The 113,818-nt window shown below is 62.5% G+C and carries 109 protein-coding genes, 7 tRNA genes, 1 other RNA gene, 1 pseudogene and 1 riboswitch (1 of these 119 cut by a window edge); of the genes and pseudogenes, 80 read left to right on the forward strand and 38 right to left on the reverse strand.

The annotated features are described in order from the left end of the window. Nucleotides 1-1,033, reverse strand: a pseudogene (locus IEY62_RS10680) (pyruvate dehydrogenase (acetyl-transferring), homodimeric type); the annotation flags it as partial. Nucleotides 1,034-1,414: 381 nt separating this feature from the next. Between IEY62_RS10680 and IEY62_RS10685 the strand changes: the two are divergent. The 9 genes from IEY62_RS10685 (at nt 1,415) to IEY62_RS10725 (ending at nt 9,035) form a co-directional block, all read left to right on the forward strand. Beyond that, complete coding sequence (locus IEY62_RS10685; protein WP_018777877.1) at nt 1,415-1,834, forward strand: DUF3052 domain-containing protein; 420 nt, start codon at nt 1,415-1,417, stop codon at nt 1,832-1,834. Continuing rightward, nucleotides 1,831-2,334 carry a peroxiredoxin gene (locus IEY62_RS10690; RefSeq protein WP_189017327.1) on the forward strand — a complete coding sequence of 168 codons (504 nt, stop codon included), beginning with the start codon at nt 1,831-1,833 and terminating at the stop codon, nt 2,332-2,334. The genes IEY62_RS10685 and IEY62_RS10690 overlap by 4 nt, the downstream gene beginning before the upstream one ends. Further along, nucleotides 2,331-3,287 carry an NAD-dependent protein deacetylase gene (locus IEY62_RS10695; protein ID WP_189017330.1) on the forward strand — a complete coding sequence of 319 codons (957 nt, stop codon included), beginning with the start codon at nt 2,331-2,333 and terminating at the stop codon, nt 3,285-3,287. The genes IEY62_RS10690 and IEY62_RS10695 overlap by 4 nt, the downstream gene beginning before the upstream one ends. A 67-nt stretch (nt 3,288-3,354) precedes the next feature. Continuing rightward, nucleotides 3,355-3,430 (forward strand) — tRNA-Val (locus IEY62_RS10700). Between the two features lie 161 nt (nt 3,431-3,591). After that, entirely contained in the window at nt 3,592-3,870 is a 279-nt protein-coding gene (locus IEY62_RS10705) for an ATP-binding cassette domain-containing protein (RefSeq protein WP_229785221.1), read from the forward strand. A 179-nt stretch (nt 3,871-4,049) separates the two neighbouring features. After that, nucleotides 4,050-4,340: a hypothetical protein gene (locus IEY62_RS10710; RefSeq protein ID WP_189017333.1), complete on the forward strand. Its 291-nt coding sequence runs from the start codon at nt 4,050-4,052 to the stop codon at nt 4,338-4,340. Between the two features lie 209 nt (nt 4,341-4,549). Continuing rightward, nucleotides 4,550-5,344, forward strand: a complete 795-nt coding sequence (locus tag IEY62_RS10715) for an IclR family transcriptional regulator (protein ID WP_189017335.1) — start codon at nt 4,550-4,552, stop codon at nt 5,342-5,344. A gap of 135 nt (nt 5,345-5,479) precedes the next feature. Beyond that, a complete protein-coding gene (locus IEY62_RS10720; RefSeq protein WP_189017339.1) occupies nt 5,480-6,832 on the forward strand; it encodes an MFS transporter in 1,353 nt (450 codons plus the stop codon). 148 nt (nt 6,833-6,980) lie between these two features. Next, nucleotides 6,981-9,035: an acyltransferase family protein gene (locus tag IEY62_RS10725; RefSeq protein WP_189017342.1), complete on the forward strand. Its 2,055-nt coding sequence runs from the start codon at nt 6,981-6,983 to the stop codon at nt 9,033-9,035. Nucleotides 9,036-9,041: 6 nt separating this feature from the next. On the opposite strand, the gene IEY62_RS10730 is transcribed toward IEY62_RS10725, so the two are convergent. After that, entirely contained in the window at nt 9,042-10,109 is a 1,068-nt protein-coding gene (locus IEY62_RS10730; RefSeq protein WP_189017345.1) for a D-2-hydroxyacid dehydrogenase, read from the reverse strand. 70 nt (nt 10,110-10,179) lie between these two features. On the opposite strand from IEY62_RS10730, the gene IEY62_RS10735 reads away from it, so the two are divergent. The 3 genes from IEY62_RS10735 to IEY62_RS10745 are packed head-to-tail and all read left to right on the forward strand — an operon-like array spanning nt 10,180 to nt 12,973. After that, nucleotides 10,180-11,094, forward strand: a complete 915-nt coding sequence (locus IEY62_RS10735; RefSeq protein WP_189017349.1) for an NAD(P)-dependent oxidoreductase — start codon at nt 10,180-10,182, stop codon at nt 11,092-11,094. A 56-nt stretch (nt 11,095-11,150) separates the two neighbouring features. After that, nucleotides 11,151-11,921 (forward strand): SDR family oxidoreductase, encoded by a 771-nt coding sequence (locus IEY62_RS10740; protein WP_189017352.1) that lies wholly within the window; start codon nt 11,151-11,153, stop codon nt 11,919-11,921. Further along, the gene (locus IEY62_RS10745; RefSeq protein WP_189017355.1) at nt 11,921-12,973 is read left to right on the forward strand and encodes an L-idonate 5-dehydrogenase; all 1,053 of its coding nucleotides are present in this window, start codon (nt 11,921-11,923) and stop codon (nt 12,971-12,973) included. The genes IEY62_RS10740 and IEY62_RS10745 overlap by 1 nt, the downstream gene beginning before the upstream one ends. Here the strand turns inward: IEY62_RS10745 and IEY62_RS10750 are convergent. Then, complete coding sequence (locus IEY62_RS10750; RefSeq protein ID WP_189017358.1) at nt 12,970-13,698, reverse strand: FadR/GntR family transcriptional regulator; 729 nt, start codon at nt 13,696-13,698, stop codon at nt 12,970-12,972. The genes IEY62_RS10745 and IEY62_RS10750 overlap by 4 nt on opposite strands. Before the next feature lie 253 nt (nt 13,699-13,951). Here IEY62_RS10750 and gndA point away from each other — a divergent pair, with 253 nt between their 5' ends. Continuing rightward, on the forward strand, nt 13,952-15,388 hold the full coding sequence (gndA, locus tag IEY62_RS10755) for an NADP-dependent phosphogluconate dehydrogenase (protein ID WP_189017361.1): 1,437 nt from the start codon (nt 13,952-13,954) through the stop codon (nt 15,386-15,388). A 125-nt stretch (nt 15,389-15,513) separates the two neighbouring features. Continuing rightward, nucleotides 15,514-16,353, forward strand: coding sequence for an oxidoreductase (locus IEY62_RS10760; RefSeq protein WP_189017364.1), 840 nt, complete (start codon nt 15,514-15,516; stop codon nt 16,351-16,353). Here the strand turns inward: IEY62_RS10760 and epsC are convergent. From epsC to msrA, 3 genes are all read right to left on the reverse strand, one after another. After that, nucleotides 16,350-16,934, reverse strand: coding sequence for a serine O-acetyltransferase EpsC (gene epsC, locus IEY62_RS10765; protein WP_018777863.1), 585 nt, complete (start codon nt 16,932-16,934; stop codon nt 16,350-16,352). The genes IEY62_RS10760 and epsC overlap by 4 nt on opposite strands. Nucleotides 16,935-16,975: 41 nt before the next feature. After that, complete coding sequence (gene cysK / locus IEY62_RS10770; protein WP_189017367.1) at nt 16,976-17,911, reverse strand: cysteine synthase A; 936 nt, start codon at nt 17,909-17,911, stop codon at nt 16,976-16,978. A gap of 67 nt (nt 17,912-17,978) precedes the next feature. Next, a complete protein-coding gene (gene msrA, locus IEY62_RS10775) occupies nt 17,979-18,503 on the reverse strand; it encodes a peptide-methionine (S)-S-oxide reductase MsrA (RefSeq protein ID WP_189017370.1) in 525 nt (174 codons plus the stop codon). 124 nt (nt 18,504-18,627) lie between these two features. Here msrA and IEY62_RS10780 point away from each other — a divergent pair, with 124 nt between their 5' ends. Together IEY62_RS10780 and IEY62_RS10785 are read left to right on the forward strand one after the other, a co-directional pair. Then, on the forward strand, nt 18,628-19,554 hold the full coding sequence (locus IEY62_RS10780; protein WP_189017374.1) for a Nif3-like dinuclear metal center hexameric protein: 927 nt from the start codon (nt 18,628-18,630) through the stop codon (nt 19,552-19,554). A gap of 58 nt (nt 19,555-19,612) precedes the next feature. Continuing rightward, nucleotides 19,613-20,350 (forward strand): zinc ribbon domain-containing protein, encoded by a 738-nt coding sequence (locus IEY62_RS10785; RefSeq protein ID WP_189017376.1) that lies wholly within the window; start codon nt 19,613-19,615, stop codon nt 20,348-20,350. Nucleotides 20,351-20,363: 13 nt separating this feature from the next. Here IEY62_RS10785 and IEY62_RS10790 read toward each other — a convergent pair whose 3' ends face one another. Beyond that, complete coding sequence (locus IEY62_RS10790) at nt 20,364-21,128, reverse strand: YaaA family protein (RefSeq protein WP_189017379.1); 765 nt, start codon at nt 21,126-21,128, stop codon at nt 20,364-20,366. A gap of 57 nt (nt 21,129-21,185) precedes the next feature. Between IEY62_RS10790 and rnpB the strand changes: the two genes are divergently transcribed. From rnpB to IEY62_RS10810, 4 genes are all read left to right on the forward strand, one after another. Beyond that, an RNA gene (gene rnpB, locus IEY62_RS10795) (RNase P RNA component class A) lies at nt 21,186-21,572 on the forward strand. A 264-nt stretch (nt 21,573-21,836) separates the two neighbouring features. Further along, nucleotides 21,837-23,324 carry a glyceraldehyde-3-phosphate dehydrogenase gene (locus tag IEY62_RS10800; protein ID WP_189017382.1) on the forward strand — a complete coding sequence of 496 codons (1,488 nt, stop codon included), beginning with the start codon at nt 21,837-21,839 and terminating at the stop codon, nt 23,322-23,324. 74 nt (nt 23,325-23,398) lie between these two features. After that, nucleotides 23,399-23,608: a hypothetical protein gene (locus IEY62_RS10805; protein ID WP_189017386.1), complete on the forward strand. Its 210-nt coding sequence runs from the start codon at nt 23,399-23,401 to the stop codon at nt 23,606-23,608. Nucleotides 23,609-23,728: 120 nt separating this feature from the next. Beyond that, on the forward strand, nt 23,729-24,529 hold the full coding sequence (locus IEY62_RS10810) for an HNH endonuclease family protein (protein ID WP_189017389.1): 801 nt from the start codon (nt 23,729-23,731) through the stop codon (nt 24,527-24,529). On the opposite strand, the gene IEY62_RS10815 is transcribed toward IEY62_RS10810, so the two are convergent. The 4 genes from IEY62_RS10815 to orn all read right to left on the reverse strand — a co-directional run bounded on the left by IEY62_RS10815 (nt 24,514) and on the right by orn (nt 26,865). Further along, nucleotides 24,514-25,326 (reverse strand): acyltransferase domain-containing protein, encoded by an 813-nt coding sequence (locus IEY62_RS10815; RefSeq protein WP_189017393.1) that lies wholly within the window; start codon nt 25,324-25,326, stop codon nt 24,514-24,516. The genes IEY62_RS10810 and IEY62_RS10815 overlap by 16 nt on opposite strands. A 3-nt stretch (nt 25,327-25,329) precedes the next feature. Then, complete coding sequence (gene def / locus IEY62_RS10820) at nt 25,330-25,902, reverse strand: peptide deformylase (protein ID WP_189017396.1); 573 nt, start codon at nt 25,900-25,902, stop codon at nt 25,330-25,332. Nucleotides 25,903-26,021: 119 nt separating this feature from the next. Continuing rightward, a tRNA-His gene (locus tag IEY62_RS10825) sits at nt 26,022-26,097 on the reverse strand. 132 nt (nt 26,098-26,229) lie between these two features. Beyond that, complete coding sequence (gene orn, locus IEY62_RS10830) at nt 26,230-26,865, reverse strand: oligoribonuclease (RefSeq protein ID WP_189017399.1); 636 nt, start codon at nt 26,863-26,865, stop codon at nt 26,230-26,232. A gap of 147 nt (nt 26,866-27,012) precedes the next feature. On the opposite strand from orn, the gene mptB reads away from it, so the two are divergent. Beyond that, the gene (mptB, locus tag IEY62_RS10835; protein WP_189017402.1) at nt 27,013-28,569 is read left to right on the forward strand and encodes a polyprenol phosphomannose-dependent alpha 1,6 mannosyltransferase MptB; all 1,557 of its coding nucleotides are present in this window, start codon (nt 27,013-27,015) and stop codon (nt 28,567-28,569) included. On the opposite strand, the gene IEY62_RS10840 is transcribed toward mptB, so the two are convergent. Next, entirely contained in the window at nt 28,562-29,242 is a 681-nt protein-coding gene (locus tag IEY62_RS10840) for a DNA alkylation repair protein (protein WP_189017405.1), read from the reverse strand. The two genes, mptB and IEY62_RS10840, sit on opposite strands and share 8 nt — an antisense overlap. Nucleotides 29,243-29,413: 171 nt before the next feature. Next, a complete protein-coding gene (locus tag IEY62_RS10845; protein ID WP_189017408.1) occupies nt 29,414-29,974 on the reverse strand; it encodes a single-stranded DNA-binding protein in 561 nt (186 codons plus the stop codon). A 219-nt stretch (nt 29,975-30,193) separates the two neighbouring features. Here IEY62_RS10845 and IEY62_RS10850 point away from each other — a divergent pair. Further along, nucleotides 30,194-30,269: transfer RNA gene (locus tag IEY62_RS10850), tRNA-Arg, on the forward strand. 39 nt (nt 30,270-30,308) lie between these two features. Here IEY62_RS10850 and IEY62_RS10855 read toward each other — a convergent pair. Together IEY62_RS10855 and IEY62_RS10860 are read right to left on the reverse strand one after the other, a co-directional pair. Next, entirely contained in the window at nt 30,309-30,746 is a 438-nt protein-coding gene (locus IEY62_RS10855; RefSeq protein ID WP_189017412.1) for an SRPBCC domain-containing protein, read from the reverse strand. A gap of 90 nt (nt 30,747-30,836) precedes the next feature. After that, complete coding sequence (locus IEY62_RS10860; RefSeq protein ID WP_189017415.1) at nt 30,837-31,130, reverse strand: hypothetical protein; 294 nt, start codon at nt 31,128-31,130, stop codon at nt 30,837-30,839. A 13-nt stretch (nt 31,131-31,143) separates the two neighbouring features. Between IEY62_RS10860 and IEY62_RS10865 the strand changes: the two genes are divergently transcribed. Both IEY62_RS10865 and ettA read left to right on the forward strand, forming a co-directional pair. Next, nucleotides 31,144-31,389, forward strand: a complete 246-nt coding sequence (locus IEY62_RS10865) for a DUF6993 domain-containing protein (RefSeq protein WP_189017418.1) — start codon at nt 31,144-31,146, stop codon at nt 31,387-31,389. A 56-nt stretch (nt 31,390-31,445) separates the two neighbouring features. Then, nucleotides 31,446-33,128, forward strand: a complete 1,683-nt coding sequence (ettA, locus tag IEY62_RS10870) for an energy-dependent translational throttle protein EttA (protein ID WP_018777845.1) — start codon at nt 31,446-31,448, stop codon at nt 33,126-33,128. A 77-nt stretch (nt 33,129-33,205) separates the two neighbouring features. Here the strand turns inward: ettA and IEY62_RS10875 are convergent, their stop codons facing one another. Then, nucleotides 33,206-34,111, reverse strand: a complete 906-nt coding sequence (locus IEY62_RS10875) for an acyl-CoA thioesterase (RefSeq protein ID WP_189017421.1) — start codon at nt 34,109-34,111, stop codon at nt 33,206-33,208. Between the two features lie 63 nt (nt 34,112-34,174). On the opposite strand from IEY62_RS10875, the gene IEY62_RS10880 reads away from it, so the two are divergent. Beyond that, a complete protein-coding gene (locus tag IEY62_RS10880; RefSeq protein WP_189017424.1) occupies nt 34,175-34,852 on the forward strand; it encodes a hypothetical protein in 678 nt (225 codons plus the stop codon). On the opposite strand, the gene IEY62_RS10885 is transcribed toward IEY62_RS10880, so the two are convergent. Both IEY62_RS10885 and IEY62_RS10890 read right to left on the reverse strand, forming a co-directional pair. Then, nucleotides 34,849-35,331, reverse strand: a complete 483-nt coding sequence (locus IEY62_RS10885) for a globin (protein ID WP_308424486.1) — start codon at nt 35,329-35,331, stop codon at nt 34,849-34,851. The two genes, IEY62_RS10880 and IEY62_RS10885, sit on opposite strands and share 4 nt — an antisense overlap. Further along, the gene (locus IEY62_RS10890; protein WP_189017427.1) at nt 35,324-36,022 is read right to left on the reverse strand and encodes a mechanosensitive ion channel family protein; all 699 of its coding nucleotides are present in this window, start codon (nt 36,020-36,022) and stop codon (nt 35,324-35,326) included. Before IEY62_RS10890 ends, IEY62_RS10885 begins: the two co-directional genes overlap by 8 nt. A gap of 87 nt (nt 36,023-36,109) precedes the next feature. Here IEY62_RS10890 and IEY62_RS10895 point away from each other — a divergent pair, with 87 nt between their 5' ends. Beyond that, complete coding sequence (locus tag IEY62_RS10895; protein WP_189017430.1) at nt 36,110-37,108, forward strand: Rossmann-fold NAD(P)-binding domain-containing protein; 999 nt, start codon at nt 36,110-36,112, stop codon at nt 37,106-37,108. Here the strand turns inward: IEY62_RS10895 and IEY62_RS10900 are convergent. Together IEY62_RS10900 and pepN are read right to left on the reverse strand one after the other, a co-directional pair. Next, entirely contained in the window at nt 37,105-37,584 is a 480-nt protein-coding gene (locus IEY62_RS10900; RefSeq protein WP_189017433.1) for an OsmC family protein, read from the reverse strand. The two genes, IEY62_RS10895 and IEY62_RS10900, sit on opposite strands and share 4 nt — an antisense overlap. Before the next feature lie 58 nt (nt 37,585-37,642). After that, nucleotides 37,643-40,204, reverse strand: a complete 2,562-nt coding sequence (pepN, locus tag IEY62_RS10905; protein WP_189017436.1) for an aminopeptidase N — start codon at nt 40,202-40,204, stop codon at nt 37,643-37,645. 129 nt (nt 40,205-40,333) lie between these two features. Here pepN and IEY62_RS10910 point away from each other — a divergent pair, with 129 nt between their 5' ends. From IEY62_RS10910 to IEY62_RS10920, 3 genes are all read left to right on the forward strand, one after another. Beyond that, nucleotides 40,334-41,338: a hypothetical protein gene (locus tag IEY62_RS10910; RefSeq protein WP_189017439.1), complete on the forward strand. Its 1,005-nt coding sequence runs from the start codon at nt 40,334-40,336 to the stop codon at nt 41,336-41,338. A gap of 93 nt (nt 41,339-41,431) precedes the next feature. After that, on the forward strand, nt 41,432-41,914 hold the full coding sequence (locus IEY62_RS10915; protein WP_189017442.1) for a ribose-5-phosphate isomerase: 483 nt from the start codon (nt 41,432-41,434) through the stop codon (nt 41,912-41,914). Then, nucleotides 41,914-42,801: an Fpg/Nei family DNA glycosylase gene (locus IEY62_RS10920; RefSeq protein WP_189017445.1), complete on the forward strand. Its 888-nt coding sequence runs from the start codon at nt 41,914-41,916 to the stop codon at nt 42,799-42,801. Before IEY62_RS10915 ends, IEY62_RS10920 begins: the two co-directional genes overlap by 1 nt. A gap of 79 nt (nt 42,802-42,880) precedes the next feature. On the opposite strand, the gene IEY62_RS10925 is transcribed toward IEY62_RS10920, so the two are convergent. After that, a tRNA-Gly gene (locus IEY62_RS10925) sits at nt 42,881-42,954 on the reverse strand. Nucleotides 42,955-43,082: 128 nt separating this feature from the next. Between IEY62_RS10925 and IEY62_RS10930 the strand changes: the two genes are divergently transcribed. The 6 genes from IEY62_RS10930 to IEY62_RS10955 all read left to right on the forward strand — a co-directional run bounded on the left by IEY62_RS10930 (nt 43,083) and on the right by IEY62_RS10955 (nt 48,339). Continuing rightward, nucleotides 43,083-43,157: transfer RNA gene (locus tag IEY62_RS10930), tRNA-Pro, on the forward strand. Nucleotides 43,158-43,226: 69 nt separating this feature from the next. Further along, nucleotides 43,227-44,609 (forward strand): trigger factor, encoded by a 1,383-nt coding sequence (gene tig / locus IEY62_RS10935; RefSeq protein WP_189017448.1) that lies wholly within the window; start codon nt 43,227-43,229, stop codon nt 44,607-44,609. Nucleotides 44,610-44,829: 220 nt separating this feature from the next. Beyond that, nucleotides 44,830-45,441, forward strand: a complete 612-nt coding sequence (locus IEY62_RS10940) for an ATP-dependent Clp protease proteolytic subunit (RefSeq protein ID WP_018777833.1) — start codon at nt 44,830-44,832, stop codon at nt 45,439-45,441. A gap of 42 nt (nt 45,442-45,483) precedes the next feature. Continuing rightward, nucleotides 45,484-46,143 (forward strand): ATP-dependent Clp protease proteolytic subunit, encoded by a 660-nt coding sequence (locus IEY62_RS10945; protein WP_018777832.1) that lies wholly within the window; start codon nt 45,484-45,486, stop codon nt 46,141-46,143. Nucleotides 46,144-46,325: 182 nt separating this feature from the next. After that, entirely contained in the window at nt 46,326-47,615 is a 1,290-nt protein-coding gene (gene clpX / locus IEY62_RS10950) for an ATP-dependent Clp protease ATP-binding subunit ClpX (protein WP_189017451.1), read from the forward strand. Nucleotides 47,616-47,694: 79 nt separating this feature from the next. Then, nucleotides 47,695-48,339, forward strand: coding sequence for a mycothiol-dependent nitroreductase Rv2466c family protein (locus IEY62_RS10955; RefSeq protein WP_189017454.1), 645 nt, complete (start codon nt 47,695-47,697; stop codon nt 48,337-48,339). A gap of 35 nt (nt 48,340-48,374) precedes the next feature. Here IEY62_RS10955 and IEY62_RS10960 read toward each other — a convergent pair whose 3' ends face one another. Together IEY62_RS10960 and valS are read right to left on the reverse strand one after the other, a co-directional pair. Next, the gene (locus IEY62_RS10960) at nt 48,375-49,250 is read right to left on the reverse strand and encodes an Fpg/Nei family DNA glycosylase (protein ID WP_189017458.1); all 876 of its coding nucleotides are present in this window, start codon (nt 49,248-49,250) and stop codon (nt 48,375-48,377) included. Nucleotides 49,251-49,592: 342 nt separating this feature from the next. Then, complete coding sequence (gene valS, locus IEY62_RS10965; protein ID WP_189017461.1) at nt 49,593-52,214, reverse strand: valine--tRNA ligase; 2,622 nt, start codon at nt 52,212-52,214, stop codon at nt 49,593-49,595. 72 nt (nt 52,215-52,286) lie between these two features. On the opposite strand from valS, the gene IEY62_RS10970 reads away from it, so the two are divergent. Further along, nucleotides 52,287-53,066: an SDR family oxidoreductase gene (locus tag IEY62_RS10970; protein ID WP_189017465.1), complete on the forward strand. Its 780-nt coding sequence runs from the start codon at nt 52,287-52,289 to the stop codon at nt 53,064-53,066. Here the strand turns inward: IEY62_RS10970 and IEY62_RS10975 are convergent. Further along, complete coding sequence (locus IEY62_RS10975; RefSeq protein WP_189017468.1) at nt 53,063-54,097, reverse strand: endonuclease/exonuclease/phosphatase family protein; 1,035 nt, start codon at nt 54,095-54,097, stop codon at nt 53,063-53,065. The genes IEY62_RS10970 and IEY62_RS10975 overlap by 4 nt on opposite strands. 330 nt (nt 54,098-54,427) lie before the next feature. Here IEY62_RS10975 and ileS point away from each other — a divergent pair, with 330 nt between their 5' ends. Genes ileS through ndk form a run of 4 tightly spaced genes read left to right on the forward strand, consistent with a single transcriptional unit; the run spans nt 54,428 to nt 60,008 of the window. Continuing rightward, a complete protein-coding gene (ileS, locus tag IEY62_RS10980) occupies nt 54,428-57,727 on the forward strand; it encodes an isoleucine--tRNA ligase (protein WP_189017471.1) in 3,300 nt (1,099 codons plus the stop codon). Between the two features lie 3 nt (nt 57,728-57,730). Further along, nucleotides 57,731-59,092 (forward strand): bifunctional folylpolyglutamate synthase/dihydrofolate synthase, encoded by a 1,362-nt coding sequence (locus tag IEY62_RS10985; protein WP_189017474.1) that lies wholly within the window; start codon nt 57,731-57,733, stop codon nt 59,090-59,092. Between the two features lies 1 nt (nt 59,093). Then, nucleotides 59,094-59,546, forward strand: coding sequence for a DUF4233 domain-containing protein (locus tag IEY62_RS10990; RefSeq protein WP_189017478.1), 453 nt, complete (start codon nt 59,094-59,096; stop codon nt 59,544-59,546). A 42-nt stretch (nt 59,547-59,588) separates the two neighbouring features. Next, the gene (gene ndk, locus IEY62_RS10995) at nt 59,589-60,008 is read left to right on the forward strand and encodes a nucleoside-diphosphate kinase (protein ID WP_189017481.1); all 420 of its coding nucleotides are present in this window, start codon (nt 59,589-59,591) and stop codon (nt 60,006-60,008) included. Nucleotides 60,009-60,085: 77 nt separating this feature from the next. On the opposite strand, the gene IEY62_RS11000 is transcribed toward ndk, so the two are convergent. After that, the gene (locus IEY62_RS11000; RefSeq protein ID WP_189017484.1) at nt 60,086-60,757 is read right to left on the reverse strand and encodes a vitamin K epoxide reductase family protein; all 672 of its coding nucleotides are present in this window, start codon (nt 60,755-60,757) and stop codon (nt 60,086-60,088) included. Nucleotides 60,758-61,227: 470 nt separating this feature from the next. Here IEY62_RS11000 and IEY62_RS11005 point away from each other — a divergent pair, with 470 nt between their 5' ends. The 12 genes from IEY62_RS11005 to IEY62_RS11060 all read left to right on the forward strand — a co-directional run bounded on the left by IEY62_RS11005 (nt 61,228) and on the right by IEY62_RS11060 (nt 74,319). Then, nucleotides 61,228-64,404 (forward strand): ribonuclease E/G, encoded by a 3,177-nt coding sequence (locus IEY62_RS11005; RefSeq protein WP_189017487.1) that lies wholly within the window; start codon nt 61,228-61,230, stop codon nt 64,402-64,404. Between the two features lie 86 nt (nt 64,405-64,490). Continuing rightward, nucleotides 64,491-64,589, forward strand: a riboswitch (TPP riboswitch). Then, entirely contained in the window at nt 64,580-66,097 is a 1,518-nt protein-coding gene (gene thiD / locus IEY62_RS11010; protein WP_189017490.1) for a bifunctional hydroxymethylpyrimidine kinase/phosphomethylpyrimidine kinase, read from the forward strand. It overlaps the preceding riboswitch by 10 nt. 397 nt (nt 66,098-66,494) lie before the next feature. Next, nucleotides 66,495-66,803, forward strand: a complete 309-nt coding sequence (gene rplU / locus IEY62_RS11015; protein ID WP_024816904.1) for a 50S ribosomal protein L21 — start codon at nt 66,495-66,497, stop codon at nt 66,801-66,803. 62 nt (nt 66,804-66,865) lie between these two features. Further along, nucleotides 66,866-67,129, forward strand: coding sequence for a 50S ribosomal protein L27 (rpmA, locus tag IEY62_RS11020; protein WP_003803426.1), 264 nt, complete (start codon nt 66,866-66,868; stop codon nt 67,127-67,129). Between the two features lie 154 nt (nt 67,130-67,283). After that, nucleotides 67,284-68,870 (forward strand): GTPase ObgE, encoded by a 1,587-nt coding sequence (obgE, locus tag IEY62_RS11025; RefSeq protein ID WP_189017493.1) that lies wholly within the window; start codon nt 67,284-67,286, stop codon nt 68,868-68,870. Next, nucleotides 68,860-70,041: a glutamate 5-kinase gene (gene proB, locus IEY62_RS11030; RefSeq protein WP_189017496.1), complete on the forward strand. Its 1,182-nt coding sequence runs from the start codon at nt 68,860-68,862 to the stop codon at nt 70,039-70,041. The genes obgE and proB overlap by 11 nt, the downstream gene beginning before the upstream one ends. After that, complete coding sequence (locus tag IEY62_RS11035) at nt 70,038-71,402, forward strand: glutamate-5-semialdehyde dehydrogenase (RefSeq protein ID WP_189017500.1); 1,365 nt, start codon at nt 70,038-70,040, stop codon at nt 71,400-71,402. The genes proB and IEY62_RS11035 overlap by 4 nt, the downstream gene beginning before the upstream one ends. A gap of 84 nt (nt 71,403-71,486) precedes the next feature. Beyond that, a complete protein-coding gene (locus IEY62_RS11040; RefSeq protein ID WP_018777814.1) occupies nt 71,487-71,726 on the forward strand; it encodes a hypothetical protein in 240 nt (79 codons plus the stop codon). 1 nt (nt 71,727) lies between these two features. Beyond that, nucleotides 71,728-72,405: a nicotinate-nucleotide adenylyltransferase gene (gene nadD, locus IEY62_RS11045; RefSeq protein WP_189018289.1), complete on the forward strand. Its 678-nt coding sequence runs from the start codon at nt 71,728-71,730 to the stop codon at nt 72,403-72,405. Nucleotides 72,406-72,414: 9 nt separating this feature from the next. Further along, nucleotides 72,415-73,668 (forward strand): hypothetical protein, encoded by a 1,254-nt coding sequence (locus IEY62_RS11050; RefSeq protein ID WP_189017503.1) that lies wholly within the window; start codon nt 72,415-72,417, stop codon nt 73,666-73,668. 57 nt (nt 73,669-73,725) lie between these two features. Beyond that, entirely contained in the window at nt 73,726-74,130 is a 405-nt protein-coding gene (gene rsfS, locus IEY62_RS11055) for a ribosome silencing factor (protein WP_189017506.1), read from the forward strand. 116 nt (nt 74,131-74,246) lie between these two features. Then, nucleotides 74,247-74,319, forward strand: a tRNA-Ala gene (locus tag IEY62_RS11060). Nucleotides 74,320-74,459: 140 nt separating this feature from the next. Here the strand turns inward: IEY62_RS11060 and IEY62_RS11065 are convergent. Further along, on the reverse strand, nt 74,460-75,059 hold the full coding sequence (locus tag IEY62_RS11065) for a ScbR family autoregulator-binding transcription factor (RefSeq protein WP_189017509.1): 600 nt from the start codon (nt 75,057-75,059) through the stop codon (nt 74,460-74,462). 362 nt (nt 75,060-75,421) lie between these two features. Here IEY62_RS11065 and IEY62_RS11070 point away from each other — a divergent pair. Next, nucleotides 75,422-75,494, forward strand: a tRNA-Ala gene (locus IEY62_RS11070). 83 nt (nt 75,495-75,577) lie between these two features. Here the strand turns inward: IEY62_RS11070 and IEY62_RS11075 are convergent. Continuing rightward, the gene (locus tag IEY62_RS11075) at nt 75,578-75,955 is read right to left on the reverse strand and encodes a cupin domain-containing protein (RefSeq protein ID WP_018777809.1); all 378 of its coding nucleotides are present in this window, start codon (nt 75,953-75,955) and stop codon (nt 75,578-75,580) included. A gap of 218 nt (nt 75,956-76,173) precedes the next feature. Between IEY62_RS11075 and IEY62_RS11080 the strand changes: the two genes are divergently transcribed. From IEY62_RS11080 to IEY62_RS11100, 5 genes are all read left to right on the forward strand, one after another. Then, on the forward strand, nt 76,174-77,304 hold the full coding sequence (locus IEY62_RS11080) for a class I SAM-dependent methyltransferase (RefSeq protein WP_229785223.1): 1,131 nt from the start codon (nt 76,174-76,176) through the stop codon (nt 77,302-77,304). A 221-nt stretch (nt 77,305-77,525) separates the two neighbouring features. Then, nucleotides 77,526-78,725: an ROK family transcriptional regulator gene (locus tag IEY62_RS11085; RefSeq protein WP_229785225.1), complete on the forward strand. Its 1,200-nt coding sequence runs from the start codon at nt 77,526-77,528 to the stop codon at nt 78,723-78,725. Between the two features lie 113 nt (nt 78,726-78,838). Then, a complete protein-coding gene (locus IEY62_RS11090) occupies nt 78,839-80,182 on the forward strand; it encodes an extracellular solute-binding protein (RefSeq protein WP_229785227.1) in 1,344 nt (447 codons plus the stop codon). After that, nucleotides 80,179-81,048 (forward strand): carbohydrate ABC transporter permease, encoded by an 870-nt coding sequence (locus tag IEY62_RS11095; protein ID WP_189017515.1) that lies wholly within the window; start codon nt 80,179-80,181, stop codon nt 81,046-81,048. Before IEY62_RS11090 ends, IEY62_RS11095 begins: the two co-directional genes overlap by 4 nt. After that, nucleotides 81,045-81,866: a carbohydrate ABC transporter permease gene (locus IEY62_RS11100; protein WP_189017518.1), complete on the forward strand. Its 822-nt coding sequence runs from the start codon at nt 81,045-81,047 to the stop codon at nt 81,864-81,866. Before IEY62_RS11095 ends, IEY62_RS11100 begins: the two co-directional genes overlap by 4 nt. Nucleotides 81,867-81,894: 28 nt before the next feature. Here the strand turns inward: IEY62_RS11100 and IEY62_RS11105 are convergent, their stop codons facing one another. Continuing rightward, entirely contained in the window at nt 81,895-82,098 is a 204-nt protein-coding gene (locus IEY62_RS11105) for a hypothetical protein (protein WP_227453649.1), read from the reverse strand. A gap of 149 nt (nt 82,099-82,247) precedes the next feature. On the opposite strand from IEY62_RS11105, the gene IEY62_RS11110 reads away from it, so the two are divergent. The 6 genes from IEY62_RS11110 to IEY62_RS11135 are packed head-to-tail and all read left to right on the forward strand — an operon-like array spanning nt 82,248 to nt 87,377. Further along, entirely contained in the window at nt 82,248-83,255 is a 1,008-nt protein-coding gene (locus IEY62_RS11110) for an AAA family ATPase (protein WP_229785228.1), read from the forward strand. Nucleotides 83,256-83,266: 11 nt separating this feature from the next. Further along, nucleotides 83,267-84,199, forward strand: coding sequence for a DUF58 domain-containing protein (locus IEY62_RS11115; protein ID WP_189017521.1), 933 nt, complete (start codon nt 83,267-83,269; stop codon nt 84,197-84,199). Further along, nucleotides 84,189-84,650 carry a hypothetical protein gene (locus IEY62_RS11120; protein WP_189017523.1) on the forward strand — a complete coding sequence of 154 codons (462 nt, stop codon included), beginning with the start codon at nt 84,189-84,191 and terminating at the stop codon, nt 84,648-84,650. The genes IEY62_RS11115 and IEY62_RS11120 overlap by 11 nt, the downstream gene beginning before the upstream one ends. Then, complete coding sequence (locus tag IEY62_RS11125; RefSeq protein ID WP_189017526.1) at nt 84,641-85,648, forward strand: vWA domain-containing protein; 1,008 nt, start codon at nt 84,641-84,643, stop codon at nt 85,646-85,648. The genes IEY62_RS11120 and IEY62_RS11125 overlap by 10 nt, the downstream gene beginning before the upstream one ends. Beyond that, nucleotides 85,645-86,685 carry a vWA domain-containing protein gene (locus IEY62_RS11130; RefSeq protein WP_189017528.1) on the forward strand — a complete coding sequence of 347 codons (1,041 nt, stop codon included), beginning with the start codon at nt 85,645-85,647 and terminating at the stop codon, nt 86,683-86,685. Before IEY62_RS11125 ends, IEY62_RS11130 begins: the two co-directional genes overlap by 4 nt. Next, entirely contained in the window at nt 86,682-87,377 is a 696-nt protein-coding gene (locus IEY62_RS11135) for a hypothetical protein (protein ID WP_189017531.1), read from the forward strand. The genes IEY62_RS11130 and IEY62_RS11135 overlap by 4 nt, the downstream gene beginning before the upstream one ends. 103 nt (nt 87,378-87,480) lie before the next feature. Here the strand turns inward: IEY62_RS11135 and IEY62_RS11140 are convergent, their stop codons facing one another. Both IEY62_RS11140 and IEY62_RS11145 read right to left on the reverse strand, forming a co-directional pair. Further along, complete coding sequence (locus IEY62_RS11140; protein ID WP_189017534.1) at nt 87,481-87,984, reverse strand: DUF2004 domain-containing protein; 504 nt, start codon at nt 87,982-87,984, stop codon at nt 87,481-87,483. A 50-nt stretch (nt 87,985-88,034) separates the two neighbouring features. Then, on the reverse strand, nt 88,035-89,000 hold the full coding sequence (locus tag IEY62_RS11145; RefSeq protein WP_189017537.1) for a LysR family transcriptional regulator: 966 nt from the start codon (nt 88,998-89,000) through the stop codon (nt 88,035-88,037). A gap of 396 nt (nt 89,001-89,396) precedes the next feature. Here IEY62_RS11145 and nrdH point away from each other — a divergent pair, with 396 nt between their 5' ends. From nrdH to IEY62_RS11180, 7 genes are all read left to right on the forward strand, one after another. Beyond that, nucleotides 89,397-89,639, forward strand: coding sequence for a glutaredoxin-like protein NrdH (nrdH, locus tag IEY62_RS11150; protein WP_011775022.1), 243 nt, complete (start codon nt 89,397-89,399; stop codon nt 89,637-89,639). A gap of 50 nt (nt 89,640-89,689) precedes the next feature. After that, entirely contained in the window at nt 89,690-90,160 is a 471-nt protein-coding gene (nrdI, locus tag IEY62_RS11155; RefSeq protein WP_189017540.1) for a class Ib ribonucleoside-diphosphate reductase assembly flavoprotein NrdI, read from the forward strand. A gap of 11 nt (nt 90,161-90,171) precedes the next feature. Further along, nucleotides 90,172-92,313: a class 1b ribonucleoside-diphosphate reductase subunit alpha gene (gene nrdE / locus IEY62_RS11160; RefSeq protein WP_268241118.1), complete on the forward strand. Its 2,142-nt coding sequence runs from the start codon at nt 90,172-90,174 to the stop codon at nt 92,311-92,313. Nucleotides 92,314-92,436: 123 nt separating this feature from the next. Continuing rightward, complete coding sequence (nrdF, locus tag IEY62_RS11165; protein ID WP_011775019.1) at nt 92,437-93,411, forward strand: class 1b ribonucleoside-diphosphate reductase subunit beta; 975 nt, start codon at nt 92,437-92,439, stop codon at nt 93,409-93,411. 273 nt (nt 93,412-93,684) lie between these two features. Next, nucleotides 93,685-94,743 (forward strand): iron ABC transporter substrate-binding protein, encoded by a 1,059-nt coding sequence (locus tag IEY62_RS11170; protein ID WP_189017543.1) that lies wholly within the window; start codon nt 93,685-93,687, stop codon nt 94,741-94,743. Nucleotides 94,744-94,747: 4 nt separating this feature from the next. Further along, on the forward strand, nt 94,748-96,346 hold the full coding sequence (locus IEY62_RS11175) for an ABC transporter permease (RefSeq protein ID WP_189017546.1): 1,599 nt from the start codon (nt 94,748-94,750) through the stop codon (nt 96,344-96,346). After that, nucleotides 96,343-97,509: an ABC transporter ATP-binding protein gene (locus IEY62_RS11180; RefSeq protein ID WP_189017548.1), complete on the forward strand. Its 1,167-nt coding sequence runs from the start codon at nt 96,343-96,345 to the stop codon at nt 97,507-97,509. The genes IEY62_RS11175 and IEY62_RS11180 overlap by 4 nt, the downstream gene beginning before the upstream one ends. A 5-nt stretch (nt 97,510-97,514) precedes the next feature. Here the strand turns inward: IEY62_RS11180 and IEY62_RS11185 are convergent, their stop codons facing one another. Beyond that, nucleotides 97,515-98,891, reverse strand: a complete 1,377-nt coding sequence (locus tag IEY62_RS11185) for an HNH endonuclease (protein WP_189017551.1) — start codon at nt 98,889-98,891, stop codon at nt 97,515-97,517. Nucleotides 98,892-99,022: 131 nt separating this feature from the next. Between IEY62_RS11185 and IEY62_RS11190 the strand changes: the two genes are divergently transcribed. Then, nucleotides 99,023-100,018, forward strand: coding sequence for a dienelactone hydrolase family protein (locus tag IEY62_RS11190; protein ID WP_189017554.1), 996 nt, complete (start codon nt 99,023-99,025; stop codon nt 100,016-100,018). 2 nt (nt 100,019-100,020) lie between these two features. Here IEY62_RS11190 and IEY62_RS11195 read toward each other — a convergent pair whose 3' ends face one another. Further along, a complete protein-coding gene (locus IEY62_RS11195; RefSeq protein WP_189017556.1) occupies nt 100,021-101,109 on the reverse strand; it encodes a PDDEXK nuclease domain-containing protein in 1,089 nt (362 codons plus the stop codon). Between the two features lie 60 nt (nt 101,110-101,169). Between IEY62_RS11195 and IEY62_RS11200 the strand changes: the two genes are divergently transcribed. Beyond that, entirely contained in the window at nt 101,170-101,661 is a 492-nt protein-coding gene (locus tag IEY62_RS11200) for a DNA alkylation repair protein (RefSeq protein WP_189017559.1), read from the forward strand. 67 nt (nt 101,662-101,728) lie between these two features. Next, the gene (locus IEY62_RS11205) at nt 101,729-103,237 is read left to right on the forward strand and encodes an FAD-dependent oxidoreductase (protein ID WP_189017562.1); all 1,509 of its coding nucleotides are present in this window, start codon (nt 101,729-101,731) and stop codon (nt 103,235-103,237) included. Here the strand turns inward: IEY62_RS11205 and IEY62_RS11210 are convergent. After that, nucleotides 103,234-104,250 carry a hypothetical protein gene (locus tag IEY62_RS11210; RefSeq protein WP_189017565.1) on the reverse strand — a complete coding sequence of 339 codons (1,017 nt, stop codon included), beginning with the start codon at nt 104,248-104,250 and terminating at the stop codon, nt 103,234-103,236. The two genes, IEY62_RS11205 and IEY62_RS11210, sit on opposite strands and share 4 nt — an antisense overlap. Nucleotides 104,251-104,342: 92 nt before the next feature. On the opposite strand from IEY62_RS11210, the gene IEY62_RS11215 reads away from it, so the two are divergent. The 4 genes from IEY62_RS11215 (at nt 104,343) to IEY62_RS11230 (ending at nt 108,815) form a co-directional block, all read left to right on the forward strand. After that, complete coding sequence (locus tag IEY62_RS11215) at nt 104,343-104,819, forward strand: DedA family protein (protein ID WP_229785230.1); 477 nt, start codon at nt 104,343-104,345, stop codon at nt 104,817-104,819. Between the two features lie 31 nt (nt 104,820-104,850). Continuing rightward, nucleotides 104,851-105,654 carry a thioesterase family protein gene (locus tag IEY62_RS11220; RefSeq protein WP_189017571.1) on the forward strand — a complete coding sequence of 268 codons (804 nt, stop codon included), beginning with the start codon at nt 104,851-104,853 and terminating at the stop codon, nt 105,652-105,654. Continuing rightward, nucleotides 105,654-106,403 carry a lipoate--protein ligase family protein gene (locus IEY62_RS11225; protein ID WP_189017574.1) on the forward strand — a complete coding sequence of 250 codons (750 nt, stop codon included), beginning with the start codon at nt 105,654-105,656 and terminating at the stop codon, nt 106,401-106,403. The genes IEY62_RS11220 and IEY62_RS11225 overlap by 1 nt, the downstream gene beginning before the upstream one ends. 84 nt (nt 106,404-106,487) lie before the next feature. Beyond that, entirely contained in the window at nt 106,488-108,815 is a 2,328-nt protein-coding gene (locus IEY62_RS11230) for an FdhF/YdeP family oxidoreductase (protein WP_189017577.1), read from the forward strand. Between the two features lie 10 nt (nt 108,816-108,825). Here IEY62_RS11230 and IEY62_RS11235 read toward each other — a convergent pair whose 3' ends face one another. The 3 genes from IEY62_RS11235 to IEY62_RS11245 form a co-directional block, all read right to left on the reverse strand. Beyond that, the gene (locus tag IEY62_RS11235) at nt 108,826-109,464 is read right to left on the reverse strand and encodes an MBL fold metallo-hydrolase (protein WP_189017580.1); all 639 of its coding nucleotides are present in this window, start codon (nt 109,462-109,464) and stop codon (nt 108,826-108,828) included. Further along, entirely contained in the window at nt 109,461-110,546 is a 1,086-nt protein-coding gene (locus IEY62_RS11240) for an S-(hydroxymethyl)mycothiol dehydrogenase (RefSeq protein WP_189017583.1), read from the reverse strand. Before IEY62_RS11240 ends, IEY62_RS11235 begins: the two co-directional genes overlap by 4 nt. A 153-nt stretch (nt 110,547-110,699) precedes the next feature. Then, nucleotides 110,700-110,957: a mycoredoxin gene (locus IEY62_RS11245; protein ID WP_079582201.1), complete on the reverse strand. Its 258-nt coding sequence runs from the start codon at nt 110,955-110,957 to the stop codon at nt 110,700-110,702. A gap of 149 nt (nt 110,958-111,106) precedes the next feature. On the opposite strand from IEY62_RS11245, the gene IEY62_RS11250 reads away from it, so the two are divergent. Then, the gene (locus IEY62_RS11250; protein ID WP_189017586.1) at nt 111,107-111,871 is read left to right on the forward strand and encodes an SOS response-associated peptidase; all 765 of its coding nucleotides are present in this window, start codon (nt 111,107-111,109) and stop codon (nt 111,869-111,871) included. A 3-nt stretch (nt 111,872-111,874) separates the two neighbouring features. Here IEY62_RS11250 and IEY62_RS11255 read toward each other — a convergent pair whose 3' ends face one another. Together IEY62_RS11255 and IEY62_RS11260 are read right to left on the reverse strand one after the other, a co-directional pair. Beyond that, the gene (locus IEY62_RS11255) at nt 111,875-112,264 is read right to left on the reverse strand and encodes a hypothetical protein (protein ID WP_189017589.1); all 390 of its coding nucleotides are present in this window, start codon (nt 112,262-112,264) and stop codon (nt 111,875-111,877) included. Nucleotides 112,265-112,324: 60 nt separating this feature from the next. Beyond that, entirely contained in the window at nt 112,325-112,861 is a 537-nt protein-coding gene (locus IEY62_RS11260) for a TetR/AcrR family transcriptional regulator (RefSeq protein ID WP_189017592.1), read from the reverse strand. Between the two features lie 58 nt (nt 112,862-112,919). On the opposite strand from IEY62_RS11260, the gene IEY62_RS11265 reads away from it, so the two are divergent. Beyond that, nucleotides 112,920-113,818, forward strand: the 5' portion of a protein-coding gene (locus tag IEY62_RS11265; RefSeq protein ID WP_189017595.1) for an FAD-dependent monooxygenase. It continues 157 nt past the right edge of the window; 899 of the gene's 1,056 nt are visible here — the first part of the coding sequence; it begins with the start codon at nt 112,920-112,922; its stop codon lies beyond the right edge, outside the window.

The raw sequence follows: 113,818 nt of genomic DNA on the forward strand, positions 1-113,818 counted from the left end.
AGTCACCATCGGGGGTTTCGTTCATGATTTTCACCAACGCCCCGTCGGTGTCCGCTTCGAGCAGGGAATCCCACTCACGGCCCCAGACGACCTTGATCACGTTCCAGCCCGCGCCGCGGAAGAACGCTTCGAGTTCCTGCATGATCTTGCCGTTACCGCGCACCGGCCCGTCCAGGCGCTGGAGGTTGCAGTTAATCACGAAGTTCAGGTTGTCCAGGTTCTCGTTCGCGGCGAGCTGGAGCAGGCCACGGGACTCGGGCTCGTCCATTTCCCCGTCACCAAGGAACGCCCAGACCTGCTGGTCCGAGGTGTCTTTGATGCCACGGTTCTGCAGGTACCGGTTGGACTGGGCCTGGTAAATCGCGTTCATCGGGCCGATACCCATCGACACGGTCGGGAATTCCCAGAAATCAGGCATCAACCGCGGGTGCGGGTACGAGGACAACGCGTGCCCGGCCTTGGACTTCTCCTGCCGGAACCCGTCCAGGTCCTCCTCGCTCAACCGGCCTTCCATGAACGCCCTGGCGTACATCCCCGGGGAAGCGTGGCCCTGGAAAAACACCTGGTCCCCGCCGCTGGGGTGGTCCTTGCCGCGGAAGAAATGGTTGAACCCCACCTCGTACAACGTCGCAGCACCGGCATAGGTCGAAATATGCCCGCCGACCCCAATATCCGAACGCTGCGCACGATGGACCATCACCGCGGCGTTCCACCGCATATACGCCCGGTACCGGCGCTCGAACTCCTCGTTCCCCGGGAACGGCGCTTCCTGGTCCACCGGGATCGTGTTCACATAATCAGTGGTCGTCACCATAGGCACACCCACCGACCTGGCCCCAGCACGCTGCAACAAACTCCGCATAATGTACTGGGCCCGCTCGGTACCCTGCTCAGCGATCAACGCATCAAGGGACTCAATCCACTCCGCGGTCTCTTCCGGATCACGATCAGGCAGCTGGGCAGTCAACCCGCTGAGGATGTGTGAGGTCTCTTCTCCTGCAGCCACGTCCAACCTTCCTTTTGGCGCATGCATCGGCGCCTCAGGTCTGGCAGGGTGACTGCCCGTCGTGAACGCGTCGTGTGCGGCATCTCGGTTTCAACAGCCCGGTCGGATGCGCCGGGCAGGTCTTGTGAGCGCTTGGCTGCCCAGTAGAATTCTGCGGGGCGATCGCCCTGCAGCCAGAGCGCTCATGGCCACTCTAGCTTTCGTGGCGCTGCTATGCGTAGCCGCAGCCCCCGCAGGGCGTTGTATGTCACATCTGAACAGCCTGCGTGACGTAAAGCACGCGCTTGCCACGGGCCCGAAACACCCCAGGTGGTGCGGAATGTGCCCCGGTGCAGGGAGAATGGCTTGAAGCAGGCGCCCAAAGGGTGTTGGCTGTTAGTAATGGAAGTCACTTCAAAAGGAGGAAACGTGAGCGAGGCCGACGCCGCCACATCGGTAAATGTGGCGGAACGAATGGGTTTCAAAGATGGGGATCTGATTCAGGAGCGCGGCTACGACGACGACGTCGACTTCGACTTGCGTGATGATATTGAAGATGTCACGGGCTCGGAATTGCTCGATGAAGACGATCACGACGTCGTTGATGCGGTCATCTTCTGGTGGCGCGACGGCGACGGCGACCTCGTTGACGGCCTCATGGATTCGCTCACGACGCTGAAGGAAGGCGGAGTTGTCTGGGTACTGACCCCCAAGTCAGGAAGGGACAACTACGTGTCTCCGGCCGATATCCAGGACGCAGCCCCCACCTCGGGACTTCACCTGACTACCTCCGCCGGGGTCTCCAAGGACTGGAGCGCCACCCGGTTGGTGCCTAAGAAGAACAAATGACGGAAGTCCAGCAGGCACCTGCTGCGGTCCAGGTTCCCCGCACAGGTCAGCCTGCACCGGATTTCGAACTGCTCAACCAATACGGTGAGCCTGTGCGGCTGGCGGACTATCGCGGCCGCAACGTCGTAGTTGTGTTTTTCCCTTTTGCCTTCTCCGGAATCTGTACTGGCGAGTTGTGTGAAATCCGTGACAACATCGCTCAGTTCAACGACGCGGATGCAAGCGTGCTGGCAATTTCCGTCGACAGCAAATTTGCCCAACGGGCTTACGCCGAGCATGAGGGCTTCGACTTCGATCTCTTGGCGGATTTTTGGCCGCATGGTGCTGTTGCCCGGGATTACGGCGTATTCGATGAGGCCAGCGGGATGGCCCTGAGGGGCACCTTCATCATCGACGCGCTGGGCGTTATCCGTTACGTCGTGGTCAATCCCCGGGGCCAGGCGAGGGACTTCGACGAGTACCGCCGGGCCCTATCAGCCCTGGCGGACCAGCGGCCATGAGCAACCGGGGGCCTGGCATGGGCATGACCGGGTTCGCCAGTATGGCACCCGCGGCTGCTGTCCAGCTTGACCCCTGGGAACGGGAAGCCCTGGGTCCCGCGGTGCGGGTCCTGCAGGGCCAGCGCCTGGCTGTCCTTACGGGCGCAGGGTTGAGTACCGATTCCGGGATACCGGATTACCGGGGACCGGGTTCTGCGCCGAGAAACCCCATGACCTACCAGGAGTTCATTGGTAGCGAGGCCAACCGGAAGCGCTACTGGGCGCGCAACCACATCGGCTGGTCCCACCTCCGGCATGCTGACCCCAACGCCGGCCATGCCGCCGTCGCGCTGATGGAACGGCGAGGCCTCCTGAGCGGGCTCATCACGCAAAACGTTGACAGGCTTCATGAGGAGGCCGGAAGCGTCAATGTAGTGGATCTGCATGGCCGCTTCGATCAAGTGATCTGCCTTTCCCACGGGCACACTTTCAGCAGGCAGCTCATCGCGGCCATCCTGGAAGAGATTAATCCAGGATTCGTGGAAGCTGCTGTTGAGTCAGGTCTGGTGGAGATGGCGCCGGATGCCGACGCAACCGTGGAAGATTCCGACCTCATCAAATCGTTCGTCATGGCCGTGTGCCCGATCTGCGGCGGAATCCTGAAACCCGATTTTGTGTACTTCGGGGAAAACGTCCCCAAAGACCGCGTAGCGCGTGCCTACGGCATGGTTGATGGTGCGGAAGCCCTGCTGGTGGCCGGTTCGTCGTTGACAGTGCAGAGCGGTCTCCGGTTCGTCCGCCATGCATTCAAGGCGGGAAAACCGGTGGTGATCATCAACAAGGGGAGCACCCGCGGAGACGAATTTGCGTCAGTGAAACTTGAGCTGGGCGTCAGTGGCGCATTGGACCACCTTGCGAGGACCTTGCAGGATCTTCCGGACGCTCCGGACCCGATTGGTGTTTCCGGCAGTTGATCCTGTAGAGTCATTGTTCGTTGGTTGAAGCGCTGAGGAAGTCGGAAGGCGCGTAAAGCCGAACTTTGGGTCTTTAGCTCAGCTGGTAGAGCGCCACGTTTACACCGTGGATGTCATCGGTTCGATCCCGGTAGGACCCACCAATCAGAACCCCGCCTCCATTCTTGGAGGCGGGGTTTTTTTATTGTCTCTGCCACTTCCTGGCGCGTCCCTGGCGGAACGCTTGGCGGCAAATAATGTCACTCACTAACACTTCTGCCCATAGGACGCTGGGAACGAAGGCACGAGTCACTGAAGCGTGCGCGTGGGAATTGTTCATGGAGCGAGGCCCTGGTTGGAGCCGCTGGCAGATCGAGTCGTCGCGGAAGTTCAGGCGCGTGTCGCCGCAACGGCGGTGATTTCCGGGCTGGGCGTGGCCCTGTTGGCTTGGGTTGTCGCCCTCATCGGATTGAACGGAGCCGGAAAGATCTCCCTGATGCGGATCGCGTTGGGAATCATCCGCCCGCAGGCCGGAAGTGTCCGGATGTGCGGCCAGCCGCTGGCAGACCTGCCGCCAGCAAGTGGGCTGAGGTGGGAGCCTTGATCGAGATTCCACCTGGCTACCCTGAACTCACGGTGCGGAAGAATCTGCACATCGCCCGATGGCTCCAGGGCGGAAGCCCTGGTTGATCCACGGAGCATTACGGTCCGCCAACGTCGTCCTGTCAGGTTCGTTGTCCAGGCGTCCGTATATTGTCCGAGGGTGGTCCTACGGTTACGTCCATGGAGCACGTTTACATCCGCACATCCGCCCAGGGCGAGCCGGCCGTCGTCGTAAGAGGGGGCCGGGAGTGGAGGATTGCCGTGGAGCCTGTCCGCTGGTTCGAAAGGGTTGCCTGGTGGGAGGCATCCAAAAGGATGCCACGTGGAACCGGCCGTGTGGATGTTGAGGTCCTGCAGGTCCAGGTGCGGCTGGGAAACAACGCCCGTTCCGCTCTCGCCACGTGGCAACTGGTACGCGACGGATCAGGAGGGGGCTGGTGCCTCCGGGGCGAAGACGCCGTGGCAGCCTAGGGAGCCAGTGCAGGCAAGCAGCTTTTGGGCAGGAAATGGATGAGCTCTCCACCGCGACTATTGGGGGATGCCGCGGTGGAGAGCTCGAAAATGAATATACAGCCAACTTTTGGGTTTGGAAAGCCGGGCGGTCGGGAGGGCGTCACGTGCCACTATGATGGTTATTGTTCAGCAGATTGAACAATGAATTGTAATGTCGAAGGAGAATCATGGCCGATTCCCGTACCACCCGCTCCGAGGGGTTGGGCGCTTCGTCGCCGGCCCCCGCCGTCACGCGCGCCGCCGCCGTACTGGAAGCCTTGGCTGATTCCCCTTCCGGTCGTTTGACCCTGAGTGATCTGTCCCGTGAACTGGGAATTCCGAAGTCATCAACGTCCAACCTGCTTTTGGCGCTCGAGGAAGCGCGCCTCATCATCAGGCAGGGAGCAGATTTCGCCTTGGGGAGAAAGCTGGTGGAACTCGGAGCTGCGTACCTCAGCCGCCTTGACGAAGTGCAGGAGTTCTATAAGTACTGCGAGCAGGCTCCAACGCTGTCCGGCGAGACGGTCCGGATTGCGATGCTCGACGGCGACCACGTCATCTATCTTGCGCGTTACGAAGGGCACCCCGCCGTCCGGTTGACGTCCAATATTGGCGATAAGATGCCGGTCTCGCTGTGCAGCGTGGGCAAGACCCTGCTGGCCCAGCTGCATGATCACGACATCGAGGCCATGTTCCCGGACGGCATGGAATTGCCCACAATGACCGCCAACTCGCTCCGGACCGCCGAGGAACTCAAGGCGCAGATCGCCACGATCCGCAAGCAAGGCTTTGCATTCGAGGACGAAGAGTCCACGGTGGGCGTAGTGTGCCTCGCGGTTCCGGTGCCCACCCACGGAGCGCACGGCCCCAGCCTTGGTCTCTCGGTCACGGCGCTGAAGGCGACATATTCGGAAGAGCAGGGGGCGCTCATGGTGAAGGAACTCAAGGAGTTGGCGCGTTCGCTGGGCAACCCCATGGGGTGATTTTTATAAATCAGATTTTAACCTTGGCAATGCGTTCAGCAAGCTGTACTCTGTTCATCATAGTGATCTTGGCGGTGATGCCATCACTATCTCACTGGGCCAACGGGGGCCCGGGGTGATTTTGAGGGAGTGCTTGTGACAACTCGTACTAAGACAAACTTCGCGGCGGAAGCTGATGAAGCCGTCGTCGAACCGGAGCAGCTCCGGCGGGCGACGCTGGCCAGTTCCGTGGGCTCCGCCCTGGAATACTACGACTTCTACATCTACGGCCTGGCTTCGGCGCTGATCTTCGGGCCACTGTTCTTTTCGCCGCTCGGTCCGGACGGGGCATTGATTGCGTCATTTGCCACCTATGGTGTCGGATTTGCCGCCCGACCCTTCGGCGGCTTGATCTTCGGCTACATCGGGGACAGGTTCGGCCGCAAAATGGTCCTGATCCTGACTATTGCTTTGATGGGTACGGCAAGCTTCGCCATTGGCCTCCTGCCCACCTTCGAGCAGGCCGGGATGATCGGTGCGGTATTGCTCGTGACCCTGCGCATCATTCAGGGGCTCGGCGCTGGTGCTGAGCAGGCCGGCGCCACTACGCTGATTTCCGAAGTCGCACCGCGTCGTCGTCGTGGTTTTTTCGCTTCGCTGCCGTTCGTAGGCATCCAGCTCGGTACTCTGCTTGGCGCGGGCACGTTCGCGCTGATCACCATGGCCGACAAGTCCGTCCTGCAGGGCTGGTTGTGGCGGGTGCCGTTCCTCGCCAGCTTCATTCTGATCGTGATTGCCATCTTCATCCGGCTCAAGCTTAAGGAAACACCTGCGTTCCAGGAGCTGGAAAAGCACAAAAACGTGGTCAAGAACCCGATCGGCGCCTTGTGGAAGCACTCCAAGAAGAATGTGCTGATCGGCATTGGTCTTCGCATGGGAGAAAACGGAAACTCCTCGATCTACTCTGCCCTGTTGGTTTCATTCATGAGCATGCCCGCGGGCGTCTTTGCTGGCAACAACTCCATCGGTCCGGTCGGGCTGTTGATCGCTGCGGGATTCGCAGCCGTCATGGTGGTGACCTTCGGTGCATTGTCCGACAGGTACGGCCGGGTGCCGGTCTACCGCTATGGCGCGTTGTTCCAGGCGATCATTGCCGTACCGGCCTTCTACTTGGTCACCCTGGGCAACGTCACCTTGGTATGGGTGGTCATGGCGGTGGGAATCGCCATCGGCGTCCAGTCGATGCTTGGGCCGCAGTGCCCGCTGCTGCCTGAACTGTTCGGATCGCAGTACCGTTTCACCGGTGTGGCCATGAGCCGTGAGATCTCAGCTGTACTGGCCGGTGGCCTTGCGCCCCTGCTCGGAGCCCTGATGCTGGCCGCCACCAACCACTCCTGGCTGGTGCTCGCCATCTACTCCTTGGTCCTTGCGCTCATTTCCTTCGTGACCACCTTCTTTACCCCCGAGACGGTTGGCCGCGACCTCGTCAGCACCGAAGACGCCAAGTAGCCGCCAACACCGCTGCTGAAACTCTCGTCGATACGGCGTCCCTCCACTGGAGGGGCGCCGTACTGCTTTCTGTGGTTCTTCCCGTCCGGGGTGCTGGAAATTCGTGGACAGCGGTGCAGAATTGGTGCAGCGACAGAGGAGTGTGTCCATGACGGCAACCAAGGGCGTGGCATCGCCGGAGAGCCCCGGTCAAATCCAGGGGTCCAGCGGCACCAGGTTTCGTCCCGAGATCCAGGGGCTTCGTTCACTGGCCGTGCTCATGGTGGTGTCGTATCACATCTGGTTCGGCAGGGTTTCAGGAGGCGTGGACGTCTTCCTGCTGATTTCCGCTTTCCTGATGACCCTGCAGTTCGTCAACCGTTACGAGCAATCCCGGCCGGTGTCGTTGATCCGGCACTGGCTGCACCTGTTCTGGAGGCTGCTTCCCGCGGTCGTGGTAGTCCTGACGGGCACTTTGGCGGCAACGTTCGCGATCGTCCCCCGGACGAGGTGGACGGAGATCGTCAATCAGGCCTGGGCTTCACTGTTCTATGTGCAAAACTGGCTGCTTCAAAAACAGGTGGTCAACTACTACGCCGCTGATCACAGCCTGGCGAGTCCCATGCAGCATTTCTGGTCGTTGTCCATCCAGGGGCAGGTCTTCATCCTCTGGCCGGCGATCTTCGTCATTACGGGCTTGCTGTGCCGGAAGTTCGGGCTGCGTTACCGGTCAGTGTTGCTGGGAATCTTCGGGCTGGTCTTCGTGGCGTCGCTGAGCTATTCGATCTACTTCACCGCAGCGCACCAGGAACTGGCGTACTTCGATACCCTTGCCCGGCTGTGGGAGTTTGCGTTGGGCACCCTGGTCGCGCTGCTGCTTCCCTTCCTGCGCCCGGGACGTGGTCCGGGAACAGTCCTGGGATGGGTGGGGGTTGCTGCAATGCTCAGTTGCGGCGTGATCCTCCAGGTCCGCACGGCGTTCCCTGGCTTCGTTGCGCTGTGGCCCACCCTCGCGGCGGTGGCTGTCATCATTGCAGGCCAGACGGGAAGCCGTTTCGGCGTCGATCGCATCCTGTCCTCCAGGTTGCTGGTGGGGCTTGGATCCACCTCCTACGCCCTTTACCTGTGGCACTGGCCACTGTTGGTCATCGCCCTGGTGTGGATCGGTGAAGACCACGCGGACGCACTGACGGGCGCAGTGATCGTGGGTCTTTCCCTGCTGCTGGCGTACCTCACCACCAGGTTTGTGGAACAGCCGCTGCGGTCTTGGCGGTGGCCGGAGGCAAAGCGCCGCCGTCTGGCCCTGGCGGTGTTGGTTTGCCTTGCTGTGGGGGCGACCCCGATGACCGTTTTCGGGTTCCAGCAGCAGCAAGAGAAGAACGCCATTGCCGGCCAGGATTCCGAAGACAATCCGGGCGCCAGGGCGTTGTTGCCGGGCTATGTGAACCGGGTGGGCAAGGACGCCAGGACGCTTCCAACACCTGAGCAGCTTCCGGCCGACTGGGGCAAGCTTGATGGGCCGTGCACAGGTGAGTTGCGTCCCCAGGACCCGGTCTTGTTCGCGGAGTGCCAGCAGAACGACATCGGTGCCGATGCCGCGAAGACCATCTTCGTAGTGGGGCAATCCCACTCCCTGCAGTGGCTCGGTGCAATCGGCCCCCTGGCAAAAGAGCGTAACTGGCGGGTCCAGGCCATCACGTTTGGAGCCTGCCCCTTCATGACGCAAACGGATGAGGTAGGCGACGAATGCAACGCCTTCAACCGGAATGTCCGTGAGCACATACGGCTCCACCGGCCGGATGCGGTCTTCCTTGTCGGGACTGCGGCTGTCCCGGATTCTCCGGAAGAGGACCTTACCTGGGGGCTCGATGAACTGGTCGGAGAAATCACCGATCAAGGAATTGAGGTCATTGCCATGCGGGACAATCCGCGGTTCTCCTTCAGTCCCAGTGAATGTGCCATGGCTTCCGGCGTTGATGACCCGCGCTGCCGTCCCGCACTGTCCTCTGTGTTGGCTGCGGACAATCCGCTCGATCAGCTGGACGGAAACTTCACCGGCTTGTCCATCCTTGATATGACTGACCTGATCTGTGACGGTGCTTCCTGTCCGGGGATCATCGGCAACGTCTACGTGTACTTGGACGACAACCACCTCTCGAGCACGTACACCAGGAGCATGGCTGATGCATTGTCCGAGAGGTGGCTTGGCGCCACCGGGTGGTAGTCGGGCTTAGTAGAAGTGGACCGGGTCCACGAGGTGGGGGAGTTCGCCACCGTCCAGGAAGATGCGCAGGTTGTCACAGAAGCGTTCGGCAATGAGCCTGTTTTCAGCCGTGCTCAACGCCGAGGTGTGCGGGGACACCAGGACCTTGGGGTGGTTCCACAGCGGGCTGTCCTGGGGCAGCGGCTCCACGGCGAACACGTCCAGGCATGCGTAGCCAACCTGTCCGTTGTCCAGTGCTGCCAGCAAGGCGTCTTCGTCCACTACCGTGCCGCGTCCCACGTTGACGAAAACTGTTCCAGGCTTCATGGCGGAGAAGATGTCCCCGTTGAACAGCTTTTCCGTGTACGGCGTGCCGGGCAGTGTGTTGACCACGGCATCGGCGTCGGCCACCAGGGCTGCCAGGCCGTCGTTGTTGGTGACTTGGTCGATTCCCTCGATGGTTTCGACGTTGCGCTTGGTTCCGCTGACCCTCATGCCCAGGGCACGCGCGATGCGGGCTGTTTCCATGCCAATTTCACCCAGGCCTGCAATGACTACCTTGGATCCGTTGGCCAGCTTGGTGGGCGTCCGCAGTTCCGGCCAAAACTTGGCCGCCTGGTCCTGTGCCATCGCGGCACTGCGCTTGAAGCCGTTGAGGATTCCGAATGCCGAGAATTCAGCCAGGGGCAGGGCGTGCACACCGGCTGAGGTGGTGACGTGGAACTTCCTGAGGGTTTCGGTGTCCAGGCCCGAGGCCTTGACCGCTCCACCGGCGCCGGCTGCCATGGCGTGGATCCACTGCAGGTGCGGGTTGCTTTTGGCGATGCGCGCAAGTCCAGCGGGACTTTCATTGGGGAAGCCGTAGAGGATCTGTGCCTTACTCAGCATGTCCCAATAGCGTTCTTCCTGTTGCGGTGACCTTTTGAAGGCGGGGTCGCCCGCGTGGTCTGCGGGAAAGCGCTCCGGGGGAAGCAGCCCGGGTTCGTAGAGAACTGTTATGGAGGGATCTACAGCGCGGATCTGCTCTACGTGCTCAGCTTCGAGCGGTACAGCGATGGCGATGGTAAGTTCATCAGTCGTCATAGTGTTCATCATACTGAATGGCGGCTAGGATATTGAACAGAATTTCCATAGATGACCACAACGAAGTGAGGTGTTACCTGCCATGACCACCAAACGTGTGGGTTTCGTCGGTCTGGGTCTGATGGGCGCGCCCATGGCGTCCAATCTTGCCACCGCCGGATGGACCGTCACCGCCTGGAACCGCTCCGACGCCGCGTTCGAAGCACTCCCCGGCATCGACCGGGCCGCCAGCGTTGCCGCGTTGCGGGACGAAGGCGCCATCATCTTCATGCTCCCGGACCTTCCGTACATCGAGGAAGCAGCCGCGGACCTGCTTGACGCCTGGCGCGGTTCGGCGCCGCGCCCGGGTACCGCCGTCGTCGTCATGAGCAGCGTCTCCCCAACGGGAGTCCAGCGTTTCGGAGAACTGGTGGACCAGGCAAGTGGCGGCAACGCCATTGTGGTGGACGCGCCGGTCAGTGGCGGAACCGCAGGCGCGAAGAGCGGTACCCTCGCCATCATGGTGGGGGCCGATGAAGGCCGCTTCGAGCAGCTTGAGCCACTTTTCCAGGCCATGGGCACCACCGTGCGGCGGATGGGACCCCTGGGGTCCGGATCGCTTGCCAAGGCGTGCAACCAACTGATTGTCGGAACCACGACGGCGGCCCTCGCCGAAGCCGCGGAACTCGCCGAACGCTCCGGGATGGACGTGCAGGCGCTTTTCGAGGTGCTGTCCGGGGGATTGGCCGGAAGCCGGGTGCTGGACAACGTTGGTCCGCGCCTGGCAGCCAAGGACTATGCCCCAACAGGACCGGCCAAGTTCATGCACAAGGACCTTGGCTTCGTGCTCGCCAGTGCTGAAGCAGCAGGCTCCGCCACGCCAATGGCCTCGGCGGCACTTGCGTTGTACGCCGAACTCAAACGCCAGGGCCTTGGCGACCAGGACCTTGCCGTCGTCCGGCAAGCCATCGCAAACCTGGGCCGGACACCGGCCGCTGCAACATCCACCAGCACCTGAACTGTATCCACGAGCAAATGAACTGTCGCAATTGAAGAAGGAATGACGAACAAACCATGAGTGCACTTTTCGATCTGACCGGGCGCATTGCCTTGGTTACTGGTTCAAGCCGGGGGATAGGCAACGCCCTTGCCAGGGGCCTCGCCGATGCCGGTGCCACCGTTGTGCTTAACGGCATCAACGCTGAACGGCTTGAGGCATCGCACCAGGCGATGGCTGCGGAGTATCCGGAGGGGAGGGTCCATAGCCGGGCCTTCGACGTTACGGACGCCGATGCTGCCGCTGAAGGGGTCGCCTGGGTGGAACAGAACGTTGGGCCTCTGGACATCCTGGTGAACAATGCCGGCATCCAACACCGCGTTCCCATGCTGGACCTTGACGTCAAGGACTGGGACAGGGTCATCACCACGGATCTCACCAGCGCTTTCCTCGTGGGCCGGGAGGCCGCCCGTCACATGATTCCCAGGGGTCAGGGCAAGATCATCAACATCTGTTCGGTCCAGACTGACCTGGCCCGTCCCACCATCGCGCCGTACGTTGCCGCCAAGGGTGGCTTGCGTAACCTCACCCGGGCCATGACCGCCGAGTGGGCAGCATCCGGCCTGCAGATCAACGGCATCGCCCCCGGATACATCCACACCGAAATGACCCAAAACCTGGTCGATGACGCCGACTTCAACTCCTGGATCCTGGGCCGTACCCCGGCCAACAGGTGGGGAACCACGGCAGACCTCGCCGGACCCACCGTATGGCTCGCATCGCAGGCATCGAACTTCGTGAACGGCCAAACGATCTTCGTCGACGGCGGAATGACGGTGGTGGTCTAATGAGCCTCAATCTCCCTGCATCCGGTCCTGCCGTTGTAGCCCACGGCAAAGGCGATCTTCGCATCGAGGACATCCCCATGGCGGCACCGCAATCCGGCGAGTCAATTGTCGGGATTGCCTATGGCGGGATCTGTGGTTCGGACCTCCACTACTGGCTCCACGGTGCTGCCGGCGAGTCCATTCTCAAAGAACCCATGGTCCTCGGCCACGAAATTGTTGGAGTTGTTCTCCAGCAGGCAGCTGACGGTACGGGCCCCGCAGCGGGTACGCCCGTGGCTGTGCATCCGGCAACCCCGGCGCCCGGCAGCGTCCGGTACCCCGCGGACCGGCCAAACCTGTCCCCGGGGTGCACCTATCTGGGGAGTGCGGCGCGTTACCCGCATACGGATGGCGCTTTCAGCCGTTACGCCAACCTGCCCGCCAGGATGCTGCGCCCCTTGCCTGCAAACCTGGACCTTCGCACGGCGGCGTTGGTGGAACCGGCCAGCGTGGCCTGGCACGCCGTCTCCCGTGCGGGTGAGGTACGGGGCAAGACCGCGCTCGTGATCGGCAGCGGTCCAATTGGCGCCCTCTGCGTTGCAGTCTTGAAGCGCGCCGGGGCAGCCAAAATTGTCGCCGTCGACATGCACGACAAGCCGCTGGAGATCGCGCGTGCAGTCGGCGCTGACGAGGTCCTCAAGGGTGACGACGCCGACGCCATCGCGGCGGTGGATGCCGACGTCGTTATTGAATCCTCAGGGAGCCATTACGGACTGGCCTCGGCCATCAAAGGTGCCACCCGCGGAGGCAAGGTGGTGATGGTAGGGCTGCTGCCCTCCGGACCCCAGCCGGTGTTCATTTCGCTCGCGATCACGCGCGAGCTGGAACTGCTGGGCTCTTTCCGCTTCAACGACGAGATCGATGACGTCATCGCGGCCCTGGCTGACGGCTCCCTGTTCGTGGACCCCGTCGTGACGCACGAGTTCGATCTCGCACATGGCCTTGAAGCTTTCGAGGTGGCGAAGAACTCGGCCGGGTCCGGCAAGGTGTTGCTGAACTTCCGGGACAGTTAGTTCCTGGAGACGGGGACGAAGACGCGGGGCTGGTCATCCCAGCTGGGTGCCAGCTCCGCGATCGTCTGGCGCATGATTTTAGCGGCGGCATCGCGCGCCATCGCACCGTTACCGGCATCGATGGCATGGGCAACGTCCATGTGCCACTGGAGCGCTTCCTTCTGGGGATGCTCCGGCATGAGGCCATGAACGGTCCGGCCCGTGAGGGTTTCGGTGACCTGTCCAATGAGGTTGGCGAACATCTCGTTGCCCGACCCGGACAACACCAGGGCATGGAAGCGGATGTCGAGATCAAGGAACGTCGCCATGTCCCCGGCATCCCCTGCCTCCTTCATGGCCAGGGAAATGCCCACCAGTTCCTGCCGCAGGCTCCCGGGTGCGTTGCCGGCGGCGAGTTCGGCCGCCACGGGCTCGACGGCGGAACGCAACTCGGCCAACGACCGCAACTGCGCGCCGCGACCTTCGCCCGCGAGACGCCACCGGATGACCAGGGGATCGAAGGGATTCCAGCGGTGGGCAGGAAGAACGCGGATGCCTACCCGCTTGATCGTTTCCACAAGCCCGAGGGATTGGAGGACCCGCACTGCTTCACGCACCACCGAACGCGAGACGTTGAGTTCGTCTTCCAAATGCTCAGCCAACATCACGTGTCCCGTGGGAAGGGCGCCACCCACAATCCGGGTTCCCAAATGCTCAACGGCGCGGTGGTGAAGGCTGGTTGACATAGAGGTAAGCATAGTGGCGCGGGGTGGCCCGGAGCGCGGGTATCCGCGCCGGGAACGGATTCCGTGCCTCCGCAGCGGCCGCCGGGCATCATAGACTGTTTATGACGCGGCAGCTTCCACAACGTGGGCTCCGCTTTCCCGCCCACGGTTTAAATACGTATGGTTTATTACAGCCCCTGGTTTTGAAATCGTTTCCCGCGTGTCCTGCTTGGGTACGTCGGGACTGTTTGCACACGAACGAATTGGAGTTTTGATGTCAGCACACATCGGTGTCACCGGCCTTGCGGTGATGGGCGCCAACCTGGCCCGCAACCTCGCACGCAACGGCTTCACCGTGGCTCTCCACAACCGCTCCGTGGAAAAGACTGACGCCCTGCTGGAAAAGCACGGCACGGAAGGCGACTTCATCCGCACGGAAACGCTGCAGGAACTCGTCGATTCCCTCGAAAAGCCCCGCCGTGTCCTCATCATGGTCAAGGCAGGCGCCCCCGTCGACAACGTCATCGAGCAGCTGGAACCGCTGCTCGAGGCAGGCGACATCATCATCGACGCCGGTAACTCGCACTACGAGGACACCCGCCGCCGCGAGGCAGCACTGGCCAAGAAGGATCTTCACTTTGTGGGTGTTGGCGTGTCCGGCGGTGAAGAAGGCGCGCTGAACGGCCCGTCCATCATGCCCGGTGGCTCCCGTGAGTCCTACGACGCACTCGGCCCGCTGCTGGAAAAGATTTCCGCCAAGGTCGACGGCGAACCCTGCTGTGCTTGGATCGGCACCGATGGCGCCGGTCACTTCGTCAAGATGGTCCACAACGGCATCGAGTACGCCGACATGCAGGTCATCGGTGAGGCCTTCGACCTCCTCCGCTCCGGCGCAGGCATTGAGCCGGCTGAGCAGTCCAAGATCTTCGCTGAGTGGAACAAGGGCGATCTGTCCTCCTTCCTGATCGAAATCTCCGCCGAGGTCCTCGGCCACGTCGACGCCAAGACCGGCAAGCCGTTCGTGGACGTCGTGGTTGACGCTGCAGGTCAGAAGGGCACGGGCCGCTGGACGGTCATCTCCGCCCTGGAACTCGGCTCGCCGGTCTCCGGCATTGCCGAGTCCGTGTTCGCCCGTGCACTGTCCTCCCAGACCGAGCAGCGCAAGCTCGGCCAGGAACTGCTCGCCGGCGAAGAGGCCTCCGTGGAAATCCCTGAGACGTTCGTTGAGGACGTCCGCCAGGCACTCTACGCCTCCAAGCTCGTGTCATACGCACAGGGCCTGGACATGCTGACCTCCGCAGCCAAGGAATATGGCTGGGACCTCAAGCTGGACGAAATCGCTTCCCTCTGGCGTGCAGGCTGCATCATCCGTGCAGAGCTGCTTAAGGACATCACCAAGGCCTACGCTGCCGAGGAGAAGCCTGCCAACCTGCTGTTCGCGCCGGCCTTCACCAAGGCCATCGCAGAGGCACTGCCGGCCTGGCGCCGCGTTGTGGCCACCGCCGTGCAGCTGGGCATCCCGGTACCGGTGTTCTCCTCCTCCCTGGCTTACTACGACGGCCTCCGCCGCAAGCGTGTTGCCGCCGCCCTGATTCAGGGCCAGCGTGACCTCTTCGGCGCACACACCTACGGCCGCGTAGACACCGAGGGCACGTTCCACACCCTGTGGGGCGAAGACAAGTCCGAGATCTCGGCTGTCGACACCCACTAGCAGACACGTGGGCGGGTAATACCGCCGTGCACAAGGCCGGTTCCTTCCGATTACGCTGGGAGGAGCCGGCCTTTGCCGTAACGGAGCTCCCGTTCAGGTGCTGGGCCACCAGCAAAGGACGAACCATGCCAGCCAGCACCGCACTTGTTACCGGCGCCTCCACAGGTATCGGATTTGAGACGGCCATTGCCTTGGCGTCCGCGGGTTTCACTGTCTATGCAGGTGCGCGCCGCGTGGACCGGATGGAGCCCCTGAAGGACTACGGGATAACAGTGCTTCACCTCGACGTGACTTCCGAGGAATCAATGGCGTCAGCGGTGGCGCAGGTGGTGGCCGCCCACGGACGGGTGGACGTGCTGGTCAACAACGCCGGCTATGGTTCCTACGGTTCGCTCGAGGAGGTCCCCCTCGCTGAGGGAAGGCGGCAGTTCGAGGTCAATGTCATGGGCCTTGCACGGATGACCCAGCTGGTTCTTCCGCGAATGCGGGCGGCAGGGACGGGCCGGATCATCAATGTGGCGTCCATCGGTGGAAAGATCTACGAGCCGCTGGGGGCCTGGTACCACGGCACCAAGTTCGCCGTGGAGGGAATGAGCGACTCACTGCGCCTGGAGTTGAAGCCGCACGGCATCGACGTCGTCATCATTGAGCCATCAGGGACCGACACCGAATGGGGCACTATCGCCGGCGAGGGACTGCTGGCCACATCAGGCGGCGGTCCGTACGCCGACCAGGCGCATGTTGTTGCGGCAGCGCTGGCATCCACCTCGGGTGACGGCCACGTGCTTTCCACTCCGGCAAGGGTGGTGGCAAAAGCCATCCTCCGGGCCGCAAAGGCAAAACGCCCCAGGACCCGCTACCCGGTGGGGCGGGGGGCCTGGAGCGTTCTGGCAATGCGAAGGATTCTTCCGGACAGGGCGTTCGACGCCGTGTTCCTGAACTTCTACAAAGGACTGGCCGGCTAGATGCGGTATTCGATGTAGTACTCCGCCGGATCCACGGCGGGCTTCGTTTCGGACCTGGCATCACGGTGCCTCCAGGTCGCTGGAATCCCGGTGATGATCGACTCCGGTGGGGCGTCCTTCACCACAACGGCATTGGCACCCACTGCACTGTCCGCTCCGATGGTGATCGGGCCCAGCACCTTGGCGCCGGCACCAATGGTGACCCGGTCACCAATGGTGGGGTGGCGCTTTACCTTGGCAAGGGAGCGGCCGCCGAGGGTGACACCGTGATAAATCATCACGTCATCACCAATCTCCGACGTCTCACCGATAACGACACCCATGCCGTGATCAATGAAGAACCTGCGGCCGATCGTGGCCCCGGGGTGGATCTCGATGCCCGTCAGGAACCTCGCGAGCTGCGAAATCAGGCGCGCCGGAAACCGGAGCGCCGGGTTTTGCCAGAGCTTGTGGGTCAGGCGGTGCGCCCAGATGGCATGCAATCCGGAGTATGCGAAAAAGTTCTCAAAAGAACCTCGCGCCGCCGGGTCGTGTGACCGGGCGGCGTCGAGGTCTTCCTTAAGTCTTGCGAAGAAGCTCACAAAGACCTTTCTACAGGAAACGAAGGTGTGCGGGCGTTGTGTTAGCCGCGGATGTCATCAAACAGCACGGTGGAGATGTAGCGCTCTCCGAAGTCACAGACGACGGCCACGATCAGCTTGCCGGCATTCTCCGGACGCTTTGCGAGTTCGAGCGCGGCCCACACGATGGCACCGGAGGAGATGCCGCCAAGGATGCCTTCGCGGGCGCCGAGGTCCCGGGCAACCCGCACGGAGTCCTCAAGGGTGGCGTCAAGGACTTCGTCGTAGACGTTGGTGTCCAGGATCTCGGGGACAAAGTTGGCGCCGATTCCCTGGATCTTGTGGGGACCGGGAGCTCCACCGTTGAGGATGGCCGAATCCTTGGGCTCGACCGCCACAATCTGGACTCCGGGCTTGCGTTCCTTGAGAACCTGTCCCACACCGGTGATGGTGCCACCGGTTCCGATGCCCGCTACGAAGATGTCAACTTCGCCGTCGGTGTCGTTCCAGACTTCCTCGGCCGTGGTGGCGCGGTGGATCGCCGGGTTTGCCTCGTTGGCGAACTGCTGTGCCCAGATGGAGTTCTCCGTGGTGGCGACGATCTCCTGGGCCTTCTCGACAGCTCCCCGCATGCCTTCGGAGCCGGGGGTCAGGACAATTTCGGCACCATAGGCGCGCAGCATGACACGGCGCTCGGTGGACATGGTTTCGGGCATGGTCAGGATGACCTTGTAACCGCGTGCCGCGCCCACGAGTGCGAGGGCGATGCCAGTGTTACCCGAAGTACCCTCGACGATCGTTCCGCCCGGCTTCAAGGCACCGGACTTTTCGGCGGCGTCAATGATGGCCACACCGATGCGGTCCTTGACGCTGTTGGCGGGGTTGTAGAACTCAAGCTTGACAGCAACCTGGGCGTCAAGGCCCTCGGTCAGCCGGTTCAAGCGAACCAGCGGGGTGCGGCCGACCAGCTGAGTAACGTCGTCGTAGATCCTTGCCATGAAAATTTACGCCTATCTCTGAAGAGGGAATGCTGAGGTCAGCCTAACCAGCCGGATCGAAACCCTGCTAAGCAGTAAGCCATGCAGAGTAATATTTCCGGGCCTTTGCCAGCTTGGGGTTAATGATCACCTGGCAGTATCCCTGGTACGGAAACTTTGCATAGTAATTCTGGTGGACATCCTCGGCTTCGTAGAAGTCCGGAAGTGGCACCACTTCAGTCACAATCGGATCGGACCACAACGCCTGGGCGCGTTCGATGGCTTCTTCGAACAAGACCTTCTCTTCGGTGGTGGTGTAGAACATCGAGGACCGGTACTGGGTTCCGACGTCATAGCCTTGCCGGTTCAAGGTGGTGGGGTCGTGAAGGGCGAAGAACATGTCCAGGATGACTTCGTCCGGAACAACGGTTTCATCGAACGTCACCGCGACGACCTCCGCGTGGCCAGTGGTCCCGGAGCACACTTCGTAGTAATCAGGATTGCGGACATGGCCGCCGGTGTAGCCGGAGACCACCGAGCTGACGCCACGGGTTTTCTGGTAAACGGCATCCAGGCACCAGAAGCAGCCGCCGCCAAGTACGAAAGTTTTCATGTTCTCTTCAATGGTTGGGATGGCCTGATGATTCCCGTTTCACCTTACGGGAGAATTACGGCACCGGGCAGGTACACCAGTGGTCGGGACTGCCTGAAGCGGCACGGTAGTGAAGAATAGGGATATGGAAGCAGTGAACACTGGCATTTCTGATGCGGATTCCGTCGAAGATGACGAAACAGAACACGACGACACAGTTGGGGCCAGCGGTGAGCCTACCCTCGGCCAGGTGTTGTTGGCTGTTGAAGAGCTCTGGCCAGAGTCCCTCGCCGAGGATTGGGATGAAGTCGGCCTGGTCGTCGGGCGTCCTACTGTCCCGGTGACCAAAGTTCTCTTTGCCGTGGATCCCACTTTGGCTGTGATCGATGAGGCCATCGAATGGGGGGCCGAACTTCTCATCACCCACCATCCCTTGCTGCTCAAGGGCGTGAACTCGGTTGCGGCGACCTCCGCGAAAGGCCTCGCCGTGCACCGGCTCATTGAGGCCGGAACGGGTTTGCTCACTGTGCACACGAACGGTGACTCGGCCGTTGGGGGAGTGTCTGACGTCCTGGCAGATGCCTTCGGGCTGGAGAACGTGGCGCCGCTGACCCAGGCATCCAATGGACTCCCGGAAGAAGGGATCGGCAGGGTGGGAGATCTTCCGGAGCTTGAAACCCTGGGCGACTTCGCAGCCCGGGTCTTTGAAATGCTGCCCGCCGTTGCGGGCGGGGTACGCGTTGCCGGCGACAAAGACGGGCTGGTTCGGCGCGTGGCTGTCTGCGGCGGTGCCGGAGACAGCTTGTTCGACGCCGTGCGGGCCAACCATGCCGATGTGTACGTTACGGCGGACATGCGGCACCATCCGGCCTCCGAGGCGCGCGAGGGGGCCACCAACGGGCGGCCGTACTTGATCGACGTATCGCATTTCGCGAGTGAATGGTTGTGGCTTCCCGCTGCCGCCGAAGCGCTGGGCAACGTGCTCTCGGACCAGGGCTACGACGTCGATATCCGCGTCAGCAGCACCAACAGTGACCCTTGGGACTTCATACTGACTCCCGGCGGCGACTAGAGTCTAGGAAAGAGCCGGACCTGATCTCCAGGGCCGGCGGCGACAAGCGGAGGTAAGCGTGGCGAAAGCAGCACCGGCAGAACAACTGAAATTGCTTGAACTGCAGGGGCTCGATGCCAAGCTCAAGTCACTGGCCGGACGCCGGAAGGTGCTGGAAAACGATCCTCGCATCACTGACCTGACGGACGCCCTCAGCGTCGCCAATGGTGAGCTCGGGGCGGCCAAAATCGCCGTCCACGACGCCGAAACCGAACTGCGCCGCGCTGAGGCCGACGTCGAACAGGTTGCATCCCGTATCGAGCGCGATGAAACCAGGCTGAACAGCGGAACCGGGCTGTCCAAGGACCTGGTGGCGCTGCAGAACGACATTGCCTCACTCAACAAGCGACGTTCCGACCTCGAAGACGTTGAGCTGGAAATTCTGGAACGTCTGGATACCCTGCGTGAACGCCAGGCTGCCCAGCAAGCCATCGTTGACGATATCCAGGGTTCTTTTGGCAGCATCCGCGCCGAATTGGACGAAGCGATCGCGGAGATCTCGGCTGAAGAAACGGTGGTTCGCGGTCAGCGGGCAGCTTTCGCCGAGGCATTGGACGCCGGGATGCTCGCGGTCTACGAAAAGACCATAGCCAAGCGGGGAGTCGGTGCTGCCCGGCTGTTCCACGGAAAGTCTGAAGGCTCGGGCATGATGCTCAGCCCGGGCGACCTTGCCGAGGTCAAAGCCGCTGCGGACGACGACATCGTTTTCTGCCCGGACTCCGGCGTCATCCTGGTCCGTTCAGCCGAGTGGAACTGACCCGGGCACGACGCTAGCTGGACAGGATGATGTTCAGGGCGTGCGGCTTGCGGGCAGCGCCTTCAACCAGTTCTGCGGTCCAGATTTCGCGGGCGGCCTTGAGGAGCTGATCCGGAGTTCCCGGTGCCTTGCCGCGCCTGGTCAGCAAATGCCGCGCCAGTTCACCCCTGGTGTGTTTGGCGAAGTGGCTCACCACTGTGCGCTTGCCGTTCGCCTCGTTGAACACGTTCACGTTCACCGTCTGCCCGGCCGGGGGAGCCCAGGCCGCTGCGTAGGTGCTGGAGCGGCAGTCCACCAGCAGTTCGCCGTCGACCCGCTGGGCGAGCGTGGCGTTCAGTTGCGGCTTCCAATAAGAGGCGAGGCGTCCGACGTCGGGCAGTGCGGTTCCCATCGACAGCCGGTAGGCGGGCACGTGGTCGCCAAAGCCGATGACGCCCCACAAGGCGGACACCACCAGGATGGACTCCGTCGCCTTGCGTCTTTGGGCCGGGGTCATGCTTTTGTAGCCAAGGGCGTCGTAAAGGACCCCTGAATAGACCTGGTGCGCGGGGGCTGCCGGTTCGGCATGCAGGCGCGTATTGCGTTCGACGTCGTCCCGAAGCGAGGCGCCGACGCCCAGTAACGCCAGGGCATCCTCGTGCGCGCTCACTGTCCCCAAAGCTTCCAGAACCTTGGCCCGGTACGGGTTCAACTCCGGGAAGCTCAGCGACTCCCATTCAATGGCGGGTCCTTTGAGGGCGGGGGTCTTGCCTTCTGAGGGCGGCAGGAGAATCAGCACCAGTCGATATTACCGGTGACTTGGACCGACCTGGACGCCGGTAGACTGTAGGGCGGATGGGTTGACCAGGCGGCCGCGCGTCACGAAAGTGGCTCGAGGAACGTCCGGGCTCCACAGAGCAGGGTGGTGGGTAACGCCCACTCGGGGTAACCCGCAGGCCAGTGCCACAGAGAACAGACCGCCTGCGTTCCGGTATTGCACCGGAGCAGCAGGTAAGGGTGAAACGGCGGTGTAAGAGACCACCAGCTCCCTGGGTGACCGGGGAGGCTAGGTAAACCCCACCCGGAGCAAGGCCAGACAGGACACGTTCGAGGGCTGCTCGCCCGAGTGTCCGGGTAGGCTGCTGGAGGGCGTCGGCAACGGCGTTCGTAGATGGATGGCCGCCTCTCCCTTTCCGGTAACGGATCGGGATGACAGAACCCGGCGTATCGGTCAACCCATCCATTTATGACTGCCGGGATCACGGGCGTGTGAGTGATTTCACGCCTCCGGGAGGTTATTGCTCCTTCCTTGCGCCCTAGAATGGTTAGTGAACGTAGATGTTCTGCCGCCGGGACTGCGTTCGCAGCCGGCGGATTTTCTTTGCTCTCGTTCAAGGCGCTGTGGGTGGACCGAAGCCCGCCGGCGCATGTGCCGCAGGACTACTCCGGGCGGCCGCTGCCATCTGCATACGAGGACGTATGTGGTTGACCCAAGGAAGGTAGTTCTGTGAGCCAGACGTCAGATTCTTGTCTTGATAAGTGGATGGGCCGGGAGGCTCTCGCCGAGGCCATGATTCCGGTGATCGGCCGGTTGTACCGGGAAAACAACGTGGTCACCAGCATCCACGGCCGGAGCTTGATCAACAAATCCACCATGAACATCCTCAAGGCCCACCGCTTTGCACGCCGGATGAGCAACCACGAGCTCCTGCTCGAAGAGACCGCACCCTTGCTGAACGCCCTGTCCGAGCTGGAGCTCGGTGCAGCAGCCATCGATATTGCACGTTTGACGGAAAAGTACCGGGCAGAAGGCAATGGCGCCTCCCTGGACGAGTACTTGCGCTCCGAGCTCGCGGAGATCGTTGGCAAGCGCGGCGCTGACGACCGCACCAGCACCGACGTCGTTCTCTACGGCTTCGGGCGTATCGGCCGTCTGCTGGCACGCATCCTCATCGAAAAGGCCGGTGGCGGCCACGGCCTCCGCTTGCGCGCCATCGTGGTCCGCAAGGGTGCCGACAACGACCTCGTGAAGCGTGCGAGCCTCCTGCGCCGCGACTCCGTTCACGGATCCTTCGAAGGCACCATCCGCGTGGATGAGGAAGCCAACACCATCACCGCCAACGGCGTCCAGGTCCAGGTCATCTACTCGGACAACCCCGCAACTGTCGATTACACCGCGTACGGCATCAAGGACGCCTTGGTTGTTGACAACACCGGACGGTGGCGCGACGCCGATGGCCTCTCCCAGCACCTGCAGAGCAAGGGCGTTGCCCGCGTCCTGCTGACGGCGCCGGGCAAGGGTGACCTCAAGAACATTGTTCACGGCATCAACCACCGCGACATCAATGACGACGACAAGATCGTCACCGCGGCGTCATGCACCACGAACGCCATCACTCCCGTGCTGAAGGCCATCAACGACAAGTTCGGCATCATTCACGGCCACGTCGAGACAGTTCACTCGTTCACCAACGACCAGAACCTGATCGACAACTTCCACAAGGGCGACCGCCGCGGACGCTCGGCTGCGCTGAACATGGTCATCACGGAGACCGGTGCTGCCAAGGCGGTGGCCAAGGCCCTCCCTGAACTGCAGGGCAAGCTCACAGGCAATGCCATCCGAGTACCTACCCCGGACGTCTCTATGGCCATCCTGAACCTCAACCTCGAGAAGGGCACCACGCGGGACGAAGTCAACGACTTCCTGCGTGAAATGTCGCTGCACTCGGATCTCCGCAAGCAGATCGACTACATTGATTCCCCCGATGTCGTCTCGACGGACTTCGTCGGTTCCCGTCGGGCCGGCATCGTCGATGGACTCGCCACCATCTCCAACGACAAGAACCTCGTGCTGTACGTCTGGTACGACAACGAGTTCGGCTACTCCTGCCAGGTTGTCCGCGTGATGGAAGAAATGGCTGGCGTGAACCCGCCGTCGTTCCCGGCCCGGGACGTCATCGCTCCTATTGCCGTGCTCGAAACAGCCGGCGCCTAAGTCCACAAGACTTAACAAGGGTTTCCCGGCCGGGTCACTGGAAACGGCCGGGAAACCTGACCAGAATGGGACTCATGGAAAACGAATCAACGATGGAACATGAGACCACGCTGGAGCACGCCCTTGACGTCGCCAAGGCCAACCACAAACAAGCCCAGAAGCTTCTGGACCAGGCCATTGCGGCCAATACTGCAGGGGACGTCACCGACGAGCGCGTTGAGCAACTGAGGGGACTGCTGGCTCTTGCCACCGAGGACCTCCAACGCGTGACGCGCGAGCAATAACCGGACTGTTTCGGCCTCTGTGTAGTGTGACTTCTCCTACACATTGTGGATACCGACTCTGACTGTCGGGGCCTTGTCCTACGCTCGTAAGACACTGCCTGCCCCGTTGGATGGAGTCCCTTGAGCATCACCTGGTCCGCCTATAAACGCGCCCGCCGCCGTTCCCGTCAAGCGTGGGCGGTTCTGGCACTGGCTGCCGCTGCCATCGTCGCCGGGCTGTCCTGGTTCTTCACCACAGGCCAGTTTGAAGCAGGACAACCCGCGCAGTCGGGAACCAGCGAAGCCCCCGTCTACAACCCCCAGTGGATGAAGCCCGTGCGCGGTGCGGCGCCTGTGGCCGCCGAAAAAGCTACAGAAGCCCTGGAGCGGCTGCAGGTCAAGGGGCGGGCAGCGAAAACGGACTACGACAGGGCCGCCTTCGGACAAGCGTGGGCTGATGCGGACCGGAATGGTTGCGATACCCGGAACGACATCCTCCGGCGCGACCTGAGCGACGTTGAATTCACAGACGGTTCCACCTGCAAGGTGGCTTCCGGAACGTTGAATGAGCCCTACACGGGGCGGCGAATAGCCTTCACAAGAGGGCAGGACACCAGTTCGGCCGTGCAAATTGACCACGTAGTGGCGTTGGCCGACGCGTGGCAAAAAGGTGCCCAGCAGTTGACCATCCAGCAGAGGCAGACTCTGGCCAACGATCCCTTGAATTTGATAGCGGCAGACGGCCCGGCAAACGTCAAGAAAGGTGCAGGCGACGCCGCGACCTGGCTGCCGGCCAACAAGAACTTCCGTTGCCACTATGTTGCCCGGCAGATCTCGGTGAAGACCGCCTACCGGCTATGGGTCACCCAAGCAGAGAAAGACGCCATGAAGGGCGTTCTAAGTTCCTGTCCGGAACAGCAAACGATCTACAACGCCAGGTGACCGTGCCCGAGTTGCCAGGTACCGCCGTCGTCGATCCGCTCCAGAACCACGCGCTGAAGTGACGTATTCCGCGGGAGTTTCTCCAGGTCCTGCATGCCGCGCTGCCGGAAGGTGAAGTACACGGCATCCGAGGCTGCGTCAGTGCAGCGATCAAGGGTAAAGCGGCGGGCGAACGCCGCGATGTTGCTGTTGGGCAGCCGCTCTGCGAGATATGGATCGAGCATCCACGAATCGCAGGTTGCTACGGTCACTGGCTTGCCGGGAAAATGGTGCGCGAAGAAAGCCTTGGCCTCTGCGAAGCTGTCGTCCACCATGGCGGGGGAGAGGCCGCCATCTTCTGGAATATGCACACCCAACACCCATCCGGAGGCGTGGCGGTCATCTGGCACCAGATGGAACTGCAGTCTGCCGAGCCTGAAGAGATTTCCGGCCATGTGCAGCGTCAGCCAAGACCAGGTGTCGAGTCCAAAACGCCCATGGACCCGTCGGTTGATACGCATTTGGAGTCCAACGTCAGCCAGGGACGCAGCGGAGATGTCCACGTCGATTCCCAGGCCAACATGATGAGCGTGGACCAACGGGGCGAAGCGGAGCAGTGCTTCAATCCATGTCGCTTCCGATGCGTCCTCCGCCGTGATGCTGCGCAGCGGAAAGCTGCCCAGCCTGCCCTGCATGGCGTCCATGGCCAAGACGACGTCCGCGTCCGGAGGTGAAGCCAGCAGAGCAGCGCACTCCGCTGCGTCCTCGGGGCTGATGTCCAGGAGCTTGAACAGCTCGGCGTGGGTGCTGGTTTCCATGTTTCAGTGCCCGAAGGGATCGGGATCGACGCCGGGCATCCAGGTCAGGCCAGGCTTGCCCCAGCCGTTCTTTTTGGCCTGCTTCATCGCTTTTTTGGCGTAGCGGTCCACAAGCCGGTTTACGTAGAGCTTGCCGTCCAGGTGATCGTATTCATGTTGGAGAATCCGGGCGAACCAACCGGTCGCTTCAAATTCAACGGGGTTGCCGTCACCATCAAAACCCTGGACCCGGGTCCAGTCAGCCCGCTGCAAGGGGTAGTACTCGCCGGGGAAGGACAAGCAACCTTCGACGTCCTCGTCGGGATCCGGAAGGGCGCCGGAAACCTTGGAAAGCGTCAGGACCGGGTTCACGACAACACCTTGGGGCGGCACGTCGTCGTCGTTCTCGTACTTATAGACGAAGATGCGCTTGCCCACGCCAACCTGTGGGGCTGCGAGGCCCACGCCGTTCGCGGCCTCGTTCGTCTCGAACATGTCGGCGATCAAGGTGCGCAGTTCGTCGTCGAAGACTTCGACTTCGCTCGCCCGGCGGTGCAATACCGGTTCGCCCCAGATGGTGACTGGCAGGACGGTCATGTCAGTTCTTCCTTTGTTGAATGCAATGGTCCGGGGCGTTCCGGATCGGGTTAAAAGCAAAGGCCGCACCGGGTAACCGGTGCGGCCTTTGTGGAAACCGGCTCTGCAGCCAATCTCGGTGGGGTGAGCTACGGGGGTTGAACCCGCGACCTCCTGGACCACAACCAGGCGCTCTGCCAACTGAGCTAAGCCCACCATGTGCCTTTTGGGGCTAGTCCGTTTGACCGGCTTTCCTCGAAGGCAACGACAAATAGCTTACCTGCTGTTTTGGGGTGCAAAGTCCACTTTTGCCGGTTTTTGCGAAAAAACCTTCAAAAATGGTGCAGATCACACCGTTTCGCTGGATCCCAAGGTTTCGGCGCTGGCCATGATGTCCTTGGAAATGCGTTGGGCCGTGGCGGTGTCCGGCCCTGGTGCAGCAACAAAGACGGCCTCGCGGTAGTAGCGGAGTTCGTCGATGGAGTCCTTGATGTCGCCCAATGCCCGGTGCCCACCGTGCTTTGCGGGCGACTGGAAGTAGGCGCGCGGGAACCAGCGCCGCGAAAGCTCCTTGATGGTGCTGACATCGATAACGCGGTAGTGCAGGTGCTCGATGATGTTCGGCATGTCCCTGGCCAGGAACATTCGGTCCGTTCCCACGGAGTTTCCACCCAAGGGGGCCTTGCGCGGATCCGGAACCCACTTCTCGATGTATTCCAGAACCTGGGCTTCGGCCTCAGCCATGGTCTTGCCGTGGGGGAGCTCATCGAGGAGCTTGGAGCGGGTATGCATGTCCCGCACAAAGTCATTCATTTGTTCCAGCGCGGCATCATCGGGCTTGATCACGACGTCCACGCCGTCGCCGAGGATGTTGAGCTCGGAATCCGTCACCAGGGCGGCAACCTCGATCAGGGCGTCGTTCTTGAGGTCCAGGCCGGTCATTTCGCAGTCGATCCAGACGATGCGTTCATTAGTAATAGGCACGCGCCTAGCCTATCCTTCAGCCGGTTCCAAGTGCTCCGATGGTACGATTTTTGAGCGCGGCAGTGTCGTTTCTTCCTGCTGCGGAAGCCCCGAAGACGCAGAACTTTTGTCCCGAATTTACCGGGCGAACGATTGGATGACGACTACATGACGGTGCCCGTACCCGCCGCCCAGAAGGCAGGGACAGCAGCGCCGACGGCGGATGCTGCAGCCAGCGAGGTAGATAACCCACGTTCGCCACTGATTGCCGGGTTCATCGGTTCGATGTTCATGGTGTTCGGTTCCTTGGGTGTTGGTTGGCTGGCTCCGGTATCCGAACTCCGGCGACTGCCGCTCTTTATCTGGATGCGGACCGAGGGCGCTGGTGTCGCTCTCTCCATCGTTCTTCTGGCCATAGGTGGCATGCTGCTGGTCCGTGCCTGGCTGCGCCTGGGCCAACGCGTCCGGGTGTGGGGCCTGGAGGCCCGCAAAGCGACACTCCAGGCCGTTGTGGCCTGGGGTCTGCCCATGATGTTCACGGTGCCGCTTTTCAGCAGGGACGTGTACGCGTACATCGGCCAGGGGCGCTTGATGGTCGAAGGCATGAATCCGTACAAGAACGGGATCTCGGCCCTGCCCAACTATTTCCAACTTGGTGCCGACAAGATGTGGACCGAAGCGCCGGTCCCTTACGGTCAACTGTTCCTGTGGATCGAACAGTTCGTGGTGTGGGTGACCAATGTCCAGCCCGAAGCCAGCATCATGCTTTTCCGGCTGGTGGCCTTGGTGGGCATCGTTCTCTGCATTGTCTACGTACCCAAACTGGCAGAACTTCACGGCGTTAATCCGCACAGGGCTCTGTGGCTGACTGCGGCAAATCCGCTCTTCCTGACCAACTTCATCGCCAGCGTCCACAACGACGCCCTGATGATCGGCCTCGCACTTGCGGGTCTCTACTACTGCGCTACCCGCCGTGTGATTCTTGGCATTGTGCTGGTCACGCTCTCGATTTCAGTCAAACCCATAACCATCGTGTTCCTGCCGTTTATTGGACTTTTGTGGGCCGGCAAGGGCGCGTCCTGGCCGCGGAAATTCCTGTACTGGTTCCTGACGGCCGGCATCAGCTTCGGGCTTCTGTACGCCCTCAGCCTGGTCAACGGTTTCGGATTTGGCTGGATCAACGGTCTTTCCGCTCCCGGCAGCATTTGGATCTGGTACGCCCCCGTGGGTCTGATCGGCTTGGTTGTGGCCTCGATTTTCAATGTTTTCGGCCTGGACGGTTGGGGAATGGCGAAATGGGTTTACGACGCCGGCAAGGTCCTTATGGTCGGAGCCGTCGCTTGGCAGATCTTCCGCGGTGATTATGACCGTTTGATGCGACGACTCACGCTGGCGTTTGCCGCGATCGTTATTCTGGCGCCCATGATCCAGTCCTGGTACGTAGTGTGGCTGATACCGCTCTTTGCCGTGACGGGAATCCGCAACGACTGGCAGGTCAAGGCTGTCTACTTCATTGTCTCGTTCTTCATGGTCTACGCCATCTCTGACCAGTTGGACGTTTTCCCCTACCTGCAAAGCGAAGATCTGGGCCTCGCGCTCACATTGGCCAGGAACGCGGCGGCCATCATTGCGCTTCTCTTTGCCGTGTACCTGATCTTTGTTGACCCGAAGACCAAGAGTCTGTTCCGCAAGCGCGATGAGCCAGGGCTGCGCCCCATCATTTGAGCAACCGCGTGGCCTCTCGGGCGGACAAAGGGCTCAGGGCCTGTGCCTTCTCCAGCACAAATCCACTGACCCAGCCAGGGTCAGTCTTGCTGTACTCCCGCAGTGCCCAGCCAATGGCCTTGCGAATGAAGAATTCTTTGTCCGCCAGGTTTGCCGTGATGACGTGAGCCAGCAGTACCCGGTCAGTAGCTGATTTTGCACCGAGCTGGGAGGTGATGGCTGCCCTGCGGATCCACATGTCCGTGTCTTCGGCCCACCGCATCAGCACCGGGGTCATAGTGTCCTTATGGGCCAACAGAAGGGCGCAGATCCGGTGCGACACACCATCGACGAGGTCCCACCAGGCACCGGTCCGGATAATTTCTTCGTACACCGGGAGCATGAGCAGATCTTCCTTGACCATCCGCAGGCCGGTGAGGTCAATGGCCGCGTATCGCTCCTCCCGTGCTTTTGCCTCCCGCCACAGCGTCAGGGCAGCACTGCGCAACTCGTCCGGTGACGCCGGCGGGAATGCCTTGGCGGCCGTTTTTACAATCCTGCGCACCCCGGGCACGGTGACGCCGTAGGAGGGCATCTCCGACTTCATGTACGCCTGGGCGCCAAGTGCGCGCTCCGCGTCGGCCTCGGAACGCAGCTTTGAACGAATTGACTCAACGAGTTCAGTAGTGGACATGCCCTAACTTTAGGGAAGTCGTCGGCGGCAAGGGCGAACCGCAGGTACCAGCACTGCGGCTACCAGCACAGTCAGTGTCCAGCACCGCGTTACCAGCACAGTCAGGGTCCGCCCTTGTCCGGAACAAGTGCCCGGCATCTGCCTTGACGGCAGGGATGCCAGGGGGATATTTCAAGCGCCGGCACCCACCAGTTCGCCGGTGGTTGTGTTGACCAGAAGGGAATTGCCGCCTTCTGTGTCCTCAAGCCCTGCAGGTACCGATTCTTCCTCCGGGGGTGCCTGGTCCTCGTCCTCGTCCTCGCCCTCCCACTCGCTGCGACCCGCAGGATTGCCAGTGTCCCCTGCGGAGGGAACTGAATCGAGAGGCGCCGCGGCGCCGTTCATGCGGGTGAAGTTGGCAGAGCCCCACATGAGGTCGTGGCCAACGGACTCGGCATCGATCTCCGCGACATGGTAAATGCGGCCTTCGTGCTCCCATTGCCGGAGCCGAAGCTTCCCGACAACCAGGACCCGCTGGCCTTTTTTGATGCTGCAGCCTACGTGGCCGGCCAGGTAACGGAACGATTGGACTGTGTACCAGTTGGTGTTGCCGTCCACCCAGGTGTTATTTGCCCGGTCGTACCGGCGCTCAGTGGTTCCGAGGCGGAACGACGCAGTAGCGGTGCCACGGGTAGTCGTGGAACTCTTCACGTCCGAGGCCACAAAGCCCCTGACGGTGATCATGTCATTCATTGGTGGTCCTTCACGATGTAGGGAAGTGCCTGTCCGGCACTTCCAGCTTCATCGAGCGAGGTTGGGGATGGGAGTGCGGTCCTTCGCTATGTGAATAACTTCAGCCACAGGCCCGTTGTTGAGGAATGGAGGCAGCCAGCGTGGAGATGGCGGGTGACCCCGCGATCGCATGTAAACTCTTTGTGGCGCGAGCGGCCCGGGTGGCCATCGAGTCAGTGCGCCCCAGTAGCTCAGGGGATAGAGCAGCGGCCTTCTAATCCGCCGGTCGGGGGTTCGATTCCCTCCTGGGGCACCATTCACCCTCCTTGGATCCATTCCAGGGAGGGTGTTTTCTTCAAGGAGTGGACTCCAGGAACTCCTTGAGGTTTCCCAGCACCAGTTGCCAGGTAGAGCTGGAGGACGCCACTTCTTCTTCGCTTGAGTTGTTCCCCTGGGTGATGGTCACGGTGGTTCCATCGGGTGTCCCCGCCAGGAGGTACTCCACCGTGTGGTGGTTTTCCGGTATGTCGGCACGTCCGGAAGCAGGACTGAAGTGCGTGGTCATGAGCCTGACAGGAGGGTCGAAGACCAGGATGGTTCCTGTGTCCTCGTAGGCCTTGCCGTTGTACTCACCGGCGTAGGTAATCGGCTCGCCCACTTCCCAGGATGTAGTGACGTTGGTCCCCAGGAAGTACTGCCTGATGAGGTCCGGATCCGTCAGGGCTTCCCACACCCTTTCGGGCGGTGCAGCGATAGTGGCAGACGCAACGGCATCTGAAGCTTGTCCGTTCATAATGTGCACTCCATTTCCGCGTCCCGTCGTCGGGAACCCTTCCGGTGCACACGGTACGCCCGTCGGGGTCGCCTGTGAATGGCACAATGACTAGGTGATAAGCAGGGGAAGCACTTCAAAGTATCGCGGGCCGGCGCCGGCCTCCACCACCAAGGTCCGCCTGGCGGGGTGGTCAATGCTGGTCGCCGCTCTTGTCCTGGTTACAGGCTGCACGGCCACACCCGGGCCTCCAACCGCCCCGACGGGGTCAATCGCACCGGGCGCCAGCAGTGGCGCAAGCTCGCCCGTCGACACCGGAACGAGCACGCCCGCCAGCGCCGCAGGGGCCCCGTCCAACACTGTGGACCCAGCTGTTGCCGCAACAACCACGGAAGTCGAGTCCACTCTGAAGAAGCTTGTGGCCGGCAATCCCAAGCCGGACAGGGAAGCACTGCGTGCCGCTTTGGCATCTGCCGGGATCCCGCAGCAGAACATCGAGGTATCGGTCAGCCGCACGCCGACTGGTCTGGACGTTGACGCCATGGAAGCGGCTGCCCTGACCGGGCAGTCCTGCGTGATGGGCCAGATACGCGATGGCGGCGTCGTGGTCACGGTCCTGCCCGTGCTCTCAACGGGAAAATGCTTCATAGGAGACGCCCGCTAGCCCGGCCTCCGGCGGCGAATGTGAGTTATGCACGCCTACCCATTAGATTTAAGGGCATGGCGGAATTCATTTACACGATGACCAAGGCTCGAAAGGCCGTTGGCGACAAACTTATTCTGGACGATGTCAGCATGTCGTTCTACCCCGGCGCGAAGATCGGCGTCGTGGGCCCGAATGGTGCTGGCAAGTCCACCATCCTGAAGATCATGGCCGGTTTGGACACCCCTTCCAACGGCGAGGCCCGCCTGAGCCCCGGTTACACCGTAGGCATTCTCCTGCAGGAACCGCCGCTGAACGAGGAGAAGACCGTCCTGGGCAACGTCCAGGAAGGCGTTGGCGAGATTTACGGCAAGATCCAGCGTTTCAACGAAATCTCGGAAGAGATGGCCAACCCTGACGCGGACTACGACACCCTCCTGGATGAGATGGGCAAGCTCCAGGAAGCGATCGACGCTGCTGATGCCTGGGACATCGATTCCCAGCTGGAACAGGCCATGGACGCACTGCGTTGCCCGCCTGCCGACGCTGACGTCACCGTCCTTTCCGGTGGTGAGCGTCGCCGCGTAGCGCTGTGCAAGCTCCTGCTGCAGAAGCCGGACCTCCTGCTCCTTGATGAGCCCACCAACCACTTGGACGCCGAAAGCGTGTTGTGGCTGGAGCAGCACCTTTCCCAGTACCCCGGCGCAGTCCTTGCCGTTACCCACGACCGTTACTTCCTGGACCACGTGGCTGAATGGATCGCGGAAGTGGACCGTGGCCACCTGTACCCCTACGAGGGCAACTACTCCACCTACCTGGAGAAGAAGAAGGCGCGCCTTGAGGTCCAAGGCAAGAAGGACGCAAAGCTTTCCAAGCGTCTCAGCGAAGAACTTGAGTGGGTGCGCTCCAACGCCAAGGGCCGCCAGACCAAGTCCAAGGCCCGCCTCGCCCGCTACGAGGAAATGGCAGCAGAGGCCGAGCGGACCCGGAAGCTGGACTTCGAAGAGATCCAGATTCCGCCAGGACCGCGCCTGGGTTCCTTGGTCATCGAGGCGAAGGACCTGAAGAAGGGCTTCGATGACCGCGTTTTGATCGAGGACCTTTCCTTCTCCCTGCCGCGCAACGGCATCGTTGGCGTGATCGGGCCCAACGGTGTGGGCAAGTCCACGCTGTTCAAGACGATCGTTGGCATGGAACCCCTGGACGGCGGTGAGCTCAAGATCGGCGAGTCCGTGAAGATCTCCTACGTTGACCAGTCCCGTGGCGGCATCGATCCCAACAAGTCACTCTGGGAAGTCGTTTCCGAAGGACATGACTTCATTCAGGTCGGCCAGGTGGAAATGCCTTCACGTGCTTACGTTTCGGCGTTCGGCTTCAAGGGCCCGGACCAGCAGAAGAAGGCCGGCGTCCTCTCCGGTGGTGAGCGCAACCGCCTCAACCTGGCTCTGACGCTCAAGCAGGGTGGCAACCTCCTGCTCCTTGACGAACCCACTAACGACCTCGACGTCGAAACCCTGAGCAGCCTCGAAAACGCGCTTCTCGAATTCCCGGGCTGCGCCGTGGTGGTCTCGCACGACCGCTGGTTCCTGGACAGGGTGGCAACGCACATCCTCGCCTACGAAGGTGACGACGAGAACCCGTCCAAGTGGTACTGGTTCGAGGGCAACTTCGACTCCTACGAGGAGAACAAGGTGGAGCGCCTGGGCCCGGATGCCGCCAAGCCCCACCGCGTGACGCACCGTCGCCTCACCCGCGACTAATCACCGCCACTGGCAGGTACAAAGAAACAGAAAGGCCGGTCCCACGGGACCGGCCTTTCTGCGTTGACGTCCGAACCTTACGGAATCCGAACCATGCCTTCTTGCGCCACCGTGGCAACATGCACGCCGTCACGGTTGAAGATCCTGCCCGTGGCCAAACCCCTGGCCCCCTGGGCGCTGGGAGATTCCTGCACGTACAGCATCCATTCGTCCACTTTGGCGGGCCGGTGCCACCACATGGCATGGTCCAGGCTGGCCACGCTCATGCCCGGCGTCATCCAGGAGAGCCCGTGTTTGCGGAGGATGGGTTCCAGCAGCGTGTAGTCGCTGGCATAGGCCAAGGCTGCGATGTGCAATTTGGGGTCGTCAGGAAGCGGACCCATCGTCTTCATCCACACCGCGTTCGTTGCCACATGCTCGCTCGGCGGGGAGACGTACAGTGCGGGGTCGATATGACGGACGTCGAAGGGCCGCTCGGAGGACATGTGCCGGGCCAGCGGGTGATCGAAGTGCGACAAAAGCTCCGCTGTGCTTGGCAGTGTTTCCGGATCCGGGATGCCTTCGGGCATTGTTGCCTGGTGGTCCAGGCCATTGTCCTCCACCTGGAACGAGGCGATCATCGAAAGGATCGGAACGCCATCCTGGTAGGCGTGCACGCGGCGGGCGGAGAAGGAGCGGCCGTCCCGCAACCGTTCAACACCAAAGGTGATGGGCTTGTTGGCATCGCCGGGACGCAGGAAGTAGCCGTGCATGGAGTGCGCCACCCTGTCCGGCTCGACGGTCCGCATGCCGGCCATCATTGACTGCGCCAGGACCTGGCCGCCAAAAACACGGTGCCGGGGCTGCTTTTGGGACGGGCCAAGGAAGATGTCCTCATTGGTCCGGGCTCCGTCGAAGTCACCGAGGTCCAACAGGCCAATAAGCACTTCCATGGGGTCTTCTGCGGGTGCTTCCACCTGGAGGCCAGTGTTCGTCTCAGTCATGGTTCGACTTTAGACGCCACCCCGACCCCTCTCAACCGGAGACATGCCGGTAGAGTCGATCATGTGACAGACGTTTTGACCCAGTCCTTCCGCTTCGCCGATCCCCGCGACCTCGCCGACTTGCGGACCTTCGCCACCCGTGCAAAAAGCATCGACGACGGCGCCATCCGGCTTCAGGCGGCAGGCAGCGTCCTGGCCGCCTACGTGTGTGTCCTGCGGCCCCGCATCCTGGGTGAATCCACGCCGACGATCCTGGGTTTGCGGACCATGGCCCTGGCTGAGCCGGCCCATGCGGATGTCACTGTAACCATTGCATCCGTCATGGACCGGTTGGCCCGCTCGGGTGCCGATGATGTGGAACTGCCCATCCCGCCGTCGACCGTTACGGAGTCATGGGCCGGCGTTGGCGCGCCGCGCAGCGGCTGGGAGGCACAGGGGACAATCTCCGACGCCGACCTCAGGTCAGCTGCGGAAGCAGGCATCGCGGAGGTGGCTGGCGTCATTCCCACTGCGGCTGGTTCTGCGGTGGTCAATAGTGCAAGGGCTGCTGTCTGGGGCCGTGGGCTTCCCGACCGCGGCGGGTTGCCTGCGGGGTCCGCGTTTGCGGCTTTCGCCCTGGGGTTCCTGGGCGACGGCGACCAGCAGGTCTTCAGGAATGGCCGGTGGTACCGGCTCAGCGGCCCCCGCGGCCATGTGCTGGTGCGCACAGGCGCGGGGCTCGGCCTCGGTTTCCCAGGCTAGGTCCGGGGAGCTGCCGAAGGGCTGTTGACCATGGTCAGCGCGGCCCGTTCCATGTAGTCCCACAGGGTGCCCTCATGAAGCGGCGAAAGGTCCAGTGAGTCCACGGCCGTCCGCATGTGGAACAGCCACCGGTCCTTGGCTTCCGGCGTTACCTGGAAGGGCATGTGGCGCATGCGAAGACGCGGGTGGCCCCGCTCCTCGCCGTAGGTGGTCGGTCCGCCCCAGTACTGCTCCAGGAACATCAGGAAGCGGCGCTTCGCCGGCCCAAGGTCCTCTTCCGGGTACATGGGGCGCAGGAGCGGATCAGCTCCTACACCGTCGTAGAACACGTCGATGAGCTTCACGAACGTTTCATGGCCACCGACGGCAGCGTAGAAGCTGTCCGTGTACGCAGGCTGGCTGAACGGGTCGTTTTGCATCAGCTGGCGTCGAGGACCCGACTGCGGTGACTGGGGTTCTCCGCCTGCAGTGTTACTCATTGGACTTCTCCTCGGCTTTGGCGACGCGTGGCGCGCCAGCTGTGACTGGCGCTGCTGAGGCGCCGGGTTCGTTGCTGGCATCGGGTGATTCCAGCGGCACATAGTCCCCCTGGGAACGGTTCCCAACCCTCAGGATTTCACCGTTCCGCAGGTACCAGATGGCTCCATCTTCCGCGCGGACGCGGGTGATCCTCAGCCCTACCGACTCAACGGTACCAACCACTTCGCTGGTGACGATCACGTCGCCGATACCGTACTGGTCCTCGATGGTGATGAAGATGCCGGCGAGGAAGTCGCGGATCAGCTGTTGGGCGCCGAAACCGATGGCGACACCCAGGATACCCACGCTGGTCAGCAGGGGCGCGACGTCCACGTTCATGAACTTGAGGACGTAAATGATGACTATCACCACCACTACGACGCTTACCAGGCTGGTGAGCAGCGAGCCGATGGTCTCGGCGCGCTGGGAACGGCGTTCGTGGTCCAGCGCGCGGATGGCGGGCTGTACCCATTTGAAGTGCGGCTTCTTGAAGAAGGAACTGCCGGCAGATACACGCCGTGTGATGCGCAGGATGATGAAGCGCGCCACGATCCACACCAGCAGGCCGATGCCTACGGTGATGAGGATTGAAACGAGGTCGATCTTTTCGGGTTCGATGTTGATGGCTTCCGCAAGGGGGATAAAGGTCAAAGTGGAATAACTCCTTGTGGTCGGCCCGTGTTCGCCGGGCGCGGAACACTCTGTCCACGTTTAACCCTAGCGCCGTAGCGTGTCGGTATGCGCATCCTGGTCCTGGGCGGCACCGCCTTCCTGTCAGCAGAAATCGCCCGTCAGGCCGTTGCCGCCGGGCATGACGTCACCTGTTTTGCCCGGGGTACTTCGGCAAACCCGCCCGACGGCGCCACGTGGGTGAGGGGTGAGCGCACCTTGGGTGCCGCAGCATATGCGCAGGTGGCCCATGGTTGGGATGCGGTGGTGGACGTTTCCAGGGATCCGGTCCAGGCGCGCGATGCGTTGGAAGCGCTGGGAGCTGTCACGGAGCACTGGACGTTCGTCTCCAGTTGTTCGGTGTATGCGGACCACTCATTACCTGGCGCGGACGAAAGCGCGGCTCTGCTGGAGTCACTGCCGGAGGGGCAGGCGGGCAGCCCGGAAACGTACGGAGAGTCCAAGTCAGCGATCGAGCACATGACGCTGGGCCTGGTGGGGGAGAAGGCACATATCGTCCGGTCAGGACTCATCGGCGGCCCAGGGGACGGTACGGACAGGTACGGTTACTGGCCGGCCAGGTTCGCGGCAAACACCGGCACGGTGCTGGTACCGGACATTCCTGCGGCTGCCACGCAGATCATTGACGTCCGTGATCTGGCCTCATGGATCCTGCGGTCCGCTGAACGCAGGCTGGTTGGAACGTACAACGCCTTGGGTGACGTGGTTCGCTTCGGGGACTACATCACGGAGTCCCGGCGGATAGCCGGGGCCCTGGAGGACGAAGTCGTCCTTCCTTCCGAAGATTGGCTCGTGGCGCAGGGCGTGGACTACTGGGCAGGACCGGACTCACTGCCCCTGTGGCTTCCTCCGGGACACGACGGCTTCCAGGCCCGCTCCAACCGCGCGGCACGGGACGCCGGCATGACCCTGCGTCCCTGGCAGGAGACCCTGTCAGCCACGCTTGAAGATGAGAGGATGCGGGGACTGGACAGGGAGCGCAAGGCAGGTCTCAGCCGCGGGACTGAACAAAGGCTCGTGGCACTTTGGCGGGAGATGCAGCGTTAGGCTGCAGTCGTCGTCGTGGTCGGTTCATGGAGGACCGGGAAGTTGACGCTGCGGGCGATGAAGCAGACCTGGTTTGCCTCATGGTGGAGCTGCGGCATCAAAGCAGCATGCGCGGGGTCCACGATGGTGACATGCGGCCTGAGCGTCACCTTCTCGAATTGCCCGCTGCCGTCACGGTTGAGTTTCATGAGCCCTTCGGCGTTGTCCTCGTAGCCGGTAACCACCACTCCGTGTTTGACGGCCACGTGCAGGAAGGACAGCATGTGGCATTGCGAGAGGGCGGCAAGCAGCAATTGTTCCGGGTTGTAGCGCGTCCGGTCGCCGTGGAACGTGGGATCGGCCGATCCCTTCAACGTGGGAAGTCCATTGATCAAGACGTCGTGGTCCCGCGAATACGAGCGGTAGCCCGCCGTGCCCTCTCCGAGGTTTCCGGTCCAGCGCACCGTCAGTGCGTAATGGTGTTCGTTCAGGCCCATGCGGACAGTCTAGTCAGGCGCAACCGACCAACCGCATGGGCCCCACCACGATCCCGTCCTAGACGTCGGCTGCCCTCGCGCGGAGAGCACGGGCCACGCCGTCACGGTTTTCCAGCATCATGCGGCGCAGGGCTGCGCTTTCTTCGGGAAGTCCGGCCAGGAACGCATCGGTCCGGTTCACCGTGGCCTGCGTGGTGAGCTGGGCCGGGTAAAGCCCCACTACGATCTGCTGGGCCAGGGCGTGGGTGCGTTCCTTCACGATCCCGGGTACGGCCTGGAAGTACTTCTCCGCGTAGGGTTCCAGCAGGGAAGTGTCCGGGACGCGCATGAAGCCGGCCACCGCCGAGGACTGGAGGGCGTTGGAGAGTTCTCCCTTGACCACGATCGACTCCCACGCTGCTGCCTTGGCTTCCGGGGTCGGGATGGCTGCCTTGGCCTGCGCGGCAGCGTTCTGGCCGTTGGAGGTGTTGTCGCGGGCGAGTTCTTCGTCGATGCGTTCCTGGCCTTGGAGTCCGCCGGCCACCAGCGCGGTCAGGAGTTCCCAGCGCATGTCCTGGTCCACGGTGAGCCCTTCGAGGGTTTCTGTCCCGTCCAGGAGGGCTTGTATGCGGTCCAGTTGGCCACCGCTGCGTGCCAGCTGCGCGAAGGACTTGGCGAATTGCAGCTGGGCGTCGGAACCGGCTTCCACGCTGGAAGCGAGCTCCCAGAGCCTGTCCGCGGCTGCGATGGTGGTCCCGGCTTTATGCTCTGGGGCGACGTAGAAGGTCAGGGTGGTGGCGAGCTGGCGGAGCTGGACCAGGATGACCGAAGAGTCGGTCTCGTGGGCAATGTTGCCCAGGATCAGGTCCACATAGCCACGGGCCGGAGTTTCACCGTCGCGGGCTGCATCCCAGGCTGAGCCCCACACCAGGGTGCGGGGCAGGCTGGCAGCGAAGTCCTTCAGGTGTGCCTTGGCGGTGGCGAGGGAGTGCTGGTCGAGGCGCACCTTTGCGTAGGCGAGGTCGTCGTCGTTGAGCAGGATAAGGTCCGGGCGTGCTTTGCCCACCAGTGCGGGTACTTCGGTGCGGGGGCCGTCGACGTCGAGTTCCTCGCGGTGGGTGCGTTCCAGCTTGCCGTCACCGGAGAGCGAGTAGAAGCCGACGGCGAGGCGGTGCGGACGGAGGGTGGGTTGGACGTCGATGGCAGTCTGCAGGATCGAGAAAGCGGTGATGGTGCCTTCGGCGTCAACGGCCACCTCGGGTGCGAGGGTGTTCACGCCGGCGGTTTCGAGCCAGAGCTTGCCCCACTGGTCAAGGTCTCGGCCCGAGGCGGCTTCGAGTTCCACCATGAGGTCTGCGAGTTCGGTGTTTTTCCAGGCGTGCTTGGCGAAGTAGGTGCGGACACCGGCCATGAACTGTTCCGGACCGACCCAGGCCACCAACTGCCGGAGAACCGAGGCGCCCTTGGCATAGGTGATGCCGTCAAAGTTGACCTCGACGTCTTCGAGATTGTTGATTTCGGCGAAGATCGGGTGCGTGGTGGGCAGCTGGTCCTGCTTGTAGGCCCAGGATTTCTCCACCGAGGCGAACGTGGTCCAGGCGCGGTCAAATTCGGTGTTCTCCACTGCCGCCAGGTGCGACATGTATTCGGCAAAGGACTCGTTGAGCCAGAGGTCGTTCCACCAGCGCATGGTCACCAGGTCCCCGAACCACATGTGCGCCAGTTCGTGCAGGACTGTGATGGCCCGGCGTTCGATCTGGGCGCCGGTGACCTTCCCACGGAACACGTAGCCTTCCAGGATGGTCACTGCACCCGCGTTTTCCATGGCGCCGGCGTTGAACTCCGGGACGAACAGCTGGTCGTACTTCCCGAACGGGTAGGGGCAGCCGAACTGGGCCTCGAAGAATTCAAAACCTTGGCGCGTAAGTTCAAAGATGTTCTCGGCGTCCAGGTACTGCATCAGCGATTTGCGGGCGAACACTCCCAGCGGAATGACCCGGCCGTCGGAGCTGGTGACTTCGGAACGGACCGACTGGTACGGCCCCGCAATCAGGGCAGTGACGTAGGAGGAGAGCCGGGGTGTCGGCGCGAATTTCCATACGGAGCGTGCACCGCCGTCGTCCGCGGCCGGTGCCTCAACGGGTACCGGAGTGGGGGAGTTGGACACGACGTCCCAGTGCGACGGCGCCGTGACTGTGAACGTGAAGCTGGCCTTCAGGTCGGGCTGCTCGAAGACGGCGAACATGCGCCGGGAGTCCGGAACTTCGAACTGCGTGTAGAGGTACGCTTCCCCGTCCACGGGATCCACGAAGCGGTGAAGTCCTTCGCCCGTGTTCATGTAGGGAGCATCTGCCACGATGGTCAGTTCATTCTCGGCCGCAAGCCCCGGAAGCTGGATGCGGACGCCGTCGGAGACCTCTGCAGGGTCCAGGTCGGTGCCGTTCAACGTCACGCTGTGGACTGTGTGCGTGATGGCATCGATGAACGTCGACGATCCTGCCACGGCAGAGAACTTGACAACGGTGCTGGATCCGAAGACCTCCGGGCCCCTGGTCAGATCCAGGGTGACGTCGTAGGAGTCGACAGTGAGCAGTTCGGCGCGGTTCGCGGCTTCATCGCGCGTGAGGTTCAGGCCTGGCAAGTGGTGCCTCCGGAGATCGGGATGACCGGCCGGTTCGCCGGCCGCTGGTATGAAGTTATTCTTTCACTCCGGCGGCGGAAGGCAAGGAGTGGACACCACAGTGTCGCTCCCACGGAGTAGCGTTGGATTATGGGAACGATCCGGGAAAACCTCGACGTCCGCGCCTTAAGGTTCGCGGTGGCCTTTCCTCTGCTGCTCGCCATCGGCTTCGTGGTGTGCGCCCAAATGCTCCGCAATGATCTCCCCAACCCCGTTGCTGTTATGTGGAGTGCCGACGGCGGCACGTCTTTCGCGCCGTTCGGCGCCTATGTGGCAGGCGGCGCAGCGCTCATCACCTTGTGCGGTTGGGCAGTGTTCCTGCAGGCTGTGCCCATCTCCCGGCCCGTGATCATGCGGCGCGTCATGATGGGCATCGGCCTGATGGTCAGCTTGTTCATCACCACAGTCCTGGCGGCCGGCCTGGTGGGCCAAAGCGGGGCTGCCGACGCACGTGAGTCCCATGTGGATCCGATCGTGCTGGCCATGGGCAGCGGAGCCGCGTTGGCCCTGGGAGTGGTCATGATGTTCGCGTTCAAGCCGGATCCCCGGTGGACGCGGGAAGATGACGTGGCACTCCAGGAAGAACTCCGCCTCCTCGAGGATCCGGACCTGGCCCACGACACCCTCCGGATGTGGGTACACGCCCGCAGCTCGGTGTTCGTCATGATCCTCGTGTCGGCAGTGTTCCCGGCTGCTCTGATCGCGGTCGCAGTGCCCTGGCTCGGGGCCTTGGTGGCTGCGGCAGCGCTGGTCGGCGCTTGCTTCCTGTTTGCCAGGGTTCGTGCAGACAGAGGAGGGCTGCAGGTCTTCGCAGGAGGCATCGTGCGGGTCCTGACGGTTCCCGCCGTCGAGATCGCTGCGGCTGCTGCCGCGGAGGTCAAGGCCGCCGACTACGGCGGGTGGGGCTGGCGGCATCATGACGACGCCACCGCCATGCTGGTGGGAAGCGGCCCTGCCGTAGTGGTAAAGAAACTTAATGGTGGCCGCGTCGCCTTGAGCGCAGGCACGCATGCCTCAGCCGACAAACTTGCCGGAATCCTCAACAGGGCTGCCCATCGGGCCCACGATGACGGGCAGGCCCAACAACCCCGGTAGCGGTAACCTTGGTAGCGCATCCCTCAACGCCGCGCCCTGTGCTGTGCCGCTGCCCAGTGCCGAACCGGCGCGCCAGAAAAGAATGGACTTCCCGTGACTACACCCCGCGTCCACATTGCTACGGACCACGCTGGAATGGAACTGAGTGCCTACTTGGTCAACCACCTCACTGCGAAGGGCTACGAAGTGGTGGACCACGGACCCAAGGAATACGACGCACTGGATGACTACCCGTCGTTCTGCATCAACGCCGCCCTTGCAGTTGTCGCTGACCAGGAGGCCGGCGTCCATGCGCTGGGCATCGTCCTGGGTGGTTCGGGAAACGGCGAGCAGATTGCCGCCAACAAAGTGAAGGGTGTCCGCGCCGCGTTGGCCTGGAACCTTTCCACCGCAAAGCTTGCCCGTGAACACAACGACGCCAACGTCGTAGCAGTCGGCGGCCGTCAGCACACGGTGGAAGAAGCCGCGGAGCTTATTGAAGCCTTCCTGCAGGAACCGTTCAGCAACGACGAGCGCCACGTTCGCCGCATCGGCAAGATCGCTGTGTACGAAACCACCGGCGAAATCCTCCAGTAGTGCCGGAGGGGCATTCGGTCCACAGGCTGGCCCGACAGTTCCAGGACGTTTTTGGCGGGCAGCGCCTGGAAGTCTCCAGTCCTCAAGGCCGTTTCGTGGCCGGGGCCAAGCTGCTTACCGGCCACACCATGGTGGAAGCATTGGCGCACGGGAAGCAGTTCTTCCTGAGGTTCGAGCATGGGCTTTTCCTGCACGTACACCTGGGTCTCTATGGCGCATGGAGCTTTGGCGGGGACAGTACTTTCACCGGCGCCTCCAGTATTGGAGCTCCGCGCCGCATCGGTGAGCGGGAGAGTGGCCAGGCCTCGGACGGCGGTGATTATGCCGGTCCACCGGCTCCCGTGGGCGCCGTCCGCGTCCGGCTTGTCTCTGATCACGGCTGGGCCGATCTCCGTGGTGCCACCACGTGCGCTGCGATCACAGCTGCCGAGGCGGAAGCCGTTCTGGACCGCCTGGGTCCCGATCCCCTCCATAACCGGCCAGGGGACCGTGAGGAGTTCATTGCGCGTCTGCGCCGGCGCAAGACCGCCGTAGCCCTGCTCCTGATGGACCAGTCCGTCCTGGCCGGTGTGGGGAACATCTACCGGGCCGAAGTGCTGTTCAGGCAGGCGGTGGATCCGTGGACGCCGGGAACAGCAGTGGATGTCGAGACCGCAGGCAGGCTGTGGGACGACACAGTGTCGACCATGTCGGACGGCGTCCGCGATGGTCGGATTGTTACGACACCACCGTCACTGTGGACCGGAGGCGCCGCTTTGGCACCCGACGCCGATGCCCACTTCGTCTACAAGCGGGAGGGGATGCCTTGCCGCGCCTGCGGGACGCTGGTGGGCGTGACGGAAATCGGCGCCCGCAAACTCTATTGGTGCCCAGGCTGCCAGATCTAGCGTGGCTTTTTCTGGCCCGGGTTACCCCGGCTGGAAAAAATAAAAAGCGCCCCGATCCGTGGATCGGGGCGCTTTTTATTGGAGGGGACGACGGGAATCGAACCCGCGTAATCAGTTTGGAAGACTGAGGCTTTACCATTAAGCTACGTCCCCAGGAGGAATATCCTCGTTCAGGACAACTTCCCGGTGGCTGTTGAAGCCGGGTACAACTAAACCTAATTACGGCGGCGGTGTCAAATGTGCATTCCCGGCCCGCATGCCCGTAGACTGTCCTGTGCGTTCGGGGTGTAGCTCAGCTTGGCTAGAGCGCCTGCTTTGGGAGCAGGAAGTCGCAGGTTCAAATCCTGTCACCCCGACTCTGTGTTTGTGTCCGATTCCGGGACGCAACAGAACCCCATACCCACAAAATCAGGAGTACTTAGACTGTGAAGAGCGCTGTCGAGAACCTCACCGCAACGCGGGTCAAGCTCAACGTTGAGGTTCCCTTTGAGGAACTGAAGCCGAGCATCGATGCCGCGTACAAGACCGTTGCTTCGCAGATCCAGGTTCCCGGATTCCGCAAGGGCAAAGTTCCCTCCAAGCTCATCGACCAGCGTGTTGGCCGCGGCTACGTCCTGGAGACTGCCATCAACGATGGCCTCAACGGCTGGTACCAGGCTGCAGTTCAGGAAACGGGTGTCCGCCCGCTGAGCCGTCCGGAAGTTGAAATCACCGAGGTTCCGGACCCGTCCGCAACCGACGGCGAGCTGAAGTTCCAGGTGGAGATCGACGTCCGCCCCGAGATCGAGCTGCCGGACTACGCCGGTATCAAGGTTGAGGTTGCTGCCGCTGAGTCCTCCGACGCCGACGTCGACAAGTCCCTCGACGAACTGCGCGGCCGCTTCGGCACGCTGAAGACCGTTGAGCGCCCTGCCAAGAACGATGACTTCCTCACCATCGACATCACCGCCACCATTGACGGCGAAGAGATCGATTCTGCCGCTGGCCTGTCCTACCAGGTTGGTGCTGGCACCATGCTCGAAGGCCTCGATGAAGCCGTTACCGGTTTGTCCGCCGACGAAGAAGCCATCTTTGACACCACGCTGGTTGGCGGCGACCACGCCGGCGAAGCCGCCCAGGTGAAGGTTGTTGTCAAGGCCGTCAAGGAGCGCGAGCTCCCCGAGGCCGACGACGACTTTGCCCAGCTCGCTTCCGAGTTCGACACCCTTGCCGAGCTCCGCGAGGACCTCGCCAAGCAGGCCGCCGACTCCAAGGTTGTGGAGCAGGGCGTAGAGGCCCGCGACAAGGTCCTGGACAAGCTCGTTGAGCTCGTTGAGGTTCCGGTTCCGGACTCTGTCGTCGAAGAGCAGATCGAGGCCCACTTCAACCCGGAGAACGCCCACGGCGAAGGTGACCACGACACCGAGGAGCACCGCGCCGAGGTCAAGGCCAACACCGAGCGTGCCTTCCAGAACGAAATCATCCTTGACGCCATTGCCGACAAGGAAGAAGTTGAAGTCAGCCAGAACGAGCTGATCGACTACATCGTCACCACGGCAAGCCAGTACGGCATGGATCCCAACCAGTTCGCCCAGATCATTGATCAGAGCGGCCAGGTCCCCATGATGGTTTCCGAGGTTCGCCGCCGCAAGGCCCTGGCCGTTGTGCTGGGCCAGGCCGAGGTAGTCGACTCCGAAGGCAATAAGGTTGACCTGACTGACTTCGTCCGTCCTGCCGGTGAAGCCGCAGCCGAAGAAGCTGCAGCTGTTGAAGCTTCGGAAGAAGCAGACGCTCCTGCAAGCGACGACCCCGCAGCAGTGAAGTTCTAATTCTCCACGCAAGGCCGACCCCGGATCAGTTGATCCGGGGTCGGTTTTCTTTAAGGCTGAACCCCGGCGCTGATGCAAACGTGCGCCGTCAGCGAACAGCGCGATTCCGGCGAACAAATCGCCCCGGAAAACGGTTAGTGTCCAAGTAGTGAAGTTCAGTGAGGTCACTGGCACCAGCGAGAGGTAAGTACTTATGTCACAGCAATCAGAGGCTCCCCGGATGGCAACTGTCGATCCCGCAGCCCAGGACAACTACATCTACAACCGCCTGCTGAAAGAGCGCATTATCTGGCTCGGCTCTGAAGTGCGTGACGAGAACGCCAACGCCATTTGCTCCCAGCTCCTTCTCCTCTCGGCCGAAGACCCGGAGAAGGACATCTATCTGTACATCAACTCGCCGGGTGGATCCGTGACGGCCGGCATGGCCATCTACGACACCATGCAGTTCATTCCGAACGATGTTGTCACCGTGGCCACTGGCCTGGCAGCTTCGATGGGCCAGTTCCTCCTGTCGTCCGGAACCAAGGGCAAGCGTTACGCAACCCCCAACGCCCGCATCCTGATGCACCAGCCTTCCGGCGGCATCGGCGGAACGGCCTCGGACATCAAGATCCAGGCGGAACTGATCCTGCACATGAAGAAGGTCATGGCCGAGCTGACGGCCGAGCAGACCGGACAGACCGTGGAGACGATCCTCAAGGACAACGACCGCGACAAGTGGTTTACGGCCGCGGAGGCTTTGGAGTACGGCTTCTTCGACAAGATCTCGGCGCACGCCGGTTCTGTGGCTGGTGGCGGCGGTACGGCCAACCAGTCGAACTCCGAAAACTAATCCGGCACCAAAGAACCACTGAAAAACCCCAGGAGTAAGAACATGAACTACAACTTCGGATGGTCTGCCGGTAACCTCCCGTCCAGCCGCTACGTCCTGCCCCAGTTTGAAGAGCGTACGCCTTACGGCTTCAAGCGCCAGGACCCGTACACCAAGCTGTTCGAGGACCGCATCATCTTCCTCGGCGTACAGGTTGACGACGCATCAGCCGACGACATCATGGCCCAGCTGCTGGTCCTGGAGTCGACGGATCCGGACCGCGACATCACCTTGTACATCAACTCGCCGGGTGGATCCTTCACCGCCATGACGGCGATCTACGACACCATGCAGTACATCCGTCCGGAGATCCAGACGGTGTGCCTGGGCCAGGCAGCAAGTGCCGCCGCGGTCCTGCTGGCCGCTGGAACTCCCGGCAAGCGCCTGGCACTTCCGAACGCCCGCGTGCTGATCCACCAGCCTGCCCTCTCCGGCGGCCAGGGTGGCCAGGCCTCGGACCTCGAGATCCAGGCCGCAGAGGTCATGCGCATGAGGACCTGGCTTGAGGACACGCTGGCCCATCACTCGGGCCGTACCTCCGAGCAGGTCAACAACGACATCGAGCGTGACAAGATCCTGACGGCGGCCGAAGCCATGAACTACGGTCTGATCGACCAGGTTCTGGACTCCCGGAAAATCAAGCCGCAGGCAATCGCCCGGTAGCACACGGAATACGACGCCGGTGCGGTTCGCGAAATATGGACCGCACCGGCGTTCTGTTTCCACGCAAGCAGCCCATTGTGACCTAGAGTGGATGGTGTCACGGTGGTGCCAACCGCGGCTTGGCCGCACACTTGAGTACGGCGCGCAGCCGCATCACCCGCATGCAACGAAGGGATTCCCACATGGCTCGGATTGGTGAGAGCACGGATCTGCTGAAGTGTTCTTTCTGCGGAAAGAGCCAGAAGCAGGTGCGGAAGCTGATTGCCGGGCCCGGTGTGTACATCTGCGACGAATGCATCGAGCTGTGCAACGAAATCATCGAAGAGGAACTTGCCGAGGTCTCCGATCTCGGTAGCTTCGAGTTGCCCAAGCCCCGTGAAATCTTCGATTTCCTGCAGGAATACGTCATTGGCCAGGAACCCGCCAAACGGTCCCTCGCGGTAGCGGTCTATAACCACTACAAACGCATCCAGGCCGGGCATGCACCCAAAACCGGCAGCTTGGGCGAAGGATCCCATCACGAGGATGTGGAGATCGCCAAGTCCAACATCCTGCTGATCGGTCCCACCGGTTGCGGTAAGACCTACTTGGCCCAGACCCTGGCCCGCCGCCTCAACGTGCCCTTCGCAGTCGCAGACGCCACGGCCCTGACCGAGGCCGGCTACGTCGGCGAGGACGTTGAGAACATCCTCCTCAAGCTCATCCAGGCTGCCGACTACGACGTCAAGAAGGCCGAACAGGGCATTATCTACATCGACGAGATCGACAAGATCTCGCGGAAGAGCGAAAACCCCTCCATCACACGGGATGTCTCCGGTGAAGGTGTTCAGCAGGCCCTCCTGAAAATCCTGGAAGGCACTGTTGCATCTGTTCCTCCGCAGGGAGGCCGGAAGCACCCGCATCAGGAGTTCATCCAGATCGACACCACCAATGTCCTCTTCATTGTGGCGGGCGCCTTTGCCGGCCTGGAGGACATCATTGGCTCCCGGTCCGGGCGGAAAGGCATCGGCTTCGGTGCACCACTGAACGAAGCCCGGGACACCGTGGATACCTACGGGGAGGTCATGCCCGAGGACCTGCTGAAGTTTGGACTGATTCCGGAATTCATCGGCCGGTTGCCCGTCATCACAACCGTATCCAGCCTTGATCGTCCGGCGCTGATCCAGATCCTGTCCACCCCCAAGAACGCGCTGGTGAAGCAATACCAAAAGATGTTCCAGCTGGACGGCGTCGAGTTGCAGTTCGACCAGGATGCCTTGGACGCCATAGCGGACCAGGCGCTCGAACGCGGCACCGGCGCCCGTGGCTTGCGGGCCATCATGGAAGAAGTGCTTCTCCCGGTCATGTTCGATCTGCCCAGCCGGGACGACATCGCCACGGTGGTTATCACAGCGGATGCGGTGTCCAAGAAAGCCCAGCCGACCATGATCGCCCATGACGTGGTGGCAAAGCGCCGGAATAAGTCCGCCTGAGCTGCCGTTGGCCTAAGAAGGAGCGGCTTGGTTCCGAGCCGCCGTGAAAGCCACGTTCCACTCTTCCGAGGAGTTCTCTGTGTCCGAACAGCTTGTGTCTGAAACGACTGCGCCCGACCACACCGTCAACAAGGCAGACTTCTGGTTTGACCCCGTCTGCCCGTTCGCGTGGATTACCTCGCGCTGGATCGGCGAGGTGGAGCAGGTTCGTGGAATTGAAACCGAGTGGCATGTAATGAGCCTTTCCGTCCTGAACGAGGGTCGCGATCTTCCTGCTGATTACAGGGCCATGATGGACGACAGCTGGGGACCTGTCCGCGTGATCATTGCCGCGCAGGAACTGCATGGCAGCAGCTACGTCAAGCCCCTTTACGACGCCATGGGGGAGCAAATCCACCACGAGGGCAACAAGGACCGCGCATCCGTGATCCAGAAAGCCCTGGCAGAGACCGGACTTCCCGCTGACCTGGCACGTTTTGCCGGGTCCGACGAATATGATGCGAAGCTGCGGGCCAGCCACGAGGCCGGTATCTCGCTGGTGGGACAGGACGTTGGAACCCCTGTGGTGGCCGTCAACGGGACCGCATTCTTCGGGCCGGTACTCACCCGTATTCCGAGGGGCGAGGAAGCAGGGAAGCTTTGGGATGCGACCGTGACCTTGGCCGGTTACCCGCACTTCTTCGAATTGAAGCGCAGCCGCACCGAAAGCCCTGAATTCAACTAACCTCCCCTTGCCCCGCCCATGGGGACGTGGCCGGCCTACTTGAGGAACCGTGAGGTCCGGCGGTCGGCCAGGATCTTACCGTTGGTCTGGCAGTGGGGGCAGTATTGGAGGGAGGTGTCCGCGAAGGACACCTCCCTTACTGTTTCTCCGCACACGGGGCACGGCAGGCCCGTCCTGGCATGCACCCGGAAGTTGCTGCGTTTGGTGTCTTTGAGTTCGCTGGAGGGCTTCCCGGCCGCCGCGTTGACGGCTCCGACCAGGACCTCCTGCATTGACGCATACAGTCGCGCTACGGTTTCGTGGTCAAGCGACTTGGCAATGGCAAAGGGTGAGATCTTGGCCGCGTGCAGGATCTCGTCACTGTAGGCGTTGCCGATTCCGGCTATGACGCTTTGGCTGCGCAACAACCCTTTGATCTGCTGTGGACTGGATTTCAGGATTGCGGCGAACGCGGCCTCATCGAAGTCCGGGCCCAGTGGCTCGGGACCAAGTGTTGCGATGCCTGGAACGTCCTGTGGGTCCCTGACCACGTAGATGGCCAGGCTCTTCTTTGTTCCTGCCTCCGTCAGGTCCATTCCGATGTGGGCATCGTCGGCGGCACGGTGGAACAGCAGCCTTGCCGAGATGTTGCTCTTGCCCATCCGCAGCCCCGCCGACGACGGGTGCTCGGTGTAGCGGACCCAGCCGGCCTTGGCCAGGTGGAACACAAAAAAGAGTCCGTCCAGGTCAAGGCAAATGAACTTTCCGATCCTTTGGACCCCGTGGACTGTCCTGCCCTCGAGCGCTGCGTAGGGCGGGTCGGCTGTCTTGAGCGCCGAGAAGGAGTTGATGCGGACTTCAGTCAGCGTGGCTCCATGGAGTTGGGTGTCCAGGTACATGCACAGGCCGTGCACTTCGGGGAGTTCCGGCATGGACATTACTTTGCCACAGGTGGTTCCTGATGGGCAGGATAACTACAGGTTTGTAGTTATCCCGGAGGCCTTGCGTCTCGGCTTTTGCGGGACAACAATGGTTCTTACCCACTTCGAAAGAAGAGGGTCACGGAAACCAAAGATTCAGTGATATGCATCCAACGCAGCCTTTGGCACAGTTGGAAGCAAGCTACCAGTGACGAGGTAGGAAGACCTGAAATTCCAAGGATTCCGCCAGACTGTCAAGTCGTCACCAGACAGCCGAAAAGTCGAAGCCCCACCAACGGCAAAACGCTGATGGGGCTTCCCCTTTGCCCGGATTCTCCCGGGCGCAACTGATGCTTAGGACGCCGGTGTTTCCTCGGCAGGTGCCAGGACAACATCACTGACCGTCAGTTCGCCTTCGCCGGACTGCAAAGTGATTTCCTGCGCGTTCGCGGCCGCCTTCAGATCGCCCAGGCCGGCTTTCAACTGGGAGACCAGTACCTCCGAGGCCGTGATGGAGGCTGAGAGAACCTCGGTGCGCTGCTTGACCTTGGCTTCGGACTTTGCCTTGCGGATGCCGCTCAGTGCGATCCCGACCGTGCCAAGCATGGTGGTGTCGCCGCCGGTGATCTCCAGGGCGGTGGGCCATTCGGCGCGGTGGACCGAACCTGTGCGCCACCAACCCCACACTTCTTCGGTGGCGAAGGGCAGGAACGGGGCGAAGAGGCGAAGCAGGGCGTCCAGGGTTGTTGCCAGCGCCGCCAGGACGGAGGCCTGCTCGGATTCGCCGGCTGCCCCGTAGGCACGATCCTTGATCAGTTCAACGTAGTCGTCGGTGAACTGCCAGAAGAACGATTCCGTGATCTGGAGTGCCCGGGCGTAGTCGTAGTTGTCGAACGCCTTGGTGGACTGCGCGACGACGTCGGACAGCTGCGCCAGCAGCGCACGGTCCAGGGGGTTCGTCAGCACCGAGAGGTCGGTGGTCACCACGGAGTTCTCGGTGGCACCGAGGTTCAGCACGAACTTGGAAGCGTTCAGCAGCTTGATGGCCAGGCGACGCCCGATCTTCATCTGCGCAATTTCGTACGCGGTGTCCGCGCCCAGCTTGGCCGAAGCTGCCCAGTAACGCACGGCATCGGAACCGTACTCGTTCAGCACGTCCGTGGGGACAACGACGTTGCCCTTGGACTTGGACATCTTCTTCCGGTCCGGGTCCAGGATCCAGCCGGAGATGGCTGCGTGCTTCCACGGGGCGCTCTTCTGCAGGGCATCGGCACGCACTGCTGAGGAGAACAGCCAGGTACGGATGATGTCGTGGCCCTGGGGGCGCAGGTCGAACGGGTAGACCTTGGAGAACAGTTCCTCGTCACGGCTCCAGCCGCCCACGATCTGCGGGGTGAGCGATGACGTGGCCCAGGTGTCCAGGACGTCCGCATCGCCGGTAAAGCCGTTGGCCTGGTCACGCTGCGACTCCTCAAAACCGGGAGCAGCGTCAGCGGCCGGGTCAACGGGCAGCATGTCGTCCGACGGAAGGATGGGGTTGTCGTAGTCCGGGTTGCCCTGGGCGTCCAGCGGGTACCAGACGGGAATAGGCACACCGAAGAAGCGCTGGCGGGATACAAGCCAGTCGCCGTTGAGGCCGGCGATCCAGTTCTCATAGCGGGAACGCATGAAGGACGGGTGGAAGTTGATCTCCTGGCCACGGCCGATGAGCCGTTCGCGGCGTTCCTCGTCGCGGCCACCGTTGCGGATGTACCACTGGCGGGAGGTGACAACTTCGAGGGGCTTGTCGCCCTTTTCGAAGAAGTTCACCGGGTGCGTGATCTTCTTGGGTTCGCCATCCAGCAGCTCAGCTGCCTTGAGCAGTTCAACGACGGCCTCCTTGGCGGAGAAGGCAGTCTTGCCGGCGATCGCGGCATAGGCTTCCTTGCCGGCGTCGCTGGTGATCCAGTCCGGGGTGTCGGCGATGATGCGGCCGTCGCGGCCCATGATGGCGCGCGTGGGCAGCTGCAGTTCGCGCCACCAGGTGACGTCGGTCAGGTCACCGAATGTGCACACCATGGCAATGCCCGAACCCTTGTCCGCCTTGGCCAGCGGGTGCGCCTTGACCTCAAGCTCGACGTCGAAAAGCGGGGACTTCACGGTCTTGCCGAACAGCGGCTGGTACCGCTCGTCGTCGGGGTTCGCCACCAACGCAGCACAGGCAGCAAGGAGCTCCGGGCGGGTGGTCTCGATGAAGATCTTTTCGCCGTCTTCGGTGAAGAACGGGTAGCGGTAGTAGGCGCCGGCGACCTCACGGTCCTCAAGCTCGGCCTGGGCCACAGCGGTACGGAAGGTCACGTCCCACAGGGTGGGTGCTTCGGCCATGTAGGCATCGCCGGCCGAAAGGTTGGCCAGGAATGCACGCTGGGATACCGCACGGGAGGTGTCGTCAATGGTGCGATAGGTGAGGTCCCAGTCCACGGACAGGCCGAGGGTCTGGAACAGGTTCTCAAAGACCTTCTCGTCCTCAACGGCGAGTTCTTCACACAGTTCGATGAAGTTCTGGCGCGAAACGACGTCGAAATCGCGCTGGTTCTTGGCCGGCTGCGCCGGGGGAGTGTAGTCCGCCTTGTAGGGGATGGCGGGATCGCAACGCACACCGTAGTAGTTCTGGACGCGGCGCTCAGTGGGCAGGCCGTTGTCGTCCCAGCCCATGGGGTAGAAGACGTTTTTGCCGGTCATGCGCATGTAGCGGGCCTGGACGTCAGTCTGGGTGAAGGAGAACATGTGGCCCACGTGCAGCGAGCCGGAAGCCGTCGGCGGGGGAGTGTCGATCGAGTAGACCTGCTCCCGGGTGGTGTCCGGATTGAACTTGTAGGTTCCCTCTTCAAGCCAGCGCTGCGTCAGGGCAGCCTCAAGGCCTTCCAGGGCCGGCTTGTCGGGGACGTTAATGGGGGCGGTGGCGGGCGTGTCTGTACCCTGCGTTGATTCAGCCATGGACCAATTGTTTCATGGCCTGGCGTGACAACCTGCCGCCGTGGGACCTTGCGCCCCCGATAGGGTAGTGACATGACTTTGGCAGCGCACAATATCCCCGCAGGACAGAACAAGACGGCCGTGGTAACCGGGGCCAGCACCGGCATCGGCGAGGCCACCGTAAGGGCCTTGGCAGCCACGGGATGGCAGGTCTTCGCCGTAGCGCGCAGAGCTGACAGGCTCGGTGCCCTGGGTGCCGAAACCGGCGCCGTGCCCTTCCCGGCAGACATCACCAACGACGACGACGTCGCGGCCTTGCTCGCGGCTGTCACCAAAGCCGGAGGTGCTGACACGCTGATCAACATCGCCGGCGGCGCCCGGGGCGCTGACACCATTGCGAACGCTGACACCGAAGACTGGGAATGGATGTACCAGGTGAACGTACTGGGCACCATGAAAATCACCCGCGCCTTCCTGCCGATGCTGCGCGAAAACGGCGAGGGAACAGTCCTTAATCTCACCTCGACGGCCGGGCTGTCCGCCTATGAAGGCGGCGGTGGCTACAACGCCGCGAAATTTGCCCAGCACGCCATGACCAACGCGCTGCGCCTTGAAGAGGTGGGCAATAACGTCCGTGTCATTGAAGTGGCCCCCGGTCTGGTGTACACAGAGGAATTCGCACTGAACAGGCTTGGAGACAAAGAGGCAGCAGCCAAGGTCTACGCCGGCGTGGAGAAGCCCCTGACAGCCGAAGACGTTGCCGACGTCGTCAAGTACGCGGTCACACTTCCGCACCACATCAACCTGGACCAAATCGTGGTTCGCCCGGTAGCCCAGGCAGCCAACCACAAGTTGATCCGCAAACAGGACTAGCCTGCGGGTACAGCCAGGGTGGCGAGCACGGCTGCGTGGTCCGAGCCGGGAACCTTCCGGACCATGTAGCCGCTGCTGCCGATCCGTGGCGAGGTGACCACATGGTCAAGGATTGTTCCTGGAAGTGCCATCCCTTCCATCGGCCACGTGGGGGAGAACCGCCCGCCTGTGGCCGTGCCAACATCAACCAACGTGCCGTCGCCGGGGCCGGATTCCAACAGCGTCCGGAACTCGTGGTGGTCATAGGAGGAATTGAAGTCGCCCATCAGCACGTGGTTCCCGGGGCTTGAAGCCTGCCGGCCGATGGTGACGAGGTCGCTCCGCCACTGTTCGATCCTCTCGTCCACAGGCGGAAGGGCGTGGACGTTGGTCAGCTCCAAGGCCGACCTGCTGCCAGTCTGTGCATCGGCCACGAGCACCCTGGTGACGGCCATATGGAACGGTGTATCCGGAAGCAGTCCGTCCGGCTCAAGGGGGAACGCCGAATACACCGCGCCACCGCCGGCGTCATCCCTGGGTTCGCTCACACGGTTCGGAAGGAGTTCCTCCAAGCCGGCGGCGTGAAGGCTGTCTTCCAGGCTCTGGGTATGTTCCTGCAGCACCAGGATCTGGATACCGTTCCCGCGTACCAGCTCCACAATGGTCGACGCATCCGCCTCCCCGTATTCGGTATTCAGGCTCATGACCTTCACCGGAATGGTGGCTGTTCCCGCGGGCGGCCCCACGGGCTTCCCGGCGTCCAGCGGAAAAAGCCAGAACAGCTGGGCCACCAGCAGGACCGTCGTCGCGATGACGACCCAGATCCTCCGCCCCACCCCGGCGAAGAGCAGGGCTATGGCAGCCGGGATGACCAGCCACGGCGTGAACGCCAACAGCTGGACTACAGGTAGAGGCCACTCTGCGGGAATTGCGCGGAACAAGGAAAGGCCCGCCGTTGGCACCGCGAAGAGGAGCGCGAACACGGTCCATGCAAGGGAAGGCCGACGTTGTGCCTTGCCGGCGACGGGGAGGACAGCAGCGGGGTTGGACATGGTCCCGAGTCTATGCAGCCCTCCCGCCCGGGACCGTCCTCCTCAGGGATGACTCTGCGAGTGGAGCAGAAGGCCCGGCTGCCGCTAGACTGAAAGCACCAGCGTTGACCCGGCCATCACCGGTGAGCCTCCGGAAGAACAGCACCGAATGCCTTGACCGGCAATCAGTGCCCAGTAGAACCGGACGGGTAAGCCCGTCACAGCAGTAATGAGAGGCCGGAACAGCACGTTCCGGTAAGTGAGGTGGTACCGCGGTACCTGCGCAGCCGACAGGCAGCACAGACGCCGTCCTCGCATCCTGACAGTCAACCAGCTATCACAGGATATGAGATGACCCACTACCCCAAGGCCTCAGCGTCTTCGTCCGGCACGCCTGGCGTGTCCGCCTCCGTGAAGTTCCCGGAAATCGAAGAGCGCATCCTCAAATACTGGGATGAAGACGGCACCTTCCAAGCCAGCATCGACCAACGGGATGCGGGCACGGACGGCAGCAACGAATTCGTCTTCTACGACGGCCCTCCCTTCGCCAACGGACTGCCGCACTACGGCCACCTGCTGACCGGTTACGCCAAGGACCTGGTTGGCCGCTACCAGACCCAGCGCGGCAAGCGCGTAGAACGCCGCTTCGGTTGGGACACGCACGGCCTGCCGGCTGAACTCGAAGCCATGAAGCAACTGGGAATGACGGACAAGACCCAGATCGAAGCCATGGGCATCGACAAGTTCAACGACGCCTGCCGGGCCTCCGTCATGAAGTACGCCAACGAGTGGAAGGCCTACGTCACCCGCCAGGCCCGCTGGGTGGACTTCGAGAACGACTACAAGACCCTCAACGTCGAGTACATGGAGTCAGTCCTCTGGGCCTTCAAGCAGCTGCATGAAAAAGGCCTGACCTACAACGGCTACCGCGTCCTCCCGTACTGCTGGAAGGACGAGACACCGCTGTCCAACCATGAACTCCGCATGGACGACGACGTCTACAAGAACCGCCAGGACCAGACCGTTACGGTCACCTTCCCCATCAAGGCCGGCGACTCCGCGCTCTCCACGGAACTCGAAGGCGTCCAGGCGCTCGCATGGACCACCACACCGTGGACCCTGCCCACCAACCTTGCGCTCGCCGTCGGGCCGGAGATCTCCTACGCGGTCCTGCCTGCAGGGCCCAACGGCGTCAAGGCCGCTTCCGCTGAAGCTCCGGTGACGGGCAGCTTCCTGCTGGCAGCGGACCTCCTTGGTTCGTACGCCAAGGACCTGGGGTACGACGACGCCGCTGCCGCGACTGCCGCGGTCGTTTCCACTCACAGCGGTGCCGAGCTCGAAGGCCTCGAATACCAGCCTCTGTGGAACGACTTTGCCGATGCCGAGAAGTACGGGACGCAGAACGCCTGGCGTTTCCTGGTGGCCGATTATGTGACCACCACCGACGGCACGGGCATCGTCCACCAGGCTCCTGCCTATGGTGAAGATGACCAGAAGGTCTGTGAAGAGGCCGGTATCCCTGTGGTCCTGTCCGTGGACGAGGGCGCGAAGTTCCTGCCGCTGTTCGCCCATGGCGAGCTGGCATCCATCGTCGGGCTGCAGGTCTTCGACGCCAACAAGCCCATCACCCAGGTCCTGCGCGCTGACGGTCGCTTGGTCCGCCAGGCAAGCTACGAGCACAGTTACCCGCACTGCTGGCGCTGCCGTAACCCGCTGATCTACCGCGCGGTGTCCTCCTGGTATGTGGAGGTGACCAAATTCAAGGACCGCATGTCCGAGCTGAACCAGGAGATCAACTGGATCCCCGGGAACGTCAAGGACGGCCAGTTCGGCAAGTGGCTGGACAACGCCCGCGACTGGTCCATCAGCCGAAACCGCTACTGGGGCTCGCCCATCCCGGTGTGGCAGTCGGACGACCCCGAATACCCGCGCACGGACGTTTACGGCTCGCTGGCGGACTTGGAAGCCGACTTCGGTCGCCTGCCCGTCAACAATGAAGGACAGGTGGATCTTCACCGTCCGTTCATCGACGAACTGACCCGCCCCAACCCGGACGACCCCCGTTCGCCGGCAGAGGGCCAGTCCACCATGCGCCGCGTCGAAGACGTGTTGGACGTCTGGTTCGACTCCGGTTCCATGCCGTACGGGCAGGTGCACTATCCGTTCCAAAACCAGGAGTGGTTCGACACCCACAACCCCGCCGACTTCATCGTGGAGTACATCGGACAGACCCGTGGCTGGTTCTACATGCTCCATATCCTGTCCACGGCATTGTTTGACCGCCCGGCGTTCCGTAACGTCATCAGCCACGGAATCGTCCTGGGCTCCGACGGACAGAAGATGTCCAAGAGCCTGCGGAACTACCCGGACGTCTCCGAAGTACTGGACCGCGATGGCTCCGATGCCATGCGCTGGTTCCTCATGTCCAGCCCCATCCTCCGTGGCGGGAACCTGATCGTCACCGAGCAGGGCATCCGCGACGGCGTCCGGCAGGTCATCCTGCCGCTGTGGAATGTGTACAGCTTCTTCACTCTGTACACGAACGCCGCCAACGGAGGGGCCGGGTACGAGGCCAAGCTGCGCTATGACGGCTACGCCGACACCCTTGACCAGTACCTGATGGCGAACACCGGTGACTTGGTCCGCAAGGTCACAGCAAGCCTGGACAGCTACGACATCTCCGGGGCCTGTGACGAGCTGCGCAGCTACCTGGACATGCTCACCAACTGGTACGTCCGGCGCAGCCGCCAGCGCTTCTTCGACGAGAACGTCGACGCCTTTGATGCGTTGTACACCGCTTTGGAAGCTGTGTGCCGCGTGTCGGCATCGTTGTTGCCACTGGTGACCGAAGAGATCTGGCGTGGCCTGACCGGTGGCCGTTCCGTACACTTGGCTGACTGGCCTGAGGCTTCGCTGTTCCCGTCCAACCCGGCCCTGGTTGAGTCCATGGATCGCGTGCAGCAGATCTGCTCCACCGGCTCCAGCCTCCGCAAGGCAGCGAACCTGCGCGTCCGCCTGCCATTGCAGGAGCTGACTGTGGTGGCACCTGGTGCGGACGCGCTGGAAGGCTTTGCCGCCGTCGTCGCCGATGAACTGAACCTGCGGTCGGTGCGGCTGCTGGATGCCGCTACGGCGTCGCCCGAGGAGTTCGGAATCGAGCAGAAACTTGTGGTCAACGCCCGGGCCGCCGGGCCGCGGCTCGGCAAGAATGTCCAGCAGGCCATCAAGGGCTCCAAATCGGGGGATTGGTCCGTCAACGAGGACGGCGTCGTTGTGGCCGGTGGCTTGGAACTTGAGCCGCAGGAATACACGCTGGAAACGGTGGTCTCGGAATCGGCCGACGGCGGTTCAGCATCGGTTGCGGTGCTTCCGGGTGGCGGATTCGTAGTCCTCAACACCGAGGTCACTCCCGAACTTGCCGCCGAAGGACTGGCCCGCGACATGGTCCGCGCCATCCAGCAGGCCCGCAAGGATGCCGGGTTCAATGTCAGCGACCGCATCCGGACCTCCGTGGCAGCTGCCCAGGACGTAGTGGACGCGCTGGAAGCGAACGCCGAACTGGTGAAGACCGAAACACTGACACTGGAACTGGAGGTTCTGCTGGCCAGCGTCGATGAACCGCAGGTTACCGTTGCAAAGGCAGGGGCCTGAACCATGACTGACGAATTTTCCGTTGAAAGCGTCTACGCCGAACTGCTTGGCCGGGCGCCGGAAAACAAGATGGAACCACGTCTTGCCCCGCTCTTCCGTGCCATGGACGTGCTGGGTGAGCCGAACAAGGCCTTCCCGATCATCCACATCACTGGCACCAACGGCAAAACATCCACTGCCCGCATGATCGAAGCTGGTTTGCGCGCCCACGGACTCAGCACCGGCCGCTACACCAGCCCGCACCTGTCCAAGGTCACGGAGCGCATCAGCATTGACGGTGAGCCGGTACCGGACGCGACGTTCGTTCGCATCTGGGACGAAATCCGTCCCTATCTGGAAATCGTGGACAACGAACTCGTTGCGGACAACCAGCCCCGGCTGACGTACTTCGAGTGCCTGACCATCCTTGGTTTCGCGGTGTTCGCGGACCAGCCGGTGGATGTCGCAGTGATTGAAGTCGGATTGGGCGGCATCACTGATGCCACCAACGTCGGAGACGGCCAGGTCTCGGTCATCACGCCGATCTCGCTGGACCACACGGACCTCCTGGGTGAGACCACCGAGGACATCGCCTACGAGAAAGCCGGAATCATCAAGGCCGGTGGCTTCCTGGTAAGTGCGGCCCAGCCAGTGGACGCGGCGCAGGTCCTGCTGGAAAAAGCACGGGAAGTTGACGTGCCTTTCCGCTTCGAGGGCGTTGAGTTCGGTGTTGAATCCCGCAGCGTGGCTGTGGGGGGCCAGGTCCTGACCATCCAGGGACTTGCCGGGCGCTACGAGGACCTTCTGCTGCCGTTGCACGGTGCCCACCAGGCCGAGAACGCCGCCGTTGCCGTGGCTGCCCTCGAGGCTTTCTTTGGCGGGGGAGAGAAGGAACTGGACGCCGAGGTACTCAAGGAAGCATTCGGCACCGTGACATCACCTGGCCGGCTGGAAGTCGTGAGGACCGCGCCCACTGTGGTGGTTGACGCGGCCCATAACCCGGACGGCATTCGTGTCACGGCGGAGGCAATCCAGGAGGCCTTCACCTTCAGCAAACTGGTGGTGGTGGTTGGGGTCCTGCGCGAGAAAGATGCCGAGGAGATCCTGAAGACGCTAAAGGAATCCCTTGGTGGACTCGCCGAGGAGTTCTGTTTCACGCAATCCAACTCGGCCCGTGCAGTTCCGGCCGGAGAACTCGCAGAGCTGGCGGTGGATCTTGGCTTTGGCGAGGACAACGTCCACATCGCCGAAAAGCTCGACGACGCCATTGAGTGGGCGGTTGAGCGGGCCGAATCAAACGATGACCTCGCCGGTGGTGTCCTGGTGACAGGCTCCATCACGGTGGTGGCCGAGGCCCGGATCCTGCTGGGAAAGGCGAGTGCCTAGCATGGCGAAAATGACCAAAGCGCAGCGCGAATGGCGTCCCGGCATGCCGAAGAAGCGCCGGTCCACCAAAGTGATGTTCGCGTCCACGGTGCTGCTGCTCGAAGCCTTTGTAGCCTTCTTCGGCACCTTGGCCGTGTTCGGCCTGAAGCGCGGCGAAGTCGATCCGGGCATCATCCTGGGCGTCGGAATTGCCCTGAGCGTGGTGCTTGTCCTTGCCTGTGCCGTGCTGTCCAAGCCGTGGGGCATCGCCCTTGGCTGGGTGCTGCAGGTAGTGCTGATCCTGACGGGATTGGCCGAACCCATGATGTTCATTGTCGGCATCCTGTTCGCTATTTGCTGGTGGTACGGGATCCGTGCCGGCATGAGGATCGACCGCGAGGTGGCCCAGCGGGACCGTGAACAGGCTGAATGGGACGCTGCCCACAGTGAAGAAACAGGCCCGCAAACCCCGTAAACTGGCTGGGAAAACCACCGAACACATCACATTGGAGCAACTGTGAGCACTGAACGGACCCTTGTCCTGGTCAAGCCCGACGGCGTGGCCCGCAACCTGGGCGGCAGCATCCTCGCCCGCATCGAGGCCAAGGGCTACACCCTGGTTGAGCTGAAGAAGGTCAACGCCACCCGTGAGCTGCTGGAGCAGCACTACGAGGAACACGTGGGCAAGCCCTTCTACGAGCCGCTGGTCGAGTTCATGCTGAGCGGACCTGTCATCGCTGCCGTTTTCGAGGGCCACCGTGTCATCGAAGGCTTCCGGTCACTGGCTGGAACAACGGATCCGACGACGGCGGCTCCGGGCACCATCCGTGGCGACTTTGGCCGCGATTGGGGCCTGGCGGTCCAGCAGAACCTCGTCCACGGTTCCGATTCCATTGATTCGGCCGAGCGCGAGATCAAGATCTGGTTCCAGAGCTAGCTGCACCTCACCGAAACTGCAGATAAGGCCAATGTTCATCGCGAACATTGGCCTTATCTGTCATCTGGCGGAGACTTTTAGTAGCCGGACGTCCCTGCGAAAACGTGGATGAAGGCGAAGAAGATCGTGGCGATGACCGCGACATACAGCAGAGCCACAATGATCCAACCGGAATCGCCCAGCAACTTGGTCAAGCCTGGCGGTGCCTTGATGACCCCGTGGGAGATATTCCGGATGGTCACCCACACAAAGAGGGGGATCATGACGGCCCACACCACCATGCAGAACGGGCACAGCACATTGATGACGTACAAGGCCTGGGACCACAGCCAGACGACGAACGCAAACCCGAGGGTTACGCCCGCCTGCAGTCCAAGCCAGTAGCCGCGGGAGAACCTGGCGCCGGCGAGGAGGCCCATGGCCGTGGTGATGATGACGGCAAAGGCGACGATGCCGATGAACATGTTGGGGAAGCCGAACACGGAGCTTTGTGGTGTTTGCATCACCGCGCCACAGGAAATCCATGGGTTTACATCGCAGACCGTCACGTGGTTGGGGTCCTTAAGGACTTCCAGCTTCTCCAGGACCAACGCTCCTGACGCCAGCCAACCGATGACTCCGGTGACCAGCAGGAGCCAGGCGAATGGCTTGTCGCGGACAGTCCTCGGCAACCTCTCCTGCTGTGCGGACGATTCCCCCGCAGTGGTGGAGGTTTTGATGGCAGGGTTTTCCCTGGCGGTGCTCGGCATCGCGGATCTGATCCTTTTCGACGTTGTGCCCCGGCGGGCCGGGGAGGTCTCTTGGGAGGATTCTAGCGCCGCTGGCTGGGCGCCGCGCCCAGCTTGTCCCGAACCGGACGACACAGCGTCCTAACGGGCGATGTCGCGCGGGTGTGAGAGAATGAACATGGCTGGAAGCCGACCCACATTCGGATTCCGGTCCGGTGACTTGTTCCCAAGACCGCCAGTATGAGCTGGGCATGCCCGGATCACGTCGATCCTCGGTAGGCCCGCCATAACAATGGACGGCACCTGGTTGTGGCAGCAGAACAACGGGTTTCAGAACTAAGCCGCCGGCCTTCCAGGGCTGCCGCACCCCAATGATGGTGCGAACCGGAAGGTATACTACCGACTTCTGTCAACGCCTGCGGGTTTTGACAATATTTGCCCCTCTGGGCGCCGGATGTGGCGGCGTCGCTGGGGCAGGAGTGTTGCCACATATGGATAATGACCAGGTTGTAGCCGTTAATGATGAGGCAGCTCCCGCGGAAACCGCGGAAGCGCCCAAGAAAACCACCCGGACCCGGCGCAAGGCTGCGCCCAAGGCAGTTCCAGACGTAGAGACGCCTACTGCCGAGGCCCCCGGGGTGGCCGAAATTCCCGAGGCCGAAGCCAAGCCCGTGCGCCGCACGCGCTCCCGCAAGAAAGTGGAACCGGCCGAGCCCTTGCCGGGCCTCGGCGATGAAACGAACGCCGGCCAGGAAACCGCTGCCGAAACCCAGCCCGAAGCCGCCGCTGAAACCGCCCCCGAAAAGCCGGTCCGCCGTCGTCGTACTGCCAAGCCCAAGGCCGAGGCAGCGGAGGCGCCCGCAATCGCCGAAGTCGTGGAAGAAACCACGACGCCGGAGGCTGGCTCCCAGCCGGCGGAACCTGCCGCTGCTGGATCTGCCCCTGAAGAATCCGAGGCTGTGGAAGAGGCTCCGGCTGAGGAAGCCGCTCCCACCGCTGCCACGTCGCTGTTCATGGAGCCGGTCTCCATCACCTCCATGATTTTCCAGGCACCGGACCTCACCACGGTCCCGCGCGTTGCAGCCCTGGAAGAGAAGGATGACGAGCCGGAAGACGACGCCGAAGCTGGCGCCGACGGCGAGCTGGACGAGGGCGGCAGCCGCCGTCGTCGCCGCAGCCGTGGCCGCCGCGGGCGCCGGGGTACTGAACGCGACGAGAACGACACTGACGACAGCAATGATTCCGGGGACGACGAAGCTCCCGTAGCCGAAACCCTCGAAGAAGGCGTCACGTCGCGTCGCCGTCGTCGTCGCCGCCGTGGCGACCAGGACCTTGAACTGACCGGCGGTTCGGATGATGATCCGCCCAACACAGTAACCCGCGTGCGGGCTCCCCGGCCCATCACGGAGACAGCTCCTTCAAACCGCGTCGCCAGCGTCAAGGGCTCCACCAGGCTCGAGGCAAAGAAGCAGCGTCGGCGCGAGTCCCGTGAGACCGGACGTCGTCGCCAGGTGATCACCGAAGCCGAGTTCCTGGCACGCCGCGAGTCCGTGGACCGGCAGATGATCGTCCGCCAACGCGACGACAGAATCCAGATCGCGGTCCTTGAAGACGGCGTTCTTGCCGAGCACTTTGTGTCCAAGACCCAGCAGGACTCCCTGATCGGCAACGTGTACCTCGGCAAGGTCCAGAATGTCCTGCCGTCCATGGAAGCTGCTTTCGTTGATATCGGACGCGGCCGCAACGCGGTGCTGTACGCCGGTGAAGTCAACTGGGACGCAGTCAACCTTGAGGGCCAGCCCCGCCGGATTGAAAATGCACTGAAGTCGGGCGATTCCGTCCTGGTCCAGGTCACCAAGGATCCGGTAGGCCACAAGGGTGCCCGCCTCACCAGCCAGATCTCACTTCCGGGCCGCTACCTTGTGTACGTTCCTGGTGGATCCATGACCGGCATCTCCCGCAAGCTGCCGGACGTGGAGCGCAACCGCCTCAAGCGGATCCTGAAAGACCGTCTGCCGGAAAACGCCGGAGTCATCGTCCGTACGGCCGCTGAAGGTGCGTCGGAAGAAGAACTGACCCACGACATCAACCGCCTTCGCGCGCAGTGGGAGGGAATCGAAGGGCAAGCTTCCTCCACCAAGGTGCTGGCACCGGAACTGTTGTATGGCGAACCTGACCTCACCATCAAGGTTGTACGCGACGTCTTCAACGAGGACTTCTCCAAGCTGATCGTCTCCGGTGACGACGCCTGGGACACCATCGAGGCCTACGTGACGTATGTTGCTCCCGACCTCGTGGGACGCCTCGAAAAATGGACCAAGGATCAAGACATCTTCGCTGCATGGCGCATCGATGAGCAGATCCACAAGGCCCTGGAACGCAAGGTCTTCCTGCCATCCGGTGGCTCGCTGGTCATTGACCGTACCGAAGCCATGACCGTGGTGGACGTCAACACCGGCAAATTCACCGGCAGTGGTGGAAACCTGGAAGAGACAGTCACCAAGAACAACCTTGAAGCTGCCGAAGAAGTCGTTCGCCAGCTTCGCCTGCGTGACATCGGCGGCATCATTGTCATCGACTTCATCGACATGGTCCTGGAATCCAACCGCGACCTCGTCCTCCGCCGCATGGTGGAATGCCTGGGCCGCGACCGTACCAAGCACCAGGTAGCTGAAGTAACGTCACTGGGACTTGTCCAGATGACCCGCAAGCGCATGGGCACCGGTCTCCTTGAGGTCTTCGGCGAGCAATGCGAGCACTGTGCAGGCCGCGGTGTCGTGACCCACGACGAGCCCGTTGAACATCGCCGCGCCAACGTCGTGGCCGCCGAACAGCACCGTCCGCACGCCGAGGCACAGCAGCCCACAGCCCGTACGGAGCGCAAGCGCCGCCGTGGCAAGGGTGGAACCCAGGGAACGGTCGAAGCACCGGCCCAGGTCCACTCGACGCCGTCCACCCCTGCGGCACCGGCAGCACACACCGAAACCCAGGATCCCGCCCGCCAGGCAAAAGCGGAAGCAACCAGGGCTGCGCTGGCGACGATTGCTGCGGCCGCGCATGCAGCCCACCTTCATGACGACGAAATCCACAAAGCAGAAGAGCAAGCCCGTGCGGCCGGAGAGCATGATGGCGACGCCGGGTCTGTCTCCGCTGCATCGACGGAGCAGGAAGCAGCGGCCCACGACGCAGCCGTCCGCGAAGCGCGGTCCACTCCGGTGCTGCGTTTTGGCGGCGAAGAGGTTGCCTTGCCTTTCGTTGAGCACCACGACGAGCCGCAGGCAGCCGAACCGGCCATGAGCCTGGACCGTCTGGCCGAAGCTTTCTCACACCTTGGCGCGGCTCCGTCGTCTGAGGTCGGGAACGCTACGGAAGCTGTGGAGGCACCGAAAGCTGCGGAGTCACCGAAAGCTGCGGGCGCCGCGAAGGCTGCTGCGCCGGCTGTCGAGGAAGCCCCCGCCGCGTCTCGGGGTCGTCGTAGCCGGCGGAACCGCAGCGCAAGCAGGGCCCAGGGTGCGGCCAACGAGACCAGCGTTGAGCACCACGACGTAACTGCCACGGCCGCGAAGGGATCGGCGCACGAGTCCAAGGCGCCTGCCGAAGCGGTCAGGAAAGCGGCCTCGGATGAACCCATCATCCTGGGGGTCGGCGTACCGGCCTCCGAACTCTAACTGTCTTGACGGCAGGAGGGCCCCGCAGTTTCCGCTACCAGCGGCAATTGCGGGGCCCTTTGCTGTCCGCCGGTGCGCTAGGCTGGGGGACTGACACGGGGTGCCAGGCGATGGGCCAGGCTGAGATCCAAACCCGTTGAACCTGTCCGGTTAGCACCGGCGAAGGGATGTCCCCATGGCCGCATTGTCATCTTCCGCTGTGTACCCGCTGACGGCGGACCGCAGGCAAACCCCCCGGGTACTGAGCATTGCAGGCTCCGATCCGTCCGGGGGAGCCGGAATCCAGGCTGACCTGAAGAGCATCGCCGCCCACGGCGGATATGGCATGGCTGTCATTACGGCTTTGACGGCCCAGAACACCCTGGGCGTCAGCGGTGTGCACGTGCCGCCGGTGGAGTTCCTGCGCCAGCAGTTGAACGCCGTCAGCACCGATATCGTGATCGATGCCGTCAAGATCGGGATGCTCGGCGACGCGGCGGTTATTGACGAAGTGCGCAGCTGGCTCGAATCGGTGCGTCCCGCCGTCGTGGTTCTTGACCCGGTGATGGTAGCCACCAGCGGTGACCGCCTGCTCACCGACTCCGCCGGAGATGCCCTCCGTGCTCTGCTGCCGCTGGCGGACCTGATCACGCCCAACCTGCCCGAGCTTGCCATCCTGCTGGGGGAACCGGAAGCCACAGACTGGGCATCGGCGTTGGAGCAGGGCAAGCGCCTGGCGGCTGAATGCGGAAATACAGTATTGGTCAAGGGCGGTCATCTGGCTGGCTCGGAATGTCCCGACGCCTTGATCAACACCAGTGGGTTGTTGCGGCAGGACGTCATCGAAGTTGCAGGTCCCAGGATCGAGACCAGGAACAGCCACGGCACAGGATGTTCCTTGTCGTCGGCACTTGCTACCGTGCAGGCGCGCACGGGTGACTGGGAGGCCTCATTGCGCGAGGTGAAACCGTGGCTGCTCCAAGCACTCAGGGTTGCCGGCAACCTGGAAGTGGGCCGGGGCAACGGGCCCGTGGACCACTTCCATCACCAGCGTGTCCTCCAGCCCGGGGGATTTGCCACCACCTTGTGGAAGGAAGCTGTCCCGGAGCTTGAGAGAATCCACGGCCTCAACTTCATCCAGGAACTGCAGTCGGGGCAGCTGCCGGAGTGGGCGTTCAGCTACTACCTTGCGCAGGATGCCATCTACTTGAATGGCTATTCCAGGGTTCTCGCCCGTGCAGGCGCCTTGGCGCCCACTGAGGAAGAACAGCTGTTCTGGGCCAAAAGCTCACGGCAGTGCCTGGAAGTGGAATCGGAACTGCACAGGAACTGGTTGAGTTCCCGCGAGGCATCGGACGTCACCGGGCCGGTCACCAAGGCGTATGTGGACCATCTGCTGGCCACCTCGGCATCCGGCAGCTACGCGGTGCTCCTTGCGGCGATCCTTCCGTGCTACTGGTTGTATGCGGAAGTGGGGCAAAAGCTCCATGCCGCCTTCGTGGATGCCGGAGCCCCTGCCGGACATCCCTACGCGGACTGGCTGCGGACGTATGCCGACGAGGACTTTGCCGCCGCCACGCGGATGGCGATCAACTTCACAGATGGAGCGGCCGTTGCAGCTTCCGGGCGTGAGCGCGCTGAGATGCTCGAGGCTTTCCGGCAGTCCTGCCGCTACGAGACGGCATTTTTCGATGCGCCCCGGCTTTACGCCTAGCATGACGGGACTGTTCATTAGGGCCTGAAACAGCACCGGTCCGGATGAAAAGCATGGCTTCTCCCGCGCGTCGCTGGCCTGATCACGTTAATTACCGCCAAACCCTGTAGGCTGTATGGGCACGGTGCCGGGAGAGTCCGTTACGCCTCGTGATGCAAGTCACGTGGTAGCCTCCGGTCCCGGCCTCATTTGCAGCCGAGGGTCAAACTAGCGTAATCTTGATCTTCGGTGCTTACGCCAACACTTGGGTTATGCCCCTTGGAATTGTTCATGGGATGACTCGCGGACTTCGAACAGAAGTCCACGGCGTTGAGGCACAGCGCGAACCCAGCCTGATTCCGGTGACAGGTTCCGCACGCAAATTTAGTTATAAACGTCGAGAGAAGTGAGTACCCAAGTGGTGTACGCGATTGTCCGCGCAGGCGGCCGCCAAGAAAAAGTTTCCGTTGGAGACTACGTAACGCTTAACCGCGTCCCCGGTGGAGCCGGCAGCACGCTTGAGCTGCCCGCCTTGCTCCTGGTTGACGGCGAGAAGGTCACCTCCGCAGCAGCGGAACTGGCCAACGTCAAGGTTACGGCTGAGATCCTTGAGGACCTCCGTGGTCCGAAGATCGTCATTCAGAAGTTCAAGAACAAGACCGGCTACCGGAAGCGTCAGGGTCACCGTCAGGAACTGACCAAGATCAAGATCACCAGCATCGCGTAACTTTCGTTACCCGCTGTTCAGGTTTTTCAGTTTCCCCAGAAATTTAGAGGCAGGCATTTCACATGGCACACAAAAAAGGCGCGAGTTCCACTCGCAACGGTCGTGACTCCAACGCACAGTACCTTGGCGTCAAGCGCTTCGGTGGTCAGGTAGTCTCCGCCGGCGAAATCATCGTTCGCCAGCGCGGCACCCACTTCCACCCGGGTGCAGGCGTCGGTCGCGGTGGCGACGACACCCTGTTCGCCCTGCAGGCCGGTGCGGTTGAGTTCGGTACTCGCCGCGGCCGTCGCGTAGTGAACATCGTTGCTGCTGCAGCTGCAGAGTAACAACAAGTTCTGAACCGGTGGAGCGGGCCAAGCGGCCCGCTCCACCGTTCTTTTAACCGCATTACAATCGACTAGGGCGCCTTGGGCGCACTGGTTTTGCAACAGCGCTGGCAACAGCAACAAACGCTGTAAGACAGCAACTGAGGAGATCCACGTGGCGAGCTTTGTAGACCGGGTAGTCCTGCACGTATCCGGCGGAACCGGCGGCCACGGCTGTGTCTCCGTTAAGCGGGAAAAGTTCAAGCCGCTCGGTGGTCCCGACGGCGGCAATGGCGGCAACGGTGGGGATGTCATCCTTCGCGTCTCCGCCCAGACCACCACCTTGCTCGATTACCACCACGCCCCCCACCGGCATGCCACCAATGGTGGCCCCGGCATGGGCGACTGGCGTGGCGGCAAGAACGGCGAGACCCTGATCCTGCCGGTTCCTGACGGAACCGTGGTCAAGACCAAGGACGGCGAAGTCCTGGCAGACCTGGTTGGCGAGGGTACTGAATACATTGCGGCCGCCGGTGGCCAAGGCGGCCTCGGCAACGCTTCCCTCTCCTCGCAAAAGCGTCGCGCCCCTGGGTTCGCGCTTCTCGGCATCGAAGGCGAATCCAGTGACATCGTCCTGGAACTGAAGTCCATCGCCGACATCGCCCTGGTTGGTTTCCCCTCCGCGGGCAAGTCCAGCCTGATTGCGGCCATGTCCGCTGCCCGGCCGAAGATTGCCGACTACCCGTTCACCACCCTCATTCCCAACCTTGGCGTGGTGCAGGCCGGAGACGTCCGCTTCACGATTGCCGATGTACCGGGCCTCATCGAAGGCGCCAGCGAAGGCAAGGGCCTTGGGCATAACTTCCTCCGCCACGTGGAGCGCTGTGCTGCTTTGGTCCACGTCCTTGACTGCGGAACCCTGGAATCGGACCGCGATCCGCTCTCCGATCTGGCCATCATTGAGGCCGAACTGGAGAAGTACGCCGTCGACATGAGTTACGCCGGCGTCGACGGCGAAGTTGTCCCGTTGAACGAACGTCCCAAGCTGGTGGTCCTGAACAAGGTGGACCTCCCTGACGGCAAGGATATGGCCGAGTTCGTACGGCCCGACCTGGAAGCGCGGGGCTACCGCGTGTTCGAAGTGTCGGCGACCAGCCATGAGGGCTTGCGCCAGCTGGGTTTTGCCATGGCAGAAATCGTCAAGGCTGCACGCGACACCGTCCAGGCAGCACCGCCCAAGGTGGCTCCGCCTGTCCTTCGCCCGCGTGCCGTCAATGAGTCCGGCTTCAAGATCCGCCGTGAAGAGAAAAACCTCGAACCGCTGTTCCGCGTCCTGGGTGAAAAGCCCGTGCGCTGGGTCAAGCAGACCGACTTCACCAACGAGGAAGCCATCGGCTACCTGGCAGACCGCCTCGCGAAGCTCGGTGTAGAGACAGAACTGTTCAAGGTCGGTGCCAAGCCCGGCGATACCGTGGTCATCGGCGAGGATGACGGCGTCGTCTTCGACTGGGAGCCCACAATGATGGCTGGTGCCGAACTTTTGGCAACTCCCCGAGGCACTGATATCCGTGTTGCTGACATCGGCGACCGCCCCACGCGTTCGCAGAAGCGTGAAGAGCAGATCGAACGCCGGGAGGCCAAGGCCGCCGCGCGTGCCGAACTCGAGGCCGAGCGCAAGGCAGGTATCTGGACAGAGTCCGTCAGCGGCCGCCGTGCCCAGACGGTGAGGGAAAGCACCCTGGATTCCGGTGATGACGACTAGGACTGTCGAAGCTTCAGAGAACGCTGCCGGGCTGGAACGCCAGGGGATAGCAACCGCGAAACGGATCGTGGTCAAGGTGGGTTCGTCCTCCCTGACCAGCATCAAAGGCGGCATCTCCGAGAAGTCCTTGACGCACCTCGTCGACGCCCTCGCCGCAAAGCGAAACGCCGGGACCGAGATCATCCTCGTTTCTTCGGGTGCCATTGCGGCCGGGTTGGCGCCATTGGGCCTGGCAAAGCGGCCCAAGGATCTCGCCACGCAGCAGGCGGCAGCAAGTGTTGGCCAGGGTCTGCTGATGGCGCGCTACACGCAGGCTTTCAACGCCCACGGGGTCACAGTGAGCCAGGTCTTGTTGACTGCGGATGACCTGATGCGCCGCACCCAGCACACCAACGCGTTCAGGGCCCTGGACAGGTTGCTGAATCTTGGGGTGGTGCCGGTAGTCAATGAGAACGACACGGTGGCGACCCATGAAATCCGGTTCGGCGACAACGACCGCCTGGCTGCCTTGGTGGCCCACCTGGTCCGCGCCGATGCGCTGGTGCTGCTGTCCGACGTCGACGCCGTCTACGACGGTCCGCCGTCCCAAGGCGCCCGGCGCATCCCGCTGGTGCGTGGACCCCAGGACCTGGAAGATGTGACCATCGGGAAGGCCGGCAAGGCCGGCGTCGGAACGGGTGGCATGATGACCAAGGTCGAGGCCGCCTCGATTGCCGCAGGTTCAGGGATCCATGCTCTGGTCACCTCCACGGCCAACGCCGCAGCAGCGCTGGCGGGGGAGGACGTGGGAACCTGGTTCGCCGTGAACGGCAACCGCAAACCCGTGCGCCTCTTGTGGCTCGCCCACCTGGCGACGGTGCAGGGACGTTTGGTACTTGACGACGGCGCGGTGAAAGCTGTGCGCGACAGGCACCGTTCGTTGCTTCCCGCCGGCATTTCGGAAGTCGGCGGCGAATTCGAAGCCGGCGATCCCGTGGAGATGGTGGCGCTGGATGGAAGCATCGTGGCCCGCGGCCTGGTGAACTACTCCTCGGAGGAACTTCCCCGCATGCTGGGCCGCACTACCCAGGAGCTTGGCCAGTCGCTGGGACGGGGCTATGACCGCGAAGTTGTTCATGTTGACGACCTGGTGCTCCTGCGCGGGCCGCGCTCATCTAAACTGGGTGCATGACTGAAGCGCTGACCCCTGACGCCCCCGTGATTTCCGACGCTGCCGGCACTGCCGGCCAGGCGCCGGAGAACCCTGCGGCAGGTCGCGTTCCGTTGACGCCGGAGGAGCTTGAAGCTGCTGTCCACGCCATTGCCGATCGTTCCCGGAAAGCAGCACGCCGCCTGGGACAAGCGAACCGTGCCTGGAAGGACCGTGCACTACGTGCGATCGGGACAGCATTGCTGGCAAACCGGAAGCATGTCCTTGAAGCCAATGCCAAGGACGTTGCCGTAGGCCGCGCCAACGGCACCTCCGCAGCACTCCTGGACCGACTCACCCTTACTCCCGAGCGCATCGACGGTTTGGTGGCTGCACTGGAGAACCTGGCTGGCTTGCCGGATCCCGTCGGCAACGTGGTCCGGGGGCAGACGCTGCCCAACGGCCTGCGCCTGCGACAGGTCAATGTGCCGATGGGAGTTGTTGCCGCCATCTACGAAGCGCGTCCCAACGTCACCGTGGACATTGCCGGTCTGGCTCTCAAGAGCGGCAACGCCGTGATCCTCCGCGGCGGTTCCGCCGCCGCGAACACCAACGAGGCATTGGTCCGGATCCTGCGCGACGCCCTGGACTCAGTGGGACTTCCCGCCGATGCAGTGCAGACAGTCGACCAGTATGGCCGCGAAGGTGCCAATGTCCTGATGCGTGCCCGCGGGCGGGTGGATGTGCTCATTCCCCGGGGTGGCCGCGAGCTTATTCAGACTGTCGTGACCAACTCCTCGGTGCCCGTTATCGAAACCGGTGAGGGCAACGTCCACATCTTCATCGATGAGTCGGCGGATGAAGAGATGGCCGTGGAAATCCTTCTCAACGCCAAGACCCAACGTCCCAGTGTCTGCAACACCGTGGAGACCCTCCTGGTGCACTCAGGCTCCAAAGTGCTGCCTGCCGTAGCCGCCGCACTGAGGAAGGCAGGGGTTACGCTCCACGTCGATGACCGGATTGCCGCCGCGTTGGGCAACGGCGTCGAAACCGTTCCGGCGGACGACCACGACTGGGCCACTGAGTACATGGACCTGGACTTGGCTGTGGCCATGGTGGACAGCCTGGATGACGCGGTGAAGCACATCCGAAAGTGGACCACCGGACACACGGAAGCCATCCTGACGAACAACCTGTCCAATGCGGAGAGGTTCATCGCCGAGATCGACTCGGCAGCTGTGATTGTCAACGCGTCAACACGGTTCACCGACGGCGGTGAGCTGGGTCTGGGTGCCGAGGTTGGTATCTCCACCCAGAAGCTCCACGCCCGCGGTCCCATGGGTCTTACCGAGCTGACCACTACAAAGTGGATCGTGCAGGGCGAAGGCCAAGTCCGCGGCTAGCAACGCGGTAACATAGAACAGAAGTCCGGAACGGCGGGGAGAGTCCCGCCGTCGAAATCCTTTGAGAACCAACTAGGGGAGAAGATGCTGTTTCAGCAGATCGCCACGTCCATTGCCGCCGAGACAGAAGGCGGCCACGAGGAACTCGCCCCGCTGTGGGCCGAGCCGTGGGTCTTCGGCGTCTCGATGTTCGCCCTGCTGCTGGTTCTTATGTTCGTAACCCTGTCCTACACCAACCTGGGCAACCGCCACGAAGCCGTGGAAGAGCACGCTGATCCGCACCGCCAGCACCCGAACAAGCACACCCACGGCCAGGGCCACTAACATTATTGCCGCAACACCTCGCGGGGAGTCGGAGCGCAGGCTTCGGCTGGGCGTGATGGGTGGAACCTTTGATCCCATCCATCACGGCCACCTTGTGGCTGCAAGCGAAGTCGCAGCCAAGTTCGACCTTGACGAAGTAGTTTTCGTGCCCACCGGCCAACCATGGCAGAAGTCGCACAAGCTGGTCAGTGAACCCGAGCACAGGTACCTGATGACCGTCATTGCGACGGCATCAAATCCCCGGTTTACCGTCAGCCGCGTTGACGTGGACCGGCCTGGGCCGACCTTCACCATCGACACCCTGCGGGACCTCCGGGCCCAGCGACCCGACGCCGACCTCTTCTTCATCACGGGCGCGGATGCTCTGGCCCAGATCCTGTCCTGGAAAGATGTGGACGAGCTCTGGTCCTTGGCCCACTTTGTGGGTGTAACCCGCCCTGGGCATGAGCTGAACGACCTCGGCCGGACTGACGATGTCAGCTTGCTCGAAGTCCCGGCCATGGCTATTTCCTCCACGGATTGCCGTATCCGCGTGGGTGCAGGCAACCCGGTGTGGTACCTGGTTCCGGACGGTGTGGTGCAGTACATCGCGAAATATGGACTGTATGCACCCGACGCTGTACCAGAAGACCTGTCACCAGCACTATCCGGATCAGACGACCAAGCACGTACTGAATGAGTTTGTAAAATGAGCAGCCAGGAACAGCGACCCATCCGCAGCAGGCGCGAGCTTCGCCGTGCCCGGGAACAGAACCCGGAAGTCCAGGCAGAGCCGACGGTACCGCAGGAGCCTGCCGCACCGCAGGAGACAGAGCCTGCCGGCGGTGCGGAGCGCTCGAACGGACGTAACCGTCGTGCGGCTGATGTCCCTGTTGACGCGGTGGGTGCGGCGGCCCAGGAACGTTCATCCCAGATCCGGGCCCGTGACCGTGCCGCGCTGCGTACCATCAAGGAGCTCGCGGACAAGGAAGAGCAACTATCAGGTGGCGGTCCCCCCACCCGGCGCCAGCTCCGGCTGCAGCAGCTTCAGGCAGAAGTCGCCACGTCCATGAACCCCATTGTTCCCATGCCCGGCGCCAAGCCGAAGGCTGCGGACAAGGACGGGGAAAAGCGGCAAACGCCGGACGCGCCAAGGGAATCCGCCCAGCCAAAGAAGCCGGCTCCCTCCGGTTCCCCCAACGGTCCCGCTGCGGAGTCAGAGATGTCCGTGGAACAGGCCCTTGCTGTCCGCGAACTGATTGCCGCGCAGGTCCAAAACCAGACGTCCAAGCTCGAACATATTGCCGAGCAGGATCCGCTCGCTGTTGATCCCGAGGTCCTGGCCCAGCAGATTGCCCTGGCCGAACGCGCCGCGGTTCTGAACAAGCGCGCGGCTGCCAAGCAAAAGCTTGCCGAGCAGAACCAGTCCGGGCAGAACCAACCTGCACAGAGCCATCCTGCACAGAGCCATCCTGCACAGAGCCTATCCGGACCGAACCAGCCCGGCGAGGGCAAGCCGCCGTCCACATCGGCCGGTCCTTCGACGGCGAACAACCTCGCCATGGTGACTCCGTTGGAGTTCGTCAAGGTTCCCGGTGTCGAACGCCCGGTAATGAAGCGTCCCAGCACTACCTTTGTTCCATTGGTCACCTCCTCTGGTCCCAAGCTTGATTCAGGACCGGCGCCGGCGAAGGAACGCGCTCCACGTGGGCGTGCAGGGGTTCTTGCCCGCGCCGAGGCGGTTGCCAGGTCACCCAGGAACAAGGTTGTCCCCACGGCGGAACCAAGCGAGGAAACACAACGGCCTCCTGTGTCGGCCAGTACCGCATATGGACTGGACCCCCTGGACGCCAGTACAGCCGGACTGGCAAGGGCCCAGCGGAGCCGCTTGCTGCAATACGGCGTCCTGGCACTGGGCCTGGTGGCCCTGATCGTCGGCATCATCATGATTACCAGCGGATAGTTCCGCCCCAAACGGCTCACGCCATTCCCCGGCCACGCGCCATAACTAGGAGTCCCCTTGTCTGCACATGAACAATCCATCACCCTCGCCCGTCACGCTGCCCGTGCCGCGGCTGACAAGCTCGCAGAAGACATCGTCGCGCTGGATGTCAGCGAGCGTTTGGCGCTGACCGATGTCTTCCTGATCGCATCAGCTCCCACGGAGCGCCAGGTCAACGCAATCGTGGACGGAATCGAAGAGGAACTGCTGAAGCAGGATCTTCGGCCCGTACGCCGTGAAGGCCGCTCCGAGGGCCGCTGGGTCCTCCTGGACTATGCCGACATCGTCATCCATGTCCAGCATGCCGAAGACCGCGTCTTCTACGCGCTGGAGCGCCTGTGGAAGGACTGCCCTGTGGTGGACCTTGAACTCGGCGATGACGCTTCTGCCAAGGCAGCAACCGCCGAGGATTCCGAGGCCTAGGACGCTTCGGCAACCGAATATGCCCGATTTGGAATTTTCGGAAATGCTGTTCTAAGATATTTGAGTTGCTTCGGCGCGGATGGCTTTGAAAGCCAGGCGTGAGGCAGCAAGAATATGGGGCTGTGGCGCAGCTGGTAGCGCACCTGCATGGCATGCAGGGGGTCAGGGGTTCGAGTCCCCTCAGCTCCACCCTACGAGGCTCCGCTTCTCTTCCTGGATTATCCGGGGAGGGGGCGGAGCTTTTTCGTATCCGGTTTTCCGCATTGTGGTGTCTGCGTTGTTGGGACATTGTCCCTGCGCGGGTTGGCGGGCGTTCCGGGTTTGCAGACTTAGTCCGGGGATCCGGGCGGGACCGGCGCAATGGCCGGCAGCATGAACTCCCACATTTGCTCTATGCGCTGCAGCACGTCGTCGCGTCCGGTGAGTACATCGGAAACCAATTGGACGCCGGTGAAGGAGGCCACCAGGTACCGGCCGAAAGCTGCGGCATCCAGGTCCGCCCGGACCCCGCCTTCAGCCTTGGCCTGCTCCAGGAGACCCTCGACGGTGCCGATCCAGTCCTCGTAAGGCCCCGACACATCCGCCTGGAACGCTGAAGCTTCAAAGGTGAGGCGTATTCCGGCCCGGACGATCGGTTCGTCCAGCAGTTGCCGGCCAAACATCCTGCAGAGCTCAATGATCTTGTCCAAAGCAGGCGTGCTGGTGCCAAGGATCCCGGCACCTGCGGCCAACACCTTGGAATGTTGTTCTTCGATAACAGCCAGCGCCAGGTCCCGCTTGGAAGTGAAGTGGAAGTACAGGGCCCCCTTTGTCACCTCGGCGTGCGCGATGATGTCAGCGAGGCTTGCCTTTGCATAGCCGATCCCGGCGAAGACCCGGGCGGCACCCTCGATGACGGCCAGCCTGGTTTCCTGCGCGCGCTGCTGCATCCGTTGTGATGACCTCTCATGGTGGGCTGGCGACGTAAGGTACAGCCGCCGTCGGGACCTCATAACGCTATCACCGGGCCGGGGCGGTCCAACGGAGAAACCGACTGGACGGTTTTGTTTTGCGGCCCTAAGATCCTAGACTCCTTGGAGCACGTCATTTTGGGAGGCTCCGCACGGCATGTTTTTGGGGGAGGTGCAGTGGTTCGATCCACGCACCTCGGCCGGGCGGGTCTCCCGAAGGGCGGGCGGCTGGCGTGACGCACCTCACCTTCCGTCGATTTCGCTTCCGGTGGGATTGTGGTTAGTATTGACGAGTTGCTTCGACGGGAAGGGAAATACTTCCTGGTGAAGTTGGCAAATCCGGGGCTGTGGCGCAGCTGGTAGCGCACCTGCATGGCATGCAGGGGGTCAGGGGTTCGAGTCCCCTCAGCTCCACTCCGGAAGAAAGACCCCGCTCAATCGAGCGGGGTCTTTTGCTTTGCTTCCAGGCGTGCGGTTCTACTCCGGAAGTGCCGCTGTTACTTGAGCGCTTCGGCAAATTCGGCGCCACTGACGAACTCGATGCCTTGGAACGGCTGATCTCCAACCACCCTGGCGTTGTGTCCAGGAGGAATGGAATAGGAGGATCCGGGGGAAATGCTGATCTTCCCGCCGTCGTTTGTTTCCACTTCCAGGGAACCGGAAACGCAGAACCCGACGTGGCTTAACTGGCAGGAATCGGTGCCGGCGGCCGGCTTGATGCAGTCTGCCCACGTCCAGCCGGGTTCAAACGTCATGCGGGCGATGGTGTAATCTCCCACAGTGACCAGGTCCACGACGGTTTTGTCCGCCCGTCGGGTTTCGTCGGGGGAGTTGTGGGACTTCGCGTCCAGGTTCGTGACAACATTGACACTCATGGCTTCTCGCAAGGGAAAGGGGAGCCCAGTGAGGGGTGGTCCCGGCGCCTGGCTCCTGGGGTCGCCGTGACGAATGCCGGCCACCTTCGGGGTCATCTCACCGCGCGGAGGAGGACAGGTGTTTGCGTAATGCAAGCTTAAGCTTCCTCCGAAGCACCCATAAAGTCGAGACGCCGGCCTCGGCCGGTTACTGAAGCAAGGAAAGCGGGAACCTCATAGTGACGGAACTGGATTTAGGGGCGCTCTTTGACTCTTTAAGCAGGTTGCCCGACGTCGAGGCCGACAACTTGCAGGCCTACGACGCCACGGACAGGCTCCTGCTGGAAACCGCCGTCGGATTCAGCTCTCCCCGGACCAGGATTGCCGTCATCGGCGACCGGTACGGTGCGTTGACCTTGGGTGCCTTGGCGGGTCTCGGCGTGGAACACGTCCGCGTCCACCAGGACCTTTTCACCGGGAGGCTGGCCCTGCAGCGTAACGCGCAGATGGCCGGGGCTGAGGGTAGGTACAGTCCCCATGAGCTTGGGCGTGAGCTGCTGGAGGGTGTGGAACTGGTGCTGCTGCAGTTGCCTAAAGCCCTGGCCGAGTTGGAGGAAACAGCCGACGCCGTTGCCCGCTTTGCTGCCCCGGGTGCAGTTTTACTGGCCGGTGGCCGCGTCAAGCACATGACGGTCGGCATGAACAGCGTGTTGGAGAAATATTTTGGGTCCGTCCAGCCACAGTTGGCCCGCCAAAAGTCCCGGATCCTGGTAGCGCGGGACGCCAGGCCGGTCGATGCCGCGCCGCCCTTTCCGGTGGTTGGGCCCTTGCCCGAACTGGATATCACCGTCAGTGCCCAGGGTGCCGTCTTTGCCGGCGCGCGCCTCGATATTGGCACCCGCTATTTGCTGACGTTCCTTGAGCGCATGCCCCAGGCGCGGTGCGTGGTGGACCTGGGATGCGGTACGGGCATCCTCGCCACCATGGTTGCCATGCGGCAAAAGGAAGCGCGGGTTATCGCCACCGACCAGTCTGCAGCCGCTGTTGCCTCGGCAAGGGGGACCGCACTGGCAAACGGGCTGGCCGGGCGGATCACTGTGCTCCACGACGACGCCATGTCCTCACTCCAGCCGGCCAGCGCCGATCTTATCTTGCTGAATCCGCCCTTCCATCTGGGCGCCAGCGTGCATGCCGGTGCCGCACTGCGGATGTTTGAAGCAGCAGCCCGGGTCTTGGCGCCGGGAGGGGAATTGTGGACGGTCTACAACAGTCACTTGCGCTACCGGCCGACACTCGAACGGCTCATCGGGCCCACTGAGGAAGAAGGGCGGAATCCGAAGTTCACGGTGACGCGGAGCAGGAAGCGCTGAGGGCTGTGCGTGACGCGTCAGTGAACTGTGCTCGCATACAATGCAGTGTCATCGTTACCAACCCCTGACTTCACAGCCAGCGTGTGCTCATATCCGTGGGAGCAGTGGTGTCGTACGATGCACACAGAGACCAACTTCGACGAAGATTTTCCGAATGACTAGGGGCATCAGTGACTGAGATCCGGCAGCCGACACCGAGGCGCGGAACCAACCTACCCCGCATGGGGGACTTCAACCTGACCGTCATTCTGGAGGCGATCCGGCGGTCTTCGGGCGGACTCAGCCGTGTGGAGCTGGCGCAGATCGTGGGGTTGTCGCCACAAACGATTTCGAACATCTCCCGACGACTCCTTGACCAGCAGCTCATCGTCGAGGCAGGCAAGGAAGGCTCCGGTCCGGGAAAACCGCGCACCATCCTGCGCTTGAACCCTGCGGGTATGTACGCAGTCGGGGTGCACCTTGATCCTGCTGTCATCACTTTCGTCGTCCTGGACCTGCTGGGCGATGTCGTCAAGCACTCCCGCATGGCTACCCCTGGTGGCGACCCTGCAGGGGTGATCACGGGCATCGCCGAACAGATCCAGGCGCTCATCGAGGAGTCGGGGGTCGATGCCTCAAAGATTGCCGGCCTGGGTGTCGCAGTCCCGGGCCCGATCGACCTCGACGAAGGTTCCGTGGTGGAGCCGCCGTTGCTGACGCGCTGGAACAGGGTGCGGATCAGGGAGGCGCTGGCAGATGCCACGGGCCTGGAGACGTTGGTGGACAAGGACGTCACCAGTGCGGCGGTGGCCGAGACCTGGGCCGGCGGCGCGAGTGGCGCGGGAAGCTTCGTTTTCATGTACATGGGAACCGGCATCGGTTGCGGCATCGTCCTTAACGACGAGGTGGTGCGCGGGACCTCCGGCAACGCCGGCGAAATCGGCCACATCGTTGTTGACCCGGAAGGGCCGCAGTGTGATTGCGGGCTCCGTGGTTGCGTCAAATCATCCTGTATTCCACAGGTATTGGTGGCGGAAGCCGAAGCGGCAGGTGTCCTGGACGGGAACCGGCACGGGGCTGACGGTCCTGAAGTGCAGGAACGGTACGCGGAACTGTGTGACCGGGCAGATGCCGGCGACGAACGCGCCATAGCGATTCTGGACAAGTCTGCCACGCTCGTAGCGCGCGCGGTGTCCGTGGTGACCAACACCCTGGACGTGGAGCGCGTGGTTTTTGGTGGTCCGTTCTGGGGCCGCATGTCACCCTATTTCCTGGACCGGGTTCCCGGCCTCCTGGACAGGAACAACGCTGCCCGCATGATCCACGGACTCGAAGTCGTGGGCACCGGAGTAGGCGAAGACGTGGGCGCCATTGGTGCTGCTTGTCTGGTCCTGGAGCACATGCTTGCACCCCGCGCCCAACGGCTGCTGCTGGAGGGCTGACCAGCAGCGCACGTTTGACTGATTGGAGCACCATGCGCCCTGTGAAGACCATGCGCCCTGTGAAGACCAAGCGCCCTGTGATACCCATGCCCCCAGCGAAGACCAGGCGATCCATGAAGATAGTGGCCGCATTCGCCGTAGCTGCTGTTCTTGCCGGGGTGACGTCGTGTTCGTCCACTCCGGACGCGGGCCGGAACACCACCCTGAAGATCGTCTACCAGAAGACCGATGCCTTCACAGCGCTCGATACCGTGATGCAGGACGCCAAGAAGGAATTCGAGGCGGCCAATTCCGGTGTGACCGTGGACCTCCAGCCCATCCAGGCCAACGATGACGACTACGGTACCAAGCTCGCCCTGGCGCAGCGGTCACCGGACACAGCACCGGATGTCTTCTATGAGGACACGTTCAAAGTACGTTCCGACGTCGACGCCGGTTACTTGCTCAAGTTGGACAGTTACCTTGGGAAATGGGACGACTGGGCGAACTTCAGCGACGCCGCGAAGGCGGCCGGCCGCACAGACGACGGGGCAATCTACGCGGTCCCGCTGGGCACTGATACGCGTGCGATCTGGTACAACAAGTCCGTCCTGCAGAAGGCAGGAATCGCTCTACCCTGGCAACCGAAGAGCTGGGACGACATCCTGGTGATGGCCAGAAAAGTCAAGGCCGCCGATCCCACAGTGATTCCCTTCACCATGTACGCCGGCAAGGGCACGGGCGAAGGCACCGTGATGCAGAGCTTTTATGAGCTCCTCTACGGCACCGGCAGCACCTTGTACGACGAGGACCAACGGAAGTGGGTGGTCGGTTCCCAAGGGTTCACCGACTCACTTGCCTTCCTGAAGACCCTCTATGACGAGAAGCTCGCTGTTAGTCCGGCGGAAGCACTTGATGCCAATGTCTGGAAGAAGGTCTTCGGGGAGTGGTTCCCGCAGGGCAAACTGGGGGCCACCGTGGAAGGTTCCTACGCGCCGTCGTTCTGGAAAAAAGGCGGTGCCTACGAATGGGCCGGCTACGAACAGGACATGGCTGTAGCGGCCTTCCCCACCCAGAAGGGCCAGGAACCAGGCAGCGTCAGCATGTCAGGCGGTTGGACCCTCGCCGTGGGTGCGGGGACCAAGAGCCCCGAGCTTTCCTTCCAGTTCCTCGCTACCGCTCTGAACAAGAAGAACGCCTTGGCGTACGACATCAACAACTCGCAGATTGCTGTTCGCGCGGACGTGGCCGCTGATCCGGGCTACCTTGCCGCAAATCCTTTCGTCAAGGACGTGTCCGGCTTGGTGGACGTAACACACTACAGGCCCGCCACCGCTGACTATCCGCGGATTTCCACCGCCGTCCAGGTCGCCACGGAATCGGTCATCACAGGCCGCCAAAGCCCTCAGGAAGCCGCCGCGGATTATGACGCCACGGTCCGCAAGCTGGTAGGGGAGGACAAGGTCCTGCAGCGATGAAGATTCGCCGCCTCTCGCGGCTCCTGCCAGTAGCCCCGGCCATTCTGCTCCTCCTGGTCTTCCTGCTCGCTCCCGTGGCATGGTCCTTTTACGCCTCCTTCACAGACGCTGCCTTGACCGGGAAAGCGGCACGGGAGCCGCAATGGGTAGGCGCGGAGAACTACGTCCGGATGGTTACCGACGACGCCTTTCCCACGGCTGTGTGGCTCACTGTGGTTTTCGTGGCTGCTTCGGCGGTGCTGGGCCAGAACCTCCTCGGATTGCTGATCGCCCTGCTCATGACACGTTCGCGCAAAAGCGTGTCCGACTGGGTGGGCACTGCCGTGGTGGCAGCCTGGGTGCTCCCTGAAATAGTGGCGGCGTTCGCGGCATACGCGTATTTCAACCGGGACGGGACGCTGAACCAGCTGCTGGCCGTGTTGGGAACCCACGGCCTGGATTGGCTGTATTCGTTCCCGCTGGTCGCCATCATTCTCGCCAACACCTGGCGCGGTACGGCATTCTCCATGCTCGTGTACCGGGCAGCGCTGGCGAATGTTCCCCGGGATGTCTCCGAGGCGGCGCTCATGGATGGTGCCCGTGGATGGCAGCGGCTGGCGTTCATTACCCTGCCGCTGATCAGGAACAGCATTGCCACCAATCTGATGCTGATCACCCTGCAGACGCTGGCCGTGTTCACTCTCATCTGGGTGATGACGGCGGGTGGGCCCGCCAACGCCAGCACCACCCTGCCGGTCCTCGCCTACCAGGAAGCGTTCAAGTTCGGGGACATTGGTTACGGCACTGCCGTGGCATCGGTGCTGATCCTGCTGGGCATGGTTTTCGGTGCCGTGTACGTGTGGCTGCTGCGCGAGCGGCGCGCATGAAGCGCTCCAGAGCCAGGGTCGGTGCCGACGTCGCCTTGCTGGTAATCGGTTTGTGCTTTGCGGCGCCGCTGCTGTGGCTGGTGCTGGCCGCCGTCGACCCTCAAGCGGGCTACCAGACCAAGGTGCCCCCGGCGCCGTCGCTGATCAACTTCAGTGCCGTCATGACTCCGGAACTACTGGGACGCCCGCTGCTGAACAGTTTCGTCTTGTCCGCCGGTACGGCACTGGTAAACGTACTCGCAGCCGTCCTGGCCGCCTACCCGCTGTCCAGGTACCGGTCCCGTTTCAACAAGCCCTTCATGTACACCGTTCTTTTAGGAACCTCACTGCCAGTGACCGCCATCATGGTCCCGGTTTACGGCTTGTTCGTTCAACTGCAGCTACTGGACTCCATGGCAGCGACCATCTTCTTCATGGCCACCACCACTTTGCCCATGGCGATCTGGATGGCCAAGAACTTCATGGACACGGTACCCCTGGAACTGGAAGAAGCGGCGTGGATGGACGGGGCATCGAACCTGGTGACGCTGCGGACCATCGTCCTGCCGCTCATGGGACAGGGCCTCGGAGTGGTGTTCATCTTTGTCTTCATCCAGGCCTGGGGGAACTTTTTCGTTCCCTTCATCCTTTTGCTGTCGACGGGCAAGCAGCCGGCTGCGGTGTCCATCTTCAGCTTCTTCGGCCAGCATGGCGCCATTGCCTACGGTCAGCTGGCTGCATTCTCCATCCTCTATTCGGTCCCGGTACTGGTGCTCTACGCGGTGGTGTCACGGGGCATGGGGAACTCGTTTGCGATGTCAGGGGCAATGAAAGGCTAGCCCCCTCGGGACGCTGCGGCGCGCCGCTTCAGTCGATGTCTTCGATGATCTCGCCGAAGGGGATGGACTCGTCCACGTGGGCTTGGTGGCCTGTTGGTCCCCTATTGAAAGTGATACGGACACCGTGCCGCTGATCGGCTGCTGACTGGAGAAGAACGGGGCGTACGGCATCGATGACGTGCTGGTCCTGCGATGCCAGATAATTCTGATAGGCGGCTGGTAGCTGATGCATGGCAAAAGGATAGACCTCAGGCGCCCCCATGGGGAGGGGTACCCATTGCGGCCTTGAGCGGGTGCCGTTTGGATAGAGTGGCCGATGCAGGCGGAATCACTAAGCCCACCGCTTGCGGCACGACTCATAACGCCAGCGAGGGGACCCCAGTGCACCAGATCACAGCCACGGCCGGAATCGATGCACCGGACATGGCGCGCGCCCAGCAATTGGTGGGCAGCATAGTCCGGAGCTTCGAAAACAAAGTGGTGGGCCAGACCCGGCTGCGGGAGACCTTGGTGATTGGCTTGCTCACCGGGGGGCATGTGCTGCTGGAAAGCGTCCCCGGACTCGCCAAGACCACAGCAGCCCAGGCCATCGCGGAATCGGTCAGTGCAGACTTCCGACGGATCCAGTGCACGCCGGACCTGCTGCCCAGTGACATCGCGGGAACCCAGATTTTCGACGCCGCCAAGGGCACCTTCGTCACGCAGCTGGGGCCCGTCCACGCCAACATCGTGTTGCTGGACGAGATCAACCGATCCAGCGCAAAAACCCAAAGCGCCATGTTGGAAGCCATGCAGGAACGGCAGACTTCAATCGGCGGGGAATCCTATCCTTTGCCGCAACCGTTCCTGGTACTTGCTACGCAAAACCCGATTGAGCAAGAGGGCACCTATCGCCTTCCTGAAGCACAAATGGACAGGTTCATGCTCAAGGATGTCCTGGACTATCCCAGCCCCGCCGAAGAAGCCGAGGTGATCCGGCGGATCGACGCTGGAGTGTTCAGTGCAGAGCAGAAACCGCCGGCAGCCGCTTCCCTCGACGCGGTGGTTCAAGTGCAGGAACTCGTGCGTCGCGTCTACATCGATCCGGCCATCGTCCGGTACATCGTTGGTCTGGCTTACGTCACCCGCAACGCGTCCCAGTACTTGGAACCCCACCTTGCCAACCTGGTGGAGTTCGGGGCCAGCCCGCGGGCCAGTATCGCCTTCAGCCAGGCGGCCCGCGCCTTGGCCCTGCTCAACGGGCGTGACCACGTCATTCCCGAGGACGTGAAGAACCTGGCCCACCGCGTCCTGCGCCACCGCATCATCCTCGGCTTCGACGCGGTGGTGGAGGGTATTGCCGTGGAGACCGTCATCGATGCCGTCCTGGCGTCCGTCCAGACGCCGTAACGGGTCGGCAGGTGCCCAGTCTCATAAGACGCGTCAAGTCGAAGATGTTCATCTTCGCCCATCGCAGGACCCTCAGCCTGCTCGACGGCGAGTACGGTTCCGTTTTCAAGGGCCGAAGCCTCGATTTCGACGAGCTGCGAACCTACGTTCCCGGTGACGAGGTCAGGGACATCGACTGGAAGGCCACGGCACGGCACGGCTCGCCCCTGGTCAAGCGGTACGTTGCCATTCGACGCCACTCGGTGCTGTTGCTGGTGGACACCGGCAGGAACATGGCAGCAGAGGCGCTCTCGGGGGAAAACAAGAAGGACGTCGCTGTTCATGCGGCGGGGGTCATTGGATACCTTGCGTGCCGCCACGGCGATGACGTAGGCCTCGTGCATGGAAATGCGAGCGCATCCCGGTACAGGCCTCCCAAGAGCGGCGAGGAACACTTGGAACGGCTGCTCCGGGACATCGACTCGAGCATCAGTCCAAAGACCCATCCCAGTGACATAGCGGAGCAGCTGGACTACGTCCTGCGGTTCATCAAAGGACGGATGCTGGTGGTGGTTGTTGCTGACGAGGTGCTGCCCGATGCCAGGACCGCGGACCTGATGCGCAGGCTCCGGGCACGGCATGAACTTCTTTGGTTGACTGTCCGCGACGCCGACCTCGCACCGGGGCCGGACACACCGGGACAACAGGACAGCATGGACGTCGGTACCGGCCACGGCATACCGCTTCCGCTTGCCGCGGACCGGGCAGTGCGGGCCGCTTACGAGCGGGCAATGAACGAACGTGCCGAGCAGCGCGGGGCTCTTTTCCGCCGCCTGGGTATCGCCGAACAACAGGCCACCGGCAGCGATGACGTTCTCACGGCGGTCTTCGCCCTTTTGGAAAAGCACCGTTCGGGAGCACTCACCTCCCGGGGCGGGGCGAAAAGGGGCCAGGGTGCCGACTGAATCCACGTTCTACGCACCTCTTCAATACCAGCCCCAGTGGATGTGGCTGGGGGTTGTCCTCATTGTGCTGGTTGCAGGGTGGTACGGATGGCTCTTCCGGCCACACCGGGCACTCACGTCCGCCGGGCGGATGAGCGATCAACCGGACCTGGAGACATTGCGTTCGCGCTGCCTGGAAGCGATTGAGGCAACCGCAGCGGACGCCGACGCCGGGCGGGTACCGGTGCGCGACGCCCACCAACGGCTCAGCTTCCTCGTAAGGGAGTTCGCCGGTGCTGCAACCGCACTGCCCGTCACCTCCATGACCCTGGATGAGCTACGCCATGAGGGCTTTGACGGCTTGGCTGAGGGGATCGCCGAAATCTACCCCAGTGAATTCTCGGCCTTACCGGTCCAACCTGTAAGTCACTCCGCCGATATCGCCCGCAAGGTGGTTCAGGCATGGAACTGACCTACTGGTGGATTCTCCCGCTTGCAGCCGCAGCGGTGGCGGTCAGCACCCTGCTGTACCTCCGGCGTCGGCGGCCATTGCCCACGCGGCCAGTTGCCCATGGCGACCGGCTCACCGGCCTGCCCGAATACCAGCATGCCCTCCGCCGATACCGGATCCGGCTGGTCCTCGCCGCACTTCTGTCAGCCCTGTTCCTGCTGGCAGCGGCAATCACTGCCGCCCGCCCGGCCCTGCGCTCCACCGAACAGCCTGAGATCCGCAACAGGGACATCGTGCTTTGCCTTGATGTCTCCGGATCAATGACCAGCACGGACGCAGCCTTGGCAGCTGTGTTCAAGGACCTCGCCAAGGAGTTCGACGGTGAGAGGATCGGCATGGTCATCTTCGACAGCAGCAGCGTCCAGTTGTTTCCCCTCACCGACGACTACGACTATGCCCAGGAGCAACTCACCCACGCCGAAAAGGCGCTCGTTGACGGTGCAGGATGGTTCTTCGACGGTACCTGGAACGGGGAGGGCTCATCACTCATCGGCGATGGCCTGGCCTCCTGTGTCCAGAGCTTCCCGGACGCAGACACTAACGGCACCGCAGACACCAACGGCAACGAAGACACCAAGCGCTCGCGGTCGGTTGTACTGGCCACCGACAACTTCGTCTCCGGGGCGTCGATCTTCTCCCTGTCCGAAGCGGGCGCCCTTGCCGCCAGCAAGAACGTGAAGGTTCATGCCCTCAATCCCAGCGACATGGATTACGGGGATGATCCCGGACAACCTGGTGCCCAGCTTAAGGCGGCCGCTGAGTCAACAGGTGGCAGCTATTCCACCCTGGAGAGCCCCGATGCCGTGCCCGGCATCGTCCGGCAGGTCCAGGAAACCGAGGCCACCAGTTACCTGTCGGCCCCGCGCTCCGTTGTTGCCGATGCCCCCGCGTGGCCCCTGGGCGTCGCGCTGCTGGCCGGGATGGGAATGCTGGTACTGGGAAGGAGGACCGGGCTATGACGAACATCGCCCTGAGCATGGCCCCGATCCTGCCCTGGCCTGTTCTCGCAGCAGCCGGCGTGGCCGCTATCGCGTTCACCGTCTGGACCGCCTTCGCCCTCATCAGGGGCCACGGCAGCCAGCAGGGACACAGCCGATCACCGCAGGCCTTGCGCTCCGCCGTGACCCGGTGCGTCGTCGTCGTGCTTCTTGTGCTCGCCGCACTGCGGCCGGGCTGGGCCGGTGGGCAGGCCAACACCACGTCTGCGGACCTTGACGTCTTCTTTGTCGTGGACAGCAGCACCAGCATGGCAGCCGAGGACTACAACGGAACCGGCACCCGGCTGGCGGGAGTCCAACAGGACGTCATGGCGATTGCAAAAGAGCTCGCTGGAGCCAAGTTCTCCCTGATCACCTTCGATGACAAAGCCACTGTGCGGATGCCATTGTCCAAGGACGTCAGTGCATTGCGAACCAGCATGGACACCCTCCAGCCCCAGAACCCCCGCTATGCCAAGGGCAGCAGCGTGAGCGGAGCCGGGCAGCTCCTGAAGGAAAGGCTCGCCGCGGCGCAGGAACAGCACCCGGGACGGCCGGCGCTCGTTTTCTATGCCGGCGACGGCGAGAACACCAGTGCTGCGGCCCCTTCGCCCATGGATGGGGCCAACGTGGCCGGGGGAGCAGTCCTGGGATATGGGACAGCCGCCGGCGGGCGCATGAAGGACTCCTCCAGGAACACCACCGCCTATGTGAAGGATCGCAGCTCCGGCGACGGCCAGGATGCGATCTCGACAATCGACGAAAACCAGCTCCGCAGCATCGCAGGTCAACTGAACGTCCCCTACACCCACCGGACCGGCACCGAACCCGTGTCCGACATGCTCCAAAAAGCGCAGCCGGGTGCTGTCTCCGCAGGTAGCGGGGATGTACCGGGCAGGATCGAGCTCTATTGGCTGCTCGCACTGGCGGCTTTCGCTCTGGCCCTCCCCGAACCCTTCAGGCAGCTGGGCGCGCTCCGGGCCGCCCGGAGTCCGCAGGCGAAGGAGCACAACAGATGACCGCCATGAATTCACGACGACGACGCCGTAACCTGGCGCTCTGGTCAGCGCCGGCTGCCCTCCTGGCGCTCGCAGCGGCCGCGAAACTCCTGAGCGTGGGCATATTGGGTGGCTCGGCGGAAAGCTCCTTTACCGCAGGAAACCAGGGTGGAGTGGCGCAGGCGGCAGCATGGCTCGGGGCAGTGAATGTGCTCGAACCACACAAGGCCCCGTTTGCGTCCGGAGATGCAAACGTCCTGTCAGGTGACTTTGATGCTGCACGGGCAGATTTCGAGGCAGCGTTGAGGGCCGGCGCCGGTGTGGACGAGTGCAGGATCCGGGTGAACCTCGTGCTGAGTGTGGAGAAGCTTGCGGATGCGGCACCTGAGCCGCAGGCCAAGGACCGGCTGGTCCGTGAAGCGTTGGCGGTCATTGAAGCAGCTCCCGTCCAGTGCCACGAGCCTGGACCAGCGAACTCGGCGGGGGAGGGGGCTGCCCTTGAGGCAGCCAAGGATCGGCTGAGCGGGCACCAGGGCCAGAGCGGCGCCACACAGGACGGCGCCCCGCAACCGTCGGCGCCACCGCAGGAAAAGCAACTCCAGCAGCTTGAAGAGAGCGCCCGGAAGGCCCAACTCGAGCGTGGCGAAGGCCGGGAACGTGACGAATATCTGCGCGGGCCGGACGACAGTAACGGTGTTGAGAAGCCATGGTGACGGATCCGCCCCGCATGGGTGGTGAGTAGAACTTCGTCTCCACGAACGACGGCGGCCGGTCACCCACAGGTGACCGGCCGCCGTCGGGCGTTAACGCCTGGTGCTACTCCCACAAAATCTCGTCATCCACCACACCGTCTTCGTCCGCTGCGGCCACCAGCAATTCGTCCGTGAAGTGCGAGCCGAGGGTGAAGTCGAGCACGAAGTAGCGCTCGGGCTGGCCGGGGTAGATGGCAACGTGGCCGAGCTTGAGTGCCTTCAGGAAGACATCGTTGGTGAGCTGGCCTTTGTCGCGGACGCCGAACACTGATTCGAGTTGCTCTTCCTTGAGCTGCGAACAGTGGAAATGCAGGAACTGCTGGGGGTTGGTGCCGTCCTGGTCAAGTTCGTCGGCGATCATCTCGCGGACCTGGTCCACCAGTTCGGGCAGGAAACGCAGACGGTAGTCCACCTTGTGCAGTGCCGCCTCGTCAAAGTGGTCATGCGCGGTGACATTCAGGTCCAGTTCGAGCTGGTTGCCGCCGAGCTCATGTCTGGCCACGAAACAATGGTCGCGCCCGTGATTGAGCTCTATCTCCCCAAAATGTTTGCTCGCTACCTTGCCCATGTGATCAATCTAACCCCTACATCCAGCGCGTTCCAGCACTTGGGAATATTTCACGTGCGCCGCTGCGGACCCTTGACAGGAGTGGTTTTCAGGGGATGGAGACCACTCTTGCCCGCTGTGCCACGCAGGGTATCAGCCAGCAGCTGGGTGAAGAGTTGGACTTGGGCGGTGCGCTTTTCATTGATCAGCAAGGCGAATACGTTCCGCGCAAGCCGGATGTCCGGAACGTCAAGAACCACGACGCCGGCAGGGCGGTTCCGCAACGCCAGTTCCGGCACCAGCGAGGCACCAAGCCCCGCCGCGGACATCTCGAGGCTCGCGTGGAAGTCGTCACTGTAGGCCACCACCCTTGGGTGGAGGTTGCAGCTGGCGAACAGGCGCTCAATCACCAACGCATCGCTGGTGCCCGGGTGGTGGACAATCCATGGCATGTCGGAAAGGTGGGCGGCCTCGATCTCGGCATCCTCACGGATTTTCCAGGAGGCCGGCAGCACCACACGGAAGTCGTCGTCGCCGATCCACTGCCGTTCCAGCGAATGCGGCCACGCCAAACCGGACTGTCCCACCTGGTACACGAGGGCCACGTCGAGCTCGCCTCCGCTGCGCAGTCCCTGGATGGTTTGCGCCGGCTCGGCTACGGACACTTTGAGCTCGATGCCCAGCCCGTTCCAGCGCTCATTTCGGAGGATGTCCGGCAAGACGTAGGTCGCCAGGCTGGGGAAGATGCCCAAGCGGAGTTCCTGCGCGGGGGAGTCGTTGGTCCTGGACGCTGCGGCCATGAGGGCTTCGACGTCCGTCAGTACCTTCGATGCGTGGCGCGTCATGGTCACCGCAGCTTCAGTCGGCACCACGCTTCGTGCTGAGCGCTGGAAGAGCTCGACGCCGGTGTCGCGTTCCAGCGCGGCCATCTGTTGGGAGACTGCCGAGGCTGTGTAGCCCAGTTGGGCGGCGGCGGCTGCGAAGGAACCCAGCCGGGTTACCTCCATCAGCGTCCGGAGGTGGAGAAGGTTGACCATCAGCAGATTTTAGCTGTTCGCCACGCCACATTTTCAAAGTGTCACGACACGCCGGACGGGGGCGACACGCTGAAGATTAAATGTGGCTAAGTAGTCCACAGGGTGTGGATGACATCTCTCAGTTTGGCGGAATTGCGGACATTTTGAAGCCCTTGGCCTGTGGACGAGCGGTGGATTGAATGACATACTTGTAATACATCATCTTGGGGTTCCGGCGAGGCGCGTGCACTACATGTAGTATCGATTTACGGATTGAGCGGGAAACCAGCACAAGACTAAATAAGAGCGTGTTGGCTGTCACGGCAGCCCGCGGGCCGGTATCGGATTCAGTAGTTAGTTCCGGTTGAGCCCGCCAGATACGAAGAGAACCAGACTTCAACTTAGGGGACAGGGATCATGACCGTAACGGTTTACACGAAGCCGGCCTGTGTTCAGTGCAACGCAACCTACCGGGCACTCGACAAGAAGGGCATCGCCTACCAGAGTGTCGATATCTCCCAGGATGCCGAGGCCCTTGAACGCCTCAAGGCACTGGGCTACATGCAGGCCCCGGTTGTCGTAACCGAGCAGGACCACTGGTCCGGATTCCGCCCGGACAAGATCGAGGAACTGGCCCAGGCCGTTTCCTCCGTGGCCTAACTTCGCCACCACAGCACACCAAGAATTCCTATGTAGTTGAGGTGACTCCCATGGCACCGCTGGCAGCGGCAACCGTACGTGATGTGACGGAAGCTGTCACCACCAGGAGTCACCTCATCTACTTTTCCTCGACCTCTGAAAACACCAAAAGATTCGTCCAGAAACTGGGAAGGGACGCAGCGCGCATCCCGCTCTATGCCCAGGACGCTCCGCTTCAGGCCCTCGAACCCTTCGTCCTTGTACTGCCTACCTATGGTGGAACGAACGGCGAAGGTTCCGTGCCGAAGCAGGTCATCAGATTTCTGAACGATCCCCGGAACAGGGAACTCATCCGGGGTGTTATCGGAGCGGGGAACACGAACTTCGCGGACAACTATTGCGCAGCGGGAGACATCATCTCCGTCAAGTGCAAGGTGCCGCATCTTTATCGGTTCGAACTTATGGGAACACCCGAAGACGTAGACCGAGTGAATCAAGGATTGGAAGAGTTTTGGACACAACTGTCGCAGAAACAGAAGTAACCGGGGGCGCTGTGGACACGGTCAAGAAGCCGCTGCCTGAGGCCTACAAGGGCTTGGGTTATCACGAGCTCAACGCCATGCTCAATCTGTATGGCCCGAACGGTGAGATCCAGTTCGAAGCCGACCGCGAAGCTGCGCACCAGTACTTCCTGCAGCACGTGAACAACAACACCGTGTTCTTCCATGATCTCGAAGAGAAGCTCGACTACCTGGTCAAGAACCAGTACTACGAGCGCGAGACCCTTGACCAGTACACGATGAACTTCATCCGCGAGCTCTTCAACCGCGCGTACAAGAAGAAGTTCCGCTTTGAGACGTTCCTTGGCGCCTTCAAGTTCTACACGTCCTACACGCTGAAGACTTTTGATGGCAAGCGCTTCCTGGAGCGCTACGAGGACCGTGTCTGCATGGTTGCCCTGCACCTTGCCCGCGGCAACGAAGAGCTGGCCAACCGCCTCGTTGACGAGATCATCGACGGACGCTTCCAGCCTGCCACCCCGACGTTCCTGAACGCCGGCAAGGCCCAGCGCGGCGAGCTCGTCTCCTGCTTCCTGCTCCGCATCGAAGACAACATGGAGTCGATTGCCCGCGCCATCAACTCCGCCCTTCAGCTGTCCAAGCGTGGCGGCGGCGTAGCTCTCTCGCTCACCAACATCCGTGAGCACGGCGCACCGATCAAGCAGATCGAAAACCAGTCCTCCGGTGTCATCCCCGTAATGAAGCTCCTCGAAGACAGCTTCTCCTACGCCAACCAGCTCGGTGCCCGCCAGGGTGCTGGTGCCGTGTACTTGCACGCGCACCACCCGGACATCCACCGCTTCCTGGACACCAAGCGCGAGAATGCCGATGAGAAGATCCGTATCAAGACCCTCTCCCTGGGTGTCGTGGTTCCGGATATCACCTTCGAGCTCGCCAAGAAGAACGAGGACATGTACCTCTTCTCGCCGTACGACGTCGAGAAGGTCTACGGTGTTCCGTTCTCCGACATCTCGGTGACTGAGAAGTACTACGAGATGGTTGACGATTCGCGGATCAAGAAGACCAAGATCAGCGCCCGTGAGTTCTTCCAGACCCTCGCGGAGATCCAGTTCGAGTCCGGCTACCCGTACATCATGTTCGAGGACACCGTGAACCGGGCCAATCCGATCGACGGCAAGATCACCATGAGCAACCTGTGCTCGGAGATCCTGCAGGTTTCCTCACCGTCCATCTACGCCGAGGACCTCAGCTACGAGACCGTGGGCAAGGACATCTCCTGCAACCTTGGTTCGATGAACATCGCCAAGACCATGGATTCGCCGGACTTCGGGCTCTCCATCGAGACGTCCATCCGCGCCCTCAGCGCAGTGTCCGATATGTCCTACATCAACTCGGTGCCTTCGATCGCCCAGGGCAACGCCCAGAGCCACGCGATTGGCCTCGGCCAGATGAACCTCCACGGCTACCTTGCCCGTGAGCATGTCCACTACGGTTCCGAAGAGGGCCTGGACTTCACCAACATCTACTTCTACACGGTGCTGTTCCACGCCCTGCGTGCGTCCAACCGCCTGGCCATCGAGACCGGCCAGAAGTTCGGCGGCTTCGAGAAGTCCACCTACGCTTCCGGCGAATTCTTCGACAAGTACACCGAACAGGAATGGGTTCCGGCAACGGAGCGTGTCCGCGAACTCTTCGCCGGCCACCACATCCCCACCCAGGATGACTGGCGTGAGCTGAAGGCTTCCGTCATGGAGCACGGTATCTACAACCAGAACCTGCAGGCCGTGCCGCCTACCGGTTCCATCAGCTACATCAACAACTCCACCTCGTCGATCCACCCGGTGGCCGCCAAGATCGAAATCCGCAAGGAAGGCAAGATCGGCCGCGTCTACTACCCGGCTCCGTACCTGACCAACGACAACCTGGAGTACTACCAGGATGCCTACGAAATCGGCTACGAGAAGATCATCGACACCTACGCCGCTGCCACGCAGCACGTGGACCAGGGCCTGTCCCTGACGCTGTTCTTCAAGGACACTGCCACCACGCGCGACATCAACAAGGCGCAGATCTACGCATGGCGCAAGGGCATCAAGACCCTGTACTACATCCGTCTCCGCCAGCTCGCGCTGGAGGGCACTGAGGTTGAGGGTTGCGTCAGCTGCATGCTGTGATCGACCTTTATCGGTTGATTAACTGCGGCCCCGGCCGCATTCAAAACTAAAGAGTACGACGGCGGGTTACCACCCGCCGTCGTACGCTTACCTAAAAGAAACCCATCGCTTAAAGGGGATGAAATGACCGAAAAGGTCAAGCTGCTGACACACGTCGAGGCCATCAACTGGAACAAGATCCAGGACGACAAGGATGTGGAAGTCTGGAACCGGCTGGTCAACAACTTCTGGCTTCCGGAGAAGGTGCCGCTGTCCAACGACGTCCAGTCGTGGCACACGCTCACGCCGGATGAGCAGCAGCTCACCATGCGCGTTTTCACCGGCCTCACTCTCCTGGACACCATCCAGGGCACTGTCGGCGCCGTTTCGCTGATCCCGGACGCGATCACCCCGCACGAAGAAGCCGTGTACACCAACATCGCCTTCATGGAGTCGGTGCACGCCAAGTCCTACTCGTCCATCTTCTCCACCCTTTGCTCCACCAAGGAGATTGACGACGCCTTCCGCTGGTCCCTCGAGAACGAGAACCTGCAGAAGAAGGCGCAGATCGTCATGGACTACTACCAGGGCGACGATCCCCTGAAGCGCAAGGTTGCGTCCACTCTGCTGGAGAGCTTCCTGTTCTACTCGGGCTTCTACCTGCCCATGTACTGGTCTTCGCGCGCCAAGCTCACGAACACGGCCGACCTCATCCGCCTCATCATCCGCGATGAGGCTGTGCACGGTTACTACATCGGCTACAAGTTCCAGAAGGGCTTGGAGAAGGTTTCCGAGGCCCGCAAGCAGGAAATCAAGGACTACACCTTCGAGCTGCTCTTCGAGCTGTACGAAAACGAAGTCCAGTACACGCACGACCTCTACGACGGAGTCGGCCTGGCCGAAGACGTCAAGAAGTTCCTGCACTACAACGCCAACAAGGCCCTCATGAACCTCGGCTACGAGGCCATGTTCCCGGCTTCCGTCACCGACGTGAACCCGGCCATCCTTTCGGCCCTGTCCCCGAATGCCGACGAGAACCACGACTTCTTCTCCGGCTCGGGCTCCTCCTACGTGATTGGCAAGGCTGTCAACACGGAGGATGAGGACTGGGAGTTCTAGTTCGACGTCCGAGAGATCGGAACCTGCTCGGGACCAGTTGCGTAAGCAGCTGGTCCCGAGCTTTTTGTTTCAGCGGCCAGGTGATCCCCAAGCATTCGAAGTATTAGGTCATGTAAGAATTGCGTAATTATGGTGATACTCGTCACTTTTGCCCCCTCCGGCTTTGCGTGTAGGCAAGCCTTACCTACTCTTACAGGAGCAAGCCTTCCCAACACTCGGGCCTGCACGGACGAAGGTCCCCAAGAGTTTTTGTTCGCAGAAAGTAGCCCCTCCATGAACATCCCCAAGAAAGCGCTGGCCGGAATCGCCCTTGCGGCAACCGCAGCACTTGGCCTCACGGCCTGCGGTTCCAACGCCGGCAGCGCCCCCGTTGCGTCCGGTTCCGCGTCCGACGGTTCCGTTTCCGGTGAAATCACCGTTTACAACGCCCAGCACGACACCCTGACCAAAGAGTGGGTGGACGCGTTCACCAAGGAGACCGGCGTCAAGGTCACCATCCGTCAGGGCTCGGATACCGAACTGTCCAACCAGATCGTCCAGGAAGGCCAGGCTTCGCCGGCGGACGTGTTCCTGACTGAGAACTCACCGGCAATGGCGCAGGTAGAGAACGCAGGTCTTTTCGCTGACGTGGACAAGGAAACCCTGGACCAGGTCCCCGCGGAATTCCGTCCCTCCACTGGCAAGTGGACCGGCATCGCTGCCCGCTCCACTGTTCTGGTGTACGACAAGAACAAGATCAGTGACGACAAGCTGCCCAAGTCCATGTTGGATTTGGCCAAGCCGGAGTGGAAGGGCAAGTGGGCGGCTTCACCGTCCGGCGCTGACTTCCAGGCCATCGTTGCTGCACTCCTTGAACTCAAGGGCGAAGCGGCAACGGAGGAATGGCTCAAGGGCATGAAGGAGAACTTCAAGGCTTACAAGGGCAACAGCACCGCCATGAAGGCAGTCAACGCCGGTGAAGTCGACGCCGCGCTGATCTACCACTACTACTACTACGGTGACCAGGCCAAGACCGGCGAGAACTCCAAGAACGTCACCCCTTACTTCTTCAAGAACCAGGACCCGGGAGCGTTCCTCTCCGTCTCCGGCGGAGGTGTCCTCAAGTCCGCGAAGAACGCGGACGCAGCCCAGGCCTTCCTGAAGTTCATCACCGGTAAGCAAGGCCAGGAGGTCCTGAAGAACGGCACCTCCTTCGAGTACGCCATTGCCTCGCAGGTGGATGCCAACGCCAAGCTTGTCCCGATCAAGGACCTGCAGGCTCCTGCCGTGGACCCGGCCAAGCTGAACTCCGCCAAGGTCACCGAGCTGATGACCAAGGCAGGGCTCCTCTAGTTCTGTGATCACTGACCTCTCGGCTTCCGGACCACAAGGAACGGAAAGCACGACGACGGCGGGCAAGGGCAAACGTCCTCGCCCGCCTTTCGGCGTTTCCACTGTGTCCCTCCTGGCAGTGCTGATAGCCCTGTTTTCGCTTCTTCCACTGGGCTACGTGGTCTACATGACCGTCGCGACCGGCTGGGACACCGCCGTCGAGCTCATCGTCCGCCCCCGCGTGGGCGAGCTGTTGCTCAACACAATTTTGCTGACGGTCATCACCATCCCGCTGTGCTTGCTGCTGGGGGTCGGTGGAGCGTGGCTGGTGGAGCGTACAACGCTCCGGGGGCGCCGCTGGTGGGCCGTTGCGCTGGCTGCCCCGTTGGCCATTCCTGCATTCGTCAACAGCTACGCCTGGGTTTCGGCGGTGCCGTCCCTTGAGGGGCTGTGGTCCGGGGTGCTGATAGCGACCCTTTCCTACTTCCCGCTGGTTTACATACCCGCCGCTGCCACACTTGGCCGCCTGGATCCGGCCATCGAGCAGTCCGCCGCCTCCCTTGGGCTGGGTCCGTGGGCAGTGTTCTTCCGGGTGGTCCTGCCCCAACTCCGCATTGCCATGACCGGCGGGGCTTTGCTCGTTGGACTGCACCTCCTGGCCGAGTACGGCGCCTTCGCCATGATCCGCTTCGACACATTTACGACGGCGATCATGGTCCAGTTCCAGTCGACGTTCAACGGTGCCGCCGGCAACATGTTGGCCAGCGTCCTGGTGCTGCTCTGCCTTTTCCTGCTCCTCGCTGAAGTGAAGAGTCGCGGCACAGCCCGCTATGCCCGCATAGGATCCGGTGCCCAGGGCAAGACCACGCAGTTGCGGCTGGGTGGTTACCAACTGCCCGCCCAACTCAGCCTCCTGGCGCTGACCGCGCTGGCGTTCGGACTGCCCCTGTGGTTTGTCCTGAAGTGGGTGATAGCGGGTGGTGCCGACGTCTGGGAGGCGGAGGAATTCCTGCCCGCACTCCTTCAGACCCTCCTGTACGGAGCTCTGGGAGCGGCTGTTACCACCGTGGTTGCCTTCCCCATGGCCTACCTGGCTGTCCGGCATCCCAGCTGGTTCAGCAAGCTGCTTGAACTATCCAACTACGTCACCAGTTCCCTTCCGGGAATCGTCGTTGGTCTGGCCTTCGTGACCGTCAGCATCCGGGTGGTGCCAGGTGTCTACCAGACGGCAGGAGTGCTGGTGGCGGCCTACGTGTTGCTGTTCCTTCCCCGGGCGTTGGTCAACCTCCGCTCCGGCCTGGCCCAGGCTCCGAAGGAACTGGACGAAGCCGCGCAATCCCTGGGCAAAGCCCCCTTGGTGTCGTTCTTCAAGGTGACGCTGCGGCTTACGGCCCCGGCCGCAGCCGGGGGAGCGGCCCTGGTGTTCCTTGCCATTGTCAATGAACTGACAGCCACGCTGCTCCTGGCGCCCAACGGCACACGGACCCTGGCCACGGAATTCTGGAGCAAAAGCAGCGAAATCGACTACACCGGGGCAGCACCCTATGCCTTGCTGATGATCCTGCTCTCAGCCCCCATGACGTACCTGCTCTTCCAACAGTCCAAGAAAGTAGCCGGACAGTGACAGAACAAGCCCCTTCCCGACTCCCGTCGCCCCGGGTGGCACCCTCCGTGGCCCCGACCACGAACTCGCACCTGGACATCTCTGAGGTCACCAAGAACTTCGGCTCCCAGGCCGTTCTTAAAGGAGTGAACCTGTCGGTCGCCCGTGGCGGGACCACCGCCATTGTTGGCCCATCAGGCTCCGGTAAGACCACCTTGCTCCGGCTCATCGCCGGGTTCGAACACCCCAATACCGGCTCCATCAGCCTGAACGGCAATCCTGTGGCGGGAGACGGGGTCCGGGTCCCGGCGCATAGGCGACACGTGGGGTACGTTGCCCAGGACGGTGCACTGTTCCCGCACTTGACGGTCGGACAGAATGTCGCCTTCGGATTGGATGCCGGCAAGCTCGACGGCGGACGCCGGGCCGTGCGGGCCCGCGTGGAAGAACTGTTGGACATGGTCTCCCTGGATCCTGCCATGGCAAAGCGACGTCCGCATCAGCTTTCCGGCGGGCAGCAGCAGCGCGTTGCCTTGGCCCGGGCGCTGGCCCGCGAACCGGAACTGATGCTCCTGGACGAGCCTTTCTCGGCACTTGACGCAGGCCTGCGGGTTGCTACCCGCCGGGCAGTGGCAAAGGTGCTCAACGCCGCCGGGGTGACCACCATCCTGGTTACACACGACCAGGCCGAGGCGTTGTCCTTCGCTGACCAGGTGGCCATCATGCGCGGCGGTCGGCTGGCACAGATCGGTAATCCGTTCGTGGTCTACACCCGACCGGCAGACCGGGCGACGGCGGAATTCCTGGGCGAAGCAGTCATTCTTGATGCCTGGATGGAGGGCTCCCTGGCGACATGCTCCCTTGGCGGCATTGCCGTCCGGCGACCACCGGCCCAGGGCAGGGTCCAGCTCATGCTGCGCCCGGAACAAATCCGGATTGCCCCGGACGGCCCGATCCGTGGCGTGGTAGTGGATACCGACTACTTTGGACCTGAAACTACAGTGCGGATCAAGCTGGGCGCTTACACTGCCCAGGATGGCGCCGGGCAGGGCCAAAGCCATCGCTACCCGGGTGGCGGCGAAATCATCACCATCCGGCACTGGAACGCGTCGATCACCAGGCCGGGCACGGAACTTTGCCTTCGTGTGGTGGGTGAAGGAGTTGCTTTCCCTGTGGGGGAGTAGCCAGCTCAAGTGCCACCTGCCGCGACACGCAGGTGGCCCGGCAGGGGAGGAGCTTGGGAGCGGTAGCTATGCCCGCTGGGCGTCCGGACTTCCAAGGTATGGACGGTGTCGTTCCGGCCCGGCTCTGTTTTGCTGCTCCAACCCGGGTTTTCCTTAGTGTGGTTGCAGGCTTCGCAAAGTCCGGCGCCGTTGTCCAGCGAGGTGGATCCGCCACGACGCCAGGGGACTACGTGGTCGATGTGCCGAATGGGCGCGTCGCAGTACGGTGTCCGGCAGAGGTTGTCACGAACCTCTATGAAGCGGCGCATTCCCTGCGGAAAGAAGCGTGACCGCGAGTACTCGGCGATGAGCTCCCCGGTGCCGGGGGTTGTATAGAGGCGGCGAAGCCAAACATGGAAATCATTGTCGGGATCGCCGTCAACCTTCGTTGTGGATACAAGGTCTCTGGCCCACTGGGCGGGTACAACCCCATAGCCGGTCAGCCGCGCCGGTTCGGAGTCGTTGGCCAGGAGGGTGCGGTCTGTCATCACCAGCTGCAGGTCAATCCCGGAATAGCCGGCGGATGAACCGGTGATCCGCTCGACCAGGGTGTCGGCCATAACCTGGCCCCGGCCGCGTTGCTCACCACCCGGACGGGACCGGGCTGAGTCAGCAGCCCGCGTGAGTGCCGCGTAGGCTGCGACGTCCTGGGCTACAGGAAGCAGGGCGGTCAGGATGGTCATCGTGTCAGGTGCCGGCCGCAGACTCACAGTCCTCTTATTCGCGGCACGTGCAGCCCGCTGGGTTATCGAACGCGGATCACAGCGGTAGGCTGCGGCTTTCGCAGCGGCAATGATGGCCTTGTCTCCGGCGCCTTCGAAGGTTCCGGTATCCGGCGCGAGCTCTTCATCCACGGCCGCCCGATCCTCAACGGACAAGCAGGCGGTCTCCTTGACGAGCAGGGTGGCTCTCCACTCATTCAACAGTCCCGCATCCACGGCGGCCATGGTGTGTGGCATCTCCGTGACCAATGCCCGGGCCAAGCCAAGGAGTCGGGAGCCACGGTTTGGGGATTCGCGCCGGGCGAGCGCCACTTGCGCGCCTACACCCTTGCCACGTTCGGAAGCCGGGACTCCGGCCTCAGCCTGCTCAGCGCGTTGGGCAAGGTCGAAGGCCACAGTGATTTTGACCTGAAGTCCCGAGATGGCCGACTTCATGTCTTCCAATACCCGCAGTTGGTCGATCAGATCCCGGCTGATGGTGCTGGGACTGGCAGGACCAGCATCGTTGACGCCGGCCGGTTTGCCGCCGGACGTGCCGGCGCGGACGGTTCCTTCCGAAGGGGCGGGAACCAGTGCAGAAGTCAATGCAGTACCTACCTGCCCTTCCCGATTCCGCTCCATGTACTGACTCTGGCACGAGGCCCTGACATTATTGGCAGGTAAGTGAGGTAGTGATGAACCTGCAGAACCTTCCACCCTTGTCTGAGTCCACTCTTCAGGGGAAGATGATTGCCATCTCCGGGAGGTTGACCATGTTTCAGCTCGAAAAATTCGAAAAGTACCTCATTGAAGAGTTTTACGACGACTACCGCTCGGGGGAGATGTCCCACAAAACGTTCACCCGACGCGTTGCGTTCATCATGGGAAGCATGACGGCGACAGCCGCGGCGATGACCCTGGTGGGCTGCACACCGGATGAAGTGCCAGGAGCCACAGATCCGATGCCGGCACCGGCGTCGACTTCGACGGAAAAGGTGGACACGTCAACGGCGGCAACTTCAGAGGCGGCGACCAGCTCGGTTCCCAATGCAAAAAGCCCTTTGTCGGTCCCGGAAGGTACCTCGGGCCTCACGGCGGCCATGGTGAAGCTGACTTCCAGCGGAACCGAAATCAGTGGCTACCTTGCCAGGCCCGAGGGCAGGCAAAGGCGTCCTGCCGTATTGGTCTGCCATGAGAACAGGGGCCTCACGCCGCACATCCAGGATGTTGCACGCCGCTTTGCGAAAGAAGGCTACGCGGCGTTGGCACTTGACCTCCTCAGCAGGGAGGGCGGGACAGAGTCCCTGGATCCCGACGCTGTTCCCGGTGCCCTGACCAAAGCGGGAGCGCAGCGGCATGTGGACGATTTCAAGGCGGCCTTTGACTATCTCAACGGACAGGACTTTGTTGAAGAAGGCCGCATAGCCATGATCGGGTTCTGCTTCGGCGGTGGCATCACGTGGCAATCAGCCACGGAAATACCAGGACTCAGGGCAACGAGTGCGTTTTACGGTCCAGCCCCGGATCTGGGCAAGGTTCCCGCCATCAAGGCGGCAGTGATGGGCGTCTACGCGGAGAAGGACGCCAGAATCACGGGCCCTATGCCGCAACTACAGGAGGCCTTGGATAAGACCACGGTCAAACATCAGCTCAGGGTTTACCCGGGCGTGGACCATGCTTTCCACAACGACACCAGCGAACGCTACGTGGAGGCCCAGGCAACGGCTGCGTGGAACGACACCCTGGCCTGGTTCAAGGACAACATCTGAAGCTAACTCTGGAGGCGGGCAGCCTCACTGGCCAATTCGGCTTCCAGGGTCTCAATGCTGGGCAGACTCGCAACCAACTCGTCAGGCAGTGAGTCCGCCAAGGAAGTACGCCACTCCGCGATGCCCACAGGGGCGTTGAAGCCACGCAACGCGTACTCGGCAACGACGCTGTTCTTCTCCTTGCACAACAGCAATCCGATGGTGGGTTTGTCGTCAGGATGTGCCATGAGGTCGTCGACGGCGGCCATGTACATGCCCAACTGGCCGAGGAACCCGGGTTCGAACTTCACGGCCTTCAGCTCAATCACCATGTAGCAACGCAACTTCAGATGATAGAAGAGCAGGTCGGCAAAGAACTCGTCTCCGGCAATTTCCAGGCGAACCTGCTCGCCTACAAAGGCGAAACCCTGGCCCAGTTCCAATAGGAATTTCTCCACGTGCTTCACCAACTGCAGCTCCAGGTCCCGTTCGGTATGGCGGTCAGTCATGGACAGGAAGTCAAAGACGTAGGGGTCCTTGGTTGCTTGCTGTGCGAGGTCCGAGTCCGCCGGGACCATGGTGGCCTTGAAGTTGGTGATTGCCTGTCCGGACCGTTCGTGCAAGCGCGTGGAAATCTGGTGGGTCAGCACGTTGCGCGACCATCCGTGCTGGGCCGCTGCCGCAGCGTACCAGAGGCGCGTGGCGGCGTCGTCGAGCTTTTCCAGCAGGGCGATCTGGTGGTACCACGGCAGTGTTGCAAGCGGCGCTTGCAACATTGGAAAGTCGGGCCATGCCTGGGCGAAGCTCTTCATGTAGCGCAGGTTCCGGGGGGAGAAGCCCTTGGCTTCGGGGAACCGTGTCCGGATGTCGGCGGACAAACGTGTGACCACTTTGGCGCCCCAGCCTTGCTCGGATTCGCGCTCCGCCAGCTGGCGGCCAATAGTCCAATACGAATTCAATAGCTCACTGTTGGCAGCTGCCATGGCGCGGGTGCGCCCGGTGCGGACCTCACGAGCCACGGTGTTGAGCAGCGTGGGGTACCAATCGGGCATGGAGGAAGCAGCCGGAACGCCCGGAAACGAGGCCTCGGTTGCGAGCTCTTTGGACGGCATGTTGCTCCTGTCGGTTGCTGATGTCATCACGCTAAGACCAGGCACTGACAAAATAGACGGGTGAGTGAAGCTGGCGAATTCGTGGACTACACCCTGCAGATGGAATCGACGTGGGAGCGGGCAGAAGAGGCCAGTGCGCGCCTCGGCGAAGCCTTGAAAGTGTATGGCGCCTCCGTGGGGGCAGTCCGCGGGACGATCCGGGATGCGCTGAAGCGGTACAAGAACCTGGCCCATGACGAGATCACGGCTCTCAGTTCTGAACTGTGGGAACAGCCGGTCTTTGAACGACGACTGGCCGCGGTGGTCCTGCTGCAGACCAAGGTCGGTGTCCTCGTCAACACAGACCTCACCCGGATCGAAGGTTTCATCAGGCAGTCCGGCACCAGGGAGCTGGTGAACCCGCTGGCCACGGATGTGGTGCGTCCCCTGCTGGCACGGCTGGAAGGCCGGGCAAAGGATCGCGCTGAACGGGTGCTGGAGCGGTGGGCTGAAGATCCCGATCCCGAGCTTCGCCGCGCAGCGGCATTGGCCACTGGTGCTGCCACCTCTTGATAAGCATCAGAGACCGGCCTAGCGTTTCCCTACCGCGTGCCAGCGGAATCGAGAGACAGGTCGATCCATGAAATCGCTGTGGTTGGACAGGGAATCCGGCTTTACATCCGATGCCGTCCCCGAGGAAAAGCACTTTGACACGATAATTGTGGGTGCCGGGTTGACTGGCATGGTGACGGCATTGTTGTTGTCCCGTTCCGGTCAGCGCGTGGTGGTCTTTGAGGCACGCACCTTGGGGGCGGTGACCACGGGCAACACCACGGGCAAAGTGAGCCTGCTGCAAGGCGGAGCGTTGTCGTCCTTGCGCGGCCAGTACTCGCTCAAGGTGGTCCGGGCCTACGTGGAAGCCAACAAGTCGGGGCAAGCGTGGCTCACCCAGTACATGGACCAGCAGGGCGTCTCCTTCCAGCGCCGGACTGCGGTCACCTTCGCCACCACGGACGACGGCGCCCAGCGGCTTCGCAAAGAAGCCGCGGTGGCGCGGGACGCGGGTTTGGACGTCCATTTCAGTCGTGACCCCGGGGTGCCGTTTCCGGTGGTTGAAGCGTTGGAACTGGACGGCCAGGCGCAGATCCACCCGATGGAGCTTCTGGACGCCCTCGCTGCGGATATCCGCAAGCACGGGGGCCGCATTGTCGAAGGCGCGCAGGTGCAGGACGTTGGCTCCGGGCAGCCGCTTGAAGTCTCCACCCGCAAGGGCACGTTCACTGCCGACACCGTGGTGGTGGCCACGGGCACACCCATCCTTGATCGCGGCCTGTACTTCGCCAAGCTCGAACCCAACCGTTCATACGCGGCCGCCCTCCGCCCGCCGTCGGGGATGCCCCTCCCGCAAGCGATGTATTTGTCCATTGACGCGCCGACCCGGTCCCAGCGCACCCATCCGGCCCCTGGGGGTGAGCTGCTTCTGGTCGGCGGCTACGGGCACACGGGCGGCCGGGCCGTGTCACCGCAACAGCACCTGAATGATCTTCTGGGATGGGCCAACGAACACTATCCAGGTTCGGAAGTGACCCACACGTGGTCGGCACAGGACTACCAGGCGACCAACCTCATGCCGTTCTTCGGCAAGCTGCCGCGGGGGCACGGAAGGATATTCTTCGGTACGGGCTACAACAAGTGGGGGATGAGCAACGGCGTTGCCGCCGCGTTGTCTATCACCTCTGACATCCTGGGCGGCCAGTCCGACTGGGCAACCACCATCCATCACCGGGTGACCTCACCCCAAGGGGCGCTCCAAGCCGTTCGGCTCAACGCCAGTACTGCGAAACGGATGATCGAGGATACGGCGAGAGTCAGGAAGAACCCCGAAATTACTGACGGGACACATCCACCCGAGGGGTCCGGCGTCGTCGGCTTGTACAAAGGCGAACCTGCCGCGGTTTCCACGGTGGACGGCAAGGTCTGCATGGTATCTGCCAGTTGTGCCCACCTGGGCGGCCTGCTGACGTGGAACGATGCCGAGAAGTCGTGGGACTGCCCGCTTCACGGTTCCCGGTTCACGCCCGAAGGCAAGTACCTTGAGGGTCCGGCAACCCATGACCTGCACAAGTCTGTGGGCAAAAAGAAGAACTAGCCAAGCCTGTCGACGCGGCGCTGGGCCTGGTCTGCGCTGCGACGGAGCTGGGTTGCTGTCCTCACTGCGAGCTTCTTGCCGGACTCGGCGGATTCGGTATCTCGCACAATGCCAATGACTTCGGCCTCCAGAGCGGCCAGGCGTTTCTTTACCTCGTCGATTTCCGCCTGGACCTCCGAGCGCCGGCGTGCGAGCTCGTTAACAACCTCCCAGGCTTCGGAGGCCCGCTTCTCCGCGTCCTGTGCCTTCGTGTCGGCTGCGTCGAATTCGTCCTGGGCTTCCTTCAGGGCAGCCCGGCGTTTTGCCGCGCGGCGATCGGCCAGGGAGGTTGCTTGTTCCTTCGCTTCCTGTTTCCTGGGTGCCTTGTTCTTCTCTGCCTTGCCGTTTTCGGCCTTGCCGTCTTCTGCCTTGTCCTTGGCCCGGGACGTTTCCTTCGTATCAGCTGCTTTTTTCCTGGCCGGTTCCGCAGCCGGCCCGGTGGGGCTGTTGGTGCCGGCGATGTCTTCCGCTGAGGCTGCTGCGACGGCGTCCGTCAGGTCCACGGACTCGAAGCCACTTCCGCTCAGCGCCCGCACCAATCTCCCCGTGGCTACGGCCCGTGCAGCCCCGGAATCGGCCATGGCCGCCCTGAATGTTTGCTCAACATCCGACGCTGCAGCCGCGCTCAGCGGCGCTCCGAGTTCCCCCGCAAGATCCTTGGCCGCGTGAACGGCGGTGGTCAATTGCCCCTGCCGTTGCTGGCTGAGCTCGCGGAACGCTGCGGTATCCGACTCTTCCTGGGCGGCACGAAGGGACGCGCCGAAACGCACAACGCCGTCAATCACCTCCGGCTTGTGAACTGCCAGCATGTTGATGGCCCAGGCGCCGGCGGCGGGCTTGGGCAGGCGGCCGATCTCCTGTGCGAGTTCCTTGTGCCCCGCTTCCTTGGCCGTGCGCATCAAAGTTGTGCGTTCGGAGGTGAAGTCGCGGGGCAGGACGGCATACAGCTCCTGGGTGGCCTCATGGAGATCCATGGATCCATCCTAGGGTTCAGTGGTCGCCGTTGCCGGGAGCGAATCTTCAAAGCGGGCTGGCTTAGGGTAGCCTAAGTCGAGTGGACCAGATCATGAGTTTGCCCTTCGGTGTCGCCTTGGCAGCGCTGTTCGCCATCGTCATGATCCGCGTCAACGTGACGTACTGGATTGGTCGTGGGGCAGTAGCCGGCCTTTCCCATACCCGCTTCGGCGGATCACTGGAACGACCCAAAGCAGCCCGCGCCCAAGCCCTGATACAGCGATGGGGGCCGTACGCCGTCGTGATGTCCTTCCTGACCATTGGCCTCCAGACGGCCATCAATTTGGCCGCCGGCATGGCTCGCATGCCACTGCGCCGCTACCTGCCCGCCGCCATCGCAGGATCGGTGATCTGGGCTTTCCTTTATGCGACCATTGGGCTCGCGGCGCTCGAGGCATGGCTGGCTGTCGCTGCGACGTCGCCGCCGGGCGCAGCCTTTGGCCTCGCCGCGGTGGCGGCGGTGGTTGTCTGGGTTGTTGTGATCCGCAGGCGTCGGGCAGCAGGCAAATCAGCGGATACAGTGGTCTGAGTTCTACTGCTGGATCGGCGAAAGGCTCGGGTTGACTACTGCATTACCGGAACTGGCGGACGGTGATTTCTACTACGAATCATTGGGCGGTGGCCGTTTCCGCTCCACGATCCACGCCCAAGGCGCCTGGAATCCGCACGAACAACACATGGCACCGGCCTCGGGCATCCTCGCCGACGCCCTGTTGCGGCACGAGCCCAGGGACGATGTCCGTCTGGCGCGGATCAGCTATGAAATCCTGGGCCTCATTCCCGGCGGCGAGTTCCAGATCACTACCTCGACGCTGAGGCCGGGGAAGACCATTGAGCTGATTCAGGCTGAACTTTCCTCGGCAGGTCGTGTGGCCATCCGTGCTTCTGCCTGGCGGATGATCACCAGCGACACCAGTGCGGTGGCTGCCGTGGAGGACGAGCCCATGCCCGCCCCGGACGAATGCAAACCCTGGGATGGTGCCAGTGTTTGGCCCGGCGGGTATATCCGGTCCCTGGAGATGCGTCTCGCCGAGGGACACCGGCCCGGTTCGGGAAAGGTATGGATCCGCACAGCCCATCCGCTGACGGATGGCGCAGACAGCACTGACCTGGCCAGGCTGATGGGCCTCGTGGATACCGCCAACGGTATTGCGGCGCGTGTTCCGCCGGGGGAGAACAGCTACATCTTCCCGAACGTGGATTTGCAGATCCACATGTACCGCCCGCCCTCCGGCGAATGGCTGGGCCTGGACAACAAAGTCTCCTTTGGCGCCGACGGAATAGGGTTGACCTCCACGGTCCTTCATGACGTCCACGGACCATTCGGCAGGGCCGAGCAGATCCTGACGCTGAGGAAAAGCTGATGCCGGCGGCTGCCGAAGCCCGCAAGCAGCTCACGGTTTACCGGCAACAGGATTCGCTCGGCGCTGCCGGCGACCTCGACTTTGCCTTGGAACTGCTTAGGCGTGCCCGCAGCGGTCAGCTGGGTCCTTCGCTTCGCTTGTACCGCCCCGAGCCTACGGTCGCGTTCGGGCAGCGGGATGCCAACCTGCCGGGATTCTCCGCCGCCGAAACGGCCTGCCGGGAGCAAGGTTTCGAGCCGCTCATTCGGAAGGCCGGAGGGCGCGCTGCCGCTTATCATCAAGGCAGCCTGGTGATAGACCACATTGAGCCGCATCCGGACGCCATTGTCAGGGCAAAAGCCCGCTTCGCAGAGTTCGGAGAGTTGCTGGCCGGTGCCCTTCGCAGCGTCGGGGTCCACGCCGCCGTCGGCGAAATTCCGGGGGAGTACTGCCCGGGCGAGTTCAGTGTCCACGGTGAGGACCCCGATTTTCCTGCGCACAGGATCAAGCTCATCGGCACCGCCCAACGGGTCGTCTCCGGGGGTTGGTTGTTCAGTTCCGTGATTGTGGTGGAGAATTCCGGGCCCATCCGTGATGTCCTGACTGCCAGCTACGGCGCACTGGGCCTGGAGTGGGACCCGGCAACTGCCGGCGCCGCCAATGACTTGGTGCCACATCTGGATGTCGGCACCGTGGAGGCAGCCGTGATCGAGGCCTACCGCGGGTACGCGGACGTGGTCGACGGCGACTTCCGCAGTCTCGTGGGCTGATTGCCGCAGCGTCGTTGAGCCTGCCGCGAACCGGGTTTAGGCTGGGGTGATCAGGTACCCAATCACGCGAATCGCGGTGTAACGATGGGCCGGAAGCAGCATCCTATGGAGTATTCCGACGCGGAACTCAGTGTCGGCGCGCCCAAGCGATCCGCTGGTGGTTTGCCGAGCTTGACTGAAACACTGCCGCACGCCATGGCGTCCATGGGTCCAGCCAGGGCGTGGAAGACACTCAGGGCCGTCAACCAAAAAGACGGCTTCGATTGCATGAGTTGCGCGTGGCCGGATCCACCCGAACGCAAGCTCGCCGAATTTTGTGAGAACGGTGCCAAGGCCATCGGCTGGGAGGCAGAGCCGCTCAGGATCCCCGTCGGCTTCTGGGCGGAAAATACCTTGGCTTCCTTGGAACACAGGCCTGAGTATTGGCTCGGCCAGCAGGGCCGTCTGGTGGAACCGGTGTACAAAGCTGCAGGCGCGGACCGGTATGTGCCCATCGGTTGGGACCAGGCGTTCGAAATCATCGCGAGGGAGTTGAACGCCCTCCAATCGCCGGACCAGGCTACCTTCTACACGAGCGGGCGGACCAGCAACGAGGCTGCCTTCCTCTATCAACTGTTCGTGCGGGCGTTCGGGACCAACAACCTTCCCGATTGCTCCAACATGTGCCACGAGTCCACCGGCGTTGCCATGGGAGAGACCATCGGCGTGGGCAAATCGGCGATTACGTACAAGGACTTCGCGGCGTCGGACCTGATCATCATCATGGGACAGAATCCGGGCACCTGCCATCCGCGGATGCTGACCGCGTTGGAAGAGGCCAAACAGGCCGGGGCGAAAATCGTGGCCGTGAATCCTCTGCCGGAAGCCGGCCTGATCAACTTCCGGAACCCCCAACGTCCCCGGGGCCTGGTGGGAAAAGGCACAGACCTGGCGGACCAATTCCTGCAGATCCGCCTGGCCGGGGACATGGCGTTGCTGCAAGCAGTCTCCAAGCGGGTCCTCGACGCCGAAAGTGCGGCACCGGGGACCGTTCTGGACCGGGCCTTCATTGACACCCACTGCCAGGGTTTTGTGGGATTCGCCGCGCACCTGGCAACACTGGACGAAAGCGATGTCCTTGCGGCTACGGGACTGACCAGCGAGGAGATCGATGAACTCGCTGTAAGCTACCTGCACGCCGGCAAAGTCATCATCACCTGGGCCATGGGGCTGACCCAGCATAAGAAGGCTGTGTCCACCATCAAGGAGATCATCAACCTCCTGCTGCTGCGCGGTAACATCGGCAAGCCGGGGGCCGGGCCGTCTCCGATCAGGGGCCACAGCAATGTCCAGGGTGATCGGACTATGGGCATCTGGGAAAAGATGCCGCCACGCTTCCTTGTTGCCCTGCGGGACGAGTTCGGCTTTGACCCGCCCCGGAATAACGGTGTTGACGCAGTGGACAGTATCCGGGGTATGCGGGACGGCAGGATCAAAGTGTTGATGGCGCTCGGCGGTAACCTCGTCCACGCGATCTCGGACACCGCGGTGGCTGAGGAGGCCGTGAGGCGGACGCGGTTGTCCGTGCAGATCTCCACCAAGCTGAACCGTTCACACGTGGTGGTGGGGGAGCAGGCGCTGATCCTTCCAGCTTTGGGACGCACTGAGATGGACCGGCAGGGCGGGCGTGCGCAGTTCGTCACTGTTGAGGACACGGTCTGCGCGGTGCACAGTTCGGCCGGTACCTTGGAGCCGATTGCTCCTGGCGTCCTGTCCGAAGTTGCCATTGTCACCCGCCTGGCCCAAGCGGTCCTCGGCGGCAAGGTGCCGGTTGACTGGGCGGCTTTGCGGTCGGACTACGATCTCATCCGGGACCACATCGCTCACGTGGTGCCCGGGTTCGAGGACTTCAACCACCGTATCCGTCGGAAGGATGGGTTTGTCCTGCCGCACGGGCCCAGGGACAGCCGGACTTTCCCGACCTCTACCGGGAAGGCCATGTTCACTGTCAATGATCTAGAGACCATCGAGCTGCCGGCAGGGAGGCTGATCCTGCAGACCATCCGCTCCCACGACCAGTTCAACACCACGATGTATTCGTTGAATGACCGCTACAGGGGCATCAAGAAGGGCCGCATGGTTCTGTTTGTCAATCCCCGGGATCTTGGGGAGTTGGGCCATGAGGACGGTTCGTACGTGGATGTTCACAGCGAGGCCGGCGACGGCGTGGACCGGGTCCTGCGGCAACTGCGGGTAGTCGCGTACCCGACCGCCAGAGGCTGCGCGGCTGCGTATTACCCCGAAGCGAACGTCCTGGTTCCATTGGATTCAACGGCAGAGGAAAGCAACACGCCTGCTTCGAAATCGGTGATTATTCGCCTTGTGCCGGCTGCCGCCCCCGTGTTTGAGGGGGCAGCCGGCAAAGAGGCTTGAGGGTGCGGGCTTAGTGGCCGCGTGCTATCCATTCATCCAAGTGCGGCTTTTCCGCGGCGATGGTGGTGGTGTCGCCATGGCCCGTGCGGACGACGGTCTCTTCCGGCAGCGTCAGGAGTTTGGTCCTGATGGACTCGATGATGGTGGGGAAGTCGCTGTAGGAACGCCCTGTAGCTCCTGGCCCGCCTTGGAAAAGGGTGTCTCCGCTGAACAATGTGCCTTCACTGGGCAGGTGGAAGGACACCGAGCCGGGTGAATGCCCGGGTGTGTGGATTGCTGTGAGCTTTTCCCCGGCCACAGTGAACTCCTGGCCGTCCGTGATGGCGGCGTCGGGATTTTGCCCGGGGAACACTGCTTCCCACAGCATCCAGTCGTCCCGGTGCAGGTGGACGGGAGCTTTTACCAGTTCGCGGAATTCGCCTGCTGAGCTGATGTGGTCGTCATGTCCGTGCGTGAGCAGGATTGCTTTGACGGTTCGGCCGTTGACGGCGTCCATGACCGCTGCGGGGTTGTGGGCGGGGTCTATGACGATGCACTCGGAATCGTCGCCGATGATCCAGACGTTGTTATCCACGTCCCAGGTGCCACCGTCCAGGGAGAAGGTTCCGGAGGTGACAACGTTGCTGATGCTCAGGGTTTCGGTGCTCACAGTTCAACCACCGATCGCAGGACCGCACCGTGGTGCATCTTGTCGAAGGCTTCTTCCACCTGGTTGATGCTGATGCGTTCGGTGACGAAGGCATCGAGGTCCAGCTTGCCTTGTTTGTACAGGTCCACCAGCATGGGGAAGTCGCGGGACGGCAGGCAATCGCCATACCAGGAAGATTTGAGGGATCCGCCGCGGCCAAAAACGTCCAGCAGGGGAAGTTCGAGGGTCATCTCCGGAGTAGGAACCCCCACCAGGACAACGGTGCCTGCCAGGTCACGTGCGTAGAAGGCCTGCTTGTAGGTTTCGGGACGTCCGACGGCGTCAATCACCACGTCTGCGCCGAAGCCGCCGGTGAGAGCACGGATTTCTTCGACGGGGTCCCCTGCGGAGGAATCTACGGTATGGGTGGCACCCAGGTCCTTGGCGCGTTCCAGCTTCTTGGCGTCGATGTCCACGGCGATGATGGTGGTGGCGCCGGCGAGCGCCGCTCCGGCGATGGCTGCGACACCCACGCCACCGCATCCGATGACAGCGACTGAGTCGCCGCGCTTGACTCCGCCGGTGTTCAAGGCGGCGCCGAGCCCTGCCATGACGCCGCAGCCGAGCAGTCCGACGGCGGCAGCATCGGCGTCGGGGTCTACTTTGGTGCACTGACCTGCGGCGACCAGTGTCTTTTCGATGAAGGCTCCGATGCCCAGCGCCGGGGAGAGTTCGGTGCCGTCTTCGAGGGTCATCTTCTGGGTGGCGTTGTGGGTGTTGAAGCAGTACTGGGCCTGGCCGCGTTTGCAGGCGCGGCAGTTGCCGCAGACGGCACGCCAGTTCAGGACAACGCGGTCGCCGGGGGCTACGTCCGTGACGTCCGGGCCGACTGCGCTGACCACGCCGGTCGCTTCGTGGCCGAGAAGGAACGGGAAGTCGTCGCTGATGCCGCCGAGCTTGTAGTGCAGGTCGGTGTGGCAGACGCCGCTGGTGAGGATGTCCACCAGGGCTTCGCCGGGGCCGGGTTCGGGCACGAGGACGGTTTCGAGGGTTGCGGGTGCGCCCTTGGATCGGACGACGACGCCTTTGACTGCGTGGACCATTGAAGTGGTTCCCTTCGGGCTCGCGGAGGGCGGGCCCGGCTAATGCAGCATTAACGCAGCAGGGCCCGCTACGGATTCCCATTCTGTCTATCACAGGTGGCAGACAGTGTGTGGTTTGTTCCGTGCGGACCCCTGGCCGGTTACGGCTGGTGCTTATGCGGCGAGACGGCTTTCCACCTCGGCCGCGGAGGGGTTGGTTGCGGCGGTTCCGTCCGGGAAGAGGACGGTGGGCACGGTGCGGTTGCCTCCATTGAGCTGCTCGACGAGTTCGGCCGTGCCATCCACTTCTTCGATGTTGATCTCGGTGTAGCCGATGCCCTTGGCATCCAGCTGCTTCTTCAGGCGGTTGCAGTAGCCGCACCAGGTGGTCGAGAACATGGTGATGGTGCCGGAGTCGGGAGTGAAGTCCACGGAGCTCTCCTCAGTTGTGGTTGTTTGGACGGAGTGTTTCGTTCCTAACAACGGTAACCCGGCGCAGAATAATTCCCGATTGGCCGCCGACCGGTTTACCTCACTCGGGTGTGCTGGTGTGTTTCCGGGGGACAGGGCAGACTGTTGCCATGTGTGGACGTTACGTGATGGCCCGTGCCGTGGGAGACCTGCTCGCTGACTTTGACGCTGAGCTTGAGAACGAGATTGCCCTGGAGAAGTCGTGGAATGTTGCCCCGACGGACGCGGTTCCGATCGTTTTGGAGCGGTTGGTCGATGACGACGTCAAAAGACAGCTCCATGTAGCCAAGTGGGGGCTGGTGCCTTCCTGGGCCAAGGATCCCAAGGGTGGGGCGCGGCTGATCAACGCCCGCAGCGAGACCCTTCTGGAGAAGCCTTCTTTCAAGAAGGCTGCCGTGGCCCGTCGGTGCGCGGTGCCTGCGGACGGCTATTACGAGTGGAAGAAGGGCGAGGGCAAGAACAAGCAGCCGTACTACGTCCACCCGGGTGACGGACACGGCCTGGTGTTTGCCGGTTTGTATGAGTGGTGGCGGGACCAAGCGGCATCCCCGGACGATCCAGGGCGGTGGTTGCTGTCGATGTCCATCCTCACTGCGGACACCCCGACGGCGGATTCGGCCCGTACACGACGCAGCGCCTCCGTGTTCGACGAACTCACGGCGCTCCATGACCGCGTTCCGTTGCCCATGAGCACAGAGACGATGGAAGCATGGCTGGATCCGCGGGAGAAGGACGCCGCAGGTCTGGTGGAGATGGTCCGTTCAAGGGCGCACGATGCCGCTGCCGATTGGACGCTGGACCCGGTGGGGGCCGCCGTCGGAAATGTCCGCAACAACTCACCGGAACTTATCGAACCGGTGAAAGGTCTCTTCTGAGAGTCAGAGAGCTTCGCTGACCGGTACGCCGGACTGGAACTCCCGGCCGTCTGCTTCGCTGAAGGCGGTCATGACGTGGCCTTTGCTGAGGCCGTGGATGGCGGACAGGGGGAAGTTTCCGGTGATGACGTTGCCGGAGTGCTCCACGCCCTTGATGTCGTAGTTTTCCTCCGCGCTGAGCGAGTGGTTGAACGAATAGAAGGAAATCGCCTCACCGTTCATGAATTCGATGCCGAGCCTGCGCTGTGAGGAGTAGTCTTCGCTGGCAGCAACAAGGCCCACGACGTAAGCGCCGGAGCCTGGTATGTTGCCATCAATTTCGAACCGGGCCACGAGGTGGTCTTCCGCGGCGGAGATGTTGACCTGCTTCAGGAGTGCGTCATTGGTGCTCATGCCACAATCCTGCTCTGTGGACCGCCTGCCGTCCACCCCTTCGGGTCATCCCGACCCGGCTCACCCCTCCAGGAGCAGACGGATGTTTTTGGCGACAACTGACTTGTCAATGCCGTTACCCTTGCGCGCGGTGAGCAGGTGCAGGGCCAGGCCATCGCTGTAATCCGATACTGCTTCGGCGCGGGCCCGGGCGTCCGATAGTCCCAGGCGTTCGAGCAGAAATGCCAGCGCGGACACCAGCCGCTCATGACCGGCTGCCACCGTTTCCGGTTGGTCCAGCGCAAAGACGAAGCGGGCCCGGGTGAGCGGGGCGTTCGCATCGGAGAGTCCCATGACCGCCGCGGCGAGCTGCTCCGCCAAGGCCGCCGCCGTCGTCGGGAGTTCCCTCTGGTCCCCTTGAAGCAGGAGGCTGTCCAGTTCTTCGACGCGGTCGACGGCGGCGCCCACCAGGGCGGCGCGGTTGCGGAAGTAATTCGATGTGGTTCCGACGGCGACGCCGGCCCGGGCGTCGACGGCACGGTGGGTCAGTCCTTTGAGGCCCTGGTCGGCGACGACGGCGAGCGCGGCGTCGGCTAGTTGGGTTCGTCGGTCCGGCATGGCCAAAGTCTAACTTCAACCCCTGGTACTACTACAAATGTAGTAGTACAGTGTGGGCATGAAAAAGGTGGACATCATTGGTGGGGGTATTGCCGGCCTGGCGCTCGCGGCCCGACTCGACCCGGGCGCTTTCGACGTCACGGTGTACGAGCAAAGGCCGGAGCTGCCAGCCGTGGGGACAACACTGGCCATGTGGCCCGGAGCCCAGGACGCCTTGGCAAAGATCGGGATCCTCGGGCCGGTGCGGAGCCGGGGATCCATCATTGCAGGCGGCGCCCTGCGCAGCCCCCAGGGAGAAGCGCTGCTTTCCATGGACGGGGGAGGGCTGGTGGGCATATCCCGGCCCGAACTGCTGAAGCTGTTGAACATGGCGGTGCCGTCATCGGTCACCCGGTCGGTTGGCAGGGTTGACCGGGTCCAGGGTGGAGCGTGGCTGACTGTGGGTGCTGACGGGGTGAACAGTGTGGTCCGGCGCAGCTACTGGGGCGAGCGGAGTGCGGCCAAGCCAACCCCGTTCCTGGCAGTCAGGGGAGTAGTTCCAAGTACGCCCGAACCCGGGGACGTTGGCGAATATTGGGGCCGGGGAGAGATCTTTGGCCTGGCCCCAGCCGTAGGCGGAAGCAACTGGTACGCCTCCTACCGGTCCGACCTCGGACCGGACAAAGTGGAAGCCCCCGAAGCCCTCGAAATCACCCGGCGCCGGTACGCGGGATACCCGGAAGCCGTGAAGAAAGTCCTGGCCCAGGCGTCAGAAGAAACTTCCTTGGCCCAGCGCATCTGGACAACCCCTCCCTTGGCCCGCTACGCACGGGGCAATGTGGTGTTGATAGGGGATGCGGCCCACGCCATGACGCCGAACCTGGGCAGGGGCGCCTGCGAGGCAATCATCGACGCCGTGACGTTGGGGGACCTGCTCAACGAACAACCCCTCGATGCAGCGCTCGCCGCCTATGGCAG

This window comes from Paenarthrobacter histidinolovorans (assembly GCF_014647595.1).
GTDB lineage: Bacteria > Actinomycetota > Actinomycetes > Actinomycetales > Micrococcaceae > Arthrobacter > Arthrobacter histidinolovorans.

Coding starts and splice junctions, on each gene's coding strand:
- IEY62_RS10690 (WP_189017327.1), top strand. CDS start 1,831: ATGACGGAAGTCCAGCAGGCACCTGCTGCGGTCCAGGTTCCCCGCACA.
- IEY62_RS10695 (WP_189017330.1), top strand. CDS start 2,331: ATGAGCAACCGGGGGCCTGGCATGGGCATGACCGGGTTCGCCAGTATG.
- IEY62_RS10710 (WP_189017333.1), top strand. CDS start 4,050: ATGGAGCACGTTTACATCCGCACATCCGCCCAGGGCGAGCCGGCCGTC.
- IEY62_RS10715 (WP_189017335.1), top strand. CDS start 4,550: ATGGCCGATTCCCGTACCACCCGCTCCGAGGGGTTGGGCGCTTCGTCG.
- IEY62_RS10725 (WP_189017342.1), top strand. CDS start 6,981: ATGACGGCAACCAAGGGCGTGGCATCGCCGGAGAGCCCCGGTCAAATC.
- IEY62_RS10730 (WP_189017345.1), bottom strand. CDS start 10,109: ATGATGAACACTATGACGACTGATGAACTTACCATCGCCATCGCTGTA.
- IEY62_RS10735 (WP_189017349.1), top strand. CDS start 10,180: ATGACCACCAAACGTGTGGGTTTCGTCGGTCTGGGTCTGATGGGCGCG.
- IEY62_RS10740 (WP_189017352.1), top strand. CDS start 11,151: ATGAGTGCACTTTTCGATCTGACCGGGCGCATTGCCTTGGTTACTGGT.
- IEY62_RS10745 (WP_189017355.1), top strand. CDS start 11,921: ATGAGCCTCAATCTCCCTGCATCCGGTCCTGCCGTTGTAGCCCACGGC.
- IEY62_RS10750 (WP_189017358.1), bottom strand. CDS start 13,698: ATGTCAACCAGCCTTCACCACCGCGCCGTTGAGCATTTGGGAACCCGG.
- gndA (WP_189017361.1), top strand. CDS start 13,952: ATGTCAGCACACATCGGTGTCACCGGCCTTGCGGTGATGGGCGCCAAC.
- IEY62_RS10760 (WP_189017364.1), top strand. CDS start 15,514: ATGCCAGCCAGCACCGCACTTGTTACCGGCGCCTCCACAGGTATCGGA.
- cysK (WP_189017367.1), bottom strand. CDS start 17,911: ATGGCAAGGATCTACGACGACGTTACTCAGCTGGTCGGCCGCACCCCG.
- msrA (WP_189017370.1), bottom strand. CDS start 18,503: ATGAAAACTTTCGTACTTGGCGGCGGCTGCTTCTGGTGCCTGGATGCC.
- IEY62_RS10780 (WP_189017374.1), top strand. CDS start 18,628: ATGGAAGCAGTGAACACTGGCATTTCTGATGCGGATTCCGTCGAAGAT.
- IEY62_RS10805 (WP_189017386.1), top strand. CDS start 23,399: ATGGAAAACGAATCAACGATGGAACATGAGACCACGCTGGAGCACGCC.
- IEY62_RS10815 (WP_189017393.1), bottom strand. CDS start 25,326: ATGGAAACCAGCACCCACGCCGAGCTGTTCAAGCTCCTGGACATCAGC.
- def (WP_189017396.1), bottom strand. CDS start 25,902: ATGACCGTCCTGCCAGTCACCATCTGGGGCGAACCGGTATTGCACCGC.
- mptB (WP_189017402.1), top strand. CDS start 27,013: ATGACGGTGCCCGTACCCGCCGCCCAGAAGGCAGGGACAGCAGCGCCG.
- IEY62_RS10840 (WP_189017405.1), bottom strand. CDS start 29,242: ATGTCCACTACTGAACTCGTTGAGTCAATTCGTTCAAAGCTGCGTTCC.
- IEY62_RS10845 (WP_189017408.1), bottom strand. CDS start 29,974: ATGAATGACATGATCACCGTCAGGGGCTTTGTGGCCTCGGACGTGAAG.
- IEY62_RS10855 (WP_189017412.1), bottom strand. CDS start 30,746: ATGAACGGACAAGCTTCAGATGCCGTTGCGTCTGCCACTATCGCTGCA.
- ettA (WP_018777845.1), top strand. CDS start 31,446: ATGGCGGAATTCATTTACACGATGACCAAGGCTCGAAAGGCCGTTGGC.
- IEY62_RS10875 (WP_189017421.1), bottom strand. CDS start 34,111: ATGACTGAGACGAACACTGGCCTCCAGGTGGAAGCACCCGCAGAAGAC.
- IEY62_RS10885 (WP_308424486.1), bottom strand. CDS start 35,331: ATGAGTAACACTGCAGGCGGAGAACCCCAGTCACCGCAGTCGGGTCCT.
- IEY62_RS10895 (WP_189017430.1), top strand. CDS start 36,110: ATGCGCATCCTGGTCCTGGGCGGCACCGCCTTCCTGTCAGCAGAAATC.
- IEY62_RS10900 (WP_189017433.1), bottom strand. CDS start 37,584: ATGGGCCTGAACGAACACCATTACGCACTGACGGTGCGCTGGACCGGA.
- IEY62_RS10910 (WP_189017439.1), top strand. CDS start 40,334: ATGGGAACGATCCGGGAAAACCTCGACGTCCGCGCCTTAAGGTTCGCG.
- IEY62_RS10940 (WP_018777833.1), top strand. CDS start 44,830: ATGGCAACTGTCGATCCCGCAGCCCAGGACAACTACATCTACAACCGC.
- IEY62_RS10945 (WP_018777832.1), top strand. CDS start 45,484: ATGAACTACAACTTCGGATGGTCTGCCGGTAACCTCCCGTCCAGCCGC.
- clpX (WP_189017451.1), top strand. CDS start 46,326: ATGGCTCGGATTGGTGAGAGCACGGATCTGCTGAAGTGTTCTTTCTGC.
- IEY62_RS10960 (WP_189017458.1), bottom strand. CDS start 49,250: ATGCCGGAACTCCCCGAAGTGCACGGCCTGTGCATGTACCTGGACACC.
- valS (WP_189017461.1), bottom strand. CDS start 52,214: ATGGCTGAATCAACGCAGGGTACAGACACGCCCGCCACCGCCCCCATT.
- IEY62_RS10970 (WP_189017465.1), top strand. CDS start 52,287: ATGACTTTGGCAGCGCACAATATCCCCGCAGGACAGAACAAGACGGCC.
- IEY62_RS10975 (WP_189017468.1), bottom strand. CDS start 54,097: ATGTCCAACCCCGCTGCTGTCCTCCCCGTCGCCGGCAAGGCACAACGT.
- ileS (WP_189017471.1), top strand. CDS start 54,428: ATGACCCACTACCCCAAGGCCTCAGCGTCTTCGTCCGGCACGCCTGGC.
- IEY62_RS10985 (WP_189017474.1), top strand. CDS start 57,731: ATGACTGACGAATTTTCCGTTGAAAGCGTCTACGCCGAACTGCTTGGC.
- IEY62_RS10990 (WP_189017478.1), top strand. CDS start 59,094: ATGGCGAAAATGACCAAAGCGCAGCGCGAATGGCGTCCCGGCATGCCG.
- IEY62_RS11000 (WP_189017484.1), bottom strand. CDS start 60,757: ATGCCGAGCACCGCCAGGGAAAACCCTGCCATCAAAACCTCCACCACT.
- IEY62_RS11005 (WP_189017487.1), top strand. CDS start 61,228: ATGGATAATGACCAGGTTGTAGCCGTTAATGATGAGGCAGCTCCCGCG.
- thiD (WP_189017490.1), top strand. CDS start 64,580: ATGGCCGCATTGTCATCTTCCGCTGTGTACCCGCTGACGGCGGACCGC.
- rpmA (WP_003803426.1), top strand. CDS start 66,866: ATGGCACACAAAAAAGGCGCGAGTTCCACTCGCAACGGTCGTGACTCC.
- proB (WP_189017496.1), top strand. CDS start 68,860: ATGACGACTAGGACTGTCGAAGCTTCAGAGAACGCTGCCGGGCTGGAA.
- IEY62_RS11035 (WP_189017500.1), top strand. CDS start 70,038: ATGACTGAAGCGCTGACCCCTGACGCCCCCGTGATTTCCGACGCTGCC.
- IEY62_RS11040 (WP_018777814.1), top strand. CDS start 71,487: ATGCTGTTTCAGCAGATCGCCACGTCCATTGCCGCCGAGACAGAAGGC.
- IEY62_RS11050 (WP_189017503.1), top strand. CDS start 72,415: ATGAGCAGCCAGGAACAGCGACCCATCCGCAGCAGGCGCGAGCTTCGC.
- IEY62_RS11065 (WP_189017509.1), bottom strand. CDS start 75,059: ATGCAGCAGCGCGCGCAGGAAACCAGGCTGGCCGTCATCGAGGGTGCC.
- IEY62_RS11075 (WP_018777809.1), bottom strand. CDS start 75,955: ATGAGTGTCAATGTTGTCACGAACCTGGACGCGAAGTCCCACAACTCC.
- IEY62_RS11085 (WP_229785225.1), top strand. CDS start 77,526: ATGGGGGACTTCAACCTGACCGTCATTCTGGAGGCGATCCGGCGGTCT.
- IEY62_RS11090 (WP_229785227.1), top strand. CDS start 78,839: ATGAAGATAGTGGCCGCATTCGCCGTAGCTGCTGTTCTTGCCGGGGTG.
- IEY62_RS11095 (WP_189017515.1), top strand. CDS start 80,179: ATGAAGATTCGCCGCCTCTCGCGGCTCCTGCCAGTAGCCCCGGCCATT.
- IEY62_RS11100 (WP_189017518.1), top strand. CDS start 81,045: ATGAAGCGCTCCAGAGCCAGGGTCGGTGCCGACGTCGCCTTGCTGGTA.
- IEY62_RS11105 (WP_227453649.1), bottom strand. CDS start 82,098: ATGCATCAGCTACCAGCCGCCTATCAGAATTATCTGGCATCGCAGGAC.
- IEY62_RS11125 (WP_189017526.1), top strand. CDS start 84,641: ATGGAACTGACCTACTGGTGGATTCTCCCGCTTGCAGCCGCAGCGGTG.
- IEY62_RS11130 (WP_189017528.1), top strand. CDS start 85,645: ATGACGAACATCGCCCTGAGCATGGCCCCGATCCTGCCCTGGCCTGTT.
- IEY62_RS11135 (WP_189017531.1), top strand. CDS start 86,682: ATGACCGCCATGAATTCACGACGACGACGCCGTAACCTGGCGCTCTGG.
- IEY62_RS11140 (WP_189017534.1), bottom strand. CDS start 87,984: ATGGGCAAGGTAGCGAGCAAACATTTTGGGGAGATAGAGCTCAATCAC.
- IEY62_RS11145 (WP_189017537.1), bottom strand. CDS start 89,000: ATGGTCAACCTTCTCCACCTCCGGACGCTGATGGAGGTAACCCGGCTG.
- nrdH (WP_011775022.1), top strand. CDS start 89,397: ATGACCGTAACGGTTTACACGAAGCCGGCCTGTGTTCAGTGCAACGCA.
- nrdI (WP_189017540.1), top strand. CDS start 89,690: ATGGCACCGCTGGCAGCGGCAACCGTACGTGATGTGACGGAAGCTGTC.
- nrdF (WP_011775019.1), top strand. CDS start 92,437: ATGACCGAAAAGGTCAAGCTGCTGACACACGTCGAGGCCATCAACTGG.
- IEY62_RS11170 (WP_189017543.1), top strand. CDS start 93,685: ATGAACATCCCCAAGAAAGCGCTGGCCGGAATCGCCCTTGCGGCAACC.
- IEY62_RS11185 (WP_189017551.1), bottom strand. CDS start 98,891: ATGGAGCGGAATCGGGAAGGGCAGGTAGGTACTGCATTGACTTCTGCA.
- IEY62_RS11190 (WP_189017554.1), top strand. CDS start 99,023: ATGTTTCAGCTCGAAAAATTCGAAAAGTACCTCATTGAAGAGTTTTAC.
- IEY62_RS11195 (WP_189017556.1), bottom strand. CDS start 101,109: ATGCCGTCCAAAGAGCTCGCAACCGAGGCCTCGTTTCCGGGCGTTCCG.
- IEY62_RS11205 (WP_189017562.1), top strand. CDS start 101,729: ATGAAATCGCTGTGGTTGGACAGGGAATCCGGCTTTACATCCGATGCC.
- IEY62_RS11210 (WP_189017565.1), bottom strand. CDS start 104,250: ATGGATCTCCATGAGGCCACCCAGGAGCTGTATGCCGTCCTGCCCCGC.
- IEY62_RS11215 (WP_229785230.1), top strand. CDS start 104,343: ATGAGTTTGCCCTTCGGTGTCGCCTTGGCAGCGCTGTTCGCCATCGTC.
- IEY62_RS11225 (WP_189017574.1), top strand. CDS start 105,654: ATGCCGGCGGCTGCCGAAGCCCGCAAGCAGCTCACGGTTTACCGGCAA.
- IEY62_RS11230 (WP_189017577.1), top strand. CDS start 106,488: ATGGGCCGGAAGCAGCATCCTATGGAGTATTCCGACGCGGAACTCAGT.
- IEY62_RS11240 (WP_189017583.1), bottom strand. CDS start 110,546: ATGGTCCACGCAGTCAAAGGCGTCGTCGTCCGATCCAAGGGCGCACCC.
- IEY62_RS11250 (WP_189017586.1), top strand. CDS start 111,107: ATGTGTGGACGTTACGTGATGGCCCGTGCCGTGGGAGACCTGCTCGCT.
- IEY62_RS11255 (WP_189017589.1), bottom strand. CDS start 112,264: ATGAGCACCAATGACGCACTCCTGAAGCAGGTCAACATCTCCGCCGCG.
- IEY62_RS11260 (WP_189017592.1), bottom strand. CDS start 112,861: ATGCCGGACCGACGAACCCAACTAGCCGACGCCGCGCTCGCCGTCGTC.